The 114025-nt window shown below is 64.8% G+C and carries 105 protein-coding genes and 3 pseudogenes (1 of these 108 only partly in view); 55 read left to right on the top strand and 53 right to left on the bottom strand.

The annotated features are described in order from the left end of the window. The 6 genes from M2299_RS01590 to M2299_RS01565 all read left to right on the top strand — a co-directional run. A protein-coding gene (locus tag M2299_RS01590; RefSeq protein WP_032974804.1) for an iron ABC transporter permease crosses the window boundary here: on the top strand, window positions 1–841 show its 3' portion. The gene continues 203 nt to the left of window position 1, outside the view; only the last 841 of its 1044 coding nucleotides appear in the window; the start codon falls outside the window, past its left edge; the stop codon is at window positions 839–841. Continuing rightward, window positions 838–1599 (top strand): heme ABC transporter ATP-binding protein, encoded by a 762-nt coding sequence (locus M2299_RS01585; protein WP_280883735.1) that lies wholly within the window; start codon window positions 838–840, stop codon window positions 1597–1599. Before M2299_RS01590 ends, M2299_RS01585 begins: the two co-directional genes overlap by 4 nt. A gap of 69 nt (window positions 1600–1668) precedes the next feature. After that, a complete protein-coding gene (locus tag M2299_RS01580) occupies window positions 1669–2418 on the top strand; it encodes a hypothetical protein (RefSeq protein WP_280883734.1) in 750 nt (249 codons plus the stop codon). A gap of 381 nt (window positions 2419–2799) precedes the next feature. Next, the gene (fusA, locus tag M2299_RS01575) at window positions 2800–4842 is read left to right on the top strand and encodes an elongation factor G (RefSeq protein ID WP_280883733.1); all 2043 of its coding nucleotides are present in this window, start codon (window positions 2800–2802) and stop codon (window positions 4840–4842) included. A gap of 272 nt (window positions 4843–5114) precedes the next feature. Further along, window positions 5115–5387 carry a hypothetical protein gene (locus M2299_RS01570; protein ID WP_025877210.1) on the top strand — a complete coding sequence of 91 codons (273 nt, stop codon included), beginning with the start codon at window positions 5115–5117 and terminating at the stop codon, window positions 5385–5387. A gap of 111 nt (window positions 5388–5498) precedes the next feature. Next, a complete protein-coding gene (locus tag M2299_RS01565; protein WP_059064189.1) occupies window positions 5499–6254 on the top strand; it encodes a SapC family protein in 756 nt (251 codons plus the stop codon). A gap of 1 nt (window position 6255) precedes the next feature. On the opposite strand, the gene M2299_RS01560 is transcribed toward M2299_RS01565, so the two are convergent. The 3 genes from M2299_RS01560 to M2299_RS01550 all read right to left on the bottom strand — a co-directional run bounded on the left by M2299_RS01560 (window position 6256) and on the right by M2299_RS01550 (window position 10210). Continuing rightward, a complete protein-coding gene (locus M2299_RS01560) occupies window positions 6256–8583 on the bottom strand; it encodes an ATP-binding protein (protein ID WP_345782450.1) in 2328 nt (775 codons plus the stop codon). Further along, window positions 8580–9206: a response regulator transcription factor gene (locus M2299_RS01555; RefSeq protein WP_280883731.1), complete on the bottom strand. Its 627-nt coding sequence runs from the start codon at window positions 9204–9206 to the stop codon at window positions 8580–8582. Before M2299_RS01555 ends, M2299_RS01560 begins: the two co-directional genes overlap by 4 nt. 614 nt (window positions 9207–9820) lie before the next feature. Next, on the bottom strand, window positions 9821–10210 hold the full coding sequence (locus M2299_RS01550) for a DUF3693 domain-containing protein (RefSeq protein ID WP_280883730.1): 390 nt from the start codon (window positions 10208–10210) through the stop codon (window positions 9821–9823). 129 nt (window positions 10211–10339) lie between these two features. Between M2299_RS01550 and M2299_RS01545 the strand changes: the two genes are divergently transcribed. The 10 genes and pseudogenes from M2299_RS01545 (at window position 10340) to M2299_RS01500 (ending at window position 16075) form a co-directional block, all read left to right on the top strand. Further along, window positions 10340–10579: a hypothetical protein gene (locus M2299_RS01545; protein ID WP_280883729.1), complete on the top strand. Its 240-nt coding sequence runs from the start codon at window positions 10340–10342 to the stop codon at window positions 10577–10579. After that, window positions 10576–10764, top strand: coding sequence for a hypothetical protein (locus M2299_RS01540; RefSeq protein ID WP_280883728.1), 189 nt, complete (start codon window positions 10576–10578; stop codon window positions 10762–10764). The genes M2299_RS01545 and M2299_RS01540 overlap by 4 nt, the downstream gene beginning before the upstream one ends. Next, window positions 10754–11347 (top strand): annotated as a pseudogene (locus tag M2299_RS01535) (hypothetical protein); the annotation flags it as partial. The gene M2299_RS01540 and the pseudogene M2299_RS01535, both read left to right, overlap by 11 nt. Before the next feature lie 227 nt (window positions 11348–11574). Then, window positions 11575–11871 (top strand): hypothetical protein, encoded by a 297-nt coding sequence (locus tag M2299_RS01530; protein WP_280883727.1) that lies wholly within the window; start codon window positions 11575–11577, stop codon window positions 11869–11871. A gap of 2 nt (window positions 11872–11873) precedes the next feature. Next, the gene (locus M2299_RS01525) at window positions 11874–12095 is read left to right on the top strand and encodes a hypothetical protein (protein ID WP_265951784.1); all 222 of its coding nucleotides are present in this window, start codon (window positions 11874–11876) and stop codon (window positions 12093–12095) included. 19 nt (window positions 12096–12114) lie between these two features. Further along, window positions 12115–12351 carry a hypothetical protein gene (locus tag M2299_RS01520; RefSeq protein ID WP_280883726.1) on the top strand — a complete coding sequence of 79 codons (237 nt, stop codon included), beginning with the start codon at window positions 12115–12117 and terminating at the stop codon, window positions 12349–12351. 544 nt (window positions 12352–12895) lie between these two features. Continuing rightward, the gene (locus tag M2299_RS01515; RefSeq protein WP_280883725.1) at window positions 12896–13894 is read left to right on the top strand and encodes a hypothetical protein; all 999 of its coding nucleotides are present in this window, start codon (window positions 12896–12898) and stop codon (window positions 13892–13894) included. A 2-nt stretch (window positions 13895–13896) separates the two neighbouring features. Further along, window positions 13897–14214: a DUF2523 family protein gene (locus M2299_RS01510; protein ID WP_280883724.1), complete on the top strand. Its 318-nt coding sequence runs from the start codon at window positions 13897–13899 to the stop codon at window positions 14212–14214. Continuing rightward, a complete protein-coding gene (locus M2299_RS01505) occupies window positions 14211–15404 on the top strand; it encodes a zonular occludens toxin domain-containing protein (RefSeq protein ID WP_280883723.1) in 1194 nt (397 codons plus the stop codon). Before M2299_RS01510 ends, M2299_RS01505 begins: the two co-directional genes overlap by 4 nt. Next, the gene (locus M2299_RS01500) at window positions 15401–16075 is read left to right on the top strand and encodes a TraX family protein (protein WP_280883722.1); all 675 of its coding nucleotides are present in this window, start codon (window positions 15401–15403) and stop codon (window positions 16073–16075) included. The genes M2299_RS01505 and M2299_RS01500 overlap by 4 nt, the downstream gene beginning before the upstream one ends. 520 nt (window positions 16076–16595) lie before the next feature. Here M2299_RS01500 and M2299_RS01495 read toward each other — a convergent pair. The 3 genes from M2299_RS01495 to M2299_RS01485 form a co-directional block, all read right to left on the bottom strand. Further along, the gene (locus M2299_RS01495) at window positions 16596–17210 is read right to left on the bottom strand and encodes a DUF3653 domain-containing protein (RefSeq protein WP_280883721.1); all 615 of its coding nucleotides are present in this window, start codon (window positions 17208–17210) and stop codon (window positions 16596–16598) included. After that, complete coding sequence (locus M2299_RS01490; RefSeq protein WP_280883720.1) at window positions 17191–17793, bottom strand: hypothetical protein; 603 nt, start codon at window positions 17791–17793, stop codon at window positions 17191–17193. Before M2299_RS01490 ends, M2299_RS01495 begins: the two co-directional genes overlap by 20 nt. Window positions 17794–18085: 292 nt before the next feature. Next, complete coding sequence (locus M2299_RS01485) at window positions 18086–19189, bottom strand: SEC-C metal-binding domain-containing protein (protein ID WP_280883719.1); 1104 nt, start codon at window positions 19187–19189, stop codon at window positions 18086–18088. Window positions 19190–19321: 132 nt separating this feature from the next. Between M2299_RS01485 and M2299_RS01480 the strand changes: the two are divergent. Then, window positions 19322–19417 (top strand): annotated as a pseudogene (locus M2299_RS01480) (transposase); the annotation flags it as partial. Between the two features lie 597 nt (window positions 19418–20014). After that, on the top strand, window positions 20015–21304 hold the full coding sequence (locus tag M2299_RS01475; protein WP_280883718.1) for a hypothetical protein: 1290 nt from the start codon (window positions 20015–20017) through the stop codon (window positions 21302–21304). Window positions 21305–21446: 142 nt separating this feature from the next. Here M2299_RS01475 and M2299_RS01470 read toward each other — a convergent pair whose 3' ends face one another. Continuing rightward, the gene (locus tag M2299_RS01470; protein WP_280883717.1) at window positions 21447–21956 is read right to left on the bottom strand and encodes a hypothetical protein; all 510 of its coding nucleotides are present in this window, start codon (window positions 21954–21956) and stop codon (window positions 21447–21449) included. Between the two features lie 615 nt (window positions 21957–22571). Between M2299_RS01470 and M2299_RS01465 the strand changes: the two genes are divergently transcribed. Beyond that, window positions 22572–22928 carry a hypothetical protein gene (locus M2299_RS01465; protein WP_080148792.1) on the top strand — a complete coding sequence of 119 codons (357 nt, stop codon included), beginning with the start codon at window positions 22572–22574 and terminating at the stop codon, window positions 22926–22928. 24 nt (window positions 22929–22952) lie between these two features. Continuing rightward, window positions 22953–23429 carry a hypothetical protein gene (locus M2299_RS01460; protein WP_280883716.1) on the top strand — a complete coding sequence of 159 codons (477 nt, stop codon included), beginning with the start codon at window positions 22953–22955 and terminating at the stop codon, window positions 23427–23429. A gap of 27 nt (window positions 23430–23456) precedes the next feature. On the opposite strand, the gene M2299_RS01455 is transcribed toward M2299_RS01460, so the two are convergent. Next, on the bottom strand, window positions 23457–26108 hold the full coding sequence (locus tag M2299_RS01455) for an excinuclease ABC subunit UvrA (protein ID WP_280883715.1): 2652 nt from the start codon (window positions 26106–26108) through the stop codon (window positions 23457–23459). Between the two features lie 130 nt (window positions 26109–26238). Continuing rightward, a complete protein-coding gene (locus M2299_RS01450) occupies window positions 26239–26763 on the bottom strand; it encodes a DUF6622 family protein (RefSeq protein WP_280883714.1) in 525 nt (174 codons plus the stop codon). Window positions 26764–27279: 516 nt separating this feature from the next. Here M2299_RS01450 and M2299_RS01445 point away from each other — a divergent pair. Then, window positions 27280–28527 carry an arsenic transporter gene (locus M2299_RS01445; RefSeq protein WP_223485522.1) on the top strand — a complete coding sequence of 416 codons (1248 nt, stop codon included), beginning with the start codon at window positions 27280–27282 and terminating at the stop codon, window positions 28525–28527. Window positions 28528–28550: 23 nt separating this feature from the next. On the opposite strand, the gene M2299_RS01440 is transcribed toward M2299_RS01445, so the two are convergent. The 5 genes from M2299_RS01440 to M2299_RS01420 form a co-directional block, all read right to left on the bottom strand. Continuing rightward, entirely contained in the window at window positions 28551–29984 is a 1434-nt protein-coding gene (locus M2299_RS01440) for a porin (protein ID WP_280883713.1), read from the bottom strand. Window positions 29985–30118: 134 nt separating this feature from the next. Continuing rightward, entirely contained in the window at window positions 30119–30895 is a 777-nt protein-coding gene (locus M2299_RS01435) for an ABC transporter permease (RefSeq protein WP_032974771.1), read from the bottom strand. Then, window positions 30879–31712, bottom strand: coding sequence for an ABC transporter ATP-binding protein (locus tag M2299_RS01430; protein WP_032974770.1), 834 nt, complete (start codon window positions 31710–31712; stop codon window positions 30879–30881). The genes M2299_RS01435 and M2299_RS01430 overlap by 17 nt, the downstream gene beginning before the upstream one ends. A 14-nt stretch (window positions 31713–31726) precedes the next feature. Beyond that, complete coding sequence (locus tag M2299_RS01425) at window positions 31727–32788, bottom strand: ABC transporter substrate-binding protein (RefSeq protein ID WP_032974882.1); 1062 nt, start codon at window positions 32786–32788, stop codon at window positions 31727–31729. Between the two features lie 75 nt (window positions 32789–32863). Then, on the bottom strand, window positions 32864–33985 hold the full coding sequence (locus M2299_RS01420; protein ID WP_100436285.1) for a 4-oxalomesaconate tautomerase: 1122 nt from the start codon (window positions 33983–33985) through the stop codon (window positions 32864–32866). Window positions 33986–34094: 109 nt separating this feature from the next. Here M2299_RS01420 and M2299_RS01415 point away from each other — a divergent pair, with 109 nt between their 5' ends. After that, window positions 34095–34997: a LysR family transcriptional regulator gene (locus tag M2299_RS01415; RefSeq protein WP_033831088.1), complete on the top strand. Its 903-nt coding sequence runs from the start codon at window positions 34095–34097 to the stop codon at window positions 34995–34997. Window positions 34998–35074: 77 nt separating this feature from the next. On the opposite strand, the gene M2299_RS01410 is transcribed toward M2299_RS01415, so the two are convergent. Then, window positions 35075–36127, bottom strand: a complete 1053-nt coding sequence (locus M2299_RS01410; protein WP_280883712.1) for a diguanylate cyclase — start codon at window positions 36125–36127, stop codon at window positions 35075–35077. Between the two features lie 275 nt (window positions 36128–36402). Here M2299_RS01410 and M2299_RS01405 point away from each other — a divergent pair, with 275 nt between their 5' ends. Continuing rightward, complete coding sequence (locus tag M2299_RS01405; RefSeq protein WP_025877130.1) at window positions 36403–36681, top strand: hypothetical protein; 279 nt, start codon at window positions 36403–36405, stop codon at window positions 36679–36681. Window positions 36682–36760: 79 nt separating this feature from the next. Here the strand turns inward: M2299_RS01405 and M2299_RS01400 are convergent, their stop codons facing one another. Beyond that, window positions 36761–37108, bottom strand: coding sequence for an RcnB family protein (locus M2299_RS01400; RefSeq protein ID WP_059064347.1), 348 nt, complete (start codon window positions 37106–37108; stop codon window positions 36761–36763). 502 nt (window positions 37109–37610) lie between these two features. Next, entirely contained in the window at window positions 37611–38156 is a 546-nt protein-coding gene (locus M2299_RS01395; RefSeq protein WP_059064348.1) for an NADPH-dependent FMN reductase, read from the bottom strand. Between the two features lie 123 nt (window positions 38157–38279). Between M2299_RS01395 and M2299_RS01390 the strand changes: the two genes are divergently transcribed. From M2299_RS01390 to M2299_RS01375, 4 genes are all read left to right on the top strand, one after another. Beyond that, window positions 38280–38972, top strand: coding sequence for a response regulator transcription factor (locus M2299_RS01390; RefSeq protein WP_280883711.1), 693 nt, complete (start codon window positions 38280–38282; stop codon window positions 38970–38972). Window positions 38973–38981: 9 nt separating this feature from the next. Beyond that, window positions 38982–40238, top strand: a complete 1257-nt coding sequence (locus M2299_RS01385) for a HAMP domain-containing sensor histidine kinase (RefSeq protein WP_280883710.1) — start codon at window positions 38982–38984, stop codon at window positions 40236–40238. 60 nt (window positions 40239–40298) lie between these two features. Then, entirely contained in the window at window positions 40299–40691 is a 393-nt protein-coding gene (locus tag M2299_RS01380; protein ID WP_099842495.1) for a diacylglycerol kinase, read from the top strand. A 112-nt stretch (window positions 40692–40803) separates the two neighbouring features. Continuing rightward, window positions 40804–42405 carry a phosphoethanolamine--lipid A transferase gene (locus M2299_RS01375; protein ID WP_280883709.1) on the top strand — a complete coding sequence of 534 codons (1602 nt, stop codon included), beginning with the start codon at window positions 40804–40806 and terminating at the stop codon, window positions 42403–42405. 12 nt (window positions 42406–42417) lie between these two features. On the opposite strand, the gene M2299_RS01370 is transcribed toward M2299_RS01375, so the two are convergent. From M2299_RS01370 to M2299_RS01335, 8 genes are all read right to left on the bottom strand, one after another. Further along, window positions 42418–43605: a serine hydrolase domain-containing protein gene (locus M2299_RS01370; RefSeq protein ID WP_280883708.1), complete on the bottom strand. Its 1188-nt coding sequence runs from the start codon at window positions 43603–43605 to the stop codon at window positions 42418–42420. Between the two features lie 169 nt (window positions 43606–43774). Continuing rightward, window positions 43775–44386, bottom strand: coding sequence for a helix-turn-helix domain-containing protein (locus tag M2299_RS01365; protein ID WP_280883707.1), 612 nt, complete (start codon window positions 44384–44386; stop codon window positions 43775–43777). A gap of 2 nt (window positions 44387–44388) precedes the next feature. Then, window positions 44389–45666, bottom strand: coding sequence for a beta-ketoacyl-ACP synthase II (gene fabF, locus M2299_RS01360; RefSeq protein WP_223485548.1), 1278 nt, complete (start codon window positions 45664–45666; stop codon window positions 44389–44391). A 36-nt stretch (window positions 45667–45702) separates the two neighbouring features. Next, window positions 45703–48768 (bottom strand): efflux RND transporter permease subunit, encoded by a 3066-nt coding sequence (locus M2299_RS01355; RefSeq protein ID WP_280883706.1) that lies wholly within the window; start codon window positions 48766–48768, stop codon window positions 45703–45705. After that, entirely contained in the window at window positions 48765–49877 is a 1113-nt protein-coding gene (locus M2299_RS01350; RefSeq protein ID WP_134832557.1) for an efflux RND transporter periplasmic adaptor subunit, read from the bottom strand. The genes M2299_RS01355 and M2299_RS01350 overlap by 4 nt, the downstream gene beginning before the upstream one ends. Before the next feature lie 65 nt (window positions 49878–49942). Beyond that, entirely contained in the window at window positions 49943–50569 is a 627-nt protein-coding gene (locus tag M2299_RS01345) for a TetR/AcrR family transcriptional regulator (RefSeq protein ID WP_280883705.1), read from the bottom strand. A gap of 163 nt (window positions 50570–50732) precedes the next feature. Further along, complete coding sequence (locus M2299_RS01340) at window positions 50733–51935, bottom strand: MFS transporter (RefSeq protein WP_280883704.1); 1203 nt, start codon at window positions 51933–51935, stop codon at window positions 50733–50735. Beyond that, window positions 51932–52990: an alpha/beta hydrolase gene (locus tag M2299_RS01335; protein ID WP_280883703.1), complete on the bottom strand. Its 1059-nt coding sequence runs from the start codon at window positions 52988–52990 to the stop codon at window positions 51932–51934. The genes M2299_RS01340 and M2299_RS01335 overlap by 4 nt, the downstream gene beginning before the upstream one ends. A 109-nt stretch (window positions 52991–53099) precedes the next feature. On the opposite strand from M2299_RS01335, the gene M2299_RS01330 reads away from it, so the two are divergent. Continuing rightward, window positions 53100–53993 (top strand): LysR family transcriptional regulator, encoded by an 894-nt coding sequence (locus tag M2299_RS01330; protein WP_033831116.1) that lies wholly within the window; start codon window positions 53100–53102, stop codon window positions 53991–53993. A gap of 142 nt (window positions 53994–54135) precedes the next feature. Here the strand turns inward: M2299_RS01330 and M2299_RS01325 are convergent, their stop codons facing one another. Next, the gene (locus M2299_RS01325) at window positions 54136–55380 is read right to left on the bottom strand and encodes an MFS transporter (RefSeq protein WP_280883702.1); all 1245 of its coding nucleotides are present in this window, start codon (window positions 55378–55380) and stop codon (window positions 54136–54138) included. A 103-nt stretch (window positions 55381–55483) separates the two neighbouring features. On the opposite strand from M2299_RS01325, the gene M2299_RS01320 reads away from it, so the two are divergent. From M2299_RS01320 to M2299_RS01305, 4 genes are all read left to right on the top strand, one after another. Further along, a complete protein-coding gene (locus M2299_RS01320; protein ID WP_180831148.1) occupies window positions 55484–56449 on the top strand; it encodes an AraC family transcriptional regulator in 966 nt (321 codons plus the stop codon). A 224-nt stretch (window positions 56450–56673) separates the two neighbouring features. Next, window positions 56674–65385, top strand: a complete 8712-nt coding sequence (locus M2299_RS01315; RefSeq protein WP_280883701.1) for a glycoside hydrolase family 94 protein — start codon at window positions 56674–56676, stop codon at window positions 65383–65385. Beyond that, complete coding sequence (locus tag M2299_RS01310) at window positions 65382–65642, top strand: hypothetical protein (RefSeq protein WP_099842506.1); 261 nt, start codon at window positions 65382–65384, stop codon at window positions 65640–65642. Before M2299_RS01315 ends, M2299_RS01310 begins: the two co-directional genes overlap by 4 nt. 50 nt (window positions 65643–65692) lie before the next feature. After that, complete coding sequence (locus tag M2299_RS01305; RefSeq protein WP_243379029.1) at window positions 65693–66178, top strand: hypothetical protein; 486 nt, start codon at window positions 65693–65695, stop codon at window positions 66176–66178. Between the two features lie 71 nt (window positions 66179–66249). Here M2299_RS01305 and M2299_RS01300 read toward each other — a convergent pair whose 3' ends face one another. From M2299_RS01300 to M2299_RS01290, 3 genes are all read right to left on the bottom strand, one after another. Further along, the gene (locus tag M2299_RS01300; protein ID WP_088099986.1) at window positions 66250–67119 is read right to left on the bottom strand and encodes a trypsin-like serine protease; all 870 of its coding nucleotides are present in this window, start codon (window positions 67117–67119) and stop codon (window positions 66250–66252) included. A 301-nt stretch (window positions 67120–67420) separates the two neighbouring features. Then, a complete protein-coding gene (locus M2299_RS01295; RefSeq protein WP_223485570.1) occupies window positions 67421–68002 on the bottom strand; it encodes a hypothetical protein in 582 nt (193 codons plus the stop codon). Between the two features lie 69 nt (window positions 68003–68071). Further along, the gene (locus tag M2299_RS01290; protein ID WP_280883700.1) at window positions 68072–69244 is read right to left on the bottom strand and encodes a serine hydrolase domain-containing protein; all 1173 of its coding nucleotides are present in this window, start codon (window positions 69242–69244) and stop codon (window positions 68072–68074) included. Between the two features lie 273 nt (window positions 69245–69517). Between M2299_RS01290 and M2299_RS01285 the strand changes: the two genes are divergently transcribed. Then, window positions 69518–70450 (top strand): ABC transporter six-transmembrane domain-containing protein, encoded by a 933-nt coding sequence (locus M2299_RS01285; RefSeq protein ID WP_099784120.1) that lies wholly within the window; start codon window positions 69518–69520, stop codon window positions 70448–70450. A 15-nt stretch (window positions 70451–70465) separates the two neighbouring features. Here M2299_RS01285 and M2299_RS01280 read toward each other — a convergent pair whose 3' ends face one another. From M2299_RS01280 to M2299_RS01265, 4 genes are all read right to left on the bottom strand, one after another. Then, window positions 70466–70849, bottom strand: a complete 384-nt coding sequence (locus M2299_RS01280) for a nuclear transport factor 2 family protein (protein WP_280883699.1) — start codon at window positions 70847–70849, stop codon at window positions 70466–70468. Window positions 70850–70898: 49 nt separating this feature from the next. Then, on the bottom strand, window positions 70899–71534 hold the full coding sequence (locus M2299_RS01275; RefSeq protein ID WP_238379072.1) for a hypothetical protein: 636 nt from the start codon (window positions 71532–71534) through the stop codon (window positions 70899–70901). 94 nt (window positions 71535–71628) lie between these two features. After that, complete coding sequence (locus M2299_RS01270) at window positions 71629–72495, bottom strand: MBL fold metallo-hydrolase (protein ID WP_100436313.1); 867 nt, start codon at window positions 72493–72495, stop codon at window positions 71629–71631. Continuing rightward, entirely contained in the window at window positions 72492–73313 is an 822-nt protein-coding gene (locus tag M2299_RS01265; protein WP_157804383.1) for an MBL fold metallo-hydrolase, read from the bottom strand. Before M2299_RS01265 ends, M2299_RS01270 begins: the two co-directional genes overlap by 4 nt. Before the next feature lie 132 nt (window positions 73314–73445). On the opposite strand from M2299_RS01265, the gene gcvA reads away from it, so the two are divergent. Further along, window positions 73446–74357: a transcriptional regulator GcvA gene (gene gcvA, locus M2299_RS01260; protein ID WP_157804385.1), complete on the top strand. Its 912-nt coding sequence runs from the start codon at window positions 73446–73448 to the stop codon at window positions 74355–74357. Window positions 74358–74371: 14 nt separating this feature from the next. Here the strand turns inward: gcvA and M2299_RS01255 are convergent, their stop codons facing one another. Continuing rightward, window positions 74372–75280: a methylenetetrahydrofolate reductase gene (locus M2299_RS01255; protein WP_100436315.1), complete on the bottom strand. Its 909-nt coding sequence runs from the start codon at window positions 75278–75280 to the stop codon at window positions 74372–74374. Further along, window positions 75280–76194: a LysR family transcriptional regulator gene (locus M2299_RS01250; RefSeq protein WP_025874528.1), complete on the bottom strand. Its 915-nt coding sequence runs from the start codon at window positions 76192–76194 to the stop codon at window positions 75280–75282. The genes M2299_RS01255 and M2299_RS01250 overlap by 1 nt, the downstream gene beginning before the upstream one ends. A gap of 175 nt (window positions 76195–76369) precedes the next feature. Here M2299_RS01250 and msuE point away from each other — a divergent pair, with 175 nt between their 5' ends. From msuE to M2299_RS01235, 3 genes are read left to right on the top strand one after another with little or no spacing between them, the layout of a single operon-like run. Further along, window positions 76370–76951 carry an FMN reductase gene (gene msuE, locus M2299_RS01245; protein WP_025874527.1) on the top strand — a complete coding sequence of 194 codons (582 nt, stop codon included), beginning with the start codon at window positions 76370–76372 and terminating at the stop codon, window positions 76949–76951. A 58-nt stretch (window positions 76952–77009) separates the two neighbouring features. Continuing rightward, on the top strand, window positions 77010–77987 hold the full coding sequence (locus tag M2299_RS01240; protein WP_280883698.1) for a DUF1852 domain-containing protein: 978 nt from the start codon (window positions 77010–77012) through the stop codon (window positions 77985–77987). Between the two features lie 40 nt (window positions 77988–78027). Further along, window positions 78028–79068, top strand: a complete 1041-nt coding sequence (locus tag M2299_RS01235; RefSeq protein WP_100436316.1) for a methionine synthase — start codon at window positions 78028–78030, stop codon at window positions 79066–79068. A gap of 143 nt (window positions 79069–79211) precedes the next feature. Here the strand turns inward: M2299_RS01235 and M2299_RS01230 are convergent, their stop codons facing one another. The 3 genes from M2299_RS01230 to M2299_RS01220 all read right to left on the bottom strand — a co-directional run bounded on the left by M2299_RS01230 (window position 79212) and on the right by M2299_RS01220 (window position 82203). After that, window positions 79212–79523, bottom strand: a complete 312-nt coding sequence (locus M2299_RS01230) for an excalibur calcium-binding domain-containing protein (protein WP_280883697.1) — start codon at window positions 79521–79523, stop codon at window positions 79212–79214. Between the two features lie 184 nt (window positions 79524–79707). Then, window positions 79708–80712 carry a PHB depolymerase family esterase gene (locus M2299_RS01225; RefSeq protein WP_280883696.1) on the bottom strand — a complete coding sequence of 335 codons (1005 nt, stop codon included), beginning with the start codon at window positions 80710–80712 and terminating at the stop codon, window positions 79708–79710. An 87-nt stretch (window positions 80713–80799) separates the two neighbouring features. After that, window positions 80800–82203 (bottom strand): GntP family permease, encoded by a 1404-nt coding sequence (locus tag M2299_RS01220; RefSeq protein WP_280883695.1) that lies wholly within the window; start codon window positions 82201–82203, stop codon window positions 80800–80802. A gap of 181 nt (window positions 82204–82384) precedes the next feature. On the opposite strand from M2299_RS01220, the gene M2299_RS01215 reads away from it, so the two are divergent. The 4 genes from M2299_RS01215 (at window position 82385) to M2299_RS01200 (ending at window position 89333) form a co-directional block, all read left to right on the top strand. Further along, entirely contained in the window at window positions 82385–84559 is a 2175-nt protein-coding gene (locus M2299_RS01215) for a TonB-dependent receptor (RefSeq protein ID WP_280883761.1), read from the top strand. 11 nt (window positions 84560–84570) lie between these two features. Further along, entirely contained in the window at window positions 84571–85449 is an 879-nt protein-coding gene (locus tag M2299_RS01210; RefSeq protein ID WP_280883694.1) for an alpha/beta hydrolase, read from the top strand. Continuing rightward, window positions 85446–85931 (top strand): MaoC family dehydratase, encoded by a 486-nt coding sequence (locus tag M2299_RS01205; protein WP_280883693.1) that lies wholly within the window; start codon window positions 85446–85448, stop codon window positions 85929–85931. Before M2299_RS01210 ends, M2299_RS01205 begins: the two co-directional genes overlap by 4 nt. Before the next feature lie 69 nt (window positions 85932–86000). Beyond that, window positions 86001–89333, top strand: a complete 3333-nt coding sequence (locus M2299_RS01200) for a PAS-domain containing protein (protein ID WP_280883692.1) — start codon at window positions 86001–86003, stop codon at window positions 89331–89333. Between the two features lie 7 nt (window positions 89334–89340). Here the strand turns inward: M2299_RS01200 and M2299_RS01195 are convergent, their stop codons facing one another. Continuing rightward, window positions 89341–90015 (bottom strand): response regulator transcription factor, encoded by a 675-nt coding sequence (locus tag M2299_RS01195; protein WP_099842518.1) that lies wholly within the window; start codon window positions 90013–90015, stop codon window positions 89341–89343. Between the two features lie 88 nt (window positions 90016–90103). Between M2299_RS01195 and M2299_RS01190 the strand changes: the two genes are divergently transcribed. Both M2299_RS01190 and M2299_RS01185 read left to right on the top strand, forming a co-directional pair. Continuing rightward, entirely contained in the window at window positions 90104–91948 is a 1845-nt protein-coding gene (locus M2299_RS01190) for a 3-hydroxybutyrate oligomer hydrolase family protein (RefSeq protein ID WP_280883691.1), read from the top strand. Window positions 91949–91973: 25 nt separating this feature from the next. Further along, complete coding sequence (locus M2299_RS01185) at window positions 91974–93635, top strand: fatty acid--CoA ligase (RefSeq protein ID WP_280883690.1); 1662 nt, start codon at window positions 91974–91976, stop codon at window positions 93633–93635. A 26-nt stretch (window positions 93636–93661) separates the two neighbouring features. Here the strand turns inward: M2299_RS01185 and M2299_RS01180 are convergent, their stop codons facing one another. Next, window positions 93662–94114 (bottom strand): MerR family transcriptional regulator, encoded by a 453-nt coding sequence (locus M2299_RS01180; protein ID WP_099784156.1) that lies wholly within the window; start codon window positions 94112–94114, stop codon window positions 93662–93664. Window positions 94115–94288: 174 nt separating this feature from the next. On the opposite strand from M2299_RS01180, the gene M2299_RS01175 reads away from it, so the two are divergent. After that, a complete protein-coding gene (locus tag M2299_RS01175; RefSeq protein WP_025874514.1) occupies window positions 94289–95224 on the top strand; it encodes an NAD-dependent epimerase/dehydratase family protein in 936 nt (311 codons plus the stop codon). A 16-nt stretch (window positions 95225–95240) separates the two neighbouring features. Continuing rightward, window positions 95241–95936: a type 1 glutamine amidotransferase domain-containing protein gene (locus M2299_RS01170; protein ID WP_223485588.1), complete on the top strand. Its 696-nt coding sequence runs from the start codon at window positions 95241–95243 to the stop codon at window positions 95934–95936. A 61-nt stretch (window positions 95937–95997) separates the two neighbouring features. Here the strand turns inward: M2299_RS01170 and M2299_RS01165 are convergent, their stop codons facing one another. Next, on the bottom strand, window positions 95998–96579 hold the full coding sequence (locus tag M2299_RS01165; protein ID WP_025874512.1) for a TetR family transcriptional regulator: 582 nt from the start codon (window positions 96577–96579) through the stop codon (window positions 95998–96000). Between the two features lie 144 nt (window positions 96580–96723). Between M2299_RS01165 and M2299_RS01160 the strand changes: the two genes are divergently transcribed. From M2299_RS01160 to M2299_RS01150, 3 genes are read left to right on the top strand one after another with little or no spacing between them, the layout of a single operon-like run. Then, window positions 96724–97821: an alkene reductase gene (locus M2299_RS01160; RefSeq protein WP_280883689.1), complete on the top strand. Its 1098-nt coding sequence runs from the start codon at window positions 96724–96726 to the stop codon at window positions 97819–97821. A 46-nt stretch (window positions 97822–97867) separates the two neighbouring features. Beyond that, window positions 97868–98656 carry an SDR family oxidoreductase gene (locus M2299_RS01155; RefSeq protein ID WP_025874510.1) on the top strand — a complete coding sequence of 263 codons (789 nt, stop codon included), beginning with the start codon at window positions 97868–97870 and terminating at the stop codon, window positions 98654–98656. 52 nt (window positions 98657–98708) lie between these two features. Further along, window positions 98709–99731 carry an NADP-dependent oxidoreductase gene (locus tag M2299_RS01150; RefSeq protein ID WP_080148734.1) on the top strand — a complete coding sequence of 341 codons (1023 nt, stop codon included), beginning with the start codon at window positions 98709–98711 and terminating at the stop codon, window positions 99729–99731. 66 nt (window positions 99732–99797) lie between these two features. Here the strand turns inward: M2299_RS01150 and M2299_RS01145 are convergent, their stop codons facing one another. Further along, on the bottom strand, window positions 99798–99956 hold the full coding sequence (locus tag M2299_RS01145) for a hypothetical protein (RefSeq protein ID WP_154231483.1): 159 nt from the start codon (window positions 99954–99956) through the stop codon (window positions 99798–99800). Window positions 99957–100194: 238 nt separating this feature from the next. On the opposite strand from M2299_RS01145, the gene M2299_RS01140 reads away from it, so the two are divergent. Next, complete coding sequence (locus tag M2299_RS01140; protein ID WP_280883688.1) at window positions 100195–100542, top strand: hypothetical protein; 348 nt, start codon at window positions 100195–100197, stop codon at window positions 100540–100542. Between the two features lie 157 nt (window positions 100543–100699). On the opposite strand, the gene M2299_RS01135 is transcribed toward M2299_RS01140, so the two are convergent. The 6 genes from M2299_RS01135 to M2299_RS01110 all read right to left on the bottom strand — a co-directional run bounded on the left by M2299_RS01135 (window position 100700) and on the right by M2299_RS01110 (window position 107721). Continuing rightward, window positions 100700–101059, bottom strand: a complete 360-nt coding sequence (locus M2299_RS01135) for a hypothetical protein (RefSeq protein ID WP_280883687.1) — start codon at window positions 101057–101059, stop codon at window positions 100700–100702. Between the two features lie 80 nt (window positions 101060–101139). Beyond that, window positions 101140–102714 carry a CocE/NonD family hydrolase gene (locus M2299_RS01130; protein ID WP_280883686.1) on the bottom strand — a complete coding sequence of 525 codons (1575 nt, stop codon included), beginning with the start codon at window positions 102712–102714 and terminating at the stop codon, window positions 101140–101142. A gap of 124 nt (window positions 102715–102838) precedes the next feature. After that, window positions 102839–104110: a carbohydrate porin gene (locus tag M2299_RS01125; protein WP_280883685.1), complete on the bottom strand. Its 1272-nt coding sequence runs from the start codon at window positions 104108–104110 to the stop codon at window positions 102839–102841. Further along, the gene (locus tag M2299_RS01120; RefSeq protein ID WP_280883684.1) at window positions 104107–105504 is read right to left on the bottom strand and encodes a cytochrome c; all 1398 of its coding nucleotides are present in this window, start codon (window positions 105502–105504) and stop codon (window positions 104107–104109) included. The genes M2299_RS01125 and M2299_RS01120 overlap by 4 nt, the downstream gene beginning before the upstream one ends. Then, window positions 105501–107141: a GMC family oxidoreductase gene (locus tag M2299_RS01115; protein ID WP_099842530.1), complete on the bottom strand. Its 1641-nt coding sequence runs from the start codon at window positions 107139–107141 to the stop codon at window positions 105501–105503. Before M2299_RS01115 ends, M2299_RS01120 begins: the two co-directional genes overlap by 4 nt. Window positions 107142–107187: 46 nt before the next feature. Continuing rightward, window positions 107188–107721, bottom strand: coding sequence for a sugar dehydrogenase complex small subunit (locus tag M2299_RS01110; RefSeq protein WP_099842531.1), 534 nt, complete (start codon window positions 107719–107721; stop codon window positions 107188–107190). A 247-nt stretch (window positions 107722–107968) separates the two neighbouring features. Here M2299_RS01110 and M2299_RS01105 point away from each other — a divergent pair, with 247 nt between their 5' ends. Next, window positions 107969–108205, top strand: coding sequence for a hypothetical protein (locus M2299_RS01105; protein WP_059064236.1), 237 nt, complete (start codon window positions 107969–107971; stop codon window positions 108203–108205). A 52-nt stretch (window positions 108206–108257) separates the two neighbouring features. Here M2299_RS01105 and M2299_RS01100 read toward each other — a convergent pair whose 3' ends face one another. Then, complete coding sequence (locus tag M2299_RS01100; RefSeq protein WP_280883683.1) at window positions 108258–108704, bottom strand: hypothetical protein; 447 nt, start codon at window positions 108702–108704, stop codon at window positions 108258–108260. Beyond that, window positions 108701–109171, bottom strand: coding sequence for a BLUF domain-containing protein (locus tag M2299_RS01095; RefSeq protein ID WP_025874500.1), 471 nt, complete (start codon window positions 109169–109171; stop codon window positions 108701–108703). The genes M2299_RS01100 and M2299_RS01095 overlap by 4 nt, the downstream gene beginning before the upstream one ends. A 175-nt stretch (window positions 109172–109346) precedes the next feature. Between M2299_RS01095 and M2299_RS01090 the strand changes: the two genes are divergently transcribed. From M2299_RS01090 to M2299_RS01070, 5 genes are all read left to right on the top strand, one after another. Continuing rightward, window positions 109347–109616, top strand: a complete 270-nt coding sequence (locus M2299_RS01090; protein ID WP_099842533.1) for a hypothetical protein — start codon at window positions 109347–109349, stop codon at window positions 109614–109616. Between the two features lie 147 nt (window positions 109617–109763). Next, window positions 109764–110261, top strand: a complete 498-nt coding sequence (locus tag M2299_RS01085) for a DUF892 family protein (protein WP_032974702.1) — start codon at window positions 109764–109766, stop codon at window positions 110259–110261. A gap of 76 nt (window positions 110262–110337) precedes the next feature. Further along, window positions 110338–110625, top strand: coding sequence for a hypothetical protein (locus M2299_RS01080; protein WP_180831122.1), 288 nt, complete (start codon window positions 110338–110340; stop codon window positions 110623–110625). Window positions 110626–110728: 103 nt separating this feature from the next. Further along, entirely contained in the window at window positions 110729–110983 is a 255-nt protein-coding gene (locus M2299_RS01075) for a hypothetical protein (RefSeq protein ID WP_093818383.1), read from the top strand. 120 nt (window positions 110984–111103) lie between these two features. Further along, the gene (locus M2299_RS01070) at window positions 111104–111697 is read left to right on the top strand and encodes an isochorismatase family cysteine hydrolase (RefSeq protein ID WP_280883682.1); all 594 of its coding nucleotides are present in this window, start codon (window positions 111104–111106) and stop codon (window positions 111695–111697) included. Here the strand turns inward: M2299_RS01070 and M2299_RS01065 are convergent. The 3 genes and pseudogenes from M2299_RS01065 to M2299_RS01055 all read right to left on the bottom strand — a co-directional run bounded on the left by M2299_RS01065 (window position 111667) and on the right by M2299_RS01055 (window position 113708). Next, window positions 111667–112479 (bottom strand): annotated as a pseudogene (locus M2299_RS01065) (DNA-formamidopyrimidine glycosylase family protein). The gene M2299_RS01070 and the pseudogene M2299_RS01065 sit on opposite strands and share 31 nt — an antisense overlap. Further along, window positions 112472–113236 carry a DUF72 domain-containing protein gene (locus M2299_RS01060; RefSeq protein ID WP_280883681.1) on the bottom strand — a complete coding sequence of 255 codons (765 nt, stop codon included), beginning with the start codon at window positions 113234–113236 and terminating at the stop codon, window positions 112472–112474. The pseudogene M2299_RS01065 and the gene M2299_RS01060 overlap by 8 nt, the downstream one beginning before the upstream one ends. A 124-nt stretch (window positions 113237–113360) precedes the next feature. Then, window positions 113361–113708: a hypothetical protein gene (locus tag M2299_RS01055; protein ID WP_280883680.1), complete on the bottom strand. Its 348-nt coding sequence runs from the start codon at window positions 113706–113708 to the stop codon at window positions 113361–113363. Between the last annotated feature and the right edge of the window lie 317 nt (window positions 113709–114025).

Below are 114025 nucleotides of genomic sequence, written 5' to 3'. Positions count from 1 at the left end.
GCTGCGCATTCCGCGTGCATTGCTGGGGGCGATGGTCGGCGCGGCGCTGGCGATGGCCGGTGCCAGCCTGCAGGGACTGTTCGGCAATCCGCTGGCCGATCCGGGCATCGTCGGTGTCAGCCAGGGCGCCGCGCTGGGTGCCGTGGCGGCGATCGTGCTGGGCGCTGCGGGTGCAGCCGGCTGGCTGGTGCCGGTGGCGGCCTTCGGCGGCGGTGCCGCCGCGATCGGGCTGACCTACGCGCTGGCGCGGCCGGGCAAGGGCAGTGGCAATGCCACGCTGTTGCTGGTGGGCATTGCGATGGCCGCGTTCTGTTCGGCACTGATCGGCTTCCTGACCTACATCGCCAACGAAAGCGAGCTGCAATCGCTGGTGTTCTGGCAGATGGGCTCGCTGGCGCGCGCGAACTGGGCCGACGTGGTGGCGGTGCTGCCGTTGTTCGCCGTCGGCGCGTTCGCACTGCAGCGCCTGGCCACGCCGCTGGACATGCTGGCGCTCGGCGAGCGCCAGGCACAGCATCTGGGGCTGGACGTGGCGCGCACACGGCGCCTGCTGGTGGCCTTCAGTGCGCTGCTGGTCGGCGCTGCGGTAGCGTTCGCCGGCTCGATCAGTTTCGTCGGCTTGGTGGTGCCGCACGTGGCGCGCCTGCTGGTTGGCCCTGGCCACCGCTGGCTGCTGCCGTTGTCGGGGCTGCTGGGTGCACTGCTGATCGTGGTGGCCGACACTGCGGCGCGCACCCTGGACCCGCCTGCCGAGATTCCGCTGGGCCTGTTCTCCGCCGCGCTGGGCGCGCCGTTCTTCCTCTGGCTGGTGCTGCAGCAGCGCCGCAAGGCGGCGGCATGAGCGCCTTCCTGCAACTGCGCGACGTGGTGGTGCGTCGCCAGCAGCGCGAGATCCTGCATGGCATCACCCTCGCATTCGATCCGGGCACGGTAACGGCGCTGGTGGGGCCCAACGGTGCCGGCAAGTCGACCCTGCTGGGGGTGGCGGCTGGCGATCTGCGTGCCGACGGTGGCGATGTGCAGCTGCATGGACGTCCGCTGCGCGACTACAGGGCCGGGCCGCTTGCGCGCGAACGTGCGGTGATGCCGCAGGAGCACGGCGTGCGCTTCGCCTTCAGCGTGGAGGAAGTGGTGGCGATGGGGCGCCTGCCGCACCCGCCGGATCCGCAGGTGGATGAGGCGCAGGTGGAGCGGGCGATCGATGCTGCCGAGCTGCAGGCGCTGCGCCTGCGCGAAGTGCAGCAGCTGTCCGGCGGCGAATCGGCGCGTACCACGTTCGCGCGCGTGCTGGCACAGGACACGCCGTTGCTGCTGCTGGATGAGCCTACGGCTGCCTTGGATCTGCGCCACCAAGAGCGCACCCTGCGCAGCGTACGTGCCTGCGCCGAAGCCGGTGCGTGCGTGATCGTGGTGCTGCATGACCTCAACCTGGCGGCCGGATACTCCGATCGCATCGTATTGCTGGAGCAGGGCAGGGTGGCCGCTGACGGCACGCCTTCGCACGTGCTGACCGAGGGCAACCTGCAGCGTGTCTACCAGCAGGACGTGGTGGTGCTGCAGCATCCGCGACGCGGTGTGCCGTTGGTTGTGGTGACCTGATGCAGTAAAGCTTCCTTGCGCAGCGCGACGTATCATTGTCGGTTCGTTTTTCTCAACGGAATGACCCCCATGAACTACATCCTCCCGCGCGCGACACTGCTGGCTTCGATCATTGCTGCATCGTGCACGGCGCACGCCGCTCCCGTCCGCACGGTTGTGCTGGACAAGGCGGCTGACCAGGCGACCTCGATCGAAATCCGCCATGCGAAGGGCGCCGGCGCCGCCTCCGATCTTTTCACCACGCACTACTACACCGGTGGCGCGATGCTGATGGCCTGGGGCAATCAAAGCGTGCTGCTGCTCTGCAAGAAGTCGGCGTATCTGAAGCTGCCGGGCATGAAGCCTGCGGCCAGCGAACTGCCGCTGGAGAAGCGGCAGATGATCGGCTACGAAGCAATGATGGCCGGCTACGGCAGCCTCGCTTCGATCAGTGGACTGGTGGATGGCAAGATCGAGGTGGCCGATGACGGCAGTGAAGTGCGCCGCCAGGCCGAGCGGTCGTGGGCCTACGGCGTTGAGCGTTACGACGTGATCAGCCAGCGCATGCCCAATGGTGCGCTGCGCGTGCGCGCACTGAAGACCGCCACGGTGAACAACGCAAAGCCGTCCAAGCCGGGCGACACCTTCAGCACCGATGACGACCAGGCTGCCCGCCTGAGCGAGCTGGGTGCGGTGGGCGCCTGGATTGAAGTGACCATCCACGACACGCCCCGTCGAGGCGAGATCAATGCCGCCTTCCCGCTGAAGGACTGGGTGTCGGTGACGGGGGATCACGCCGCGACGGTGGGTGAGGCGCGGCGGATCAATGGGTGCGAATGATCGTTCCTGGGTGATTGCTGCCCCGTTGCGCCTCATCGTTCCATCCATGCGCGCAATATTCACTTGCGCGCCAGATTGACAGGTCTAGAATGCGCCGCATGAACCGGATGCCGCTCCTGAAGTTTTTCACCCTGACCCGCGCAAGCGCGGAACGGGCGTGTCTGCCTGGAGCCCTACGAGGCCGCTGATCGCGGCCTTCGCTGGACCATCCACAGAGCGCCCTCCGGGGCGCTCTTTTCGTTTCCGCCCCCATCCCTCAACCCGCTCCACCGCAAGGAGAACGTGCCATGCACCAGATCGCCGAGACCGAACGCTAGCCGCACACGCCGTTGCCAACCGGCGTGTGCGGCCCCCGAAGTTGGCCCAGCAGGAACCCCTCTCATGAACACCAACACCCAGACTCTGTCGCGTCTTCGCAACCTCGGCATCATTGCCCACATCGACGCTGGCAAAACCACCCTTACCGAACGCCTTCTGTGGAAGACCGGCGAGATCCACCGCGTCGGCGAAGTGCATGACGGCAACGCGACCACCGACTTCTCGGCGATCGAGCGCGAACGTGGCATCACCATCGGTGCGGCCGCCGTGCATGCGCAATGGGCGCCACGCGATCTGCCGCGGCACCAGCTGACCCTGATCGACACGCCCGGCCACATCGACTTCGCCATCGAGGTCGAGCGCTCGCTGCGCGTGCTCGACGGTGCCGTGGCGGTGTTCTCGGCCGTGGACGGCGTGCAGCCGCAATCGGAAACCGTGTGGCGCCAGGCGCGCCGGCATGGCGTGCCGTTGATTGCGTTCGTCAACAAGATGGATCGCATCGGTGCCTCGTTCGAGCGCGTGCTGGAGCAGCTGCAGGACAAGCTGCGCGCGCGACCGTGGGCGCTGGGCGTGCCGCTGGGCAGTGAGGGCGACTTCCACGGCTGGGTCGACCTGGTCGATGGCCGCGTGCTGCAGTGGCAGGACGCAGGCGCGGCGACGGTGACGGCATGGAGCGAAGCCGAGCGCGCGCAGTGGCAACCGCAGCGCAATGCGCTGGTCGAAGCCGTGGCCGACCATGATGATGTGCTGGCAACGGCATGGCTGGAAGGTCGTGACATCGACGCGGCGACGCTGCGCGCAGCGATCCGTCGCGCGACGCTGGCGGGCGCCGGCGTACCGGTGCTGGCGGGCGCTGCCTTCAAGGACAAGGGCATCGAAACGCTGCTGGATGCGGTGGTCGATTACCTGCCGTCGCCGCTGGATCGTCCTGCGGTCACTGCCGAAGGCGAGGGCGGCGACGTCCTGCTGCCGCCGGACCCGGACGGTCCGTTGGCTGGCCTGCTGTTCAAGATCACCCACCAGCAGCACGGCGCGTTGAGCTTCGTGCGGCTGTACTCGGGCACCTTGAAGGTAGGCGACAACGTGGCCAGCTCGCAGCACCCGCAAGGGCGTCGCATCAGCCGGCTGGTGCGCGTGCAGGCCGACCAGACCCAGGACATCGGGCAGGCCGTGGCCGGCGACATCGTGGCGGTGCTGGGCTGGAAGGATGCGGTCAGCGGTGAAACGCTGAGCGGGCGAGGGCAGCCGTTGCGCCTGGAGAGCATCCAGGCACAGGCCCCGGTACTGGCCTGGCGGTTGGAGCCGGCACGTGCGGCCGACCTGATCCGGCTGGCGCAGGGCTTGGCAAGCCTGGCCCAGGAAGATCCCTCGTTCCGAGTGGAAACCGATCGCGAGACCGGTGAAACCCTGGCCTGGGGCATGGGCGAGCTGCACCTGGAGGTGATGGTCGAGCGGCTGCGCAGCGAATGGAAGCTGGACATCGGCATTGGCGCGCCGCGCGTGGCTTACCAGGAAACGCCGCAGCGTGCCGTGGAAGGCGTCGTGGGTCGCCTGGTCAAGCAGACCGGCGGCCAGGGCCAGTTCGCGCACGTGGTGCTGGATGTGGTGCCGCGCGACGACGGTGAGGTTGTGTTCAATGACCGCATCGTCGGTGGCGTGGTGCCGCGCAACTTCATCGCTGCGGTGGAGAAGGGCGTTCGTGCCGCGCTGTCGGAAGGCCCGCAGGGCCATCCGGTGGTCGGCATCGAAGTCAGCCTGGTGGATGGCCAGACCCACGCGAAGGATTCGTCGGAGATGGCGTTCCATCGGGCCGGCAGCGAGGGCATCAAGGCCGCGCTGGCGGCCAGCGGTACGCAGCTGCTGGAGCCGGTGATGGCGGTGACGGTGCATTCGCCGTCGGCCTCGGTGGGGGACGTGGTGGGTGATCTGAATCGCCGCCATGGACGCGTTGCCCGCATCGACGACCAGGACGGTCGCGCCGAAGTCAGCGGGTTCGCGCCGCTGGCGCAGCTGGTCGGGTATACGACCTCGCTGCGTTCGCTGAGCCAGGGACGGGCCAGCAGCGAATCGCACCTGCATGGCTACGAGCCGGTGCGTGCAGCGTAAGGTGGATGCAGGGAGCCCGTTCGCGGGCTCCCTTTTTTTGTGTTGGCGAGCGGGTCATCCACGCATGGCGTGGATCTACCGACCTTTGCATTGGCGGGGGTCTATCCACGCATGGCGTGGATCTACTTCCCACGCCATGCGTGGATGGGTGCCATCCGTGCGCCACGTGCCTGCATTGCATTGCAACAAAACTGCAGAAAAAGCTGGATTAAAGTGATGCCTCACGATAAATTGCGCACCCCCCGTTGCTTGCCGCCGCCCGCACCCTGCCCATGCGTGATGACAATGATCCCGGAACCCTGGAGCTGACTCTGCCGCGCAAACGCGGTCGGCCGCCCAAGTTCGGGTACGCAATGAGCGACGCACAGCGGGCTGCACGCTATCGGGCACGGCGCGCTGGCCAGGCCAACCACGCCGATGTGCGGCATTGCAGCGACATGGTCCTGCTGGACAAGATCCGCGCGGCGGTCAGTGCGCGCGACACCGAACTGGCTGGCTTTCTTGTCCACGTACTGTGGCAGCGCTACCCGTTGCAGTTGAAATAAGTCGGCGGCGGGGTGGCCGTTGTCACCTGCCTTGTTGATAATGCGGGATTCAGGTTGTTCCCGCTGGCGCGCCCGGGATGGCAGGCGCGCATGATCGACATGGTTTCCACGATGACCACCACCAGCGACACCACCACCGAAGCTGCGCCGAGCAGCGCGCCCCTGTTCTACACCCGCCCGGTGCCGCTGCAGGCAGACCTGCACGCCGATCTGCGCATCCTGCCGGGCAAGCTCGAGTTCGCTGCCGCCAGCAACTCCATCCCGCTGGTGCTGGGCGAATTCTCGCTGGCGCTGCACCACTTCCCGATCCTGTTCGCAGGCCCGAGCGCGGTGCCGATGGCCGCCGTGGGCGTGACCACCGACAACCTGTTCATCACCGATGGCCTGTGGGACGACGAGACCTACATTCCGGCCTACCTGCGCCGCCATCCCTTCATCTTCATCGACACCGGCGCGGACAATGACTTCCTGCTCGGCATCGACGAAGACAGCCCGCGCATCGTCCGTGGCGGCGAAGAAGGCCAGCCGTTGTTCGTCGATGGCAAGGCCACCGAGATGGTGCAGCAGGCGCTTGAGTTCTGCGGCCAGTTCACCCGCGAGCACGAACAGACCCAGGCCTTCTCCAAGGCACTGGTCGACAACGGCCTGCTGGTCGAGCGCAATGCAACCGTGCGCCTGCCCGATGGTCGCGAGTTCAACCTCAACGGCTTCTTCGTGGTCGACGTCGAGAAGTTCATTGCGCTGCCGGATGCGACCGTCATCGAATGGCACCGCAACGGCTGGTTGGCGCTGATCCACCAGCACCTGATGTCGCTGGGTCGCTTCAACGACCTGACCCGCCGCCAGGCAGGGCGCAACGCCGCCTGATTCAGGGCGACGGCGCGGTTCCCGCACCCCGGGAGCCGCGCCACGTCTGCAGCTCGGCCAGCAGCTGGCGCGCATCGTCCCAGCCGGGCGGCACGCGATCGCCCAGCTCCCATAGCTCGCCGGCACGGGCATCCATGCCGCCCGCGTTGAGCATCTGCAGCACGCCCTGCAGGCGATGCGCATGATGGCGCAGCTGCGCGGCATCGCAACGAACGATCGCTTCGTGCAGGCATTGCAGCTCGCGATCGATATCTTCTTCGTAGGCGGCCACCAGTTCTCGGGCAGCGCTTTCGAAGGCACGGTCGGGCACAGCCTGGTCCAGCGCCTGCAGCAGCGCATCGGCCTGCAACGGTTTGAGCAATACCGCGTCGATGCCGGCAACCTGGCAGCACAGCGTGTGATCGTCGCCAGTGAAGGCGGAAAGCGCGATCAGCCGGGCGCGCGGCGCGCCTTCTGCCTCATGCAGCCGCAATTGCCGGGCCAGCGCGTAGCCATCCATTGCCGGCAGACCGATGTCCAGCATCACCAGCGGGCAGGGCGCCTGCATCTGGGCCGCCAAGGCCTCTTCGGCATTGGCAGCCTCCTGCACCGTCGCGCCCCAGCGCCGCAGCTGGGCGGCAATGACCTGTCGGGTCAGCGCGTGATCCTCCACCAGCAGGATGCGCGTGCCGGCCAGCCGGGGCAGGGCGGACGCAGCGGCAGTGGCCGGCGCATCTTCCTGCACCTGCTGCACGGGCAGGCGAAGAATGAAGCGGCTGCCACGGCCATGCACGCTATGGACATCCAGGGTGCCGCCCATGGCCTCGGCCAACGTGCGGCAGATGGAAAGACCCAGGCCGCTGCCACCGCGCTGCCTGCCTGCATCGGCCTGCCGGAAGGGCTCGAACAGGGCGCTCATCTGCGCTGGCGCGATGCCGATGCCGCTGTCGATGACCTCTATCAACAGTGATGCGTTCTTCGAGGACGCATCCAGCTGCAGACGCAGTTCAACGCCGCCTACGTCGGTGAACTTGACGGCATTGCCGAGCAGGTTGTCGAGCAGCTGGCGCAGGCAGTCCGGATCCGTTGCCAGCATCGGGAACGGCGCCTGCGGTGCGCAGAGCTGCAGGCTGAGCGCCTTCTTCTGCGCGAGGGGCGTAATGGCCTGCAGCGCCTGCGTGCAGATCGCAGGGACGTTGCAGGGCACCCGCTTTGGCCGGAACGTGCCGCTGGCCAGGCGGGAGAAGTCCAGCGTGCGGTTGAGCAATCCGCGCAATGTCTGGCTGGCGGTGGCCGCAGCGGCTACCAGTTCGCGCTGCCCGGCTGGCAGTGGCGCCTGGCCCAGCAGGTCGATCGACGCCATGACCGCCTGGGCGGAATTACGCACCTCATGGCTGATCATGCCCGTCATCTGCGCCTGCTTCTGATCAAGACCCTGCTGCTGGCGCAGCCTGCGTGCAGCCAGCAACGGGAATGCCAGCAGCAGGGCTGCGGCTGGCAACAGCCAGAGCACGGTGCCATCAAGGCCTTCGCGCACCTTCTGGCCGAGCGCGGCCGGCAGCGTCTGCCGTGCCCAGCGCTGCAGCAACTGGGCATGCTCTTCGATGGTGATGTCATCCAGTGCCGCCTCGATACGATCGAGCAGCGCCTGGTCTTCGCGCCGGGCAAGCAGATGCAGCTGGGTCGAAAGATCGGCATCCACTGTCTGCAACCGCAGGCTGTGGGAGAAGTGACGTCGTGCTATCGCGCCTGCAGTGGATTCCAGGCCGATCGCAGCGTCGGCAATGCCGGCATCCACGGCAGCCAATGCCGCCCGCATGCTGGGGTGCGGCAGCACAGGCAGTGCAGGGTGATGCTGTGCGAGCCACACAGGGTAGGGGCCTCCTTCAACCGCAGCGATGCGCAGCGTGCCGAGATCGGCAACCCGCCGCGGCAAGCGCTCGCCAATGCGGCCGGCGAGCACGCTGGCACCGCCAGGAAAACTGCGCGAGGGCGCCAGGCTGGGGCAGGGCAGGCGTGCCCCATCGTCAGCACCCATCGCCAGCACAAGATCGGCCCGCCCCTCACAGACGGCGGCCATCGCGGCGAGGGTGCTGGGAAAAGGGACTTCGACGAAGGTCAGGCCGGAATGGCGGGCCACGAGCGCGGCATAGCCATGCGCCAGCGTCTGCAGTACCTCGGGGTCGGCAGCATCTTCGGGCACAGGGTGCAGCGTGGGGGCTGCGGCCACCCGGACCACGCGCCCCGCTGTCCATTTTCCGTGCTGGATGTCGCCCGCGGACGTACAGGGAAGCAGGGTAAACAGTGCCAGCAGCATGAACCTGCGGCCAGGCTTGAACAGCGCGGTCACAGTGCCTCCAACTGCTGCCGTATCGCGAAGATCTCCGCGTCATTGCGCAACCCCAGCTTGCGCAGCGCGGCAATCTTCTGCGTGCTGACGGTCTTGATGCTGCGGTGGCGATGCAAGGCAATCTCCGAGACGGTCAGCCCATCCAGGACCAGCCGGATGACCTCGCGCTCGTTGCGGCTCAGCGCATCGCAGGGCGTCAGCAGCTTGCACGACGGCGGAATGCGGCAGAGCCCTTGGGACACGCGTACGACCGCGTCGGACAGTTCAATCAACGGCTCGGATTTGCCGACAAAGCCGTTGATTCCGGCATCCAGCAGATGGTTGATGATCGCCACCGAGGTCTGCCCGGCAAAGCCCAGCAGCGTTACCCGCGGCAATGCCTGCCGTAGGTGCTCGACGAGCTCGGTGCCGCTGATATCGCCGGGCGCCAAGGTGATGTCGATGATGGCCACATCGGCATGACGCTGCTGCAGCGCCTCCACGAACGCCTGGCTGTCACTGTGGCTGGCGACGATCTCGAAGCGGCTGTCGTTGCCCAGGTGGAAGGCCGTGCCGCGGCGGACGACGTCATGGTCATCAAGCAGGGCCAGGCGAAGCCGGCGCGGTGCAGGGAATCCGTTCATGCGCAGGAGTGTTGTCAGCGCCCAGTGGCGTGGCACTCATTCTGGCGCCGCTGTCGCGTCGAGCATCGAAAACGTTCGATTTTTGAGACTTTTCCTAGAGTGGAAGTAGGAAAAGTTGGAGGTTTGTGTCGGGATCTGCACAGCGTGGGTGCAGCGAAGTGGCCTGTTGCGTCTGATGAATTTTGGATCGCGTCTGCAAGGAGCGCGCGGACTGCGTGCGCTGCGCATGTCGAGTGCGGGCTCCGCTGGCGAAATGCCAGCGTCCACGGTCTGGTCCAGGGCGGTTCCAATCACAAGACGTTCCAGAGCGGCGCGATTGACGGGTTGGCGGGCGCAATTAACGTGACGCGTCACAGTGGTCGCGGGTCCGCCGGCGTTGAATTCTGCAGGGCTGAGGGCTTGGGTTTCCCTCAGAATTGAACGTTGGTCCGGCGAGGTACGCCTGACTATTGGAGACTGGAGCGTGCGACTGTTTGAGCGGGCATGTGTCGCCTGGACGTGGCGGGATGCCTTTGGGTCGCCAGCGACCATGAGTGCAGAGAAGCTATGGCTGGGGTTGGGGCCCGGGTGATGTCCGGGGTGCCATTGGTCGGGCTTGGTAGCGGAGTCGATGCTCAGTCTGCCTTGAACATAATATACATACTGCCGCCGCTATCTGGGCTAAACGATTGAATATCAACGGTTTTTGCGCGTGCGACGCCTGGTGTTGCGCACACTACCAGCACCAGCACTGCCGCCGCCGCGCTCAACCTGTCCAGGACTGATCGCCACACTCGGCGCTGAGCAGGCGTTTCCGCTTGTTCTTCCATCACGCGCACCACGATTTCGCCGTCCACCTGGGCAAGAGCAGCCAGTGCTTCCAGATGGTTCGGCTTGATCGTGCCTCCCTTTCGCCAAAGCGAAACCGCCGAGCGCGTCACGCCCACCCGCGCCGCAAGGGCCATGTCGGTCTGAGGGCTGCAAGTCTCTCGGGCCTTATCGAGTAGCAATTCTTTCGCGGTCATGTCGAGTTTCGCTTGACAGGAGGTTGAGTCCTACTTTACAACGTCTCCTGTCGAGTAACACTCGACACCCGCCACCGGCACCCCAAGGCCGTTGGCGGGCCCCTTGGGGCTTGGGGAGGGGTGGGGCACATGGACGCACTCAGCACTTTCATGCTTCTGGCCATCGCGGCGGCCATATCGCTCGCCTCGGGCCTGTTCCTTGTCCGCGTCGCTACTTTGCGTGACTACACCGCGAAGCAGCCTGAGCGCGAATCGCACTTTGCAACCTCCGCCATTGCGGAACTGCGCCGTCTCGAAATCGAAGCAACCAAACGCGGCAACCTGCTGGCCGCTGCCGAGCTCGCCGATGCGCAGGAGCGTGCAGCATGACCAGTGAGTGCTTGGTTGTCGGCACTGCTGAATGGAACCAGCTGATGCGCGGCCTGGGCTGGCTGTTCCTGCTTGTTGCTGCCACGGCTTTCTTCGGTCACTTCGACCTATCCCTGTGGGAACACCGCATCCGGCGCTATCTGCGGCGGCGGCGTATTTCTAAGGCCCGTAGGGATGAGCCATGAAGACTCACTATCCCAACAGTCCGTGCTACCTGTGCGGGGGCAGCCTACAGACCCTCCGGGCGACGGATGCGACGCTGAACTGCTGCACCAGCTGCGGCACGTTGATTACCAAGCGCAGGGATACGCCGAGCTACTCCAGCGCGTTCCCTGGCAACAGTTCTGGACGCTCACGTTCAAGCTCAGCAAGACCAGCCGCACAGGTGGCATGCACGAGGAAGCGGCTGATAAAGCGTTCCGCTACTTCGTCAGTTGCCTCAATCGCAGCATCTACGGTCCCAAGTGGGCATCGCGCTGGCACGGCGGCATTCAGTGGGCGCGAGGGCAGGAATTTCACCGCGATGGCCGTCTCCATTTCCACGCCGTTGCAGCTGCACCTACCGATGACCTCAACCGCCTTGCCAGCCGCTACGAGTGGCACGAATGGTGGTACCGGGAGTTCGGTCGCAATCGCATCGAAGCGCCGCGCAGTCAGGCAGACATCACCGGCTACGTAAGCAAGTACGTCACGAAAGGTGGGGTGGTCGATTTCTCGCGGAACTTCGGGGCATGGAACCCGCCGCCAATCGACTACACCCGCCGCCCAGAGCAAGACGCCTTGATCGCAGGCGACAGCAACATGCGATCCGCCAGTCCAGGGCGACACCAGGGCACCGGGCGGACTGATGCAAGCATCGCGCAACGGGGAAACAAGCGGTCCACCACATCTCCCTGCGGGGGGGTAGGGGGGGGACTTAGCTTGACCCCACAGTACCGCCCGAATTTTGCCGACGACGAAACAACCAATCACACGAAGCCAAGAGGAACCGACCTATGAACGCACCGAAGATCACCATCAACAGCGCCGTTGAAACCCGCACTGTCACCACGAAGACCGGCATGCAGAAGCCCGTGTACAGCCAGCGCGCCACGCTCGAAACCGAGGCAATGCGTATCCAGATTGAGGTTGAAGTCGACGGCCTGGACAAGGGCTATGCAGTCGGCGCGGTGAAGGAATGGGATCTGACCACAGACCTCGTTCCCGGCCGCTACGGCGTTGAACTGGCCCGTCGCATGACGCTGGTTGATCCGGCCGGCATCAAGCCGCAGCCCGCTACCAAGGCGGCCTAACCATGTCTGATCCGGCACCCCTGTATGTGGTCGGCTGCGCTGCTGAAAACATGCAGCAGGACGGCACTTGCACGGTGCCGGTTTGGATGCCGTACCACCAGCCGATTCTTCCACCCCTGAGTCTGGTTGATGGAACCCTTGTTGCGGGCGCGATTGTGGGCGTCTGGGCAATCGGGTTGAAAGCGCGCCTCGTATTCCGCGCGGCGCGTCTAGGGGTCTACTGAAATGACGAGGAACAACTGCATGAACATGAAGACCCTGCGCCGCGTTGGCGCTTCGACCGTCGCCAAGATCGGTGCCGGTACTGCAACCCTGCTGGCCTCCGGTGCTGCCCTGGCATCGGGCGGTTCGGGCTCTCCGGGTGCTGCCATTGCCGGTGAGCTGGCTGGTGGCAAGGCAGACGTGATGCTGGTCGTGGCTGCTGCAGCGGTGATCCTGGGCGCGATCATCCTGTGGGGCTACGTCAAGAAGGCCCGCTAACGCGGGTGTCCTGGGCAAGCAGGGGGCGCGCGGAAACGTTCGCCCCCTTTTTATTGAGCGAAAGGAGGGGTTATGGGGTACTTCGTCGTTATCGCGATCTGCGGAGCCTGCTGGCTCGCGTTTGAGGGCATGTGAGATGGTGATGCGAATCGCCATGATGCTGGCGCTGGCGTTCGGCATGTGGTCGGGCGCCGGCGTTGCCATCCCTGAAGCTCGGGCCGCGCAGCAATGTGCTTTTCCCAATGGTGGTTGGGCCAATTGCGACCAGGGTAGTGCATTCGTGGAGTGTTCCGCTGGTCTGTCCCGTGCTCGCGCTGAGGTTGCGCGTTTGGGCGGTGGCGCGGCAATTGTGGAAGCTTGTACGGCTTCTGTGTACGGCCCCGTTGCTGCGTTCGATTGCAGTTACAAAGGCTACGCCGCAGGTTCGGGAGTCCCGTGTCCAGGCCACGAATCTGTAGCCTCTGGGTATCCCCAAACTAAGACCTGTGAGTCGCGGCCAAGCAAGACGACTCTGTTCTTCCCCCCGTCCGGGTCAGTACGTTGCATGGATGGTTGCGAGTCTGTGTTTCGCGACAACGGTGACGACACGACGACCTACTCGCCTAATGGCAAAACTTGCGACCGCAAGCCCGATTGCGATGCTCAGGGAAAGAACATGGTTTGGAACGCCGTCCTCGGCGTTTGCCAGCCGGTTGAGCCGGAGTGTCCCGAAGGCAAGGTCAAGGTTGGCAATGCATGCACCGATGAGAAGCCCTGTCCGGATGGCATGGCGTTGGTCGCAGGCTCTTGCAAGAAGAAAGACGAAGAGTGTCCCTCTGGCATGATCCGCAGTTCTTCCGGGCAATGTATTCCAGGAGACGGGCAGTGCGCGCAGGGTGAGGTCAGAGGGCCCGACGGCACGTGTAAGCGTGATAGCAACAATGACGGCGAACCAGATCCCACCGACAAGGATGATCCTGAGACCTTTTCTGGCGGCGACTCTTGCAGTGCTCCGCCATCTTGCAGTGGCTCGCCGATCATGTGCGGTCAGGCTCGAATTCAATGGCGCATTGAATGCAACACTCGGCGCAATAACAACATCAGCGGCGGGCATTGCTCGCAGGCTGGCATGCCGACTTGCACCGGCGAAAAGTGCAACGCGATGGAGTACTCCGGCCTTTTGATGCAGTGGCGTTCTGCGTGTGCCCTAGAGAAGCTTGCGGGCAAGACGGATGCGCCCGGCGGCAGTAATTCCGATGCCAATGGCAATGGTGTGGCAGATGCCTTGGAAGGCAGCGGCGATCCAGCACCTATCGGAGACAGCGCGACTGAAGTTCAGGGAGCTAAGAAGTGGGGTATCGGGGTCTCAACTGGCTTGCTTGATACCAGCAATATGTTTGGTGGCGGCTCTTGCCCGACCCCTCCTACCTTCAAGTTGATGGGTCAGACGATCAGCGGCGCTGATTTCCCATATTTCTGCCAAGCAGCGGCGATTCTGCGCGCAGCGATTCAGATATTCGCAGCGTTCGCAGCCCTTCAAATATTGCTGGGGAGGTTCTTCTAATCATGATGGTCTGGACTTGGATTCTTAAGGGTGTCGTGCTTCTTGTAGGCACGCTGAAAGATGCGGCGGCAGGAATTTTTGCCCGCATCCTCGCGACCTTTGGGCTCACGACGGTGACCTTCAATGCGATCCTTCCTAATCTCAAAGCGTTCGTTACGCAATGGACAGGCGGACTTAGCCCGGCAGCTAATGATCTGCTCGGTTACCTGGGCGTTGGCACCGCCATGTCTATGGTTCTTTCGGCCTTGGCTGTTCGGATGACGTGGAAGGTCTTCATCGTGCCGAAGGCTGTGGCCGATCAGCTGGGGAGCGGGTCATGATCTACTGGTATACCGGCCAGCCCGGTCACGGAAAGACTCTGCACGGAATTGAGCGTCTGCTTGAATTCAAGGATCAGGGCAGGGCTGTGTATGCCTGCAACATCCGCGAATTCGACTATGCCAAGGCAGGCGTGCTGGAGATGAAGCCCGAGGAATTCCGCGATTGGATGAACTTCCTTCCTGACGGCGCTGTTGCCCTGGTCGATGAGGCCTATGAACACGACATGCTGCCTAAGCGTCCGCCTAGCGCTAAGGTTCCTGAGCACGTCAAGGAGCTTGCAAAGCATCGGCATCGTGGTATCGATTTCATTTTTATCTGCCAGTCTCCCGACAAGCAGTGCGATCAGTTTGTCCATGACTTGATTGAGCGGCATGTTCACGTGCGACGCCGCTTTGGTACGAAGTTCGTTCACTTGCGCGAGTTCGACGGATTTCAGGCGCAGGCTGAGAAGGCAACACCGCTTCTGATCAAGCGCAAGCTTCTTCCTACGCGTCCAATGGGCCTCTATAAGTCCACTGAGTTGGACACCACCGAGCGCAAGATTCCTTGGTATTACGTCGCGCTTCCCATTGCGGTAGTTGGTGGTCTGGGGCTCATGTACTACACCTTCGGCAACATGGGGGAGCGATTGGGGGGTGGCACGGTTGCTTCGTCATCGCCGAGTGCACAGAGCGCGCTTGCCCCGCCTGACGGAGCGTCAGCGACGGCAGGCGGGGCAGGTGCAGCGAGAGGCACGAAAACGATTCGGGAATACGTGGACCAGTTCATGCCGCGCATCCCATCGGAGCCGTGGAGTGCACCTGCATACGACAGCGCCATCAATCTGCCGAGCGAAGCGCCTCGCCTTTTCTGCATGTCTTCGCTCGGGGGAGCCAACGCCCAGGGCGATCAAGACGACCCCAGTTGCACCTGCGTCACTGAGCAGGGAACGCGTTATCAGTTGTCGGATGAGCCCACCTGTCGCCTCATCGCCCGGCATGGGCAGTACGAGCCTTATCGTGATGAGCGCAATGACCGTTACGTTGATGGGCCTACTCAGATGGAACGGGCACGCGGTGAAATCGCAGATGCGGGGCAGGGCGGGGCTGTCATCAACCGTGGGCAACGCGCAATGGGTAGCTTTCCCGAGTCGCCGCCCATCAAGACCAGTAGCTATTTGACGGCACCTGTAGGGGAGAATCGGCTATGACCAGTGGCGGACGTGAGTTTTTGAAATGGATCGCCTTGGTGCTGATGACCGGCGATCATTTGGTCAAAGTTCTCGGCCTCGGTTATGTGCCCGTGCTGTCTGAGCTTGGCCGCATCGCCTTTCCCGTGTTCGCCCTGGTGTTGGCCTACAACTTGGCGCAACCAGGCGCAGACGCCGGCAAGGTGTCGCTGCGTCTTGCTCTGTGGGGTGTTGCTGCCGTTCCCGTGGCCTATCTCGCTTTCGGCACCTTCCTGCCTCTGAATGTGCTGCTTACGTTCGCCGCGGCCGCCGCCTGCATTTGGGCATACGAGCGCCGCCAGTGGGTCGTGGCCGTATTCTTCTTCTTCGTGGCACCTTTGCCGCTGGATTACGCTTGGCCGGGCGTGTGGCTCGTTGTGGAGGCTTGGTACTGGTTCTCCGGTTATGGGCGCCGTGTCCGGTCTCTGTTTGGGTTGTGGGATCCAATGGCCACTGCGTTTCCATTCTGGGTTTGGGTCTCCATGGGTTTGCTGTGCTGGTACAACGGCAACGCCTGGGCACTGCTGGCCCTCCCGGTACTGCTTCTAGGGGAGGGCAACTGGCGTATTCCCAGGGCGGGCAAATGGTTCTACCTGTACTACCTCGGACATCTGGCAGCTTTGGCAACCCTCGCCCTTGTGCTCGGTTTGTGAGGCGTCGCCAGCAGCTTGGTTAAGGCGTTAAGCTTCCCCCAGTTAAAAGGGGGAAGCTCATGCTCAAAAGGATTTCAGCGGGGTTACTGCTTTGTGCGCTTGCTTGGTCTTCGCAGGCACAGCTGCAATCTGCAACCGGCCCCAGGCCAAAGCCTTTGGCACCCGCGCCGAAGCCTGCGCACAACTCGATGGCCAAGGGCACCACGCCTTTCAACTGCCAAGAATTGGCATGGCCGAATCACCCACACCCAGGCATGAAGGCGTATTGCGAGCGCCTAGAGGCTCGCACGCTTTCAGACGAAGCCCGCCAAGCTGGTCGTCCCGGCCCTTCCGACAGCGTGATCAGCCTGCCATCCCTGGGATCGGGCGCCGCGAAGCGCTCGGGATTCGCTTGTATCGGCGGCCAAGCGTTCCGAAAGCTCCCGAATGGATGGGAGCAGGTTTCTGCGCCCGCAGGCGGCTGGCAGCGCTGCCGGGAGCAGTAGCCGGGGTGTAGGGGCGGCGCCCCTACGGAAGCGCTTCACACGCGCTGGCGACGTCTCGGCCCCGGCACTGGCAGGACTGCTGCAGGCGGCTCGGCGTCAGGGCCAGTCATCGCCACCGCAGACCGCTTTTTGCGGTCGGCCATGATAGTGCTCAGGGTGACCACCTCAGCACGACCTGCAGAAAACGAGTCTCTGGCGGCAGGACTAGTGCTGCAACGGTTTCGGGATTTCCCCGATCGAGGACCGCTGCAGAGTTCACCCATCATCCGACGCCATTCCTGAGCCTGTGCAGCAGTCAACGACAGCCAGGCCAGATCCTCGGGGTACAGTTCACGGCCCTCGGGCGTGACCAGTCGGCCACCCTTAAACGAAAAACCGGCCCAAGGGCCGGTTAGGTTGCGATCTCGCACGATCAGGCTCCATGCCGCAGCGGGACCAGGGGGCGAGGCAAGCGGCGTGCCAGCCAGCCCCGGATGCGCTTGAACATAATATACATTATGCGAAATGATGCGTGTACGGCACAGGCTGCGCCGCTGGGCGGCTTTAGTCGGTTCTGCTGGCAATGGCTGTGGCTGAGCTCTTGCCTGCCTGCTCGCTCCGCCGACAAGGACGAACTCGCAGCTTGTCGGCCTATTGCAAATGAAGCCCATCCTTTGCTAGTTGCAGTATCAGTTCGCTTCCTTGTGCGTGCACGTTCGCGTTCCTGCCGATGACTGCGGTGGAGCTTCGGAATAGCTTCCCGGGGCTCGACACGCTTTCGTACTCGATCACGTTCACTATGCGAATGGCGTGGGTTCCCCTATCAATAAGCTCCAACTGCTCCAGTGATATGGCTGGCATATCTGGGCTGTTGAAGATGTGGGACTTCTGGCCCGGGGCCAGAGCAATGAGAGATCCTTCACCGATGCGTCTTTGAATTCTGAAGCGCTCAAGCCCGCAGTGCTCAGCCGCTTCACTTGTGGTTACTAGACTCCACCAAGACTGGGTGCGCATGCGCACCGCAGGCTGGCTTCCGAGGACCTCGATTTTCTGTATGAAGCTGATCGTCTGATCCTTTTCCAAGCCTCGTTTGAGTTCGCACGGGCTGTTCATCACTATCCACGGACGGACCTGCGCGAGAGAAAGCTCCTGCTGCCTTTCGCTGGCCGCAGTGGATAGCCTCAGCGCTTTGTACGCGATGCCCAGCGAAACGATTGTTCCCACCAGGGCGACAGCATCAATAACATCTGACATACACCCTCCCCCATCTAAGTACGTCGGAAAAATCTCCTAGATCATTGCACTTCCCTGCATCGCCGTTCCGCCCATGCGCGCAGCGCCAGCTGCATTGCGTCTGCGCTGTCATGGGGGGGGGGTGATTGGAGTCGACTAGTGGCAAAGTTCTTGCTGCTATTAAATGGGCGACAGGCCGCGCATCCATATCATTCCTGGCCCGGATGACTGCCGTTCGCCCGACGCCCAAGTACGACGTCGGGCTTCCCGCCTACAAATCACCCGTGACCATCCATGGTCAGTATAGTTACGCTTAGCGCCAACTCGCGCCAATATGCCTGCACGACACTACTCCAATTCCATCGATTCCAACATTTCTGCTGGCGCTCATGGCGCTTTTTGTCGTGCGAACGGGATGCATGAGTGCGTTAACTATGTTCACCGTCTTCTTATCTAAGGATTCGAACCAGTCTGGCGAAAGATGGCAATTCTCTGATGTAAGGAGCAGCCAAGCTGCCAATGCGCCACCCTTCTCTGTGTCGGGTATCGATTCGATAGACTTTGCTAGTTTCGCGCCAACATTCTTACTGTCATCAAGCCAAGACAGCAAGAAATAGCTCTTTCCGTCCGCGGCGAATGAGGAAATTGTCGCCCCCTCAGGCACTAGCTTTGCATTGTCAAGGGACTGCAGGTGCTTGCCTTGAAGGTCTTCCGTGGGAGACCACGCTGCCGCGCATTGAATGGGGAATGTTTTGTCAAATTCAATCAGCAGTCCACTCAAGGAAGACCAGTCTTGTCTCTCAAGATGAGTGTCCATCGCAGATTTTCTTGCCGTCAAGTCCATGAGGCCCAAGTCACCGCCTTCATTGAAGTGCGTAACCGCTTCTTGCATGGCCTGCCCGATCGCGCCAGCGTAAGCGCGGCGGAATCCGTTACTTTTTGTGGCGCGCAGCTTGGCGTAGTACTCCCAAGCAATCGCTCGGTATCCAAGGAGGTAGCACTGCTCATCACTTCCCGTGAATGGCTTGTCTTCAAGCGGGGCGAATATACTTTTATCATGCGCACCGCAGAATCCTGGGAAGGTGGATGCCTCCTTCCATCCTGTTAGCGTAGGTTCGAGAGAGCCTTTTAATGCGTTCAGTGATTGGATTGAAACCTTGTAAGAGTAGACATGCCCGTCTCTTGCAATCTCGCCCAGGCTTCCAGATCGAGACACCGTATGCGATGCGATTATCTTGCCTTTGCAGCTGGAGTGAAATGACCTTGGCGACAGGCACTCAGCCTTCGGGGCCAGCTTGCGGAGCTGCGCGTCAACCTGTCCTGGGGGATGGGGAGGGGTAAGTGGGTCGCCATGGCACCGCTTGAACTTTTTCTCAGAACCACACGGGCATTTTTCATTTCGTCCTATCTTGCTCACGCTCTAACCCGTCCTTTTTGGGCTGCTCTTGATCTTCAATTGTATAAGGGTTTAATTGCCAGTGATAGGGTAAACGCCCAGAGCTCAGCAGGCACCTCGCAGCCATAAACGTTGGCGTGGGCAGAGCTGGTTATAAGCACCAAGCGGTACACCGATGAGTTCAAGATAGAGGCGATCCGGCAGATCGTTGAGTGCGGTCGTCCGGTAGCGGAGGTGGCGGAGCGACTGACGGAGCTCTAGGCGTTGGCTCAGGCCAGGCTTGCTTTGCGCCCCTGCTCAGGGAAATCGCCCAGGCGTTCGAGATGGCTGGCATACGCCTGCGCCAGTGCCGTCTGGGCTCCCAGCTCGCGCGGCGCATCAGCAGTTGACTGCCCTGCCTGTTTCCGAGCCTAGTTCAGTATGGCCTGCTCGCGCTGGTGTCGTCGCGCCTAATCGGTGACACAGTTCTGCAGGTGCTGCAAGGCTTGCGCGCCCGATCCACTTCGGCCGTTGCTCGCCCAGCAGCCGGATCTGGTCACGCAATGCCTCCGATGAGGCGGTGGCCGCGGCAGCCTGCTGCTCCTCCGTCGCCCGTGCGGCGCGCAATTGCATCTGCTCCTCGGCTCACAGGCGCTGACCCCGAGGCGCCATCAGCGCTGGTCTTCCTTCAGAAATAGCGACGCAATCTCGGCGAGCGGTGGTTCGGACTGCTGCTGCTCCAAGCGTCCCCCATGCCCTGCACTACATAGTGGCCGGAGGCTTGTGAACGCCCCTCCGCTGTGTCTTACGCCTTGAGACGCACCCGAGTAAAGTATCGGAGAGTGCAAATGCCGCTAGGGGGCTGCCATGGGTGCATATGACAGGGGATTCCTTTTCTCGGATCTTGACTTACGGGCGATGATTGAAGGCCAACGGGCGCAGATCGAAAGAGAGGTGGACGAACTGGACTCCAACCGCTTGCTCAACACGTCTGAAGAGGATTTGATTCGGTACTTCGTCGAGAAATACACCCTCGAAGCCCCCGTGCTTCTGCATGATGAAATGACCGTAGATCAACGAGAGACGCAGGTGGATGCGAGGCTTCACGGAAGCCGCTGGATTCGGGATGAGTCTCGACCGTTCTATATTCCCGGCCAGCAGATCGACATCGAAGTGCCTTTCACTGGCGACGGTGACCTTTTCAAGGCTCGAGCCAGCACCTTCACGACGTCTCCGCCGAGAGGCCGGATCGCGGGCCAAAGCGTCATCCTGTCTTTCGAGGTGCCGCATGACATGAATCAGGACATCCGCCCGGCCTTGGATCGACAACTGAACGAAATTAAGCAACACCTTGGGTGGGTCAGTAATGATGTTGCAGGATACAATCGCGGCATTTACGCCCTAGGAGAAGCGTCCATCAAAAGGCGCAAGCAGCGATTGCTTGCCAACCAGGGCCGTGTTGCCGCACTTGGCATTCCCCTTAAAGTTCGCCCAGGGGCGCCGCAGACCTATGCTGCACCCGCAATCAGGAAGAGAGTCGCCCCCGTGCTTCCGAAGGCATCAGAAGCGCCGTTCGCGCCAGAGCCAGCGATGAGCATGGAGCATTACGAACATGTGCTAACCGTTGTTCAGAATATGACCCAAGTGATGGAGCGCAGCCCTTCGACCTTTGCGACCATGGGCGAAGAGGCATTGCGAGATCACTATCTTGTACAGCTCAATGGACAATTTGAGGGGCAGGCCACTGGCGAAACGTTCAATGCTGCAGGGAAGACCGATATCTTGCTCCGCATCGATGGCAAAAATGCCTTCATCGGTGAGTGCAAGTTCTGGAGGGGCGCGAAGGTCTATCAAGAAACGATTGATCAGCTGCTTGGATATTCTTCATGGCGTGACACCAAGGCCGCCATATTGGTTTTCAATAAGAACAGAGACACCAGCAAGGTTCTTGAAGAGATCAAGGTTTCCAGCGAAGCCCATGAGAACTATAAGCGAACGCCGAACTGGAAGCATGAAACAGGCTGCCGATTCATCATGCACCATCCAGCTGATGCAAATCGCGAATTGACGATGACTGTTCTCGTCTTTGATATTCCGCAGATTGAAAAGAAAATCAAATCGCGGAAGGCGTCAATCAAGAAATCAGTTGAGAAGTGATGCAGTCTCTCCGATGCCCGACCCAGGACATGCAGCAGGCGCTAGCTGCGCGTAGAGCATCCCGTTCAGACGGATTGAGGGCCCCATCGCCGGAATTTGGCCAAGCCGGAAGGTGGTGGGGCTTGCATGAACTATTGGGGGGCTATGCCAACTGTCCGTTCTGATACATATCTTGCGCTTTCGCAAGCTGAGCCCGAACCTCGTTGTTGCAGAACAAGGCCGAATCGTGAACCACTCGATCATCTTCAATTAGTGAGCGAAATCGTGGCCCATGATGGACGAACGCGCTCCGACCTGCCTTGTCTCGCCAGCTGAAGATCTCTTCCCATAGCAAGGATGCCTGCCTTTCAGCACCGATCAGCTTTGGGAGGAACTCTGTGAAAAGACTGTCGTAGCAGTTCAGTGCCAGCCGGACCTGCTCCGGCTCTTGCGAAAGAATAAACTGAGTTTTCTCAATCTCTCGCCTTGCAGCAGAGAATAATTTGCGACTTTGCTCGACCTGCACCAGTAACTCGGATTTGTCTCGATCAAAGGCCAAGCTTGACTCCAGGTCGTGAACACTAACAGAGTGCTTGAAAGCCCTAAAACTGACGTAGGCAGATGCCAGGCTGACTATCAGCGCCAAGGCTGCAATTGCGTCTGAAGTTCCCATAGACTCCTGACTATCTGTTGACTGACCTCGTATTGCCGCTCGATCTTAGGGCGATCGGGTGCGGCAAACAAGCGATCGTACAACCTGGCCCCGTGGTGGGATCCAATGCCGTCTAGGTCTAGGTGGATCGAGCTAGGCGACGATAAAGAGCTTCTAACCGGTCCCGACTCTGCCGGCCAGCTGTCGCATCTGCCACACCCTCGGGACCGCAAGATGGGCGGCAGCAACAACGTCCCCAGTGATTGGCGATAGCCGGCAGCCCTTGCAGGCCAAGCCTCTAACGCCCTTCCCCGCCATACAACGATTCTGAAAACGTCGAAAACGGTGACGGCATTGCCCTTACTGTATTGGCATCGCGCGCAACCGGGCGTAATTCTTTCCGTGCCACCTAACACCGGTGGTCGGGGCTCGAAATCCCGGTTCTATGCTGATGTTTACGCTTGCCAGTCGGCACCACCTCGGCGTGGTGCCGGCTGGCAATCCGTCTGCCGGCTATGGCGGGCGGTGCGTGGGGGCCTCGTGCCCACCGGTTCCAGCGTAGACCGGATTTCGAGCCACGCATCGTCCGCCACCTTTATCGGTGGCGGCTTCTGCCTGCACGCAAGGAGCCCCGCCATGACCACGCCCTACTCCCCTGCCCCACAGCCCATCCACGAGGCACCCTCGGCCGGGCCTGCCGTAGATCCCAACACCCTCATCGCGCTGCTGCACAGCATCGGCTCGGGCGTGGCCGCCAACGGCCAGCCTTGGCCAGAGCGGCATCAGCTACGTGGCCGGCAGATGGCGCTGGCCGATGCCGACTGCTCGCTGACAGGCCTGCGCGTGGTGCTGGAAGTGCTGCTGGCGGCAGAACGCACGCGTCAGAACGGCGAGCCGGAGCAATATGTCGGCGACCGGGTGATGGAAGGGCTGATCATGGCCGGCCTTGGGCTGGCAGCGCACGCAAGCGAACGGCTGCAGCCGGCAGACTGAAGGATCACCTCGGAGGGGCCTGAAATGAAGGTGCGCCACGGGGTGATGTGGGTGCTCTTTCTGGCGCTGGTCGTTGCAGTACAGATGCATTTGCCAGAGCCTGTTGAGCCGGAAGTGCTCGCGTACCGTGATGTACCCGTTGAGACATTCTGGACGCTGCGCCGCCATGCATTTCGATTCGCAGAGGCACGGGCGCGGGAGGGCTTCGCGTTCCTGGAGGGGACGCCCGCTTCGGCTTCCTTCCAGATCCTGTGCAAGGGTGTGCCGGTGCTGCACGTGGAGAGGCAGCCGCCGCTTCTGCTGATCCGGGTTGCGCTGGGCACCGAGCAACGGGCGCCTGCAATCTATCCCCTGCAGGCCACGCTGCAGTGGTCACTGGTGCCGTTGACCTATCTGGAGCAGGTGCTGTCTGGCGTGCAGGAGCCTACGCTGCAAGACCGCCTGCTACTGACGCTTGCTGGCGATGTGCCTGAGGATGAGCGCTGTGGCGTGCAGAGGTAGGAGTACACCCCCCGGCGACGCCCCGCCTCACCCACCCTGCCCCAGCTCGCGCGCAAGGAACGGCGCCGTCCTGCTGCCCTTGGCGCGCGCCACCTGTTGCGGCGTTCCCTTCGCCACGATGGTGCCGCCCGCAGCGCCTGCGCCAGGTCCGACGTCAATCACCCAGTCCGCCTGCACGACCGCGCGCATGTCATGTTCAATCATCACCACCGTATTGCCCGCGTCCACCAGTCGCTGCAGCTGCACCAGCAGCCTGTCCGCGTCCGATGCATGCAGGCCGGTGGTGGGTTCGTCCAGTACGTAAAGCGTGCGTCCGCGCTGGCTGCGCTGCAGCTCAGTCGCCAGCTTGATGCGCTGGGCTTCGCCGCCTGAGAGCTCCGTGGCCGGCTGGCCCAGCCTCAGATAGCCCAGGCCGATCTCCTGCAGCAGTTGCAGCGGACGGGCAATGGCCTCTTCCTCGATGAAGAATGCGTGCGCCTGGTCCACCGTCATCTGCAGGACTTCGGCGATGTTGCGGTCATTCCACAGCACCTTCAGCGTGGCCTCGTTGTAACGCGCGCCGTGGCAGGTGGGGCACGGCGCATAGACGCTGGGCATGAACAGCAGTTCGACGCTGACGAAACCTTCGCCTTCGCAGGTCTCGCATCGGCCCTTGGCCACGTTGAACGAGAAACGGCCGGCATCGAAACGCCGACGGCGCGCGGCGGGCGTAGCGGCGAACAGCTTGCGCACGTGGTCGAACAGCCCGGTATAGGTGGCCAGGTTGGATCGTGGGGTGCGGCCGATGGGCTTCTGGTCCACCTGCACTACCCGCTGGATGGCGTCCACATCGCCAGCCAGCCGGCCCCGGGTCGCTTCGATCACGGTCGGCGCGTCAGTGGGCGCACTCTCGGCGCTGTTGTCCTCGGGCTCATGCCCCAGGTGCAGCAGCACCAGCTCGGGCAGTGCCTGCGCCATCAGGCTGGATTTGCCCGACCCCGAAATGCCGGTCACTGCGGTCAGCAACCCCAGCGGCACCTGCGCATCCACACCCTGCAGGTTGTGGCGGTGGATGCCCTTCAGCTCCAGCCAGCTGCTGGCGGTGCGCTGCCGGCTGGCGGCCGCAGGCACCTGATCGAACAGATACCGGGCGGTGCGCGATTCCTGGACCTTGCGCAGGCCCTCGGGCTCGCCACTGTAGAGAACGCGCCCGCCGTGCTCACCCGCCTCCGGGCCAACATCCACCAGCCACTGCGCGCGGCGCATCAGCTCCAGGTCGTGTTCGACAACGAACACCGAGTTTCCGCCGTCGCGCAACCGGTCCAGCGCGTCGTACAGCGCCTGGCTGTCGGCGGGGTGCAGGCCGGCCGAGGGTTCGTCGAGCACGTACAGCACGCCAAACAGCAACGAGCTGAGCTGCGTGGCCAGCCGCAGGCGCTGCAGTTCGCCGGCCGACAGGGTCGGTGTGGCGCGATCCAGCGAGAGGTACCCCAGGCCCAGGCCTCGCAGCTGGTGTACACGCGCCATGACGCCGTCTGCCAGCCGCTGCGCGGCCAGGCGCTTCTCTTCTGACAGGGCCGAGGTCAGCCGCACGTCGGGGGCCCCAGCGTGGACAGGGCGGCCGCTTGCAGCCCGCTGCGTGCGATCGCGTTTCGTGGCGCTACCGCTGGTACGCGCGCCGCGGCTGTGCGCGCTGAAATCGCCCTGCGCGATGGGCTCCAGCAGGTCCGCCAACTGGTCCAGCGGCAGCCGCATGAACTCGCCGATATCCACGCCGGCAAAGGTGACCGAAAGCGCTTCCGGCTTCAGGCGCTTTCCGTGGCAGGCCGGGCACAACCTGCCTTCCATGTAGCGCGAAACGCGCTTGCGCATCAGCGCGCTCTGGGTGTTGGCAAAGGTGTGCAGCACGTAGCGGCGCGCACCGGTATAGGTGCCCATGTAGCTGGGTTCCTGCTTGCGCTTCAGTGCGGCACGGGTCTCTGCGGGCGTGAAGCCGGCATAGACTGGCACGGTTGGCGTTTCCTCGGTGAACAGGATCCAGTCGCGGTCCTTCTTCGGCAGCTTCTTCCACGGCACATCGATGTCGTAGCCCAGCGTGACCAGGATGTCGCGCAGGTTCTGGCCATGCCATGCCGGCGGCCAGGAGGCGATGGCGCGTTCACGGATGCTCAGCGACGGGTCCGGCACCATCAGCGCTTCGGTCACCTCGTACACATGCCCCAGGCCATGGCAGGTGCTGCAGGCGCCCTGCGGCGTATTGGGCGAGAAGTCCTCGGCGTACAGCATGGGCTGATTGGCCGGGTAGGCCCCTGCGCGCGAGTACATCATGCGCACCAGGCTGGACAGCGTGGTGACGCTGCCAACCGAGGAACGCGCATTGCTGGCGCCGCGCTGCTGCTGCAGGGCAACCGCCGGCGGCAGCCCGTCGATGGCATCCACATCGGGCACGCCCGCCTGGTCGATCAGGCGCCGCGCGTACGGCGCTACGGATTCGAAGTAGCGCCGCTGCGCCTCAGCGAAGACGGTACCGAAGGCCAACGACGACTTGCCCGACCCCGACACCCCGGAGAACACCACCAGTGCATTGCGCGGAATGGAGACATCGACATTCTTGAGGTTGTGCTCGCGCGCGCCGCGCACCTCCACGCAACCGCTGGCTGCGGCCGCGCATGAGGATTCACCGAAAGGGTTGTTGGACATCGTTGCGTTCCTGCAGGCAGTGAGCGGTGCGCCCTGGAGCGCGCCCAAGGCTGCATTTTCGCTGCTGCGAGGTGAATGTGGTGAGGGCACGACCGAAGCGCGTGCACCGCCCCCTCATCCTGGGCTGGACTCAGCCCGCAGGCTGCATCCCGCTGGGCGTTGCCCCGCGCGACGCCGCCAGATACCGGCAGTACTTGCCGATGAAGATGCCGGTGAATCCGCCAGACAGCAGGAGATAGGCGGCGCTGAAACCTGCGTTGCTGCTCAGGCCGGGCGCCACGGCCAGCGCCGTTTCAAAACCGTACTTGATGACGAACGTGACCAGCAGCAGTGGCAGCAGGCTGTAGTCGGCACTGCGCCACAGCGTGCCCGTGGAGGCGTCCACGCTCAGCGTTGCCCGGCGCAGCAGCAGCCAGCCCACTGCTGCGCCCGCGCAGATGCCGGCCAGCCATTCGCCCCACGCCAGCGGCGAGCCGCCATAGCGGTGGCTGATCGACCAGATGCCCCAGGCGCTGAACAGCGCCGGCACGATGGCCAGCTTCCGCAGCGAGGTCTGCCCCGGCCGCATGGCCGCGATGCCGCGCGAGACCAGGAACGCCAGAAGCACCCAGACCCAGATGGGGGTCTGCCAGAGAAGTTGCTGCAGCAGGTTCACGGGAGGTCCTTTCGGTGAGTGCCGGCCAGGCAGGCGGCGGTGGCGCTCACTATTGGCGGTACGCATTGCACGGACAAGTGACAGGTGTCAGCGATACAGCCTGCACCCCGTCCTCTGCGCGGCGCTCGGCGATGTACGCGTGTCCTATCGTGTCACCGTGACCAGCGAACGGATGAATCGAATTCGGTTCCTGTCCGCATGTCCATTGCACCCCTCCTCCACCGGCGTTGTGCCGCTCACCGAATCGTAGTTGAGGCGGCGCCACTTGGCGTCTTGCCGGCCAGCGGCCGGCACTACCCTTGCGATGCGGATGTTCGGAATCGGCATTACCGTGATGCGTCACGGTGAATGGCATGAGCCTTCAATCGGGCGCACGCCGGGTTCTGATACAGCCCTTTGCTGGCGCGGCCGGCACTGCAGCCGGCACGGTATGATGCCGACTTTCTCGCACTTGCCATCGCTCTAGCACGCGTTGCTGTTGGCTCGCGCCGGTGCAGCTGAGACCTCACCCACTCCATGCTCGCTTCCTCTTCCCCATTCATCATCTGGGCGGCCGTGGCCGTTGCCACCGTCGGCCTGCTGTTCCGGCCGTTCCGCATTCCGGAGTACGTGTGGGCGCTTGGCGCGGCCGCGCTGCTTCCGCTGCTTGGGGCGGTGTCGCTCGGCACGACCTGGCACGCGGTTGCCGAAGGCCGGGATGTCTACCTGTTCCTGGTCGGCATGATGGTGCTGGCCGAGCTGGCGCGGCGCGAGGGCCTGTTCGACTGGCTGGCCTTGTATGCGGTACGGCATGCGGGCGGCTCGGGGCGGCGGTTGTTCGATCTGGTGTTCCTGGTCGGCACGGTGGTGACGGTGTTCCTGTCCAACGATGCCACGGCGGTGGTGCTGACGCCCGCGGTCTATGCGGCGTGCAAGGCGGCCCGCGCCAACCCCCTGCCCTATCTGTTTGTCTGTGCGTTCATCGCCAATGCGGCGAGCTTCGTGCTGCCTATCTCCAACCCGGCCAACCTGGTGGTGTACGGCAACCACATGCCACCGCTGCTGCAGTGGCTGACGCAGTTCGCGCTGCCGTCGCTGGCCGCAATCGGTGCCACGTATCTGGTGCTGCGCTGGGTGCATCGCCGCGAGATCGCACAGCCGTTGGCAGCATCGCCCGAGCATCGCCCGCTTACCGAGGGTGGCCGGTTGAGTGCGCTGGGCGTGTTGTTCACCGGCACCGTGCTGCTGGTGACCTCAGCACTGAACGGCCCATTGGGCCTGACTACGTTCTGTGCGGGCGCGCTGAGCGTGGCGGTGGTGGCGATCCGCCAGCGCCGCAGCCCGCTGCCGCTGTTGCGCCACGTCTCCTGGGGCGTGCTGCCGCTGGTGGCCGGCCTGTTCGTGCTGGTTGAAGCGGTTTCGCAGACCGGTGTCATCCAGACAGCGGCCAGCAACCTGCAGGCGCTGGCGCAGACCTCGCCGCACCAGGCTGGGTGGCTGGCCGGAGGCGCAGCCGCACTGCTCAGCAACGTGGCCAACAATCTGCCGGTGGGCCTGGCTGCGGGCTCGCTGGGCCAGATGGCCGAACTGCCGGCGCAGACGCGCGCGGCGTTGCTGATCGGCGTGGACCTGGGCCCGAACCTGTCGGTGACCGGCTCGCTGGCTACCATGCTGTGGCTGGTGGCGCTGCGCCGCGAAGGCGAGCATGTCAGCGCGCTCGACTTCCTGCGTGTCGGCGCGCTGGTGATGCCGCCCGCGCTGATCGGGGCGTTGCTGCTGCTCTGATCAGGCGCGGGCGCAGTATTTGCCTAGAACGCCACCTGCAAACGGGTGTTGAAGGTGGTGCCTTCGTCCCTGCCCGGCCCGGTGCCGCTGCGGTTGTCGGTCTGCCAGCGGATGGCCTCGAACATCACGCGACTGAAATCGTTGAGGTACCAGTTCGTGCCCAGCGTCCACGCATGGCCGGTGCCGCCGCTGGGCAGTTCGGCGTAATCCACGTTTTCATAGCGCGCCTTCAGCTCCCACGCGCCCCTGCCGCCACGTGTGACCGGGTCGGCCACCTTCACCCGGCTCCAGGTGCCGGCCTTGCCCGAATAGGCTGGCATGGCACCGGCCAGGAACCAGCCGGCCGAGACAGCCCAAGCCTGGTGGTCGAGGTCGTAGCGACCGCTGGCATCGGCACCGCGCAGGTTGCGGGTGCCCCATTCGCCCGTCGCCCATGCCGGGCCGAAGAAGCCCGCCAGCTCCGCGCCATAGGCGGTGCTGCGCTCGGCGCCGAGCAGCGTACCCGGCGTAATCTTGACCAGATCGTTGAAATGCCCGGCGATGGCCGAGCTGCGCACCACGCTGCTGGCACCGGCGGCGATCTCCTCGTGGAAGGCCCATGCGCCCAGGTGCACCGTCGCGGCGGAAATCTCGATGGGATTCCAGTGCACGCGCGTGGCCCAGGTCTGGCTGTCGTTGTCGGTACCGGCGTTGTTGAGGTCATTGCCCGCCACCGAGAGGCTGGCGTGCCAGCCCTTGCCATACACCCGTTCGGTAAGGCCGACACCGAACAGCCCGCGCTGCGGCAGCATCAAGGTGCCCACGACATTGCGGTCCTGGAAGGGCGTGTTGGAGGTACTGCTGGAACCGTCGATGCCGCGGTCATTGAGGCGGTTGCCGACGGTAAGATCGGCAGGCAGGCCGAACAGGCGGTGATCGACAGTGGCATAGACCGACTTCCAGGCCACGTCGTTGTCGGCGAAATCGCCTTCGACGGCCCAGCCCAGAATGCCGTAACGCCCTTCGGCGCCCAGGCGCACCGAACGGATTTCGGTGCCGGACAGGTTGCGGTCGCTCACCGAGGATCCGTCGGTACTGGATGCGTCGACGAACAGGCGCCCGCGCGGCCGGAAGGCTGCGTTGCCGTCGGCGCTGCTGAACTCCGGCGCCCCCTTGGACCAGGACACCTTGGGCTGCTTGGACTGGCCCGATTCCAGCGCGGCGACCCGGGTTTCCAGCGCGGCGGCGGGCGCTGCCGCCGGTACAGCCGCAGGGCCCTGCCCGCCTTCGACAGCGCGCAGGCGCGCCTCCAACTGCTGGATCTGCACGGCCTGCTGCTGCACCAGTTGCGAGAGCTCGACCTGGCTCAATGGTGCAGGCGGTGACGAAGTGGACTGAGCGCCGGCATGGCCACTGGCCAACAGCAGGCCGAGTGCGACCGACAGCGCTGCCGGCGGCAGCACGGTGGAATGGTTCATGGTCTCTCTCTCCGGCCAGCCGGCCCCCTGGCCTGGCGCTGGCCTGTTGCGGTGGTGCGGGGGAAGATCGGGGAAGGAGGCGCGCGCCGCCGGATCAGTCCGGCGGCGCGGCAAGCGGACTCAGGCGGCCGCGCTCAGCTGGTGGCCTGCGTCTGCGCGTTCGGGCGCCAGGTGATCAGCTTGTTCTCGACCACATCCAGCAGTGCGTCGATGACCAGCACGAAGGCGGCCAGGATGATGATGCCGGCGAACACGCCCACGGCATTGAAGTTGCCCTCGGCCTGGGCAATCAGGTAGCCCAGCCCTGCCGAGGCACCGAGGTACTCGCCGATGATCGCACCGACCACCGCGAAACCGACGGACGTGCGCAGCGAGGACAGGATCCAGCTGGCCGCCGCCGGGAAGTACACGTGACGCAGCAGATCGCTGCGGCCCGCCCCCAGGATGCGTGCGTTGGCCAGCACCACCGGGTTCACTTCACGCACGCCCTGCATGGCGTTGAAGAACGTGGTGAAGAACACCAGCGTGACCGCCAGCGCCACCTTCGACCACAGCCCAAGGCCCAGCCACAGCACGAAGATCGGTGCCAGCACCACGCGCGGAATCGCGTTGAAGCCCTTGATGAACGGGTCCAGGATGCGTGCCGAGCGTCGGCTCAGGCCAAGCCACACGCCACCGGCCACGCCCAGCCCGGTGCCGATGATGTAGCCCAGCGCGGTTTCGGTCAGGGTGATGTAGACGTGCTGGTAGAACGAGGTGTCGGACAGCCAGGTCCAGGCCTGCTGCACGATTGCCGTTGGCGAGGGGAAGAAGAACGGATCGATCACGCCCAACGCGATGCCGCCTTCCCAGCCGCCGAATACGGCGACCACCAGGGCCAGCTGGATGAATTTGTCAGTCTTGGCGTGCATAGCTCTTCTCCACTTCGCCGCGCAGGCAGGCCCAGATGTCGCGGTACAGGTCGGTGAATCGTTCGTCCAGCTTGATTTCGGCCACGTTGCGCGGCCGTTCCAGGTCCACGTCGAAGCTGCGCACGACGCGGCTGGCGGGGCCGGAGGACAGCACCACCACGCGATCACCCAGCGCGATGGCCTCTTCCAGGTCATGGGTGATGAGGATCACCGAGCGCCGGTCCTCCTGCCACAGCCGCAGCAGTTCGTTCTGCATCAGGTGGCGGGTGTGGATGTCCAGCGCCGAGAACGGCTCATCCATCAGGATCACCTTCGGTTCGACGATCAACGCCTGTGCCATCTGCACGCGCTTGCGCTGTCCGCCGGACAGCTGGTGCGGGTAGCGATGCTCGAAGCCGGCAAGGCCGACCTTGGCCAGCCAGGCATTGGCTTTGGCCTTGCGCTCGGCTTCGGGCACGCCACGAAAGCGCAGACCCAGTTCGACGTTCTGGTACGCGGTCTTCCATGGCAGCAGCGCATCTTGCTGGAACAGATAGCCGACAGATTCCTGCACGCCGCTGACCTTGCGGCCGTCGATGGCCACCTCGCCGGACGATGGCGTGAGCAGGCCCGCCACGGAATTGAGGATGGTGCTCTTGCCGCAGCCGGTGGGGCCGACGATGGCGAGAAACTCGCCGTCGCCCACCTGGATGTCGACATCACGCACGGCGGTGAATTCGCCGAAGGACATGGTCACCTTGTTGATGGCGACCATGGTCTGTGCAGGCTCCAGCTGCGGCGCGCCATTGAGCTGGCGCACGGTGGCATTGAGGGCCATGGGGTTACCTCCGCTTAACGTTGGGCTGCCGGCGCCGCAGCGTGGGCACGCTCGACGAAGGCATTGGTGTAGGTCCTGGACAGATCGATGTTGGCCTTGGCCACATCCGTGTTGAACTCGCGCAGCACCTTCAGCGGCGTTTCCAGGTCGGCCGCGGTGAAGTGGCCATCGGTGGTGAAGATCGCGCGGGCGTTCTCCACGGCGCGGGCATAGGTGGCGCGGTCGCCGGAGACATAGCTGTCAGGCAGGGCTGCGACGATGTCCTCGGCGCTGTTGTCGGCGATGAACTTCAGCGCCATCTGCTCGGCACGGGCGATCTTTTCGGCCGCTTCCGGGCGCTTGTCCAGGAAGCTCTGGTTGGCGTACATCACCGAGGTCGGGTACAGGCCGCCATAGACCTGTCGTGCGCCGTCATCACTGCGTGCGTCGAGAATGATCTTCCCTACCTTGCGTTCGGTGATCAGGGTGGCGGCAGGATCGTAGTTCACCAGCAGGTCGATCTTGCCCTGCTCCAGCGCGGCGACCGCAGCGGCACCGGAACCCACGCCGATCAGCGAGATGCTGTCGACCGGGATGTCATGCTGGGCCAGGAAATGGCGAACGAAGAAGTCGGACGAGGAGCCCGGTGCGGTGATGCCGACCTTCTGGCCCTTGATGGTCTGCGGGCGCGCCGGATCGAAAGTGGCGTCTTCGCGGCCGGCCATTACCAGGCCGGAATTGCGCGAGAGCAGTACGAAGGCGACCACGTCCTTGCCCTTGGCCTGCATCTGGATGGTGTGGTCGTAGAAGCCGACGGCCACGTCGGTGGAGTTGGCAACCAGCGCCTGCAGTACTTTCGAACCGCCCTGGGCGAAGTTCTCGGTCTTCACTTCCAGGCCGACGTCCTTGAAATAGCCCTTGGCGTCGGCGATGAAGAACGGCAGGTTGTTGAGGTTGTAGGAACCGACGCTGATGCGCACCGGGGCATTGTCGCCGCCGCGTGCGGAACCACCGGCCGCACCGGCGTCCGGCTTGCTGCATCCGGCCGCGGCCAGGCCGACCGCGCACAGCGCGGCCATGAAGAACTGCTTGTACATCATCCCTCCCAGGAGTGAAGCATCTACGTTGTGGTGGCGGGCAAGCACAGCCGTGCCGGCCCGACCGGTTTCAGATCATGCCGCTGACGTCCATTGGCGGGCTTGGGTAGCACTGGCCCTGGCGGGCGCGGGCGACGTGGCGAACACACGACCTTCAAACAGACGACGTGCGGTGCGAACCACGCTGGCGATCACCGGCGCGTCGTCCGCGCTGCGACTGAGGCCCACCTCCAAGGCCCCACTCGGATGTTCGAGGGTAATGCTGCCGGGCAGCGGCAGGCACCCGACCAAAGTGTGGGCCAACGTGCCCGAGGTGACGGCGGCGGTCGCGATGCCCACCGCGCCGGTAATGGCCAGCGCGGTGTGGCACTGGTGCGGCATGAAATAGCGCACCTGCAGCTGCCCGCCATGTTGCGGTGCGGACAGCAGCACCGGCTTGGGAATGACCTTGCTGCCGGCGTCGGCGATGCCCATTCGGGCGCCGGCCTCGATACGCAACGCCTCCAGCCGCGCCATGAACGCGGCATCCGCATTCAGTTCGGCAGGTGACGCATCACCGCGTACGCCCAGGTCCTCAGCGTGCACCAGCATCATCGGCATCGCGCAGTCGATCAGGCTGACCGGCACGCCGTCGATGGTTTCCTGCGCATGGCCACTGGGCAGCAACTTGCCGGTCCGTGCGCCTGCCGCATCCAGGAAGGACAACCGGACCGGAGAGGCCGAGCCCGGCGCTCCGGCAATGCGGGTGTCGCCCCGGTAGACCACGTTGCCGCCCGGCGTTTCCACCGTGGCGATGATCAGCTTGCCGGTGTTGACGTTGTGGACGCGCACTTCGGTCTGCGGGTCCTGGGCCTGCACCAGCCCGCGCTCGATTGCATACGGGCCCACCGCCGCCAGCATGTTGCCGCAGTTGGGCGAGGTATCCACCACCTGCTGTTCCACCCGCACCTGGGCGAACAGATAGTCCACGTCGGCATCGGGGTGGCTGGAGCGGTCGATGATGGCCACCTTGCTGGTCAGTGCGTTGCCGCCGCCGATGCCGTCGATCTGCAGCGGGTGGCCCGAACCCATCACCTCCAGCAGCAGGCGGTCGCGTTCGGCGGTATCAGCCGGGAGCTCGCTGGCCAGGAAGAAGGGGCCCTTGGAGGTGCCGCCACGCATGAGCACGCAGGGAATGCTGAGCAGATCGTTGGACATACGTGTGTTAGATTGATGCGTATAGGGGATGAATGACCCCTCTGTGATTCGATACTGGCATGACCCCAATTGATCTGTGAATTGCTGATTTTTGGATGATTGATACCTGATGAGCATCAATTGCGAGATTCTCGATCTGCGCGCCTTCCTGCTGGTATCGGAAACCCGCAGCTTCCATCGCGCGGCCGAAATCCTGCACGTCTCCCAGCCGGCGCTGAGCCGTCGCATCCAGAAGCTTGAGCAGGCCGTGGGCTCGCCGTTGCTCGAGCGCACCACACGCAGTGTCAGCACTACGGCCGTGGGCGAGAACCTGCTGCCGCTGGTGCGGCGCATGCTGGAGGAGTTCGATGGCTCGCTGTTCTCGCTGCGCGGTCGCGAAGACACCCGCGGCGCCACGGTGACCATCGCCTGCCTGCCCACGGCGGCGTTCTACTTCCTGCCGAGCGTGATGGCGCGCTTCCACGAGGCGCATCCGAATGTGCGTTTCCGCATCCTGGATATTCCGGCCACCGAGGGCCTGCAGGCGGTGGAGCGCGGCGAGGTCGAATTCGGCATCAACTTCATGGGCGCCAATGATCCCAACCTCGATTTCGACGTGCTGGCCGAGGATCCGTTCGTGCTGGCATGCCGGCGTGATCATCCGCTGGCCCGCAAGCGCACGGTGGAATGGGCTGATCTGGCCGAGCACCAGCTGATCACCGTGCATCGCACCAGTGGCAACCGCACACTGCTGGACGGCGCATTGGCGCGCGAGAACCTCAAGCTGAGCTGGCATTACGAAGTGACTCACCTGTCCACTTCGCTGGGCATGGTCGAGGCCGGCATCGGGGTATCGGTGCTGCCGAAAATGGCAACCCCTGATGGCGATCATCCGACGCTGGTGACGCGTTCGATCGGCAACCCGGTGGTGTCGCGCACCATTGGCATCGTGCGCCGTCGAGGTGCCCTGCTCTCGCCCACCGCAGAGCGGTTCCTGCAGATGCTGATGAGCCAATGGCGCGTGGAGAACTGAGCGCGGCCTGGTGCGTATCCGATGAAATGGCAGCCTGCTCTCCAGCCACATGAGCAGTGCAGCGGTCCCGGTGCAGATTACTCGGCGTAGCTGGCGGTGTTCTTGCCGTGCCGTTTGGCGTGATAGAGCGCCTTGTCCGCCTTCGCCAGCCAATCTTCTGCGCTGCCCGTGCCAGCTGCTGCGGCGATGCCGATACTGACACTGAACTGGATATGGGCTGTTTCAGGGGCGCCCGGCTCCTGCAGGTAGTGCCTTATCTGCTCGGCCACGTCCATGGCCTCTGCCGGTATCCGCTGGCGCAGCAGGACGGCGAACTCATCACCGCCCAGACGCGCCGGCATGTCGCCCGGCTGGGCCAGTTGGCGTAGCACCACCGCGATGCGGCGAAGCACCTCATCGCCGGCACGATGGCCATGCGAGTCATTGATCCGCTTGAAATCATCAACATCAAGCATCAGCAGGCAGGCGTCGCCACCGTGGTGCTGCCCCGTCTGCAGGACATGCTGGGCGCGCTGGATCAGGAAGCCGCGGTTGGCCAGCTCCACCAACGGATCCATCCGGCTCAGGCGCTGCAGTTGGCGGTTCTGCGATTTCACCCGGCGCGCCAGCCGCCAGCTCAGCACGCTCAACCCGATGCCGTAGACGAACAGGAAAGGCAGGCTGAGGACAACCGTGCGCTGCGAGGTGATGGGGTGATAAGGCAGGCCCAGGGCAAGCCAGGTGGCGGCGAACCCGACCACCAGGGCCAGGGTTGCCCTCGTTGCCAGGCGGATGCCGCCGGCGGCGATCTTGTCGGCCACCAGCAGCGCGGCAAACAACGCACTGGGCACCGTGCTGAGGGCCATGAAGGCGACCCATGCGCCTCCAAAGAGAGAGTCGACGATCATGCAGCGGAACTGCGCTGCTGCAGGCTCACGGGCGCGACGTGTCAGGAGCATCGCCAGCGCCGGCCATGCGATGGCGTTGAGCAACAGCAGCACCCAGGGCGCAGCATCCGCCTGACGCTCCAGAATGATCGAGGCAATCGGAAGCGCGCCCAAGCCGTTCCCCACGAAGCGCATCCAGCCGATGCGCCGGGCCGCACCGACGCCCTCGACGGCGACTTCTGTTGAGTCAGTGAAGAACGGCATTGCCAGCTCTCCTGATGATCACTCCCCTGCAATTCACCCGGACACCCCTTTGTGCGCGAGTCTGACATCTGTGCGTCAACGACAGGTCAATGGGAGATGGAGTGCTGCAATCGCGGTCGCATCGCGAGATTACGAACGTGGGCTCCATCCGGGGCGACGAGATACCTGCGCCCGACGGCATTCCTGATCGACCAGGCATAGCGCTACCGGGCACGTGCTGTTAACGCTCCCGCATTATGCTGATCGCCTCATTGGACTTCCGCGAGGTGCACCCCTTGACCAAGCTGCATACTCTGATGATCGCCGGCTGCCTGTCTGCCTTCAGCCCCTTGGCCCTGGCTGAAACCGTGAACCTGACCAACAGCGCCGACGGTGCCAGCCGCGAGGCCGGCATTGCCGCGGTCAAGAAAAAACTCCACGACGCGTGTACCGATCGCAAGGGCTCGCCCGACGCAGCGTCGTTCGAAGTGGTCTTTGAGAAGACCAGCGACAACCCGAACGTACCCAAGCCGTATTACGTGGACGGCAAGATGAAGTGCGAGTTGCCGGGGTGAGAGCGCGATGTCAGCGGCGGTCGTGCCGCCATTACCCCCGCGGCGGCTGCCTGCCGCCCGGGGGCTCGTGCCGGAATCCCTAGCGACGCAAGGCGTCGATGATCACGCCGGTGGCGATCTCCACCAGCAGGTATTCCGTATCCGACTGCCGCACCCACCGCTGACCGCGGCCGGGATCGCGCAGACGGTAATGCGCGTAGTCGTCCACCCAGTAGCGGCGGTCAACCTCGGCCCAGGGCAAGCGATCGCCGCGGCGCCATGCCTTTTTCTGCCAGCCCGGCGGGGGTGCGTCGCGGTTGTGGGGGCCGCCTGCGTGGGGCGGCGGTCCGTTGCCACGTGCATGGTGCGGCGGATCGGCCCAGGCGGGGGCGGCCATCAAGGTGATTGCAGCGCCCAGGGCAATGCCAAGTAAATGTCCGGTTTTCATGGGGATACTCCCGGTCCAGCCGCGGTATGCGGCGTTGTGACCCGGAATATAGGGCAGCGCCTGTGAATGAATCCGTGCACCCCGATCGGACCCGATGGGCGCCCGCAAACCCGCAGTCAGCAATGCGGCGCCCTCACCCTCGAATCCGGGTGGGAGTCAGGCCCAATCGGCGGCGCAGCAATCGCCTGAGTGTCGCAGAATCGCCCAAGCCCACCTGCGCGGCCACCTCTTCCACCGAAAGCCTGCCGCTTTATGTTTGCAATGTGGCCAGTCAACAACGCTACCAAGCCATCTCGTGCGCCATCATTGCCGGCGACATGTACAGCGTCTGCAGGCGCTGGGGGCCCAATGGCCAGCTGTGGACGCTGCCGCAGTTCGTGGACGCTGCAGGCTATTCCCATCTGCACCCCCTGCGACCCGCTGACGCCGCAAGCGCATGGCCGGGCCTTGCGGACGCACGGTGCGTGTCCAGAACGCCCTTGTCAGCAGGCCGCGCTATCGATCATGCGCGATCACCCTGCGGTCGGCCGCAGTAGCGGGCGAATTCCTGAAGAAAGGCCTCTGCCGGCGCGCGATTGACCGGTTGTCTTACAGCACTGGCAATGGCCTCCGGCTCCATCTTCATGAAAGGAAAGCGCAGGAACAGTTCCTCGTTGAAGCGGGAACTGATGGTCGACAGCACAAGCCGGAGAGACGCGAGCATGTCGTCGCCGCGATGGGAGGCGTGCACTAGGGCGATGGGCTTTGCAACCACAAGGTCGCCCGATACCAGCCAATCCATGGCGTTCTTCAGGCCGCCGGGAATGCCTCTTGCGTACTCGGGGCTTGAAATCAGGATGCCATCGCTGGCTTCAATGCATTGCTTGAAGCGCACGACGCTGTCATGCAAGGGCAGATCTTCAAGGTCGGGAGAGAAAACGGGAAGCCCGCCGAGATCGGCGCAGGTCGTCAGCGCGATATCCGGCGGCGCGATTTCTTCCAGCGCCCTCAGCAATGCGGTGTTGGTGGACAGCCGGCGTGCACTACCGGATATGGCAAGGATCTTCATCCTGGCACGCTATCACAGCCGCCTGTCGCCACGCCCGGCGATGGCCTGCAGCACCGCCCCGCACTTGGCAAATCCCAGGTGATCGTCCAAAGTCCGCTGCTCATGCACGGATGCACGTAGCCCATGACACGACTGCTCATCATTGAAGACAACCCCGAGCTGGTTGCCAACCTTTACGCGTTCTTCGAGCCACTGGGCTACGCACTTGACGACGCACGGGATGGTGCCAGCGGCCTGCGCAGGGCAACGCAGAATGATTACGATGCCATCCTGCTGGACCTGATGCTGCCCCGCCTTGATGGCATGGCGCTGTGCCGGACACTCCGCGAGAAGTTCCAGAACCCGGTTCCGATCCTGATGCTGACCGCCCGTGATCCGGTGGAAGACCGCGTGCAGGGGCTCGCGCTGGGTGCGGATGATTACCTGGTCAAACCCTTTTCCCTGAAGGAGCTGGACGCGCGCATCAAGGCGCTGGTCCGCCGTGCCCAGGGCCGGCAGGTGCAGAGCGTGCTGGCCTGGGCGGACCTTCGGGTCGACACCCGTTCGCCACAGGCATGGCGCCAGGGCCAGGCCCTCAACCTGACACCGACCACGCACAAGCTGCTGATGTGCCTGATGCGGGCCGCCCCGGCGGTGGTGCGCAAGCAGGAGATGGAGTACCTGATATGGGGCGACGAGCCGCCGGAGAGCGGCGCACTACGTACGCATATCCATGAGCTGCGCCTTCAGGTGGACAGGCCGTTCGACCCTGCACTCATTGCTACCGTGCACAGTGTCGGCTGGCGCCTGGGCACGCCTGCGCCACATGCGGAATAGTCGCCACCCATGAATGCCCGCTCGCTGAAGTCCCTCTATCGAAGCTTGACCCTGAGAACGCGCATCACCGTTGCGTTCGTGTTGCTGATGGCCGGTGCCATGGGCTTCATCGTACTGGTCGAACTGGTGGACTATGACGACGTAAGGGCCTCCGTGGTTTCGATGAGCCAGGATCGGGAGGTCCGCAGGCTGCAGGTGGCCTTGGCCCAAGGCGTGCAACCGGACCTGCCGGAAGGCAGCCAGCTGTTTGATCCGCATACGGTTCCGCAGGTGCTGCGCCGGTACGGGCTGGGTTACCACGGTGAAGCCGCACCGAACGAATGGCACCTTCGGGTCTTCGAAAGCAGCGGGCAGCGCTACTACCTGCTGCAGCACGGTGATCACTACGCCTACCTCGAGCACCTGATCAACGCCTTTGCTGCGCTGGTGATCCTGACCTGTGTGCTCTGTGCGTTCTGGATTGGTCGCCGGACGTCGGCCCACGTCATCGCGCCCATTACGCGCCTGGCTGATGCCGTGCAGAACAAGCACAAGCCCTTTCCCTTCCAGGACGCGCGCGACGAGATCGGCGTTCTGGCGCGCGCCTTTGCCCAGCACAGCGACGAACTTGAGCAGTTCCTGCAGCGTGAACAGTGCTTCGCTGGCGACGCCAGCCATGAACTGCGCACACCACTGGCGATCATCGGTGGCGCCGCCGAAACGCTGCTGCACCAGCTGCCGGCCGACAGCCGGCTGCTGGCCAGTGCCGAGCGCATTGTGCGGACCACGCAGGAAATGCAGCGCCAGCTGACCTGCCTGCTGCTGCTTTCCCGCGACCCCAGGACGGTGCCACGCAGCAACCTCCTGCTGCGACCGGTGATCGAGGAATGCATGGCGCGATGCGTGCCGTGGCTGGCAGGAAAGCCGGTGCGGCTGACCCTTGATGCGGCGCAGGACGAGCAGCTGCTGACCAATGACGTGCTGGCACAGAGCGTGATCTGGAACCTGCTGCGTAATGCGTGCCAGTACACGGAGGAAGGCGAGGTACGGGTGGAACTGCGTGGCACCACGCTGCGGGTTGCCGATACCGGCCCGGGGCTGCCGTCCAGCATCGACGCGCAGCAGTTCCAGCGCTTCGTGACCAGCGCCCGGCAGAGTGGCGAAGGTCTGGGCCTGTCCATCGTGCAGCGCGTGGTCGAGCATCTTGGCTGGCAGATGACGGTCGATACCTCGGTGCAAGGCTGCTGCTTCACCCTGCAGATGCGCCCAGCCGCAGCCGATACCTGACAGCTTCCTGACATTGCCCCTTCCACCCTTGCCGGATCTCTTCATGAAGGCAGGTACGAAATGCAGCCAGGGCAACCCAAGGGCAACGGCAAGTACGCGCACGGCAAGACCGGTCTGCGCCGCATCCTGCATACCGTGATCCATTCCCGCGACGGTTTCGTCGCGACATTCAAGGGTGAGGCCGCGTTCCGGCAGCTGCTGTTGCTGCATGGCGCGCTGGCAACCGTCGCGCTCCTGCTGGACGTCAGCCGCAGCGAGCGCGCCCTGATGCTGATGGTCTGCTTCGTCAGCCTGCTGGTGGAGCTGCTCAACTCGGCCATCGAAGCGGTGGTGGATCGCATCTCTCTGGAACACCATCCACTTTCCAAGAACGCCAAGGACATGGGCAGCGCCGCACAGAGCACGGCCCTGCTGATGGTGGCTACGGTGTGGGCCGTGGTCCTGTTGGGATGAGCAACGGACCTGACAACTTCCTGATGAACGCGTCCAGATACTGCGCGCACTTCTGGCTCAGCGGATTCTGCACGTGCGTTCATGCTTCAGGTCTGTCCCGCAACATCCGATCATGCTTGTCTGGTGCACGGCATTGTTCTTCACCACGCTGGGAAACATCGCTCTCTGGAAGACGCTCTGGTCTCTCATCGACATCCATGATCTGCGCAGCGCTTTGTTCTTCTGCAGCCTTCCGGTGCTGCTGCTGTGCCTGTTCAATCTGCTGTTCACGCCCATCGGCATGCTTCCCTATGTGCGCAAACCGGTGCTGGCGTTGCTGGTTTTCGTCAGCGCCGCGTGCACCTACTTCATGCTGCATTACAACGTACTGATCGACCGCGACATGGTGCAGAACGCGCTGGAGACCAACCAGGCTGAAATGACCTCCTACCTGTCGCTGCCATTGCTGTTGACGGTGCTGCTGCTGGGCGCGCTGCCCACATGCGTTCTGCTGATCATGCGCAGTGGAAACAGCGGGCGCCCTTTGCGGGCGGCGCTGGTGTGGTTGGGGAACGTGCTGGCGACGCTGATGGTGCTGGCAGCGGTAAGCCTGGCGTTCTACAAGGAGTATTCGTCGCTGCTCCGCAACAACCGCTACATCCGCGAGCAGGTGCTGCCGATGAACGTCCTTCGTCACACCTATGGCTACCTCCGGAGCAGCTACAGCGCCAAGGCACAGCCGCTGCGCACGATCGGTGAAGACGCCGCGCGCGCGCCCGGCGAGCGCCCGCGCCTGGTCATCCTGGTGGCCGGCGAGACGGCACGTGCAAAGAACTTCCAGCTCAACGGCTATCCGCGCCCAACCAACCCGCAACTGTCACGCAAGGACGGCGTCATCAGCTTCCGGGACGTTGCATCCTGCGGCACATCAACGGCGGTGTCACTGCCGTGCATGTTCTCGCAGATGCCGCGGTCGCAGTACGAGGGCGTCGCTGCGGCATCGGAAGAGAACGTGCTGGACATCCTGCAGCGCACCGGCGCCAGCGTGCTCTGGCGCGACAACAACAACGGTGGCTGCAAGGGCGTGTGCAACCGCATTCCCACCGACGACATGCCGCCGCTGAAGGTGCCAGGGTTGTGCGTGAACAAGGACGGCACCTGCCATGACGAGATCCTGCTGCACCAGCTGGACACGCGCATCGCGGCCATGCAGGGTGATGGTCTGATCGTGCTGCACCAGCTGGGCAGCCATGGCCCCACCTACTTTGAACGCTATCCCGCCGACTCCAGGGCATTCAGCCCTACCTGCGACAGCAACCAGATACAGAAGTGCAGCAACGAAGCGCTGACCAACACCTACGACAATACGCTGGTCTATACCGACCGGCTGCTGGGCAAGGCCATCGACCTGCTGCAGACCTATTCGGAGCAGCGTGACGTTGCACTGATCTATGTCTCCGATCACGGCGAGTCGCTTGGCGAGCGCGGCCTGTATCTGCACGGAACGCCCTACTTCATTGCGCCACGCGAGCAGACCCAGGTGCCGATGGTGATGTGGTTCTCCCCGGGCTTTGCAACCCATGCCCGCCTTGATCTGGCCTGCCTGCGCCATGCTGCGGGCACCGGATCCTACAGCCACGACAATCTCTTCCACTCCCTGCTGGGACTGTTCGATATCAGCAGCGGTATCTACCAGCCGGGACTGGATGTGTTCGCGGGCTGCCGCATTCCCTAGCGTGCTGGCCAGTCACAGCGTCTCCGCCAACCGCAGTACATCCATGGGAAACGCGGCGTAATCGTCGAGCGGGGCGCTGTGGCTCTCCCGCCGTTGTATCTGCCTTACCGCCACCACGCCCTTGTCGGGAACAATGACCAGGTGCTGGCCGAGATAGCCGTTGGCGGCGTATGCCGCTACCGGCCCTCGGTCGATGTCGAAGATGTCGCCGAGCTTCAGTCCACGCCCGGTGATTTCCGCAGCGTAGCGCTGTGGCCAGCTGGGTCCCAGCCGTTCGGCCAGGAAGCTGATCAGCGCTGACTTGCTGTCAAATACCTGGCCGTCGGCGGCCAGCAGCGCGTCCAGCATCATGGCATCCATGCTGCGAGCGCTCAGAAGCGTGGCTGCACCGGCCTTCAACCGGTAGTGCTCCCATGCGGGGATGCGCCACCACAACAGGCCGACGTCGGGGGAACGCGCGCTTTCGGCGGTCATCAACGCTACCGAGCGTTCGCTCAGCAACCGCTTGCCGCCCGGGGTGACGCCGCCGTCCAGCATCAATCGTCCGATCGCTGCAAGATCAACCGCCGACAGCGACAGCCCGGCCATGCCCATGGGCGTCCCGGCCTGGTCCTTCATCCATGCATGGGCGGTGATGCCAAGCGGCTTGAACAACCGTTCGTCCAGATAGACATCCAGTGGCTTGCCGGCAAGCCGCTGCACGATGTCCGGCAGAAGATTGGTCGCCTTGTTGTTGTAGGCGAAGGTGGTGCCTGGATCGCTGGACACCTCGGCCGCCAGCGCCAGCTTCACCAGATCCGGCGCGCCCTCCAGTTCCACCCCCGCGTTGGCCGCGTTCTGCAGGCCGGAGGTGTGGTCCATCAACATCCGGATCGTGATGTCACGCTTCCTGCCCTGGCGCCATTCCGGGTACACCGTGCTGACCGGTTCGTCGATGGATGCGAGCTTGCCGTCATCGAGCAGCAGCCCGATGGCCAGGGCGACGACGGACTTGGTCGCCGACATCAGGTGGATGCGGTCTTCACCGGCTGCCGGCGCGATCCGCAGCAGCACCCCGCGCCCGCTTTCAATGTAGACCGCGTCGGAATGCGCGTTGCGGGCATTCCGCTCTATCGCTGCCAAGGCATCAGGCGTGTTGGCTGCGGCCGCAAACGGGCGTAGCGCCAGGAAGAACAGGCAGGCAAGCAGAGGTGCTCTCATGGCAGGATCCTTCAATGGGCACAGAGATAATGACTACATTTGTAGTCAATCTGCAGTGCATGAAGTCATGCTTCCTGGACTGAAATCGAGCGTGCGCTGAATGCCTGGTCGGGCCATGGCGAAAGCCGGATGGCCTTGAGGGGTCGACTCAATGTTCCCGGGGAGTCTTTCAGGCCACCGGCAGCGTCATCCCATAGGCGCGCGTGAAGAGCGCCACGGTTGCTTCACTCCCGGACACGGGCATCGCCCCATGAGGCAGGCCATGTTCTGTGAGGATGAGCCTGAGGAACTTCTCACTGTCACCCGGGTGGCTCGAGCGGACCGGGGCGCTCGCCATCGCTCGTGTCGCAAGGTCCAGATACGGTTCCAGTTTCGTGCTCCAGTGTTCCATGTAGACATCACGTGCATGATCAGAACGCGACAGCGTCCGGCAGAAGGACTGGCATGCCGGGTCCGCTGCCAACCGTTCGATGCCGCCACTGATGCGCATCAGCACATCACCAAGATCCATTGCTCCGTGCGCGTCGAGCCGGGCATCCGGTATCGATGCCAGATGGCCGTCCATGACCGCCTTGTAGAGCCACGCCTTGTCACGATAGTGCGCATAGATCGTGACCTTGGTAACGCCACAAACCTCGGCAATGCGCTTCATCGTCGCGTTCTCGAACCCTTCTTCAGCAAACACAGTGCCGGCGGCATCCAGCATCCAGCGCCGGCTCAACGCCCGTACACCTTCCCAGCGCAGGGCGGTTTTGCTTGGGAAGCCGCTGGAGGCAGCCACGCTCACATGCGCCTGAACAGTGCACTGGCATTGACGCCGCCAAAACCAAATCCATTGGTCAACGCGAACTCGATGCCAGCCTTGCGCGGCACGCCGGCGACGATCGAAAGCCCTTCGGCCAACGGATCGGGGCGGCAGAGGTTGAGTGTCGCTGGTGCGACCTGATCGCGCAAAGCAAGCACGGTAAAGATGGCTTCGATGCCGCCAGCTGCCCCGAGCAGGTGCCCGGTGCTGGACTTGGTGGCAGAGATCAGAAGATCTGGGCGGGCACCGAACAGGGCTCGCATGGCCGCAAGCTCTGCCCGATCCCCCACCTGGGTCGAGGTTGCGTGCGCGTTGATGTGGTCGACCTGCCCGGCGGCAATGCCCGCCTGCGCCAGCGCGATCTCCATCGCCCTGCGCGCACCACTGCCGTCGTCGGGGCCCGAAGTCAGATGATACGCATCGGAGGTGGTGCCGTAGCCGGCCAGCTCGGCCAGCGGGGTGGCGCCACGCGCCAGCGCATGATCCAGCCGCTCGATCACCAGCAGCCCTGCCCCTTCGGACATGACGAAGCCGTCCCGCTGCTCATCAAACGGGCGGGACGCTGCCTGTGGCGTGTCGTTGAACGACGTGCTCAGTGCCTTGGCCGCCGCAAAGCCGCCCAGGCTGACCCGATGCATCGCAGCTTCCGCGCCGCCGCACAGTGCAATGTCCGCCTCGCCGGACCGGATGAGGCGCGCCGCATCACCAATGGCTTGGACGCCCGCCGCGCATGCCGTGACGGGTGCGCTCTGTGGCCCCTTGAACCCGTACCGGATCGACGCCTGCCCTGCCGCCATATTGGCCAGGAAGGTAGGCGCAGTGAAAGGCGACAACCGGCCAGGTCCACGGTTTTCGGTGGTGTGCACCGCATTGACGATGGATCCAAAGCCACCGATCCCCGTCGCAATCACGGTCGCCGTTCGCAGCAGGCCACGCTCATCAGCCTCACGCCACCCGGCCTGCGCAAGCGCTTCGTGGGCGGCTACCAGCGCAAACTCGACAAACCGGTCCATCTTCTTCAGATCTTTTGGCGCGATGATGTCGTTGGAGTCGAAGCCCGCCTCAGGATCCTGCACCCGGTCGGGCACGCGGCCGCCTACGTTGCAGCCCGTTCCGGCGGAAAGCGCATCGCCCAGCGGGCCAATTCCGGAACGTCCCGCCAGCAGGCGCGACCACACCGTTTCCACGCCGCAGCCCAGCGGGCTCACCACACCCATTCCGGTCACTACGATGCGATCTTTGTCGGCAATGTTCATGACTCACTTCCCACGTAAAAGAGATCCAGGCCACTTTCAGGCAACGCGGGTCTTGTCCGCTTGGACCTTGAACCAGATGGCATACATCGCCGGGAGGAAGACCAGCGTCATCACGGTGCCGGCGATGGTGCCGCCGATCAACGTGTAGGCAAGCGTTCCCCAGAACACCGAATGGGTCAGCGGAATGAAGGCCAGCACCGCTGCCAGGGAGGTCAGGATCACCGGGCGCGCCCGGTGAACCGTCGCCTCGATGATCGCGTGGAAGGTTTCCATCCCGGCTTCTTCGTTTTCGTGGATCTGACCGATAAGGATGAGCGTGTTGCGCATCAGGATGCCCGACAATGCAATCAGTCCAACCAAGGCGTTGATGCCAAACGGCTGCTGGAACAACAGCAGGGTCGGGACCACGCCGATCAGGCCGAGGGGGCTGGTCATGAAGACCATGATCATTGCGGAGATCGAGCGCACCTGCAGGATGATGATCAGCAAGGTGATCGCCAGCATGATCGGGAACAGCGGCAGCATGGCGCTCATCGCCTTGCCGGACTCTTCAATGGCGCCGGCCTGGGCAATGGCATATCCCTCGGGAAGCGAGGCGATGAGTGGCTGAAGCTGCCTGCTGATGGCCGCCGATACGTCCGGTGGCTGCAGGGCATCGTCGATATCACCGCGCACGGTGATGGTCGGCACGCGATCGCGCCGCCGCAGTACCGGCTCTTCCATGCGCACTTCGACAGCGCCGATCTGGGACAACGGCACGCGCTGGCCACCGGCGCCGACCAAAGTGAAATCGGCAATGCGCGCCGGGTCCAGGCGCGTATCCCCGCCAGATCGGGCAACCACTTCGACGGTGCGGATGTCCTCGCGAACGGCAGTGACCGGCACCCCGCTGAGGAAGAACTGCAACTGCTGCGAGACAGACGCAGAGGTCATGCCCATCGCCTGCAGGCGGTCCTGGTCCAACGTGAAGTGCAACGTTGGCGTGCGAACGCCCCAGTCGGTGTTCACGGTGCGCATCATCGGGCTGGCGTGCATGATCTGCTCGACCTTGGCCGCAATGCCGCGGATGACATCCGGATCCGGGCCACTGACCCGATAGGCCACCGGATAAGGCGAGTAAGGCCCGAACACCAGCTGCGTGACGCGCACGCGTGCTTCAGGCGCCAGTCCCTCCGCCACTGCCTGGCGGAGCCTTGCCTTCAGCGCATCGCGCTGTTGCTGGCTGTCGGTGCGGACAACAATCTTGGCAAACGCGGGATCGGGGAGCTCCGGCGAAATGGCGAGGTAGAAGCGCGGCGCGCCCTGGCCGATGTAGGCCGTGACGATCTTGGACTCCTCCTGCGCGGACAGCCACTTCTCCACCTTGCTGGCCGCCAGGCTGGTCTGTTCGATGGCGGTGCCGTAGGGCATCTGTACCTCGACCAGTACCTCCGGGCGATCAGAGATGGGGAAGAACTGCTTCTTCACCAACCCCATGCCTGCCACCGAAAGCACGAACAGGCCGATCACCGAACCTGCGGCCAGCCACTTGCGCGCAATCACGCGCGCCAGGATCGACCGGAAGCGGTTGTAGCGCGGCGTATCGTAGAGACTGCTGTGGCCGCGCTCCACGGCCTTCAGTTCAGGCAGAAGCTTCACGCCAAGATAGGGCGTGAAGAACACCGCGACCACCCACGACACGATCAGCGCAATGCCGACGATCCAGAACATGTTGCTGGTGTATTCGCCGGCAGTTGAGCGGGCAAAGCCATTGGGCATGAAGCCCACGGCCGTGACCAGGGTGCCGGCCAGCATCGGCGCCGCCGTATGGCTCCAGGCATAGGCCGATGCCTTGATCCGGCTGTAGCCCTCTTCCATCTTCACCACCATCATTTCGATGGCAATGATCGCGTCATCGACCAGCAAGCCCAGCGCCAGGATCAGCGAACCGAGCGTGATGCGATCAAAGTTCTTTCCGGTGGCAGCCATCACCATGAACACCGCGGCCAGCGTCAACGGTACGGCAGCTGCCACCACGATGCCGACGCGCCAGCCCATGCTGACGAAGCACACCACCATCACCACCAGCAGTGCGACGAAGAACTTCATCATGAACTCGTCGACCGAGGCGCTGATGTTCACCGCCTGATCGGTGACTTTCTCCAGGGCCATCCCCACCGGCAGGGCGTCGTTGATCTTCTTGACCTCAGCGTCGAGCGAGGCGCCCAGATCCAGGCCGTTCCAGCCGTCGCGCATGACGATCCCGAGCAGCATGGCGGGCTCGCCCCCGTTGCGGATCATGAAGGTCGACGGATCTTCATAGCCGCGCTTGACGGTGGCGATGTCCTGCAGCTTCAGCGTCCTGCCCTGCGCAACGATGGGGGTATCCCGGATCTTCTGCAGCTGATCCAGCGCGCCGTCGAGGCGGATGAAAATCTGCGGGCCCTTGGCCTCCACGGAGCCGGCGGGCGTCAACGCGTTCTGCCCGTTCAGCGCGGCGAACACTGCCTGCGGCGTGATGCCCAGGTTGGCCAGACGTTGGTGGGAAAGCTCCACATAGATCCGCTCGGACTGCTCTCCGATGATGTTGACCTTCTTTACCCCCGGGACATGCAGCAGGCGCTGGCGAAGGGTTTCGGCGTCACGTGCAAGCGCGCGGAACGGCTCGCCCTTGGCTTTCAACGCGAACAGCGCGAAGGTGACATCGGCGTATTCGTCATTGACCATTGGGCCGATGACACCTGCGGGCAGGTTTGCGGCTTCGTCGGCCATCTTCTTGCGCGCCTGGTAGAACTCTTCCTGCACCTCCGAAGGAGGCGTACCGTCCTGCAGGGTCAGCGTGGTGAAAGACAGGCCGGGACGCGTGTATGTTTCGCTGCGGTCATACCAGCGCAGCTCCTGCAGGCGTTTTTCCAGCTTCTCGGCCACCTGGTCCTGCATCTCCGTGGGCGTGGCACCCGGCCACGCCGTGATCACTGTCATCACCTTGACAGTGAACGCCGGGTCCTCTGCGCGGCCCAGTTGGAAGAACGACACGATGCCGGCAACCGAGACCAGGAAGATCAGAAAGACGGTAATCGCGCGCTCGCGCACCGCAAGCGCCGACAGGTTGAACCCACTCACGGGTGGGCTCCCTTGCCAGCGGTGGTCGTGGCGGTATCGGCCAGACGAACCACCTGCCCTTCGCGGAGCAGGTGCGCGCCCAGTGCGGCCACGCGGTCGGATGCACTCAACGCGCCCTCAACCAGGGCCTGGTCGTCACCCAATCGCTTGACCACTACCGGCGTCCAACGGGCTTTGAGTGGCTCGCCCCCGATGACCCAGACACCGGCCCCGTTGCCGGGATCGAACACCGCGCCCAATGGGACCTCAACGCCCCCCGCCCTGCCTGCAGCTGCGGTGCCTTCAACCGCTACCGCCACGGTGGACCCCAACGGCAATGCCGTGCTGCCGTCCTCCAGGGTGTAGCGGGCTTCAAAGGTGCGGGTTGCGGGGTCTGCCGATTCAGAGAGCACACGCAACCGTGCCGGAATCCTGCCACTTGCCCCGAACAGGGAAGCGGACGCCGCCGAGCCGATCTGCGGCCGAAGTGTCTCGGGCAGCTGGACGACTGCCTCGCGGCTGCCTGCACGGGCAAGCCGGGCGACGATCTGCCCCGCTGCAACGACCTGGCCGGGCTCGGCCAGAATGTTCATGACCACCCCATCGGCATCGGCAACAAGTGCCGTGTACTGACTGGCATTGCGCGCGACACGGGCTTGGGCTTCGGCTGCCTTGAGCTGCGCGGACGCCGCGTCTGCGGCAGCCTTGATCTGATCGTAGGCCGACCGGGATACAACGCCCTTGGCCGCCAGGTCGCGATAGCGCGCCTCGTCCGCGGTGGCTTGCACATTCTGCGCACGGGCTGCGATGACGGCCTGCTGCTGGGACGCTGCGGCCAGGTTCAGATCGATGGGATCAATTCGATACAGCACGTCGCCGCGCTTGACCGTCTGCCCCGTCTCGACCAGGCGCTCGGTGATCTTGCCCCCCACCCGGAAGGCCAGATCGCTCTGCACCCGTGCGGCGACGATGCCAGTGAAGGTCCGCGCGTTTCCCGTGTCCGGCTGCACCTGGGCGACCCGGACGATGGGCGGCGCGGTTCGGGGGTCGCTTTCACCCGCCCTGCTGCAGGCCACAAGGAGCAACGGAACAACACAGGAAATGGCTGGGAGTACAAAACGGCGACGCATGCGGCCTTCCGGAGTGGGGTGTCCGGACGCATTTTGTTCCTAGTGACGAATTTCGTCAATAGTCACTACTGGTGTGGCTGCAAGCTCCTGAGGACCAGCTCCTGCAAGGCTTTGGGCGCTTCTTCGTGCAAGGGCGCCAAGTGCGGCAGCGTCACCGGGTTCAGATAAGGAAGCAGGACCTGATAGACCGCGCGGCCGGTCTCTTCAAGTGATGTCCGGCTCTCGAACGCTCCGCAGGCACGTCCCTCCTTGATGATGTCTTCAACAAGCTGCCCGATCCGGTCTTGATACGCCTTCGCTGATGGCCATTGATCCGTCGCGGCGGCGACGGCGATTTCATACAGGCGCCGATCCTGCAGAAACAGGCGAAGACCGGCCTCCACAATGACGGTGAACAACACACGCAGCCTATCGTCAGGCGCTTGCACCCCCTGCAGGGCCTGACGAACCTCGCTTTCGATCTGACCGAGGCAATTGGCGCAGATCACCTCACCAATGGCCTGCTTGGAGGCAAAAAACTTGTAGATGTAAGCCTTGGAAAAACCGATGGCCTTGGCAAGGTCGGACACCGTGGTCTTGTCGTAGCCGTAATGGCTGAAATGCGCGGTGGCGGCCACGATGATCTGGGTGCGCACGTCGTGCTCGGCGGGGCCGCGCCCGCCGTCGAATGCTGCGGAGGTCGAAGTAGACATCGTGGAAGCGTAGCGCCGCGCCGTCACGCCGGCAAATGGTGACCGTTTGGGTATCGGTCCACCAACCACCCGGCGGCTGTTTGATTTTCAGCTCCGGCAGAAGAGCAGGCAAGGCAAAGCGAAAGCAGCTGACCAATGATCCTCGTCGCGCGCCTCATCAGCCTCATGCCTCTACGGCAACCGCCGAGCCGGATGCGGACGCAGCATCGGCGGCCGTGACATAGGCGAGCAATGCCGCGAACAGCAGCAAGCCCGCACTGGCCAGGAATGTGCAGGCGAAACCAACACTGTCCAACAGCACGCCGCCAAGGCTGGAACCCAGCGCGATCGAGCACTGCACCACCGCTACCATCAGCCCGCCGCCCGCTTCAGCGTTGTTGGTGAACGTGCGTGCCAGCCAGCTCCACCAACCCACCGGCGCAGCCGTGGCCAGCAGACCCCATACCGAAAACAGTACGGCCGTCGGCCAGAGTTGAGGCCCCAGCGCCACGAGCGCCGCGGCAATCACCGCCATCAGGATCGGGACGGCCACCAGTGTGCGATAAAGACCACGCCTGATGAATGCCCCGATCGCGAGCGTGCCCACAACGCCGCTTGCACCAATGGCCAGCAGCACCAGCGGAACGGCTGATTCCCCTGCACCCGTGACCTTTTCCAGGAACGGGCGCACATAGGTGAACAAGGCAAACTGCCCCATGAAGAAGACGCCGCACGCCGCCATTCCCAACATCACCACCCGCCGCCGCAACAGGGCCAGCACCCCGCCCCGGGATTGCCGTCGTTCTGCGGCCATGGAAGGAAGACACAGCCACTGCCATACAAGCGCGATGGCGGCCACAGGCAGGAGGCACAGGAATGTCCCACGCCATCCGATCACGCCGCCAAGGTAGCTGCCCAAGGGGGCAGCCACTACCGTTGCCAGCGCGTTGCCGCCATTGAAGATTGCCAGTGCTCGCGGCACCTGCGCTGCTGGCACCAGCCGCATGGCCGTGGCCGCAGACAAGGACCAGAAGCCACCGATCACCACGCCGATCAATGCCCGGCCCATCATGTAGATCGGGTAGCTGGGAGCCAATGCCACCACCACGCCGGATACCGCCATCAATGCGGTGAGCGTCAGCAGCACTGTCTTCCGGTTGATGCTCCCGGCCAAGCGGGAGATCGACAGGCTGGTCAGCACGGCGAAGGCACCAGAGATGGCAATCCCATACCCGGCCAGCCCTTCGCTCACGCCGAGGTCAGCCGCCAAGGGCGTAAGCAGACTCACCGGCATGAATTCAGAGGCGATCAGTGCGAACACGCACAGCGTCATTGCCAGCACCCCACCCCAGTTGGCCCGGTCGGCCGTCGCGTCGTTGCTGCTCATTTCCCAGCGAGACCTTGCTGGAAGAACGTCGCCAACCTTGCGAAGGGAATCAGGTCGGTGCGGTCATACAGGTCTACATGACCGGCATCCTTCACCCAGTAGAGCTCCTTCGGCTGCCCCGCCCTGCGGTACGCGTCCTCGCTGAACTCACGCGAGTGGGCGTGGTCGCCAGAGATGAACAGCATCGGTCTGGGCGAGATGGTCTCGATATCGTTGAAGGGGTAGAAATTGACGAACTTGACCAAGCTGCTGAACAGCGGCTGGGTGGTCAAGTCGCTGCGCTCGCCTTCGGCAGTGTAAGCGCCACGCGACGTGCGGTAGAAATCAAAGAACTCGCGCTGCACTTCGGACGTATCGGCCTCGAGCTTGTTCACGGTGCCAGGTACATGGACTGCCGGTCCGCCGTTGAACTCGACCAGACGCTGGTTCGTTGCAGCCTTGATCATCTGCCTGCGCTGCTCCAGCGATTGCGCGTGGTTCAGACCTTGGCGCGCGGCGGCCCCCATGTCATACATGCTGACCGTAGCGATTGCCTTGATGCGCGGGTCGATCTTGGCTGCGCTGATCACGAAACTGCCACTGCCACAGATACCCAGGCCACCAATCCGCTGCGGATCCACGAACGACTGCGTGCTCAGGAAGTCAACCGCCGCGCTGACGTCGTCCGAATAGATTTCAGGCGACACCAGGTGCCGCGGGGTACCCGCGCTCTCTCCCCAGAAGGAAAGATCGATCGCCAACGTAACGAAACCCTGCTCAGCCAGCTTCTGCGCATACAGCTGTGAGCTCTGCTCCTTCACCGCGCCCATCGGGTGTCCGACCACCACGGCGGGTGCGCGGCCGCCATGCGTCAGGGCCTGAGGCCGGTACAGCGTCCCGACCACTTCCATCTGGTACTGGTTGCGGAAGCTGACGCGCTCGCCTTTTACGCTGGCGCTTCTATAGAAATTGTCGGCGCCGGCGGTTCGTGTGGCCGCCGGCGCCTCAGCGGACAAGGCCGACTGCGGAACGAAATGGCTGGCGATCAGTGCCAGCAGCAGCGTGGTGGGTTTCATGTGCGGACGGCCTCAGTGGGGACTCAGGTCGCCACGATAGGCGCCGCCCGCTACCGCGATAAGCCAGCTGAAAGTTGATGCATTATTGAGTTGCGCTCACAATTGGCCCATGAACGGCGTGAAGACCAATGATCTGCAAGCCTTCCTGGTGGTGGCACAGGAGCAGAGCTTCACCAGGGCAGCTGTACGCCTCGGTGTTACGCCCTCAGCGCTCAGCCATTCCATGCGGCTGCTGGAAGAGCGCCTGGGGATCCGCCTGCTGGCCCGGACCACGCGCAACGTCTCCCTGACCGAGGCGGGCGAGCGCCTGATGCGCTCCATTGCACCGCATTTCGAGGCCATCGTCGCCAGCGTCGAGGCACTGGGGGATCTGCGCGACCGCCCGGCCGGAACTCTTCGTATCTCCTGTACGGACGATTCCATGGAGACCATCGTCCGCCCTCGCCTTGCCGGGTTCCTCGCCGAGTATCCGGACATCACACTTGAGTTCTACGTCGATTACGGCTTCACCAATGTGGTTGAACAGCGCTTCGACGCCGGCATCCGGCTGGGTGAGGCGCTCAGCAAGGACATGATCGCGGTCAGGGTCGGACCGGATTGGCGCCTGGTGGTGGTTGGATCCCCCGACTACTTCGAGAGGCACGCCAAGCCAAGGAAGCCTGCCGATATCACGCAACATCGCTGCGTGCACATCCGGCATCGCCCGAACGGCGCCATCTATGCATGGGAGTTCGAAGAGAAGGGCAAGGAATTCACCGTGCGCGGTGATGGGCCACTGGTGTTCAACAGCATGATCCACGTCATCAATGCCGCACTGGATGGACTGGGCCTGGCGTATGCGCCCGAGCCGATGGTGGCCGACCACATTGCCGAGGGGCGGCTGGTTGCCGTGCTGGACAAGTGGTGCTTGCCTTTCCCCGGTTATCACCTGTATTACCCGAACCGTCGGCAGCCCTCGCCGGCATTTTCGGCGCTGGTGGCCTGGCTGAGGCGAGATGCCTGAGGTCCGGGGCGACACCAGGCCGACAAGATCAGCGCGGCCAGCATTGCCCGCGCCGGCTGAACGCCTCAGGTACTTCAGCGCACGAAAACACCCGGTCGATCACCGGCTTGATACCCAGTAGGACGCTCAGGACAGATGCCGGCTAGATGTGAAACGCCGGACCGGCCGACAAGGTCGCCGAACTCACCCTGACACGGAACGCAATGAGCAGGCTCGCGATGAGCATCACCGCCGCAGCAACGGTGAGCACGGCAACAATGCCCCCGAACCCGAACACCAGGCCGCCCAAAGCGGCACCCGCAGCGATGGAAGACTGCACAGCAGCGACCACCATCCCACCGGCACTCTCGGCCTGATCGGGCATCGCACGTGCAACCCAGCTCGACCAGGCAACGGGCACGCCACCAAAGGCCAGGCCCCAGAGCGCGACCAGGACCGACAGCCCGCCAACGCCCACCGGCAACAGGAGCATGCCCAGCGCGGCTGCGCCAACCAAGGCGGGCATGATCACCAACGTGACTTTCAAGCTGCGCTCCATGAGCCAGCCGGCCAGCAGGGTGCCAACGAAATTCGCCACACCGAATCCCAGCAGAATCAGCGCCAGGCCATCCGCGCTCATCTGCCCCAGGCTCTCCAGCGTTGGGCGGATGTACGTAAAGAGCGAGTACTGGCCGGTGTGCGCCAGAACGCAGCCCAGCATGCCGACCGCAACGCCTGGCCGGCGCAGGAGCCGCACCACCGACTCTGGGACTGCCGCCTTGCGCGGGGCCATTCGGGGCAGCGTGAACCACTGGAACGCAAACGTGAGTCCACCTACCGCCGTCGCAGCCCAGAAGGCGCTGCGCCAGCCCAGCAGACCTCCCAGGTAGCTCCCCAAAGGAACGGAGACCACGGTGCCGACCGCAATGCCGCTGAAGATGATGGAAAGCGCGCGAGGCACGCGCTGCGGCGGCACCAACCGCATGGCCACGGCCGCTGCCATGCTCCAGAAACCGCCCAGCGCGATGCCCAGAAGGACGCGCATCACCAGCAGGACGCCCATGCTGGACGACAATGCCACCAGGGCGTTGGAGAGGATCATCAGACCCGTGAAACTCAACAGCACCAGGCGCCGGTCTATCGAACGGGTCAGCCGCGGCACCAGCAGGCCAGCGAACAGGGCCACTACAGCGGTGACCGTCACTGCTTGACCAGCCAGCGCCTCCGACACCCCCAGGTCCGCCGCCATCGGCGTCAGCAGGCTGGCAGGCAGATATTCGGCCGTGAGCAGCCCGAAGACACCCATGGCCAGCGAAAACACCGCTACCCATGCCGACGAAGAAGGTTCCCCGCTACTCCAGGCCACAGAATCAGGTGCGTCTGCGGCATCAGCTACGTCATTACTCATCAAAGATCCCAGTGCAATCGTGCAGCCGAGAGTCTAGGGAGCTACACCCGGATGATCTATGATTGCATGACCTGTATTTTTGATCGAAACCCCGGATCGTCTCATGAGCCACGCTCCATCCCAGCCCACCGATCTGATCAGCGAGCTGCTGACCGGCATGCGGCTGCATGGCGTTCAATACCGACGCATTCAGACCGGGCCGACCTTTGGGCTTGGATTTTCTCCGAAGCCAGGCCATGCCTACTTCCATTACCTGGCAGTGGGCACTGCCATTCTTCGTGGCGCGGACGGTAGCCAACACCGCCTGTCTGCCGGGGATGTCGTGCTTCTTCCCCGCGGAGAAGGACACGCGTTGCTGTCGGGCGACGACCACCCCGTCCAGTGCCTGGAAACGATAGACGCAGCCCCGCTGGGTGACGCGGTGAGCGGCATAGACACATGCCCGAGCACGCATGCCGTGCCGAGCGCAGTGCTCTTCCACGGCTGCATGGTGTTCGATCTGGGCGGCATGCAAGGGTTGAGCAAGGTGATGCCGGCGGTGATGTTGGCCGATGGCAACGGCACGCAGTTCCCTGGGCTGTTGCCCATGGTCGACGCGATGAAGCGCGAGGTCTGCTCCGGACGTATCGGATATGCAGGAATACTCTCCCGGCTGGCGGATGCAGTGGCCGCCATGATCGTTCGTGACTGGGTCGAGCGCGGTTGCGACGGCGCATCCGGCCTGGTCATGGCCATGCGCGACCCGCGTCTATCGCTGTCGTTGCTTGCCCTGCACAGAGACCCCGGGCGTGACTGGACCGTCGAAGCGTTGGCCGCAGAATCCAACATCTCACGCTCTGTCTTTGCAGATCGGTTCCAGACCGTTATTGGAACCGCACCCCTGCGATACGTGACTGAGCTGCGGATGCAATTGGCAAGTCAATGGCTGACCCACCAGAGCCTACCGATCGAGGTAGTGGCAGAGCGCCTCGGCTACGCGTCGCAGGCCGCTTTCAGTCGCGCCTATAAGCGCGTCATCGGGCACTCTCCTGGCACGACCCGGCGCGGGCGCGCCTTGGCCTCGACATAGAAAGAAGTGCGCCGAGCAGGCTCGGCATCCATCGTAGCCGAGGAGCGCGATGGATGGCGCGTTGCTGGCCAGCGGCCGGCACTACCCTTGCCTTGCTGAGTCCGGGTCGCCTCAGGATCAGACCGCATTGAGCGGCGACCACGCCAACCGGGCCCGGCCTTCACAGTTACCACGGCCCCTGCAATGCAACCATGCAGGACGCGCCCTGCCCCCATCGGTAACCTATGCCCCACCTTCGTCGTCTTTTTGGCCGCTGGCTGCGCCTGCGTCGTCGTGTGCGTTGGCGCTGGCGTGAGCACCAGGCATCGGCCCCGGCCATCGAGGCCACCGAGGGCCCACTGCGTGCCGCGCTGTACAACGTTGAACAGATGGAGGAGTACGGCCGCGCACTTGCGCGACAGCATCGCGTGCGGTTGCGGCCCAGCCCGGAGCGCCTGCTCGAACGGCTGCAGGCCAACGAGCGCGTGCTGGAAGACGCCAACACGCTGCTGAGCAGCGTGGTGCGCGAACAGCGGCCGGTGACCCCGGCGGGGGAATGGCTGCTCGACAACTACTACCTGGTCGAAGAACAGATCCAGACCGCGCGACGCCACCTGCCGCGCGGCTACAGCCGCCAGCTTCCTTCACTTGCCTCCGGCCCATCGGCCGGGTTGCCACGGGTGTATGAGCTGTCGATGCAGGCGATCGCGCACGGTGACGGCCGCATTGACGCCGATACGCTGGGCCGCTTCATCGCCTCGTACCAGTCGCTCGCGCCGCTGAGCCTGGGCGAACTGTGGGCCGTTCCGATCATGCTGCGCCTGGCGCTGCTGGAGAACCTGCGGCGCATGGCCGCGCGGGTGATGCGCGATGGGACCGACCGCCGCCTGGCTGCGCAGTGGGCCGACCAGCTCAATCGCGCAGCGTCCGACACCCCTACTGACGTGGTCCTGGTGGTTGCCGACATGGCGCGATCCGCGCCGCCGCTGACCGGCGCGTTCATCGCCGAGCTGACGCGCTCGCTGCAGGGGCGCGGCGGCGCGTGGGCCATGCCCATCGCGTGGCTGGAACAGTGGGCGGCAGCGGCCGGGCAGCGCATCGATGAACTAGTTGCCGCCGAGGGGCAGCAGCAGGCGGCCGACCAGGTCTCCATCGGCAACAGCATCGGCAGCCTGCGTTTCCTCTCCACCATGGATTGGCGCACTTTTGTCGAAGACATGAGTGTGGTCGAGCAGCGGCTGCGGGAAGACCCCATGGGCGTCTATGCGCAGATGGATTTCGGCACCCGCGATGCCTACCGCCACGTGGTGGAGAAGATTGCCCGCGGCAGCCGCATCGCCGAGGAGCGGGTTGCGACCATCGCGCTGGACCTGGCACGGGCGGCTACGCCGGCGGACGGCCCACGCACGCACGTGGGCTACTGGCTGGTCGGCGAAGGCCTGCAGACCACTGTTGCGGCGGTGGCCGAGGCAGCACCGCGCCACCGCAAGGCACGTCGACTGGCGCATCGCGTGCCGCTTGCGCTGTACCTGCTGCCGATCGGCCTGCTGGCGGTGCTGGCCACCAGCGGCCTGCTGGCAACCGGCAGCGGCTCGGTACCTGTCTGGCTGGCTGCGCTGCTCGGGCTGCTGGTGTTCAGCGAACTCGGCATCGTGCTGGTGAACTGGACCGCGACGGTGCTGGTCGCCCCGAGGCCGCTTCCCAAGCTTGATTTCAGCGAAGGCATTCCTGCCGCGTGCGCCACCGTGGTCGCGGTCCCCTCGATGCTGTCCAGCGTCGACGGCATCGACGTTCTGGTCGAAGCGCTTGAGGTGCGCTTCCTGGCCAACCGCGATCCCCAGCTGCGCTTCGTGTTGTTGACGGATTTTCTCGACGCGCCAGCAGCACAGGCGCCGATGGACGACGCTCTGCTTGCGCACGCCGTGGCACGGATCGAGGAATTGAACCATCGTTACGCGCCCGAGCGCGGCGACCGCTTCTACCTGCTGCACCGGCCCAGGCAATGGAACCCGGGCGAAGGTGTGTGGATGGGCCACGAGCGCAAGCGCGGCAAGCTGGCCGCGCTCAATGCCCTGCTCCGCCAAGGCGATGCGGCGGCGTTCATGCGCATCGTCGGAGACGCGGCGGCCCTGATCGGCGTCCATTACGTCATCACGCTGGACTCGGACACGCAGCTTCCGCGGGATGCGGCACGCGCGTTCGTCGCCACCTTGGCGCACCCGCTCAACCGCCCGCGCTTCGATCCGCAGCTGCAACGCGTGGTGGAGGGCTACGGCATCCTGCAGCCCAGCGTCGGCACCAGCCTGGGCAGGCGCCGCACCTCGCGTTTTGCCAGGATGTTCGGCAGCGAGCCCGGCATCGATCCGTACACGCGCATGGTTTCCGACGTCTACCAGGACCTGTTCGACGAAGGCTCGTTCGTGGGCAAGGGCATCTATGACGTCGACGCCTTCGAGCATGCGCTGGAGGGCCGCCTGCCCGAGAACCGCATCCTCAGCCACGATCTGCTGGAAGGCTGCTATGCACGCGCAGGCCTGGTCAGTGATGTGCGCCTGTACGAGGACTATCCCGAGCGCTACGCCGCCGACGCCAAGCGCCGTGCGCGCTGGATCCGTGGCGACTGGCAGCTGCTGCCGTGGTTGTTGCCGTGGACACCGCGCCCGGGCCTGGGTTGGGAACGCAACCGGCTCAGCCTGCTCTCGCGCGGCAAGTTGCTGGACAACCTGCGCCGGAGCGTGGTGCCGATCGCTGCCCTGGCGTTGTTGGTAGCCGGTTGGCTGTATGCGCGAAACCCTGCTGCGTGGACCGCGTGGGTGCTGGCGCTGTGGTTCGCGCCGCCGCTGATAGGCATGCTGCGTGATGGCCTGAGCGTTCCGGAAGACACCCCGCTGGAAGCGCATTACATCAAGGTCGGGCGCGGTACGTTGCAGTCGTTGCTGCGCGCATCCACCCAGATTGCGTGCCTGCCCTACGAAGCACTGCTGGCCAGTGACGCCGTGCTGCGCACGCTCTGGCGCATGGCCGTCACACGCCGTCACCTGCTGCAATGGAATCCCTCCAGCGAAGTCGAGCGCCGCCTTGGCAGCGACCGTGGCGCGGAATGGCGGGTGATGGCGCCGGCCTCGCTGCTGGCGCTCGCGCTGGTGGCTCTGGTGGCCGGCGTGCGTCCGCAGGCATTGCCGATCGCCCTGCCGCTGCTGTTGGCATGGACCTTTGCGCCGGCATTGATGGCGTGGCTGGGTCGCCCGCCGGCGGCAAGCGTGGCCGAGTTGTCGGTCACGCAACGGGCGTTCCTGGGCCGGCTGGCGCGGCGCACCTGGTCCTTCTTCCAGGCCTGGGTGCGCGAGCAGGATCATTGGCTGCCGCCGGACAACATCCAGGAGCATCCGGCGCTGGTGGTCGCGCGACGCACCTCGCCGACCAACATCGGCCTGTCCCTGCTGGCCAATCTGTCTGCGTGGGATTTCGGCTATCTGCAGCAGGGCGCGGTGGCTGAACGTACCGCCCGCACGTTCGATACGCTGGACCAGCTGCCGCGCCATCGCGGCCACTTCCTGAACTGGTACGACACCGAAACCCTGGCGCCGCTGCCGCCGCGCTACGTCTCCACCGTCGACAGCGGCAACCTTGCCGGCCACCTGCTTACCCTGCGCCAAGGCCTGCTCGCGCTGGTGGACGCGCCGGTGCTGGCGCCGCACACGTTCGATGGCCTGGCCGATACGCTGGGCGTGCTGGAAGAGGAGCGGCAGCGTCATCGCGCCGACGATGCGTCGCTGGTCGAGGCGCTCAATCATCTTCGCCAGCGTCTGGCGTCTACGCGTGTCGACCGCCCCGTCGGGACGGCGCAGTCGCTGGCCCGTCTGCAGGAACTGGCCGGTCTGGCCGACGCCGTGCTGCTGCAATGGCCGGCACCGGCCTCGCCCGAGGACGGTGAGCTGCATTGGCCGGCCCTGTTCGCCGCCGAATGCCATGCCGCCCACGCCTCGCTTGCCGATATCCCTGCCGATGCCAACGTGGCCGTCGATGCACCGGTGCCAAGCCTGCGTCAGTTGGCCGCCCTGCCCGGCACGGCCGGCGCGGACGCGCGCGCTCGCATCGAGCAGCTGCAGGACCTGGCGCATCGCGCCGGGCAGTTCTCGCTGATGGAATACGGGTTCCTGTTCTACCGTACCCGCAACCTGCTTTCGATCGGCTACAACGTAGACGACCACCGCCTCGACAACAGCTTCTACGACCTGCTGGCTTCCGAAGCGCGGCTGGGCGCGTTCGTTGCCATTGCGCAGGGCCAGCTGGCACAGGAAAGCTGGTTCGCGCTCGGCCGCATGCTCACCGAGGTCAACGGCACGCCGACACTGCTGTCATGGAGTGGCTCGATGTTCGAGTACCTCATGCCGCAGCTGGTGATGCCCAGCTATCCGGACACGTTGCTGGACCAGACCGCACGGCACGCGGTCGAGGCGCAGATCGTCTACGGCCGTACGTTGAACCTGCCATGGGGCGTGTCCGAGTCCGGCTACAACGCCGTCGATGCCCGCCTGAACTACCAGTACCGGGCGTTCGGCGTGCCCGGATTGGGGCTCAAACGCGGCCTTGGGCAGGATCGGGTCATCGCGCCCTATGCCAGCATGATGGCACTGATGGTGGCGCCGGAAGCGGCCTGCCAGAACCTCCAGGTGCTGGAAGGATTGGGGTTCTGCGGGCGTTTCGGCATGTACGAGGCGATCGACTACACGCCCACCCGGGTGCCGCCGGGACAGGATCACGTCCTGTTGCGTTCGTTCATGGCCCACCACCAGGGCATGGGCCTGCTGTCGCTGGATTACCTGTTGCGCGACCAGCCGATGCAGCGCCGCTTCCTTGCCGATGTCGAGTTCCAGGCCACCTTGCTGCTGCTGCAGGAACGCATCCCGCGCGTGGGCGTGTTCCATCCCCATGAGGTCGAAGCGCTTGGCGAGCACTCGGCACTGGCCGAGCACGAGACGTCCCTGCGCGTCCTGCGCGACCCGGGTGGCCCGCGCCCGGAAGTGCAGCTGCTGTCCAACGGTCGCTACCACGGCATGCTGACCCATGCCGGCGGCGGCTACAGCCGCCACGGCGACCTGTCGCTTACCCGCTGGCGCGAGGACGGCACCACCGATGCATGGGGCACGTTCTGCTATCTGCGGGACGTGGACAGCGGCGAGTTCTGGTCTGCCGCCTACCAGCCCACCTGCGTGGCAGTGGACAATTACGAGGCGATCTTCTCTGACGCCAAGGCGGAATTCCGCGGTGTGCGCCGCGGCTGCGAGAGCCACCTGCAGGTCGCCATCTCCGCCGAGGACGACATCGAGCTCAGGCGCCTGCGCCTGACCAACCGCAGCCGTCGCCCGCGCACGGTGGAGATCACCACCTATGCCGAAGTGGTGCTGGCACCCGCCGCGGCCGACGATGCGCACCCGGCCTTCAGCAACCTCTTCGTGCAGAGCGAGATCCTGGCCGCCAAGCAGGCGGTGCTGTGCACGCGCCGGCCACGTTCGAACGATGAGGTGCCGCCGTGGATGTTCCATCTGGTGGCGGTGCACGATGCGGAGGTGGTGGCGATCTCCTACGAAACCGACCGTGCGCGCTTCCTGGGCCGTGGCAACACGCCGCGGACGCCGCAGGCATTGACCACCGATGCAGACCTGTCAGGCACCGATGGCTCGGTGCTGGACCCGATCGTGGCCATCCGCGTCCGCGTGGTGCTTGAGCCCGAGCAGACCGTACAGCTGGACATGGTGTATGGCATCGGCGCCAATCGCGGCGGTTGCGAAGCACTGGTGGACAAATACCGTGATCGCCGCCTGGCCGACCGCGTCTTCGACCTGGCCTGGACACACAGCCAGGTGGTGCGCCGGCAGATCAACGCAAGCCAAGCCGAGGCATCGCTGTACGAGCGCCTGGCCAGCCACGTGCTGTATGCCGGTCCGCTGCTGCGCGCCGGTGCAGGCGTCCTGCAGCAGAACCAGCGAGGACAATCCGGGCTGTGGGGCCATGCCATCTCCGGTGACCTGCCCATCGTGCTGCTGAAGGTCACCGACGCGGACAACGTGGAACTGGTCCGGCAACTGGTGCAGGCGCATGCCTACTGGCGCCAGAAGGGCCTCAACACCGACCTGGTCATCTGGAACGACAGCAAGGCCGGCTATCGGCAGGAGCTGCAGGACCAGATTCTGGGGATGGTGGCCGCCAGTTCGGAGACCGGCCTGCTCGACCGCCCCGGCGGTATTTTCGTGCGGCCGGTGCAGAACATGACCCACGAGGACCGCATTCTGTTGCAGGCGGTGGCACGGGCGGTCATCAGCGACGAAGACGGTACGTTGGTCGCGCAGGTGGGGCGTCAGCCGTTGCCTCCGCGACGGATCCCGGCCCTGGTGCCGCAAGCGCTGCAGCAGGAGCTGGCCCTGTCGATGGAGGCGACGCCCGGGCTGCCCATCGTTGCCGACCTGGGCCCGGAGCCCGGACTGCCGCCGAGCGCCGAGCACGACGAAGAAGTGGACGACCCGTGGCCTTTCCTTCCCTACCGCGGCACCGGCCGATTCGACAACGGCACCGGCAGTTTCAGCGAGGACGGCCGCGAGTACGTCGTGGTGGTACGCGAAGGCGCGCCGACGCCGGCGCCATGGGCCAACGTGATCGCCAACGCCCGCCTGGGCACGGTCGTCAGCGAGAGTGCACCGGGCTACACATGGTTCGAGAATGCACACGAATTCCGCCTGACGCCCTGGCTCAATGACCCGGTGTCGGACACTGGCGGCGAAGCCTTCTACGTGCGCGACGAGGACACCGGTCGTGTCTGGTCGCCGATGCCGCTGCCGCGCCGTGGCACCGGCGCGTACCGTACGCGCCATGGCTTCGGCTACACGGTCTACGAGCATGTAGAAGACGGCATCGCCAGCGAATTGTGGGTCTTCGTCGACGTCGCCGCGCCGCTGAAGTTCTCGGTCCTGCGGCTGCACAACCTGTCGGGCCGGCCACGGCGGTTGTCGGCCATCGGCTACGTTGAATGGGTGATGGGTGACCTGCGCGCGAAGTCGCGCATGCACGTACTCACCGAACGCGACCCGCAGAGCGGCGCGCTGCTGGCGCGCAACACCTACAGCACCGACTTCGGCGGCCGGATGGCCTTCTTCGACACCGATGCCGATGGCTGCGGCTGGACCTGTGACCGACTGGAGTTCATCGGCCGCAACGGCAGCCTGCACGCACCGGCCGCGCTGCGGCGCGAGCGCCTGGATTCACGGCTGGGTGCGGGCCTGGATCCCTGCGCGGCGATCCAGGTGCCGTTGCTGCTGGCTGCAGGCGACCGCAGCGAAACGACGTTCCGCCTTGGCGCCGGGCGCAACCGCAAGGAAACGCTGGCGTTGGCGCGAAGCCGCCAGGGCGCCCATGAGGCCATCGACGCGCTGGACGCCGTGCGCATCCACTGGCGCAACGTGCTGGCCACGGTGCAGGTGCGCACGCCAGACCCGGCGCTGGACGCACTGGCCAACGGCTGGCTGGTCTACCAGACTCTCGGCTGCCGCTACCTGGCACGCAGTGGCTACTATCAATCAGGCGGTGCGTTCGGTTTCCGCGACCAGCTGCAGGATGCACTCGCCCTTGTACACGCTCGCCCGGACCTGACCCGCGAGCACCTGCTGCTATGCGCTGCACACCAGTTCACCGAAGGCGATGTGATGCACTGGTGGCACCCTCCGCAGGGTCGCGGCGTGCGCACCCGCTGTTCGGACGATTACCTCTGGCTGCCGCAGGGTGCATGCCGCTACCTGGAGGTTACCGGCGACGCCAGCGTGCTGGACGAAGTGGTCGGCTACATCGAGGGGCGCGCGGTGACACCCGAAGAGGAAGGGTATTACGACATGCCCACGCCTTCGACGCAGCGCGGCACGCTGTATGCGCACTGCGTGCTCGCGCTCGAGCGCGGTTGCCGCTTGCTCGGCGAGCGCGGCCTGCCACTGATGGGCAGCGGGGATTGGAACGACGGCATGAACCGCGTCGGCGACCAGCAGCGCGGTGAAAGCGTGTGGCTCGGCTTCTTCCTGCATGACACGCTCCGCCGCTTCATCGGGCTGGCCAACGCGCATGGCGATGCGCCGCGTGCAGAGTGGTGCCAACAGCAGGCCGAAAGCCTGCGCCAGAACCTGGAACAGCATGCCTGGGACGGGGCATGGTATCGCCGCGCCTGGTTCGACAACGGCGCGCCATTGGGCTCGTCACAGAACGAAGAATGCCGCATCGATTCGATTTCGCAGAGCTGGTCGGTGCTGTCAGGCGTCGCCGCGCCTGAACGTGCCTCGCAAGCGCTGGATTCGCTGTACACGCACCTGGTGCGAAAGGACGCCAAGCTGATCCAGCTGCTCGATCCACCCTTCGACCAGACCCCGGAAGACCCCGGCTACATTCGTGGCTACGTACCGGGCGTGCGCGAGAATGGCGGCCAGTACACCCACGCGGCCGTGTGGGCGGCCATGGCATTCGCACAGCAGGGCGATGCGGTGCGTGCCTGGGAGCTGGCCGGCATGATCAACCCGCTCAGTCACACGCTGGACCCGGAGGCGATCCAGACCTACCGCGTCGAGCCCTATGTGCTGGCAGCCGACGTCTACGCCGTGCCTCCGCACGTCGGGCGAGGCGGCTGGACGTGGTACACCGGCTCGGCCGGTTGGATGTATCGCCTGCTGGTCGAATCGCTGCTGGGCATACGTCGGCAGGGCGATCGTCTTTCGTTGGCACCGTGCCTGCCCGATCACTGGCCGTCATTCGAACTGAGCTACCGCTTCGGCCGCAGCTTCTACGAGTTCGTGGTGACCCGCACTGCGCAGGACCAGCCCACGCTGCACGTGGATGGCGTGCTGCAGCCGGACCTCACCGTCCTGCTGCGCGACAACGGCCATCACTACCGCGTCGCGCTTGATCTGGGTGCGGCCCCGGGATGAACGTGCGCCCTGAAATACAGGTGCAGCTTGATGCCCTGGCCGAGATGCTGGTGCACTGGTTGGCGCGGTCGCGCCATCCAGCGCAGTTCTGGCCGCAGTTTGAAACCCTGGCTGCGGAGATTCTGGACCAATGCCAGCACGCAGAAAGGGGCCAGGCGCACGCGTGCATCCAGGCCATGCTCAAAGGCCACGCGCTGGAGCTTCCATCCTGGTACGAGCGTGATGACAGCCTGCCGCCGGGGACGCCAGGAGAGTGATGGCCAGCGCGCTGCGTTACGATGCCGGGCTCAACTGACCAGAGATACGCGTGCCCGTCTCCACTCGCCTGTTGCTTGCCATCGCAGCTTCCCTGCTGCCGCTTTCCGGGACGATCGCAGCACCGTCCACCCAGCCCGCCTCCACCGCCCCGGCCAGCAGCTGCCAGGACGACGCGTCCCGCTGCCCCGCATGGATGCCCTCACAGGCCGAGATGCGCAATACCATCGCCGACCACTTCTGCGAGCTGGCTGAGCAAGGGCGCATCCAGCCTCGGGTAAAGCCGTTGGTCCGCGCCGAATCCTCGCCACTGAACTGTGGTGCGCTGGGAGAGCAGGCCGGTTCGAACTTTGTCTGCGGCGGTGAAATGCGCTTCATCGGCAAGGGCGGCGAAATGGACACCATCACGTTCAGTCCCACGCTTCGCCGCGAGGAGGATGGGCGCATCGCGTTCTACGTGGGCAATGACGAGGAAGGTGAACAGGTGTGGCGGGTGCCCGCCCCGCGGGCCACCTCAGCGACATGCGCGGGGCGCTGAGCGCTGAGCGCGGCACATCTGCGCGCGCTCCGCTTCAGACCAGTTTGTGCGGGATTTCACGATCGAACCTGTTACGGGCGTCCATTTCCAAGTGAGCCATTGGCGCGTCCGGTTTTACTGGGCGGCAGGCTATCGTCCCCCTGCCGCATGACGGCCTCGATCCAGTCGACGTAGCGTGACACGCGAACGTTGTGGACCATCTGGCCATAGAAGCCTGCTTCAAGGGCATGCTCGGGTACGGCCGTGATCCAGGACCCCAGTCCCACCAATTGCCAGGTGCCGTGGTCGTTGACCACAAGCGGACCACCGCTGTCTCCACTTCCCAGTACGCCCTCAAGCGGCAGGCCCTGCGGCGGCGGATCGAACCGGTACCAGAGATACCGCTGATTGCCGCCGGTAATCGTGTTGTGGGCCCGCCGCAGGGATGTACGGTGCGGCGCATCCGGCAACTGGCCAACCGCACCGTTGCCGGTGGCGCCCTTCCCCATCAGGACGGCGACCTGCGTGACCTCTGCTGAACCCCGATACAGCGCCACGGGCGTGGCATCGGTCACCGGCGCGGCAAGCTTGATCAGCGCGATGTCATCCGAGGCCGCCAGGAAGGCATGGATCCGGGAAGGACTTCCTGTTGCCATCGCCTCCTTGCCCAGAGCCTCGGGCATCCTCCGGTAGCCGGGATGCAGGAATACGCGTTCAACGCCATACGCGTTGCCATTGATCGCGATCGTTGCTCCCATCCCTTCCATCGGCGCTGCATGCGCTGCGGTCAGCACCCAACGCGGGGCGATGAGAACGCCGTGCCCCTCTCCTGGCATGTCCGCCAGCGCCGGGAAGTCAGATCGTTCGATGCGGTACCTGCCATCGTCGACATCATCACGGATGACGATGGCCCCGGCAGCGAACGGGAGCGCGGCAAGCAGCAGAAAGAGCCAGCGATTCATCGAAAGCATTCATCCTTGTGGTCGATCGATCCAGCCTAGCAAAACGCATCGACACTGCTGATGGACGCGCGACCAATTCCCGTGGTGACCGACGAAGGGATGGAAACCGCGTCTGAAACCGGGACGCGCCGACACGTTTAGTGTTCACCGCGCAAGGCGAGCCTGGCATTCCTGCGGATCGAACAGGCCGTACGTGCGCAGGATTTCGAGATTGGTTCGCGCCCTTGAATCCCTCTGTTCGCAGCCCCGGAGCGAAGATCGGGAACCAGGAAGGCGCCCGTCCATGAGAACGTCGCCCACTTCACCGGGTGAAGTACAGACACCCGGCCACGGCGATCGGCATCGGGTCGGCCTCGATGCGCTGGGCCACCAGTGCCATCACTTCGATGCCATCGCCCTGGGCTTCCGGTGCTGACTGGACTACTCGCATTCCACCGGGTTCGCCCTGCGTCCCCGGCCCATCGAGGGAAAGCGCTTTGGTGAGGACTGCAGCAAGGTCTGCATCGAAGACAGCCACCACGGAACTGCGCGACAGTATCAGCCGCGTGGACGGATGACCGAAGACCAGAGCCGGTGCTGGAAGCTTCATTTCCGCGACAACGCCGGGCATGTCGCCCAGTGCGTTGCTGTAACCCCCACCCTTGCCGGTGATCGGCTGCCAGCCGGCCGATGGCTTCCCGCTGGTTGCGATGTCACGCAATTGATGGGCCAACGCCCGGAATGCGGTGCGATCCGCCTTGCAGGACACAAGTGCCAGCGCCTGATCGATTTCATCCTGCTTGGGAACGGTGCTGCGGATCGATTCTGCTGCCGGGGCGTTCGGGGCAATGACAAGCCCCAAGCCTGCGAGCAGTAGAATCCTGTTCAACGTACGGGTGATCAATGCGCAATGCTCCTGCCTGGGGTGCCAACACTGTTCGGCACCACACCGGACAGCTGGGAAACACCCTCTCTATCGGGAAACATCATTACCAGCGAGAGCTTCCCGCGCGGCGATTTTTTCGACCAGCGTATCGATCGCAGCCTCCATGGCGCGCGCCGTCTGGTCGCCGCTCTGGTTGGTGATGATGAAGATGCCAAGATCGTACTTGGGCACGATGTAGATGTAGCACTGCGACCGTGGTACGCCACCATGATGCGCATGGTAGACGCCCTTCAGCCGGTCACCGGAAACGATGTTCCAGAAGTAGCCGATGCTGAACTCCGAATCGAACGTGACCAGAGGGCGATGCGACTCCTTCACCACCGGCCCGTTGGCCAGCTGGAACCTGAGGTACTTCACCATTTCCGGGACAGTTGCCTTCACGTTCCCGGAGGCGCCCCACGGCAGCTGTGGCATCGGCGTGGTCGGTATCGGGTTGTCGCTGTGATAGCCGACCGCAAGCCGGGACGCTTCGCTGTCGCTGAGTCTGATTCTGAGACCCATCATCGGCGCGGAATCGCCAAAGAATCCGCGTAACAGCGACTCGTAGTCGCTGTTGTAGACGGTTTCCAGGATATGCGCTGTCAGTTCCGTTCCGGCACTGGAGTAGGCGTAGTCCTTGCCGGGTGCCCGGTCAATCTCGACGGCGTGCAGATCCTTGAAGAAATCAGCCTTGCCGTAGTGCGCATAGAGGGTGTTGAGTTCGCTGGGCGTACGATGATCGGTGAAGTCCTCCAACACCGTGTTCGCGCGTTCCGGCAGCATGTTCGGCAGGCCGCTGGTGTGCGACAGCAGATGGCGGATGCGGATGGACTCGCCCTTGTACTGCAGGTTCGGATAGTTCCCCTGCAGGTACTGTCGGACGTCGTCGTCCAGGCTGACCTTGTGTTCCAGAACGGCATTGGCCATCAGGGTGCCGGCCAGGGTCTTGCTCAACGAACCGATCTCGTAGCGGGTCGCATCGGTTGGAGGGCCAGGCTTGCCGGTTTCCATGTCGCCGCGATGACGGACGAATTCCTCGCCCCGGTACACGACGCCGATCGAGGTCGAATGAAGCAACGGCTGCTGGATCAGCGCTGCGGCGATCTCATCGATCTCCGCCCCCAGATCCTTCGTTGCGGCCTTCTCGCTGGCGCAGCCTGCCGCCAACAACGCCGCGGATACGACCAAGCTGCCGAGCCATCGCCTGTTTCGAACAGTCATCGGATTCGCATGCATGCGTAGGCGCTTGAAGAGAGGTGGGAAAAGGGCCCTTAAGATACCCGATGGCAGGGGCTCGATTGCCGATGGATGCCGAGCCTCGCCCCGGGTCGAGCTCCCCTGGCCGGTGCACGCCCGTCGCTGAACGCTGCCAGCATCTCCACGCAATCTCCATCGCTCCTCCATGCTCCCTCCAAAGGACTGCAGATACTGGCAGCGATCAGGGGAAATGCCTCCATCGATCCCCTGCCCCATCCTCGATCTGCCCAGGTCCCCATGAAGCCCCCACACGATCCGGCCGTCGCAGCCGGCAGCATCGGCCAGCAGAATGCGGCCGCCACCCTGAAAGCCATCCTGCGCACCTACCCCTGGCAGCTCACCGGCACCTTTTCGCTGGTGGCGCTGGAGAATGCGCTGCTGCTGGCCTATCCGCTGTTCGCCGGCTTCGCGGTGGACGCGATCATCCGTGGCAACGTCGGCCATGCCATTTCCTACGCCGGCGTGGTGCTGCTGTTCTGGCTGGTAGGCGCCGCCCGCCGTGCGGTCGATACACGCACCTTCACCCGCATCTACGCCGATCTGGCGGTAAACGTGGTGCAGGCGCAGCGGCGCTTGGGCCAGGCTACCTCCACCTCGGCGGCGCGGGTGGTACTGGCCCGCGAGTTCGTCGACTTCTTCGAGAAGCACGTGCCGATCATCGCCACTGCGCTCGTTTCCATGTTCGGCGCGGCGGCGATGCTGCTGGCAATCGAACCCCTGGTTGGGGCCGCCAGCCTCATCGCCCTGCTCGGTGCGCTGGTGTTGCTGCCCTCGTTCGCTCGCCGCAACGAGCAGTTGCACGGCCGCCTGAACAACCGGCTGGAGCATGAAATCCGGCTGGTCGACCGGGTCGGCCCGTCGGTACTGCGCCGCCACTACCGCACCCTGTCGCGACTGCGCATCCTGCTGTCCGATCGCGAGGCTGGTGCCTTCGTGGTGGTCGGCGCGGCTGCTGCGGTGCTGTTTGCCTTGACCATCGGCCGCCTCGCCACGACCGATGGCGTGACCCCTGGCCACGTCTATGCGGTGATGACCTACCTGTGGACCTTTGTCGGCAGCCTGGACGATGCACCGTCGATGGTCGACCAACTGGCAAGGCTGAAGGACATCGGCCGCCGGGTCAGCCCGGGAATGGAGGATGCGGAGAACAACGCCCACCCCGGGCCATGAGCCACCGCCGGCTGTCTAGGCGATTGTCTCCATTGCTGCGGGCAGAGCGACAACCGAGCCGCCCAGCACTTGCCAGACACCGGCCGTCTTCGCCCAGAAGCGGCAGTACCTGAAGCGGCCAGAGAAGGCTGCGCCATCGAAGGTTCCGGCCAGGTCCGCAGTGATGAGTGCGACTGCGGTTTGATCATGCAGGGCAATCTCCACCGATTGCCATTCGGCCATGCTCAGCTTCTGGCGCCCTGAACGATGCAGGTCCAGATCATCCTGCTTGCCAAACACTTCGCCCGAAGGCCCCACAAAGATCAGGGCGTCTGCAATCAGGACATCCAGGGCGGCCACGTCGCTGGTGAGCATCGCGATGCGCAGCGCTTCTTCGAGCTGCCGTATTTCAGTGTCCATGCCGGCTCCAAGGTAGTTGGGCGATTGCTGCGTCAGTGACAACCTGACATCACTGCCGATGGGCTTCGGGCGCCAAGGTATGGATCACCCTGCCCTGCGCGTCCAGGAACTCGATGGCCCCGTAGCCTTCCGGCGTTACGGTCAGGCGCAGCCTGGCGCGGTCCTGTTGATCGTTCAGCGCGATGGCGGGGGTGCCATCGGCTGCCACCGCCATCTCGATGCGTGTTGGCGTCTGCACCCCCGGAATCAGGCGATTGTCCAGCCGCGGCTCGCGAATCAGCGGCGGCGCCTGGGTGATCGAGAACCGCACGTCGCCGTCGGGCGACACACGCCAGCCAATTGCATCCATGGCCGGGTGGTCAAGCGCCAGTACGGCCATGCCGCCCTCGACGTCTGCGGTTCCGAAGCCACCGCGCTCGCTGCCCTGGTGGTCGTACAGCACCATGCCCGCCACATTGAAGGCTCGCTTGTACTGGATGCCATCGATGATGGGCGGTGGCGTCTGGCCCGAGAGCGTCATCCGGATCACCCCGTTCTCGTCGACGATATCGATCCGCCGCGCCGTGATGCGTTCTTTGTCCGGAGCATCCACGCGGGTCTGCGGCGAGGTGCTGACGATCACCTTCTGCAGCTGCTCGACCGAGGGGCGTTTGGGGCTGGTGGTTTCCGCCGCCAGGGCGGCCATGGAAAAAGAAGAAAACGCGATGGCGGTTGCAATGCAGTGTGCTCGATTCATGGATTCTCCCAGGGCCAGGAATGATTCACGCGCGGATACGGGACTACGCCGGCCATGTCAGCCACGCGCCCGGCTCGACGACCTGCACGGCCACGGCACGGTCACCGGCTGCCTTGCGAAGCCGCCCGAGCGGGTCGTCCACTTCCGCATAGTTGTCCATTCCGCTGATGCCATAGTGAATGGGCACCAGCGTGCGTGCGCCGAGTATTGCCGCCGCTGCCACCGCCTGCTCCGGCGTCAGTACGCCAGGCTGGCCACTTACGGGCTCGCGCCAGCCGAACGTGGCGCCATTGATGGGGAGGAAGGCCGCATCGAACGGTCCGAACTGGCGCCCGATACGCCACCAATGGCCGTGCCATTGGGTGTCGCCGCCATGGAAGATGCGTCGGCCGCCCGCTGTTACCACCCAGGAAACCTGCGTATCGCCGTAGCCGTCCGATGCCGGTACCGGCGTTGCAGTGAAGTCGCCCAGCAATTGGGGCTCCCACAGCGCGCTCGGCCGTGCACGTGCGGCTGCGGGTAGCGGCATGGGCTGCAGGCCGGCTGGATATGCGAGTGTTCCCCCTTTGCTGAGCGCCGCCGCAACCGCATCGGCATCGAAGTGATCGGAGTGGGTGTGGGTGACCAGCACGTGGCTTTCGCCCAGCACATCGTTCACCGGCACCAGCCGGTCCGGCAATGCCTTGCCCCACGTTGCGGGATTCACCAGCGGATCAATCAGCAGCGTGCTCTCCGGTAGCTGTAGCCGCACCCCGGCCCACGCCAATCGCTGGGCCCGCAGGCTGCGCATCTCCGCCGGTGGCGCTGCGGCACCAGCAGGGACCAGCGCAGCAGCGGCCACACCGGCGCAACGGGCAAGGAAGCGTCTGCGACTGCCCAGCGCCGGTGCGTTGACGGCATCGTGTTTCATGCGGCCTGCTCCCTTGCTGCCAGCGCAGCGTCCAGGGAGAAGATCGACTGCGCGACGATCGCCGTGAGATTGTGTCCATGCCATTCTCGTTCGAATGCCGTCGGCGTTACCCCCGACGCGATGCAATCCTCCAGTCTGATGGCTGCCATCAGCGCCGTGGTCTCCGTCGGCGCAGTTCGCAGCCGGATATCCACGACGATCTCCTGCATCCGCTGCAGGTAGTGGAGTGCATTGCCCAGCACCGCCGCATCGAAGACCCCGATATGCCCGCCGACCACCCTGCTGCGCCCGAACTGCTGGATACGGCCGATGGCGGCGCGCTGCAGCGCCGGGTCCGACCGGGAGAGATAGACGATGTTGCCGACGATGTTGTCGCCCACGCAGACCAGATCGGCGCTCGGCACATCCACGCTCATGTGGTCCATCGTCTTGCCGGGGTTGTACAGGAAGCGCAGCTGGTGGCGCCCCCAGCGCATGGCGAGATTGTCGAACACGATATCGGGATCGCGGTAGCGTGATGCCACCGGTTGGTTCTGCGAAAGAAAGGCATGCCGGTGATGGCGGTGCGCCAGGGTCAGCGCCTCCGGAAACAGCGTCATGCCACAGATGTGGTCGCTCATGAAATGGGTGGCGGCAACCAATCGCACCCTCTTGCCCATCTGCCCGTACAGCACCTCACGCAACCAGGCGGCATCCTCCTCGCTGCCCAACGCGTCCACCAGCAGCACCTGGTCTCCGTTGACGAAGGCGGTAGCGACCGATTCAACCTGGTCACCGACGAACATCAGCACATCTGGGGCAAGCTCCTGAATACGCATGGTGGGCTTTCCGGGTGGGAGGATCGGTATCATCATCAGCTCATGCGGCGCCCGGCAAACGAGTAGTTCTACGCTTCGCGTTAGAAAAATTAATGCACTACGATGACAGGGCCCCTGCGTTGGATGGTGCCCGTGAAAGCCCGCCCCACTGCCCCACTGAATGCGCTGCGCACGTTCGAAGCGGCTGCCCGCCACCTCAGCTTCAATCAGGCGGCGCGCGAGCTGTTCGTCACCCCGGCTGCGGTCAGCCATCAGGTCAAACACCTCGAGGCCTATCTGGGCGTAAGCCTGTTCCAGCGCAATCACCGCGCCGTGGCGCTCACATCAGACGGCGCGGCACTGGCAACAACGGTCGGCGATCTACTTGGGCAGCTGGACCTGGCGTTGGAGCGCGCCAGGACGCGCGCACCACACGAGCTGCGGGTGACAACCATGGAGTCGTTCGCCGCGAAATGGCTGGCCCCAAGGCTGCACCGCTTTCACCATGCGCACCCCAATGTCCGGGTGCGCATCGACACCGGCAATGAGCACGCCGACTTTCTGCGCGGAGGATTCGATGTCGGCATCCGCTACGGTGCAGGCAACTACACCGGCGTGCGCGCTGAGCTGCTGTTGAAGGCGCCGGTATTCCCTGTGTCCTCGCCCGCGCTGCTGGCCGGCACTGCTGGCCGGCTGCAGCGGTCTGATGATCTGCGCCACTGCACGTTGTTGCACGATGAAAGTGCCACGGACCGCCCCGGCGTGCCGGCGTGGTCACACTGGCTGGAGGCTGCCGGCGCCATCAACGTCAACGCAAGCGCCGGGCCGGTCTTCCCCAGCATCTATCTTGCGCAGGAAGCGGCGGTGGCCGGCCATGGCGTGGCGCTCGGCGTGGCGCCGCTGGTGGAAGACGATCTCCGCCAAGGCAGGCTGGTGAAACCCTTCAGCCTGGAGCTGGAGAACCGTTACGCATTCTGGTTGATCCGTCGGGAGATGGCTCAGGACCGCCCCGATGTGCAGGCGTTCTGCCAATGGCTGGGTGAGGAGTGCAGTGATCGGCCATGACAGGCCCATGCGTGTCATGACGGTTCATCGGCAACAGGTGAGCGGGTCGTGTGCGCATCGCCTGCACGCATCCGGTAGTGCTCCACCCACTCCATGGTTGGTGCGATACCGCCGAAGGGAAACAGATGCGGGCTGACCTGCCCATGGGCTTCGGTCAAGCCCTCTGCCAGGCGGTCCACGAACACATCCGGCCCGGCCCTTCCCAGCAGGCGGCCGATGGAGATGCCGTAGCGGGACAGCATCGAGGTGCTTGCAGCGACGCCGCACATGGTCGCATAGCGTACAAGCCGCGCGATGCTGGCCGGCCCGGGAACGCCCACCAGCACTGGAGGGGTGATGCCACGGGCGCGCAGTTCATTCAACCAGGCCAGAACGATACCGGCGTCGAATGCGAACTGGGTGATGACCAGCGGTGCCATGCCTCGCTCTTCGATACGCTGGCACTTGTTTTCAAGCACGCGCCACCTCTCGGCGCTGGTCATCACCGGATGGTCTTGCGGATGCCCGCCCACCCCCACGACCTTGATGCCGGCGCGCTCGAGAATGCCGCTCTCGATGATCGATGTGCTGTCGGCGAACGGCCCGGCAGGCGTGGCAAGATCGCCTGCGATCACGAAACAGCGCTCAATGCCGGCGTCGATGACGGCATGCTCGATGAAGTGCTCAAGCGCCGCCCGCGAGCCGATGCGGCGTGCGGAAAGGTGCGGCATCGGCTCGAACCCCAGTTCGCGCACCCTGCGTGCCGCGGCCAGTCGCGCAGCATCGTCCTCGCTCGGCAGGTAGGGAATGGAGATCGTCGTCCCCCGTGCAATGCGGGCGGCTTCGGCGCGCAGCGCAGGCATGGCCTTGGCACTGACTTCCAATGAAAAGGCGTTGACGAAGGTCTGCGCCAGTGGCTCCATGCGGCCAACGCCTGCTGACATCAGCCGGCACCACGCAGGTTGCCGGCGCTTGTGGAGCTGTTCCGTGCCAGTTCGACAAACGCCTGCAGGTAATCGATACCGGTATCGGCCTCACGCGCGCCCAGGTAGATCTGCTTGGGAATGCCTTTCGCACCCAGACGCACCGGTACCACGTCCATGCGGGCTGCATATTCCTCCACCAGCCAACGCGGCATGGCGGCCACGCCGCGACCGCTGGCCACCATCTGCATCATGATGTCGGTGGTTTCGATGGCCTTGTGGCGCCGGGGCGTGACCCCGGCAGGCAGCAGGAACTGGTTGTAGATGTCCAGCCGCTCGAACGGCACCGGATAGCTGATTAGTACTTCCTGGCTGAGCTGGCGGGGTTTGACGTGCTCGACCGACGCCAGCGCATGGCCCTTGGCCACCACCAGCACCTGCTCGTAATCGAAGACGGGGACGAACTTCAGGCCCGGCTTCAGCAACGGGTCGGGCGTGACCAGCAGGTCGATCTCATAGCCGAACAGGGCGCCGATGCCGCCGAACTGGAACTTCTGTTTGACGTCCACATCGACGTCGGGCCAGCTGGCCAGATAGGGCGAGACGATCTTCAGCAGCCACTGGTAGCAGGGGTGGCATTCCATGCCGATGCGCAGCGCGCCACGCTCGCCCTGCGCGAACTGGCCCAGCCGTTCCTCGGCCAGGTCCAGTTGCGGCAGCACCCGGTTGGCCACCGCCAACAGGTACTGGCCCGCCTGGGTCAGGCGCAGGCTGCGGCCTTCGCGCAGCCAAACGTTGGTACCCAGCTGCTGCTCCAGCTTCTTCATGCTGTGGCTCAGGGCTGATTGGGTCAGGTTCAGCACACCGGCGGCGGCGGTCAGCGAGCCTTGCTGTTCGACCTGCTGCACGATGCTGAGATGGATCCGCTCCAACATGACGATGAATCTCACTCATGGATTGGTGAAGTAATACCATTTTACGTCATGGGAAGGGCTGGCTAGCATCGACTCACGCCTTCGGATCCCTGCCAGCGCGGCTACCCAGCCGGCACGCAGGACTGCGCCCCTGCAGGTCACCCCGAAGCAGCCCCTCCCCTGCTGAAGCGAAGAGATGACCCGCCCCCTCCGTATCGTCGCCGTTTCCGGCGGGCTGCAGCGCCCCTCAAGGGCCGCGACCCTGGCCGAGCACCTGCTGGACCTGATCGGCGAAGGCGTCCCCTGCGATCAGCACCTGATTGAACTGGGTGAACTGGCGCCACAACTGGCCGGTGCGCTCCGGCGCTCGCAGTTGCCCGAAACCGTGGAGCGGCAGTTGGCCGCTGTCGAGCGGGCCGATGTGCTGGTGGTGGTTACGCCGGTCTACCGCGGTTCGTACACCGGCCTGTTCAAGCACTTCTTCGATTTCATCGACCAGGACGCGCTGGTCGATACCCCGATCCTGCTGGCCGCCACTGGCGGCAGCGAACGCCACGCGCTGGTGATCGACCACCAGCTGCGACCGCTTTTCAGCTTCTTCCAGGCGCGAACCCTGCCCTTGGGTGTCTACGCAACCGACAAGGATTTCGCAGACGGCTGCGTGCAGAACGAGGCCCTGATGCAGCGGGCGCGGCTGGCGGTGCAGCGCGCGATGCCCCTGCTTGCCCTCTCCCATCGTGCAGCACCTGCCGTTACCGAGGCCGCTGCAGTCCTCTGAATGCCGAATGCCAGCAACCTGCATTCGGATGTCACCCCCGCAACCCGGAACGCCGCCCATGACGACCGAGAACTTCACCTTCAGCATCACCCGTATTCCTTTCAACGAGGACTACCAGCCCGCTGACGGCACGCGAATCACCACCAACTTCGCCAACCTGGCCCGCGGCGAATCCCGCCAGGAAAACCTGCGCAACACGCTCGGCATGATCAACAACCGCTTCAACGATCTGGCGCACTGGGACAACCCCAGCGCGGATCGCTACGCGGTCGAGCTGGACATCATCTCGGTGGAGATGCACATCGATGGCAGCGACGGCAGCGATACGTTCCCGTTGATCGAGGTGCTGCGGCCGACCATCGTCGACACGCGTACCGGCGTGCGTACAGAAGGCATCGTCGGCAACAATTTCTCGTCCTACGTCCGCGACTACGATTTCAGCGTCGTGCTGCCCGCCAGCAACGAAGGCAAGGCTACCTTCGGCATTCCCGAAGACTTCGGCGATCTTCATGGCAAGCTGTTCAAGCACTTCCTGGCGTCCGACGCCTACCGTGCGCACTTCAACAAGCCGCCGGTGATCTGCATCAGCGTGTCCAGCAGCAAGACCTATCATCGCACCGAGAACCACCATCCCATCCTGGGCGTCGAGTATCGGCAAGGCGAGTTCTCCCCCACCGACCAGTACTTTGACAAGATGGGGCTGCAGGTGCGCTACTTCATGCCGCCAGGCAGCGTCGCGCCACTGGCGTTCTACTTCCAGGGTGACCTGCTGGGCGACTACTCGAACCTGGAACTGATCGGCACCATCAGCACGATGGAGGCCTTCCAGAAGATCTACCGCCCCGAGATCTACAACGCCAATTCCGTGGCGGGCAAGGTCTACCAGCCCAGCCTGAAGCACCAGGACTATTCGTCCACCCGCATCGTCTACGACCGCGAAGAGCGCAGCCAGCTGGCGGTCAAGCAAGGCCGATTCACCGAAGAACACTTCATCAAGCCGTACCGCGCCGTGCTTGAGCAGTGGGCCGCCCGCTGATCCACCGCTTTTCCATTCGCCCCTCAGGACACAAGACGCAATGTCGACGAAGAAACTGCTCCCCACCTCCACCGCAGGCAGCCTGCCCAAGCCCTCCTGGCTGGCCGAGCCCGAAAAGCTCTGGTCGCCCTGGAAACTGCAGGATGACGGCCTGATTGAAGGCAAGCAGGATGCCCTGCGCCTGTCCCTGCAGGAACAGCAGCACGCCGGCATCGACATCGTCAGTGACGGCGAACAGACACGGCAGCATTTCGTCACCACCTTCATCGAACACCTTAGTGGCGTCGATTTCCAGAAGCGTGAAACCGTCCGCATCCGCGACCGCTACGACGCCAGTGTGCCCACCGTGGTGAGCGCTGTCAGCCGCCCGAAGCCGGTGTTTGTGGAGGACGCGAAGTTCCTGCGCAGGCAGACTACGCAGCCGATCAAATGGGCGCTACCGGGCCCGATGACCATGATCGACACCCTGTATGACGCGCACTACAAGAGCCGCGAAAAGCTGGCCTGGGAGTTCGCCGGGATCCTCAACCAGGAAGCCAGGGAACTGGAGGCGGCCGGCGTCGACATCATCCAGTTCGACGAGCCTGCCTTCAACGTGTTCTTCGACGAAGTGAACGATTGGGGTGTCGCTGCACTGGAGCGCGCGGTCGAAGGGCTCAAGTGCGAAACCGCGGTGCATATTTGCTACGGCTACGGCATCAAGGCCAACACCGACTGGAAGCAGACGCTGGGTTCGGAATGGCGCCAGTATGAAGAATCGTTCCCGAAGCTGCAGACGTCCAGCATCGACATCATCTCGCTGGAATGCCACAACTCGCACGTGCCGATTGACCTGATCGAGCTGGTGCGCGGCAAGAAGGTGATGGTCGGTGCCATCGATGTGGCTTCCAGCACGGTCGAGACGCCGGAAGAAGTGGCCAACACGCTGCGCAAGGCCCTGCAGTTCGTGGATGCTGACAAGCTCTACCCCAGCACCAACTGCGGCATGGCGCCGCTGTCGCGTGACGTAGCACGAGGCAAGCTGCGCGCGCTCAGCGCAGGTGCACAGATCATTCGCGACGAGCTTCTGGCCCGCGGTTGAGCAGGACGGCGCGCCTGCGGGCGCCCTGCCCAGCGCGTGATCTCTAGTCAATGCAGGGGGGGGGGCCCCCTCCTTAATTGCAATTCATCTTCAACTCGGCTGCCGGCGAGCGTGCACCACTGACGTGCAACCGTACCCCCGCCTCACCTGCGCCCACGATAGGGCTCACACCCCACCCCATCATTGTCACGATCAAGGTGGGGCCCATATCCAGGCTCTCCACGGCGCACAGGTGCCGCACCGGCTGCGCGGGCTTCGGCGCAGTTTGCGAATGCACCTGATCTGCGCGCGCGCCCTGGAGTGAAATTGTTGCGGGGTGCGTCGAAGTTGCGAGGTGCAACCGGGCCACCTCGATGGCAATGGTAGTCGCCCGTTGTGCGATTGGTATGGCAGCCGCTCTTGTCGAGACCGCCGCTGTGCGCTAACGCCTCGACAGGTAACGCCAATGCGATCACGACCGCAAAAGTGAGATTCGCGTGGATGACAATGCCCCCCTGTCAGGCGTGTTTCCCGCTGACAAGGCTAGCACGCGGCCTAGCCGTCCCGTCGACTCGACGCTACAAGGCAAAAGCCGCGCGCCAGTGCGGGAGCCCACCGCTCCCACACTGGCGCCGCCTCCCCTGCTCCTGCGCCCGAAACTCAGCGCTGCTGATCCTTCAGGAACAGCCAGGTAATCAACGTGGCATCCGGGCCCTTGGGGTCGGTGAACGGCAACCCGGACTGGCTGCCGCTCCAGGCATGCCCCATCCCCTGCACCACGTAATGCTGGACGAGCGTCCTGCCGCCATAGGTGTAAGAGTCAACCGTGTAGGCACGCCCACCCGGTACCTGGCCGTGGAAGGTGCTGGTCGGCACGTACTTCACCGAGTCGTTGTCCACGCCATCGTCAGCCAGGTCGTTGGTCTGCAGGAACTGGCGCACGGCCTGCTGCCCGTTGATCGGGTTCACCGTGGCGTCGGCGGTGCCATGGAAGACCAGCACCGGGATCGGTCGCGGCGACGGCGAGCCCGAGCACTGCCAGGCCAGCCGCCCGTTGCTGTCCGGTGAGTAGATGCTGCCGGCCAACAGCGCATAGGCGCTGCCGGAGATCGTGGTCGCGCCCTTGTACATGCCGCCGGAATGGATCGCGCCCGCCGCGAACACATCCGAATAGCAGGCCAGCATGATCGAAGTCATCGCCCCGCCGGCGGAAATGCCGGTGACGTACACCCGGTGCGGATCGATGCTGTAGCCCACTTTCACCTTGTCCACGATGCCGGCCAGGATGGAGGCTTCGCCACTGTCGCGCGCCTGGTTGATCGGCAGCTGCCAGTTCCAGCAGCGTGCGGGGTTGGAGGTTACGTTCTGCCGCGGGTAGACCACGATGAAGCCTTCGGTGTCGGCCACCTCGTTGAAGCCGGAGGCCTCGCCCATCAGGTTCGGCCCGGTCACGCAGCCGTGCAGCACCAGCAACAGGGGCAGTGGCCGCGTTTCATCGTAGCCGGCCGGCACCCACACCTGGTACTCGCGGGCGCCGAACAGATTGCCGTACAGGCCAACATCCCAATGTCCGGATGGGTCTGCCGCGGAGGCGGTACCCGTGGTGGCCAGCCAGGTGCACAGCAGCAGCATCAGCGCCTTGATTGAATCGATTCCAGATTTCATGACCAGATCCTCATGCGTGAGTCGTGGATGAAGTGGTACCGGAAATCCTCGTGGACCGACCTTCCAGAGGGTGCTGCGACGCCGCTGTCAAACCCAGCCGGTGGCGTAGTAGATGCCGATCACCACGAACACCGCGAGGGTCTTGATGATGGTCACTGCGAAAATGTCCTTGTAGGCCTGGCGATGGGTCAGCCCGGTGACCATCAGCAGGGTGATGACCGCACCGTTGTGCGGCAGGCTGTCCATGCCGCCCGATGCCATCGCGGCAACGCGATGCAGCACCTCCATCGGGATGCCGGCAGCCTGCGCGTTGGCGATGAAGGTCTCCGACATTGCCGCCAGGGCGATGCTCATGCCGCCCGATGCAGAGCCGGTGACACCGGCCAGACCGGTTACGGTGACCGCTTCATGCAGCAGGGGGTCCTTGATCGCCCCCAGCGCGTTGGCCACCACCATGAAGCCGGGCAACGCGGCGATGACCGCGCCGAAGCCATATTCCGAGGCGGTGTTCATGGCGGCCAGCACTGCACCCCCGATCGCCGCCTTGGTGCCCTCGGCAAACTGGGTGACTACCGGGCGCCAGGCCAGCGCCAGCACCGACAGGATGCCAACCAGCAGCGCCCCCAGCACGGCCCAGATTGCGGTGATCTTCGCCACGCCCTGCACCACCGGCGCGGCGCTGCCCATGATCGACGGCACGAAGCTGTGCTCCGCGCCGTACCAGTGCGGTATGCCCAGGGTGAACAGCTTGTTGGACACAAACACCAGCACCAGCGGCAGCACGGCAATACCCGCGTGCGCCAGATGGGTGCCTGCGAACGGTGCCGGCTCGTTCACCAGGGTGGCCGGGTCTCCGTAGCCCTCGCCACTGCGTACCGCCGCGCGACGGCGCCACTCCAGGTAGGCCATGCCCACCGCAAGCACGAACACACTGCCCAGCGTACCCAGCACCGGAGCCGCCCAGGTATCGGTGCCGAAGAACGTGGTCGGGATGATGTTCTGGATCTGCGGCGTGCCCGGCAATGCGTCCATGGTGAAGCTGAAGCCGCCCACCCCCAGCGTGGCCGGAATCAGGCGCTTGGGGATGTTGCTCTGGCGGAACATCTCGGCCGCGAACGGATAGACCGCGAACACCACCACGAACAATGACACGCCGCCATAGGTGAGCAGGCCCGACACCAGCACGATCGACAGCATCGCCCGCTGCGGTCCGAACAAGCGAATCGCCGCACCCACGATCGAGCGGGAGAAGCCGGACAGTTCGATCAGCTTGCCGAACACCGCGCCCAGCAGGAACACCGGAAAATAGAGCTTGAGGAAGCCGACCATCTTGTCCATGAACAAGCCGGTGAACATCGGTGCCACCAGCGAGGGATCGGTGAGCAGCACTGCGCCAAGCGCGGCGATGGGCGCGAACAGGATCACGCTGTAACCGCGGTAGGCCACCAGGATGAGGAAGGCCAGCGCTGCAAGTACGATCAGTAACGACATACGGCGCTTCCGGATGGGGACGCGCCCAGTATCCGGATCTGGTGAGCGCTGCCGACTGGACCTAGGTCCACTCGCCGGTGCGCAACCGCGCCGCTAGCCTAGCGTCCATGGGTGGCAATGGGCCATTCGCCGCGTACATGCCTTGGGGGAGGACCGAATGAAACGGAATTGCTTGAGCCTGATGATCGGCACGCTGTTGGCCACCGGGCCGGTCCTGGCGCAGGACGCACCGCAGGGCGCGCCGGCAGCCGGCCGCAGCGCTTCGGCCACCAACCTGGACAGCATCACGGTGACCGCACGCAAGCGCGAGGAAACCCTGCAGGAGGTGCCGGTTGCCGTCACCGCCTTTACGTCCGAAGCCCTGGACAAGATGAACGTCCAGGACATCAGCGACCTTGATGGACAGGTCCCCAACCTGACCATCTACGCGGCGCGCGGCGCCAGCAGCACGGTCACCGCCTACATCCGCGGCATCGGCCAGTCCGACCCTACCTGGGGTGCTGACCCGGGCGTGGGCATCTACCTGGACGACGTCTACATCGCCCGTCCGCAGGGCGCGTTGCTGGACGTGTTCGATGTCTCGCGCATCGAGGTGCTGCGCGGTCCGCAGGGCACGCTGTACGGCAAGAACACCATTGGCGGTGCCATCAAGTACATCTCGCGCGGCCTGCCCACCCAGACCGAAGGCTTCGCCCAGATCACCGTGGGCAACTACAGCCAGCTGGACGCCAAGGCGGCGATCGGCGGCCCGATCGGCGGGGCCGACAGCGGCCTGCGCGCGCGCGTGGCGGTGGCCAGCATGAATCGTGACGGCTTCGGCGAGAACACCTTCACCAACCAGCCGGTCAGTGACAAGCAGATCAATGCTGCACGCTTCAACCTGGGTGCGTACGCGGGCGATGATTTCGACGTGCAGTTCGCCCTGGACTGGATCGACGACCAGTCGGGCATGCGTGGCTCGAAGATGCTGGCACCCAACCCGTTCGTGCGCGCCTACCCGCCGATGGATGACCGCTACGACATCCGCTCGGGCATGCGCAACCTCAACAGCGTGGAGACCAAGGGCGCCTCGGCCACGGTGAACTGGCGGCCCAGCGAAGACGTTGCGCTGAAATACGTGGTGGCCAAGCGCGAGTCGGACAGCGACGCGAACATCGACTTCGACAGCACGCCGGTCAAGCTGGCCGATGTGGGTGGCACTTATCATGACGACCAGGTCAGCAACGAGGTGCAGCTGAACTACGATGCCGGCGGCCGCGTGCGCGGCGTGGTGGGCCTGTACCAGTTCAGTGGCGAGGCCGGTGGACAGATCCGCAACAACTTCTTCAACCTGCAGTTCGGCGACACCCGTGGCAAGGTGCTCACCGACAGCATCGCGCTGTACGCCGACTGGACGTTCGACCTGACCAGCAAGCTGAAGCTGGACGTCGGCGCCCGCTACACCGACGAGGACAAGCGCGCGATCGTGCTCAACCGCTTCTACTCGGATGCGACGTTCACCCGTCCGATCGCGGTCGCCGCCGATTTCGACAAGAAGACCAATTTCAAGAACATCTCGCCCAAGGTATCGCTGGATTACCAGATCACCCCGGACATCATGGTCTACGGCCTGGCCACGCGTGGCTTCAAGTCCGGCGGCTACAACATCCGCGCCAATGCCGTTGCGGTGCCACGCTCGGCCGAGCCGTTCGATGACGAGACGGTCGACAGCTTCGAGATCGGCAGCAAGATGGCCTTCCTCGACCAGCGCCTGTTCCTGAACCTGTCGGCGTTCCACAACAAGTACAAGGACATCCAGCTGTCGGTGTTCACCGGCATCGATACCAACGGCGACGGTGTCGACGATGCCTTCTTCGGCGATTTCACCAATGCCGGCGCCGGCACCATCAACGGCCTGGAAATCGAGTACCAGTACCTGCCCAGCCAGCACTGGCTGATCTCCGGCAACCTGGCCTGGCTGGATGCCAAGTATGACGAGTACTTGGACCGCGGCGTCAACGTGGCCAAGCAGATGAAGTTCACCAACGCACCGGACTTCTCGGGCGCGTTGAACGTGGAGTACCGCACCGACCTGGCCAATGGCAGCAACCTGTCCGCACGGGTGAGCTACAGCTACCAGAGTGAAGTGTGGCCGACCACCGATCTGAGCCCGGTGATCCGCCAGGACGGCTACGGGCTGGTCAATGCCGGCGTGATCTGGAAGCTTGACGACGCCTGGACCTTCTCGCTGCAGGGCACCAACCTGGCCGACAAGGAGTACCGCACCACCGGTTACAACATTCCGGCGGTCGGCACGCTGATTGGTTTCTATGGGCCGCCGCGCCAATATAGCCTCAGCGTCCGTTACGATTTCTAGGAAGCTTCTGCATGACACCGTCTTACGATGATCTGTACTGGAAAAGTGACGATGGCCTGCGTCTGCATGCGCGTGACCATGCACCTGCAGGTGCGCAGCCGGCGCGCGGCACCGTGGTCTGCATCCCCGGCCTGACCCGCAATGGCGCCGACTTCGATGCCCTTGCGCAATCGTTGACCGCCGTCGGCTGGCGGGTGATCGCAGTTGACCTGCGTGGACGCGCAGGTTCGGAACGCGCATCGGACCCGTCCAGCTACAACCCGCGCACCTATGCCGACGACATGGTGGCGCTGCTGCGGTCGCAGAACATCGACAAGGCGGTATTCGTCGGCACCTCGCTGGGGGTGCTGGTCACCATCACCCTGGCCTCGCGTGCGCCCGGGCTGGTCGCCGCGGCAGTTCTGAACGATGCCGGCCCCAAGGTGCCGCGCGAAGCGCTGGCGCGGATCGGCAAGTACGCCGGCAAGCCCGTGCCACCGATGGACCTGGCACAGGCCACGACCTATGTGGAATCCATCGGCAAGGCCGCGTTCCCGCGCTTCACCGCCGACGACTGGCGGGCGATGGCCGTACGCACGTTCCGCCAGCGCAGCGATGGCCTGCTGGAACTGGACTACGACCCGGCGGTGATCCGCACCACGCGGCCGTGGCTGCTGTGGCTGCTGCGCCCGGTACTATGGCGCGCGGTGCGTGGGCTGACCGCACGCGTACCGGTGCTGGTGGTTCGTGGGGCGCTGTCGGACATCCTGCCTGCCGATGTCGCGCAGCAGATGACCGCCACGTCGCCCAATGCCCGCCTCGTTGAAGTACCGGAGGTGGGTCATGCGCCGATGCTGTCCGAGCCCGAGGCGCGTGACGCGATCCTGGCATTGCTGGAGCGCGTGCGATGAGTTCCGGCGTGTCGAGGGATGCGCTGCCTGCCGCCCTGCAGGCCCTGCACCAATGGGCGGCAAGCGAGCGGCTGAGCGGCAGCACGCGCATCGCGCAGTCGCGCATCGATGCTTTCGCCGAGGCCACCGGTGACCACAATTGGATCCACACCGATCCTGCCCGCGCACGGACCGGCCTGCCGGGCGGGCAGACCATCGCCCATGGGTTCCTTCTGCTCTCGCTTACCGTAGAGGACGACGTGGGGGCCCTGGCCGGTTTTCCCGGCATCGCCCACGTACTGAACTACGGCTTGAACAAGGTCCGCTTCCTGGCGCCGGTGCCGAGCGGTTCCGAGGTACGGGTGCGCTCGCAGCTGATGTCCTTGGAAGCGCGCAGGTCCGGGCAGTGGCTGCTGACCCAGCACAAGACCGTGGAAGTGGTTCCCGCCGGCGAGACAGCCGTGGTCGCCGAACAGTTGTCGCTGATCGTGCTCGCCGACTAGCGCCGCACCGTCCTCCCGCGCGGGGCGGGCCGGCTGCCCGCCGGCCGCGGTTCTCTCTACACTGGAGCGATGTTGACGCCTTCCATCGTCCTGTTCGCCTGCATCGCGTGGACCGTGCTGCTGTTCGGCGTCGCCCTGTGGGGGGAACGCCAGGGGCATCGGCTGTCAAAGGTATGGCCAGCCATCTACGCGCTGTCACTGGGCGTGCACTGCACGGCGTGGACCTACTACGGGGCTGCCTCGCAGGGCGTGCAATGGGGCTTCCCGATTCCGCCGACACTGATCGGCATGGCCCTCATTTTTGCCTTCGGCCTGCCGTTCCTGGTGCGGCTGGGCCGATTGGCCAAACAGCACAACAGTGCCACCATCGCCGACCTGGTGGTCGCGCGCCTGCGCGCCGACCAAGGGCTGGGCATCACCATCACCCTGGTCGCGCTGTTCGGCATCATTCCCTACATCGCGCTGCAGCTCAAAGCGGTCAGCCAGGGTCTTGCCGCCCTGCTCGGTGATCAGTTCGCACCCGTTGGCTGGCAGCTGGACGTGTCGTTCTGGTTCGCGCTGACGATGGCGGCGTTTACCACCCTGTTCGGTGCACGCAAGGCGTCGGCGACCGAGCACAACCGCGGCATCGTGGTCGCGCTGGGCCTGGAATCGCTGTTGAAGCTGACGGCACTGCTGGCCATTGGCCTGTATGCCGCGCTATCGGTGCACAAGGCCGGCACGCCGCTGCTTGAGAAGATGGCGCACCTGCCGCCGCCGGCGGTGGTGCCGGATTACCTGACCATGGTGGCGCTCGGTGCGATGGCCGCGTTCACCCTGCCCCATCAGTTCCATGTGGGCGTGGTCGAGCTGCGCCAGTCGTCGGACCTGAAGACGGCGCGCTGGCTGTTCCCGGTCTACCTGCTGTTGATCGGCCTGCCGTCGGTGCCGATGGCACTGGCCGGTGCCGCGCAGCTGCCGCCCTCGATGACGCCGGATCTGTACGTGCTGGCCCTGCCGCAGGAGCGCGGCCATCACCTGCTGGCACTGCTGGCATACCTGGGCAGCCTGAGTGCCGCCACCGGCATGATGATCCTGTCCGGGCTGACCCTGTCGATCATGCTCGGCAACCACGGTGTGGGCTCGCGCCTGCTGAGCGGCGTCAATGGCTTCAACACCGGCGCGGATCTACGACCGCGGGTGCTGGCCTTCCGGCGCGCCGGCATCCTCGCCGTGTTCCTGATGTCGTGGCTGTACAGCCGCGCGATGAGTGGCACCGAGGCACTCAGCGATTTCGGCCTGATGTCATTCACCGCACTCTCGCAACTGGCACCGGCGGTGCTGCTGGCGGTGTACCGTCCGCGCACGCCCTCCCCGGCCATCATCGCCGGCATCGTACTGGGCTCGCTGGTCTGGTTGTGGCTGGTGCTGCTGCCCATGGTGCTCCCTGCCCCGCTGGCGTCGGCCGGTCCCGACGGACTGCACTGGCTGGCGATGTTCTCGCTGCGCATGCAGCCGGGCCATATCGCCATCAGCATGGGCGCCAGCCTGGCCGTCAACCTGGTAACCGTGGTGCTGGTGTCGCGCGCGGTGCGTCCTTCTGTGCCTCGGCAGCGCGACGCGGTGGCTGCTGCATCGTTGCGCAAGACGGCTGGTCGCTTCCTCGGCCAGGAACGGGCACGCCAGCTGATGGACGGGCACGCCGGGCAGATGCTGGACGACGACCGGGTGACTGCCATCGAGCGCGAACTGACCGCCGTGGTCGGTGCAGGCATGGCGCGGCTGCTGGTGGAGGCGGCACGCGATGGTGGCGCTGCGCCGCTGGACGCTGTTACCCGCGCGGTCGGTGAAGCCACCCAGGTACTGCGCTTCAACCAGCGCCTGCTGGAGGCCGCCCTGGAAAACATGAGCCAGGGCATCAGCGTGGTCGATGCGCAGCTGCAGCTGGTGGCCTGGAACAGCCGCTACGCCGCGCTGTTCAAGTTCCCGCCGGAGCTGCTGCAGGTGGGGCAGCCGGTGTCGAACCTGACGGCGTGGGCACTGGGACAGCTGAAGATCGGCGACACCCCTGGTGACTCGCGCGACAAGGCGTTGCAGCGGCGGGTGGTGCACATGCGGCGCGGCACGCCGCACCTTTCCGAGCGGATTTTCCCGGACAACACCATCGTTGAGATCCGAGGCAACCCAATGCCCGGTGGCGGCTACGTGGCCACCTTCACCGATGTCACCGCCTTCCGGCAGGCAGAGGACGCGCTCAAGCGCAGTAACGAAACCCTGGAGCGTCGCGTACAGGACCGCACCGCCCGGCTTGAACAGGCCGTGCATGAAGCCGAGCGGGCCAACGTGGCCAAGACCCGCTTCCTGACCGCGGTCGGCCATGACCTGATCCAGCCCCTGCATGCGGCGCAGCTGTTGACCGACGCCATGTCGCAGCACATCGAATCGGAATTCCTGGACAGTTTCCTGCGCCAGATTCGCGGCGCGCTGGATTCCACCGACGATCTGCTGTCGGGCCTGCTGGATATTTCGCGACTGGAAGCCGGTGGCCTGGTGGCCGATCCGCGCCCGTTCGCATTGTCGACCGTGCTGGAGCCGCTTGCGCAGGAGTTCGCCGTGCTGGCCGCCGCACGCGGCCTGCAGTTCCGCCATGTGCGCACCCGCGCGTGGGTGCACAGCGACCCGTTGCTGCTGCGCCGCGTACTGCAGAACTTCCTGGCCAACGCCATCCGCTACACCCGCCGTGGCGGCGTGCTGCTGGGCGTTCGCCGGCACGGCCAGGCACTGTCGATCGGCGTGCATGACAGCGGCCCCGGCATCGCGCCGGAGCAACAAGCCGTGGTGTTCGAGGAATTCCACCGTGGCGACCGCAGCAATGGCCAGGGCCTCGGTCTTGGCCTGACCATCGCGCACCGCATTGCCGACCTGCTGCATGCACCGTTGGAACTGCAAAGCGAACTGGATCGCGGCTCGGCCTTTTCCATCACCGTGGCGCGGGCAGCGCCACCGGCGGCCCCACGCACTGAGCCCGCCGCTGGCAACAGCAGCATCAAGGGCATCCGCGTGCTGGTGGTCGACAACGATGCGGAGGCGCTGGAGGCAATGCGGCTGATGCTGCTTGCCTGGGGCTGCGATGTCATCGCCGCGCGTGATGTCGTTGCGCTGGGCGCGTCCGCACATGAGGCGGCACTGTGGCTGTTCGACTACCACCTTGATGAGGGCGATACCGGCGTCGCACTGTGGAAGCGCCTCGTCGCCGTGCATGGCGCGCGGCCGACGGTGATCCTCAGTGCCGATACCGGCAATGACACGCGCGAGGCGGTGCGCAGTGTGGGCCTGTCACTGCTGAACAAACCGTTCAAGCCGCTGGCGCTGCGCTGGGCGATCAACCATCTGCTGGCAACGGCCAGCACGGAAAGGACCTGACGAAGGATCAGGCGTCCTGCGCGTCTTCGATCTGCCGGGATGGGTCGGTCAACCCCATCTCGTGCAGCACGCGGATGGCCTGCGCGCGATTGCGTACGCCCAGTCGTCCCATGATGCGGGTCATGTGTGCCTTGACCGTGCGCAACTGCACGCCCAGCCGGTCGGCGATCTGCTTGTTGAGCAGCCCTTCGGCCACCAGGCTCAGCACCTTGTACTGATGCGCGGACAGGCTGGACAAGCGCGCGGCAAGATCGGCGTCCTTGCTGAAGGGCGCCACCCGCGCCACCGGCTCGCGCAGCAGCGCCGGTATCCAGCGCTCACCTTCCAGCACGGTCTGCAGTGCGGACTGCAGGTCGGTCAGGCCCGAGCTCTTGGGCAGGTACCCGGCTGCGCCCAGGTCGATGGCGCGGCGGATCACGTGCGGCTCTTCATTGGCCGAAACGATGATGATCGCCAGCCCCGGTTGCAGCGCACGTATGGTCGCCAGTCCGGCCAGGCCGTGGTTGCCCGGCATGTGCAGGTCCAGCAGCATCAGATCGATCTGCTGGTTCTCGATCGCTTCGAGCACGCCGTGCAGCGAATCGGCCTCGCTGATCTGCAGGTCAGCCACCGCTTCTTCAGCGGCGCGATGCAGCGCCGCGCGGAACAAGGGGTGGTCATCGGCGATAAGCAGGGTCGGCATGTCCAGCCGAGGTTAGCAAATCGCCTGCGCCTGGGCACGGGTACCAAGGTACGCTGGCGTGCGCCGCCCGGATGGTTAGGGTGGAGCAATGAACATCCACCGCCCCGTCATGCTGCTGTGCGCCGCGCTGCCATTGCTTCTGGGCAGCATCTCCAGCACCCACGCCGCCCCGCCCCGCCCCACTACCGCTGTTCCGGTGTTCGAGCAGTGGCGGGAAACCGTGCATCGCGGCAGCGACGAACTGCTGACCGCAGGCCTGGGCATCGACGCCCTGCGCTCGGCCACCGCGCCGGCGTTTGCCAACCCGGCCCAGCCCACGGCCGAGGAAGCACGGCGTCGTGCGATCTGGAGCAGCTGGCGCGGCATCGCCGACCTGACACCCGGCGGCGGCTTTGGCGATGTCTACGGCAGCCTGCAGGCGGTACCCGGCCGCGAATTCTCCGCCTATGCGCGCGTTCCCGGCGCCCGCCATCCCCATCGGGTACTGGTGCAGGTGCCCGACAGCTTCGACGCCGCGCGGCGCTGCCTGGTCGTCGCGGCATCTTCCGGCTCGCGTGGCATCCATGGCGCGATCGCGGTTGCCGGCAGCTGGGGCCTGGCACATGGCTGCGCGGTCGCCTATACCGACAAGGGTGCCGGCAGTGATTACTACGATCTGGACGCCAAGGCCGGCTTCCAGGCAGACGGCACGCCAGCCAGCCAAGGCGCGTTGGCCTTCATTCCTGCGGGTGCGACAGCCGCGCAGGGAATCGCCTTCAAACATGCTCATTCGGGTGACAACCCGGAAGCAGACTGGGGACGCCATCTGCTGCAGGCGCTGCAGTTCGGCCTGCAGGCGCTGGACCGGGCCTATCCGCAATCGGCCCCGTTCACTGCGGCCAATACACGCACGCTGGGCGTGGGCGTATCCAATGGCGGTGGCGCCGTGCTGCGCGCGGCGGAGATCGAAGGCGACTGGTTCGATGCAATGGTGGCCGGCGAACCCAATGTCTCGGTGGCCGGCGCACCAGCGTTGTATGACTTCGTCACCCAGGCCGCGTTGCTGATGCCCTGTGCCCTGCTGACGGAGGACGATCTGCCACAACCGCCGATGCGGGCGCAGGCCGTGCCGGGGTGGACCCAGCGATGTGCCACGCTGAAATCCGCTGGGTTGGTGCAAGGCGATGACACTGCAGCACAGGCACGGTCGGCACGGCAGCAGCTGCTCGACGCGGGTTTGAGCGCCGATGCACTTCGCGCCGGTGCATTCTCCACCGGTTTCGATCTGTGGCGCGCCATCGCAGCGACCTACTCGTCAGCCTATGGACGCTACGCCACGGGCGAACATCCCTGCGCGTACAGCTTCTCGGCCGCCGGCACCGACGGCAGACCCCACGCGGCCACGGCCGAGGTTCGTGCAACCTGGTGGAGCGAGGGCAGTGGCATCCCGCCGGGCAGCGGCGTGGTTCTGGTGGACGGCAATGCCACCGGGGCGGCAGCTGATCCGCTGCGTGGCCTGCGCTGCTTGCGCGCACTTGGCGAGAGTGACAGCGCCGATGCCCGACGGGTACGCGCCGGCATCGCCGCAGCGACTGCCAAGGCGCCGCGTCGCGGCCTGCCGATCGTGGTCATCCATGGCCTGGACGACGGGCTGGTACCGATCAGCATGACCAGTGATCGCTACGTGCCACTTGCCCGCAAAGCCGGGGCGCAGATCGCCTATTGGCGGGTGAACAAGGCACAGCACTTCGACTCGCTGCTGGCCTTCCCGGACTACCGGAAGCGCTACGTCCCGCTGCTGCCCTACCTGTTCGCGGCGATGGACCAGGTGTGGGAACACCTTGAAGATCCAGGGCGAGCGCTGCCGCAGGATGCACTCATCCAGCCGAGCCCACGCGCGGAAGCGCCGCTGCTACGCGAGCAGCTGTCCATTCCCGCGCCCCCCGGCCGCTGACGCGCCGCCCCATCAGGAAGATCACATGTCATTCGCCACCGCCGCAGACGCGCCCGCCGCCGAGCCTCATGCCTACCCCCTGCTGATCAAGCAGCTGCTGCTGACACCTCTGGCAGTGCGTCCACAGCAGGAAATCATCTACGGCGACAAGGTCCGCTTCGATTACCGCACCCTGCAGGCGCGCATCGGCCAGTTGGCCGGGCTGCTGACCTCGCTCGGGGTAAAGCGCGGCGATACGGTGGCAGTGATGGATTGGGACAGCAACCGCTACCTGGAGAGCTATTTCGCCGTGCCGATGATCGGAGCGGTGCTGATGATGGTGAACATCCGCCTGGCGCCCGAGCAGATTGCCTATACGCTCAATCACAGCGGTGCGCGGGTGATCCTTGCCAACCGCGAGTTCCTGCCAGTGCTGGACGCCATCGAAGAACAGCTGCCGGACGTGCGCACGCGCATCCTGCTGGATGATGATGAGGGCCCGCTGCCAGCGGGTTTCGTGACCGAGTATGAGGCCGGGCTGCGCGAGGCCACGCCCATCACCCGCTTCCCGGACTTCGACGAGAACACCCGCGCCACCACGTTCTATACGACCGGCACCACGGGCCTGCCCAAAGGCGTGTACTTCAGCCATCGGCAACTGGTACTGCACTCGCTTGCGGCGATGGCAGCCCTCGGCAGCGCGTCCAGCCAGGGCCGCCTGCACCGCGACGATGTCTACATGCCGATCACGCCGATGTTCCATGTCCATGCCTGGGGCATGCCGTACGTGGCCACGCTGCTGGGCATCAAGCAGGTCTACCCCGGTCGCTACCTGCCGGGCGCGTTGCTGGCGCTGATCGCCCGCGAGAAGGTGACGTTCTCGCACTGCGTGCCGACCATCCTGCATATGCTGCTGGGCCATCCCGCCGCTGCCGATACCGACCTGCGCCGCTGGAAGGTGATCATCGGCGGCGCGGCACTACCGCGGGCACTGGCGCAGCAGGCACTGGCCCGTGGCATCGACATCTTCGGCGGCTACGGCATGTCCGAAACCTGCCCGCTGCTCACCCTCGCGCAGATCGATGTCGACGCCGTGGACGGCCCGGACGAGGAGCTATCCCTGCGCACCAAGGCCGGCATTCCGGTGCCGCTGGTTGACCTGCGCATCGTCGACGAACACATGAACGATGTTGCCCACGATGGCATCGCCACCGGGGAAGTGGTGGTGCGCACGCCCTGGCTCACCCAGGGCTATCTGCACAATCCGGACGCTTCGACGGCGTTATGGGCCGGCGGTTACCTGCACACCGGGGACATCGGCAACATCGATGGCAGCGGCTACCTGCGCGTGACCGACCGCATCAAGGATGTGATCAAGACCGGTGGCGAGTGGATCTCCTCGCTCGCCCTGGAGGACATCATCGCCCTGCATCCGGCGGTCAACGAGGTCGCGGTCATCGGCATCAGCGATACGAAATGGGGCGAGCGACCGCTGCCGTTGGTGGTCCGGCAGCACGGCAGCGATGTGACCGAGGCAGAGATCATCGAACTGGTCGCAGGACGCAGCCGGTCCGGTGATATCTCCCGCTACGCGATCCCCGACCGCGTCAGCTTCGTCGATTCGCTGGAACGCACCAGCGTGGGCAAGATCAACAAGAAGAAGCTGCGCAGCCTGCATGATGTGGGCGCAGCCACCGACGCAGGTTGACGCTGCGGCCTGCGGCCAACGAAGGGTCACTTCATTCCTCTACTTGGTCGCCCTGCGCGCCCGCGCCGCTGGCGCCGTGGAGGGTCCAGCAGATCCATCAGCCTGACCTGGTTGTCGGTGCAGGAAATGCCCTCAGGACGTTGGGTGACACCCTCGATGATGCCCAGCAGGCGCGCTTCGTTCTCCTGCAGTTGCAGGATCAAGCGTCGGATCTCGGCCAGGCGCCTGCCCAGCGACTCGACCAGGCCTTGGTGATCGCACGCCTGCGTGCCCCCAGGCAGGAAATGCCGGATCTCATCAAGTGAGAAGCCGACGCGTTGCGCGTTGTCGATGATCTGCAGCACGCCCAATACGTCCGGGGAATAGATCCGGTAGCCATTGCTCCCCCTGGGCGGCGCGCTGATCAGGCCTTCGGCCTCATAGAACCGGATACGCGATGGGGCCAGGCCCGTGGCCTTGGCCAGATCCCCGATTTTCATCCTGCCACTGCCCCTTGACCTTCAAGTTGACTTTAAACATACACTGCCGCGACCGTCAGCGTGAGAGGTTGCCGACGGCGGTCTGGCGAGCACCCGCGCGGCACTGTGGCGCCGGCGCCCTGGGCTGAACTTCCACCCCGGGCGATCAGAGGCCCGGACGCCCAAGGAAAAGAGATGCAGACCATTCTGGGAGCAAACGGCCAGATCGCCCAGGAACTGGCGCGCGCGTTGAGGCGCACCTACACCGACGACCTTCGCCTGGTGAGCCGCACGCCGCGGCCGGTCAACACGGGCGACCAGCTTGTGCCGGCGGACCTGCTGGACGCAGAGCAGACGCTGAAAGCCGTTGAAGGCAGCGACATCGTCTATTTCACCGCAGGGCTGCCGCCGGATTCAGGGCTCTGGGAGCGGCAGTTTCCTTCCATGCTGAAGAACGCACTGGATGCCGCCGTCGCCACCGGCGCTGCATTTGCGTACTTCGACAATACCTACATGTATCCGCAGACGGCGGCTGCGCAGACCGAGGACACCGCGTTCGCACCGGCCGGCAGGAAGGCACGCGTGCGCGCAGAGATGGCGCGCATGGTCCTGGATGAGATGGCAGCCGGGCGCATCGCCGTCACCATCGCCCGAGCACCGGAATTCTATGGTCCGGGCAGCACGCAGAGCTTCACCAATGCCCTCGTCATCGACAGGCTGAAGGCTGGCAAGTCGCCGCGCGTGCCACTGCGCGACGATACCCTCAGAACGCTGATCTGGACGCCCGACGCCAGTCGCGCGCTCGCACTGCTGGGCAATACGCCCGACGCGCAGAACCAGACGTGGCATCTGCCCTGCAGTGAGCCGAGATTGACCTATGCCCAGTTCGCCACCCTGGCCTGCACTGTGTTCGGCAGGCCGGACACCCATGCCACCCTCGGCAGGACTGCGCTGTACATCGCCGGCCTGTTCTCGAAAGGTGCGCGCGAGATTCGGGAGCTGCTGCCGCGCTATGAGCATGACAATCGCTTCGAATCCGGAAAGTTCAAGCAGCGCTTTCCCGACTTTCCCGTGACCAGCTACGACGCAGGACTGCGGCAGATCAAGCACGAATGGGAAACCGGAAAATGAGCCAGAGGCGTATCTGATGAACCGTCGCATCCTTCATGTTGTCACCAACGTCGCGCATTACGATGACCCCAGCCACAGGACCGGGCTCTGGTTGTCGGAACTGACGCATGCCTACGACCTGTTCGCCGGGCAAGGCCATGAACAGCACCTGGTCAGCCCACGCGGCGGGCACTCACCACTTGAGCCGCGCTCGCTGAAATGGCCGGCGCTGGACCATTCGGCGAAGGCATGGCTGCGGGATCCGGCGCGCATGGCACTGCTGGACAACACGCTCGCCCCCGACAACGTCGACGCTGCCGCGTACGACGCGATCTACTTCACCGGTGGGCATGCGGTGATGTGGGATTTCCCGGACAGCGAGGGCATCCAGAAAATCACGCGGGACATCCATGAGCAGGGCGGGATCGTCTCGGCGGTCTGCCACGGCTATTGCGGCCTGCTCAATACCCGGCTGAGCGATGGGCAACTGCTGGTGCAGGGCCGGCGGGTAACAGGATTCTCCTGGGCCGAGGAAATCCTGGCGGGTGTTTCCAGGCAGATGCCGTACAACGCGCAGGCGGAAATGTCCCGGCGAGGAGCGCTGTACGAGAAGGGACTACTGCCGTTCGTGCCGAAGGTGGTTGTCGATGGCAGGCTGGTCACCGGCCAGAATCCGCAGTCGGCCAAGGCGACGGCAAAAGCGGTTGCGGCGCTGCTGCGCACGTCCGGCTAGCACCGGCCATTGCCTTTCAGCGCAGCGTCTTCCAGCACGTCCTGGCGCTGGAAGGCGCAGCTCAGCGGCTGGACGCAGCTGGCAACCGGGCCAGCAGATCCGCCCGGCATGCATCCAGGATTTCGTCCGCCAGCGGCGATTCGTCCGGGCAGGACCTCGACAGCACCAGCGCGCCGACCGCTTGAGCCATCAGCGCAATCCTGCGCGCACGCGCCGCATCGTCCGGATCGCGCTGCGCCTGCCCCTCCTGCGTGGCACGTGTTGCCAGCCTGGCCTCGATGCCGGCCGCAAAGGCAGCCTTGACCGCGTCCGTCTGCCGCGCCGCGTCCGTGCACAGCGCCGCCAGCGTGCAACCCTGGCCGGGCCCGTCGCGGTGCGCGCGGGACAGGTACTCGCTCACGAATGCCTGCACATCCAGATCAGCCACCGCTGCAGCCGAGCTGGTCAGGCCGCAGGCGGCTGCTTCGGCCATCAGGTCGGCCTTCGAGCCGAAATGCTTGTAGAAGCCGCCATGGGTGAAGCCAGCGGCGGCCATCAGGTCGGCCACGCCAACGCCGTCGTAGCCGCGCTCGCGGAACAGCGTGGAGGCGGTTTCGACGATGTGTGCCCGGTTGGCCTGAGCCTGTGCCTTGGTGACCTTCATGAGCCTTCGCCCTTGGGAGTCCTGTCGCGTGTGGAGGGCACTTTAACACACATAGATTATATTCATCATCAAACCATTGACATCAATGATGATGGTCATCATCATTGATCTAGACCCCTCCTCCGTAGACGAGCCCACCCTCCCATGTCCGACGCCACGCTTTTCCAGCCCTATCCCCTCGGCCCGCTGACGCTGGCCAACCGCATCGTGATGGCACCGCTGACGCGCAACCGCGCCGGCCAGGGCCTGGTGCCCAGTCCGCTGGCGAGCACCTACTACGCCCAGCGCGCATCAGCCGGCCTGATCATCACCGAAGCCACCCAGGTCTCGGCGCAGGCGCAGGGCTACCAGGACACCCCGGGGCTGTACACGCAGGACCAGATCGACGGCTGGCGCACCGTCACCGATGCGGTGCACGCACGCGGCGGGCACATCTTCGTGCAGCTGTGGCACGTCGGCCGCATCTCGCACGTCGACCTGCAGCCCGGCAACGCCGCGCCGGTTTCCGCCTCGGCCCTCCGCGCGCAGACCAAGACCTTCGTCAACAATGGTTTTGTCGATGTGTCCGAGCCGCGCGCCCTGGACATCGACGAGCTGCCCGCCATCGTCGACGATTTCCGCCAAGCCGCTGCCAACGCCATCGCAGCGGGTTTTGACGGCGTGGAGATCCACGGCGCCAACGGCTACCTGCTCGAACAGTTCATCAAGGACGGGGCCAACCAGCGCACCGACGCGTATGGCGGCTCGGTCGAGAACCGTGCCCGCCTCCTGCTTGAGGTGACCGCTGCGGTGGCGCGCGAAATCGGCGCTGACCGCACCGGCGTGCGCATTTCGCCGGTGTCGCCGGCCAATGCCATTTCCACCGTCAGCGATCCGCAGCCCCAGTACGACTACATCGTCGATCAACTCAGCGCGCTGGGCATTGTCTACCTGCATGTGGTCGAGGGCGCCACGGGTGGCCCGCGCGATGTGGCACCGTTCGACTTCGGTGGGCTGCGCCGTCGCTTCAACGGCACCTACCTGGCCAACAACGGCTACGACCTGCAGCTGGCCAGCGCCCGTGTATCCGAAGGCAAGGCCGATCTGGTCGCCTTCGGTCGCCCGTTCATCAGCAACCCCGATCTGGTCGAGCGCCTCAAGCGCGGCGCAGCGCTGGCGGCACTGAACCCGGCCACGCTGTATGGCGGTGGCGCCGAAGGCTACACCGACTACCCCACCCTGGCTGAAGCGCACGCGCAGTAACGCGGCCGCCCGCATCCGACACGTCCCCCGTCCAGAGAAGCCCATCATGTCCGTCCTCCCTTCCGTCCTCATCACCGGCGCTTCCAGCGGCATCGGTGCCACCTATGCCGACCGCTTCGCGCGGCGCGGGCATGACCTCGTCCTGGTCGCGCGTGACAGCGCCCGACTGGAAGCACTCGCCGCGCGACTGCGCCAAGAGACCGGCGTGGCGGTGGACATACTGCCGGCCGATCTCACCCAGGCTGACGCGCTGGCCACGGTCGAGGCACGGCTGCGCGACGATGCGCGCATCGGAATCCTCATCAACAATGCCGGTATCGCCCAGTCCGGCGACTTCCTCGCACAGTCGGCCGACGCCATCGAACGCCTGGTCACCCTGAACACCACCGCGCTCACGCGCCTGGCCGCCGCTATTGCGCCGCGGCTGGTCGGTGCCGGCAACGGCGCGATCGTCAACATCGGATCGGTGGTTGGCCTTGCACCGGAGTTCGGCATGTCCGTGTACGGCGCGAGCAAGGCGTACGTACTGTTCCTGTCGCAGGGCCTGAGCCAGGAACTGGCCCCGAAGGGCGTCCATGTGCAGGCGGTGCTGCCCGCTGCCACGCGCACCGAGATCTGGGAACGCGCCGGTATCGACATCACCACGCTTGCTGAAGTGATGGACGTGGGCGAACTGGTCGATGCAGCGCTGGTCGGCTTCGATCGTCGCGAAACGGTGACCATTCCGCCGCTGCACGTGGCCGAACGCTGGGACACGCTGGATGGCGCACGTCAGGCCCTGCTCGGCGACATCCGCCAGGCGCACGCCGCAGAGCGCTACCGCACCGGCGCCTGAGGCCGGCCTCCGTTGCATCCACCCGGCCCCATCACTGCAGGAACCGTCCGCCATGAAAGCCTTCATCATTGACCGCTACAGCAGCAAGGACGTCGGCCGCATCGCCGACGTGCCCGAGCCGCATGTGGGCGACGACGATGTCCTGATCCGGGTTCATGCCGCAGGCGTGAATGCACTGGACAGCAAGATCAGGCACGGCGAGTTCAAACAGATCCTGCCCTATCGCTTTCCGTTGATCCTGGGCAACGATGTGGCCGGGACGGTGGTGCGGGTCGGCGATCGCGCAGGCCGGTTCAAGCCGGGCGACCCGGTGTATGCCCGCCCGGACGATGATCGCATCGGCGGATTTGCCGAGTACATCGCGGTCAAGGCCTCTTCGGTAGCACCAATACCGAAGAACCTTGGCATGGTCGAGGCGGCCGCCCTGCCACTTGTGGCACTGACCGCCTGGCAGGTGCTGGTCGAAACCGCAGCACTGAAGAAGGGACAGCGGGTCTTCATCCAGGCCGGCTCCGGTGGCGTCGGCACGATTGCGATCCAGCTTGCCAAACACCTGGGTGCCTTCGTCGCCACCACCACCAGCACGGCCAACGTTGCCTGGGTGAAGGCACTGGGTGCGGACGTCGTCATCGATTACCGGCAGCAGGACTTCGCTGCCGTGCTGCGTGACTACGACGTGGTCCTCAACAGCCTCGGCAGCGACGAACTCGATCGATCCCTCGGCATCCTCAAGCCCGGCGGTCACCTGATTTCCATTTCCGGGCCACCCACGCCGGCATTCGGTGCGGCAAGAGGATTGGCCTGGCCGCTTCGGCAGGTGCTGCGCCTGTTGAGCCTTCGCATCCGCCGCAAGGCCGCGCGCAGGAACATCCGGTACAGCTTCGTGTTCATGCGTGCTGATGGGCAACAGCTGGAACAGGTCACGGCACTGGTCGAATCAGGCGCCCTGCGCCCGGTGGTGGACACGGTCTTTCCCTTCGAGGAAACCGGCAGAGCATTGGCCTACATGGACGGCGGCCGCGCCAAGGGCAAGGTGGTGGTGCAGATGGTGCACACACAGCACGTGCAGCCCTGAGGAGGCAGCATCGGGCCCGCTGCTTTCAACAGCACCGAAGCCCTCGCCCATTGCTGCTCCGCGCCTTCACCGCGGTGGCGCTGCAGGAATCGACGGAGCCGGCGTTTTGGGCGCGGTCGTGCCGGCGGCCGCATATTCACGCGCCTTGACGCGGAACGGGGCGATGCATCCGGCAAGGCTGATGCAGATGGAAAGAGAAAGTGCGATCAAAGCCAGAGTCTTCATCGAGGTGCCAGGTTGCGGGGGGTGTGTTTGCAGCGCCATGGTCAGGTGCTCGAGGCTGCAAGTCCATCTCCATCTGCCAACACTGGCCCGTACCATCAGGACCCATATCCTCCTCTGCCCGACGCCTGTATCCGGGCAGCACCGATCGCGCCCTTACCCGCCTCTGGGCGCGTGCTAGGCTGGCCCGGCAGAACCTGCGCACGATATCCCCGCTGCACTCCCCTCCGGGCCGACTTCGATGAAGAACCCTCGCCTGCCTGCCTCCCAGCCGAACAGTGCATTGGGCAGTCCGTCGCCCGACCTGTTCGTCGCCCTGCGGGATCTGCTGCTCACCTACAAGGCCGATCTTCTGGTGGTACACGATGATGCTGGTCACTTCTACGCCAATTGCAGGAACGCAGACGCCAAGGGCAAGGCGCAGTTCTTCGGCGCGGTGAAGGCATCGGGCCGCAGGCATTCATTCCACTTCATGCCCGTCTACACCTTTCCCGAGCTTCTGGTGGGCATCAGCCCGGCCCCTGAAGAAGCATATGCAAGGAAAGTCCTGCTTCAACTTCGATGCCTGGGACCCGGCTCTTCTGCGTGAGCTGCAGATGCTGATCGAACAGGGCGCGTCCCGCTACAGGACGGCCGGCAAGCTTTGAGTGCAACACGCGGTCCGCAGGTGTCTTCTGGTGTCCTCAGCTGGATCTGACAGGATGGCAGGAGGCCCCGCACGCTGCAGCACGGCACAACACGTAGTGTCAGATACAGGCCCAGGCCAGCCATCCGCCCAGTGGCAACACGGCCAGCAGGGCGAGCACGCCAAGGCAGCCGCCGTTGCTGTTGCTGGTGGTGGATGTGAAATCGCTCCGAGCGTCGCCGCTTCTCCGCTCGGACGGCGGCTGTGACTGCAGCCACTGGCGATGGCAGGCCTGACAGAAGAACCGGGTCTTGCCATTGCGGCAGGCGTTGCTGGTGCGATCGTTGTGGTGAGCGGCGCTGCCGCAGCGACCGCACTTGAAGATCCGCGAAGGTGGCTGTCGCTTCTTGTTGAACAGGGCCAGCACTACCACCAGCGCGATGGCGGCTGCCGCTGTGCCGATCAGCGTTTCCGGCCCCATCGAATACTCCATGCGTCATGAATGCGAACAGCGTAACCAACGCAAGCAGGCACCCGCAACGACGGGCGCCCGCTTGCAACTCAATGCAACGGCACCTTCAGCACCGATGGTGCGGACGCGGGCGAACTGAAGGTCACCGCCCCGCCCAACTGGCTGATGCCTGCATAGCGCAGGTCCACCGTATCGACCACCAGCGTCAGCCGGCTGCCCGCCGGAATGTTCCAGCTGCTCGCTTCCAGGCGCAGATCGAGGGTGGTCGCCTGGCCGGGCGCAACGCCTCGCAGGGTGTAGGGCTTGTGGCTGATCAGCTGGCCATTGCCCAGCACATCTTCCGCGTACAGATAGGCATACAGCGTGGTGTTGGCGCGGCTGGGGGTAACGGTCACCCGTACTTCCGGCGCGCCGTCCAGGCGGCGTGCGTTCCAGTACACCGGCCCCTGCCAGACGCCGGCGGCGTTGCGCCCGATGAAGGGCACGTACGCACCCGGCGGCAGGTTGATCATCTGCAGCGAGCCGGACACCATCGCCACGCCGGAATTGGCGGCGGTAGCCAGGCCACTGCCGATGCGGTAGTTCCAGCCATTGCTGCGCCCGTTCTCAGCCAGGCCGCCAGTGGGCAGAAGCATGCCGCCGGGTGCGGTCAACGCGTAGCTGACCGCACCACTGTTGGTCGCCTGCCAGTTCGGGTAGCTGCTCCAGCTGCCCTTCTGCGACTTCAGCTGCACCGCCGGCTCGCGGTCGATGCCGTTGGTCACGCCCTTGAGGTAATGGTCGAACCAGTCACCCGCCGAGTCGTAGACCTCGTTGGGAATGCCCAGTGCGCCCAAGGCCTCGTTGAGGGCATGGTCGCCGTGGCGCAGTTGCAGCTGCTTGGGGCCTTTCAGCTGGTTGAAGAAGTCCACCAGCTGACCCGGCGGGAACAGGCTGTCGTTGAAGGCGTTGGCCAGGAACACGGCCGGCTGGTTGGCGTTGATCTCGCTGATGCTCGCAGCGGGGCTGCGGATGGCGGCCACGGGCAGCAGCGATTCCACTGCACCCTGGTAGTTGCCGACCACCACGTTGCGGTTGATCGTGGCCAGCTCTGCCCCGGGTCGGCCGGTGACCAGGCCGGCGGCCACCAGCAGCGCGATTCCCTGTGCGCTGGGGGTGTCGTTGGCGTACAGCGACGCCTGCAGGTCGGCCCATCCGCTGAGGGCGGCCACCGCCTTGATGCGGGGATCGCGTGCCGCCGCCAGCAGGCTGGTGCCGGCGCCGTAGGAGATGCCCGAGACGCCGATCCGCGCCGGGTCGGCCTGGGTGTTGTCCAGCGCCCAGTCGATCAATGCGCTGACATCCTCGACCGTGGCCGGCCCGGCGATATCGATGGCCCCGCCGGACTCCCAGAAGCCGCGCGAGCTGTAGCTGAGGACCACATAGCCGCGCTTGGCCAGGGACTGTGCCACCCCTACGTATTCCACGCTGGGAACGGCCCAGCTGCTGGGCATCACCAGCAGCGGGTACTTGCCGCCACCTGCGTCCTGGGGTTCGATGACAAAGACCCCGAGGGGCGTGCCATCCCAACTGGGAAGGGTGCGGTGGGTGGTCTTGACCGTGGCAGCCCAGGCGGTGGGCGCCAGTCCGGTCAGCAGGATCAACAGCAGCAATACCTTGCGCATCGTCGTCTCTCCCCGTCGTTGGTGGTGCAACGGGCAGGACCGTACCAGTGCGAATGGTGGCTTACACCTTGCGTTGCAGCATGGGGCGCACGTTCGGCACCCCATGCTGCGGGCCCTGAACCGCCTACAGCGTCGCCTGCGCCTGCAGGGTGAACACCCAGCTGTCAGGCCGGCTGGCATAGGCGCCGGGCCGTGCCACGTACTGCACCGCCGGCCGCAGCACCAGCCACGGGGCGACCTGCACGCCGTAGTTCAGCTCGACGAACTGCTCGTTGCTCTGCACATCCTTTCCGGTCAGCTGCTGATGGCGGGCGAGCCGGTCGGAGATGTCCAGCCGGTTCCAGGCCAGGCTGAGCACATCATCCTCGCGCGACGCGATCACGCCGCGCCAGCTCACGCCCGCTTCCCACGAGTAGCGCATCAGCCCTGTTTTTGCGTCGGCACGGGTAGCCACGCCGAACACCGAAATGCCGCGCACCGTGTCACCCTCGGGCTTCCACACCCGCTGTGCGGCCTGCACGTACGAACCGCTGCGATGCGAAGCGCGAGGTGCCGTCGGGTCACCGATATCATCGGCGTTGGAGGTATCCAGGTAGTAACCGATCTTGTAAGTGCCGCCGTAGTCCTCTCCGGACTTGCCATGGCTGTAGCCCAGCTCGACTGGCAGGAACAGGCCGGTCTTTCCCCTCGTCGATACACGGAAGCCGCTGTTGGCCTGCTTGCGCGTTGGATTGACGTCGTAGATGCCGGTCTGCGCGTACCAGCCTGAAGGATCGTTCCACTTTGCCCGCAGGCCCCATTGGCCTGTCGGATTGTCCAGCCAGCCAGAACTGTAGATCGGGCCCAGCGGATGCCCGCACTGGCCGTTGTTGTTGAAGTTGCAGGTGTAAGGCAAGCCACCGAAGTCGTTGCCCATCGAGTAGAAGCCACCCTTCAGGCTCAACCGCTTGTCCAGCAGCAAACGCTCGTAGGAGAGCTCGTTGAAACGCAGGTTCTGGCCCTGGCCATAGAAGGCCTGGTTCTGGATGTAGGAACCGGTGGATCGTTCGTTGATGGCGTTGCCAAAGCGATCGGAGAACACCACGCGCAAGGTGCCGTCGAAGCCGAATGCCTTGCCGGTGTCGATCGTCGCGCCCAGGTCGATGTGCTCGGCGGTGGACCAGCCACTGCCCTTGTAACCATCGCTGTTGACGCCGCTGCCGATCACGATGCGTGCGCTGGGGGTAACGCCGTGGTCCTGCAGCCAGAGGCGCGCTGCCCAATCCGCGCTCAGCGGCGTCTGCGCGACGCTGTCGACCGATTTGGGCTTGGCGGTGGCACTTGATTCGGCAGCCGACACCGACCCGTTGACGATGAAGGCAAGCAGCCCGATGCCGGTCAAGGATACGAAATTCATGCGGCCGCCCTCCGCGCCTTTCGGGTCTTCCAGGCGCGTCGCACCAGCAGCACGATGCCTACCAACGCCAGCACGGCAAGGATGAGCATCGGCAGCCACAAGCGTGCAATCTTCGCCAGAAGTGGCTTCTCGCCGCCGGCACGGGTCAGCGCAACCTGCGCCTCGGTGACCTGGTCACCCGGCCCGAACTGCGTGCGCACGTAGGTCGCAACCGCTGCGATATCGGCGTCACTCAGGTCCTGTACGAACGAGCCTTTCGAGAAGTGCGGCATCAACGCGTGTTCGCCGTGCACATCGCGGTCAATGCCGCCGATGATGGTGGCGATCAGGTTCTGCGGGCGGGTCATGCCGACGGTGGTGTTGTGCACCAGGGAGGGGTAGTACCCGTCCCTGCTGCCCTCGCCGCGCGAACCGTGGCAGCTTGCACACAGGCCCGAATACAGCACACCGCCCGAGGCCAATGCAGCACTCGTTCCGCGTACCGGCTGCTCACCCGGCGCCGTGGCGGCGTCTCCCCACGCGAAGGCGGCCCGCGTGGCATCAGGGTCGGCCACGGCCGGCACCGTGCGCAGGTACGCAACGATGGCGGCGATGTCCTCGTCCTGCAGCTTGGACAGGCTGTTGCTCACCGCTTCGGCCATGCCGCCGCCGGCCTGCGCCTTACCGGCGACGCGGCCGGTCTTCAGGTACTGGGCCAGCTCGGCATCGCTCCAACCCCCGATACCGCTGGTGGGGTGGGAGGTGATGTTGGGGGCGTACCAGTCACCCAGCGATCCGCCGGCGAAGGCCTTGCCGTCCACCTCCTGCATCATCAGCCCGCGCGGACTGTGGCAGCTGGAGCAGTGCGCCAGACCCTCCACCAGATAGGCGCCGCGATTCCACTGCGCGCTCCTGCCCGCATCGGGGGTGAACGTTTCCTTGTCCAGGAACATCAGGTTCCACACCGCCATGGACTGGCGGATGCTGAAGGGGAACGGCAGCTCGGTCGCGTGAGCTTCCTCATCGACCGGCGCCACCTCCTTCATGAAGTAGGTATACAGCGCGTGGATGTCCTCGTCGGTCAGCTTGGCATAGGAGGTATAGGGCATCGCCGGATACAGATGGGCGCCGTCCTTGCGCACGCCTTCGCGTACCGCCTTGGCAAAATCATCTTCGCTGTAGAGGCCGATGCCATGGCTTCTGGAGGGCGTGATGTTGCTTGCCCATATCTCACCCAGCGGCGAGGCAATCGCGTAGCCGCCTGCGTAGGGTTTGCCCTGCTTGGGGCTGGTGTGGCATGCCACGCAGTCCGCAGCGACCGAGAGGTAGCGCCCACGTTCGGCAACCTCGTCTGCGCGCGCGGATTGGCTGGCTGCAGCCAGCATCATCAGCAGAAGCGAGCAGAAGGTCTTCATGCGGCACGCTCGATGGCATCTGCTGCCTTCAGCGCAAGCGCGGCCATGGTCAAGGTGCTGTTGACCACGCTGGCCGACACCATCGGGCCGCCGCCCGGGAGCCACAGGTTGGGATGATCGTGTGCGCGGCAATCGCCATCGACCACCGAATCTCGCGGATCCGCGCCCATGATGGTCGAGCCCATGATGTGGTTGTTGGCGTTGAGCGCCGTGGTGATGACGAATTCCTCGGCGTTGAACAGCGAGCCGATGTGACGCAACTGCTTGCAGGACTCGTCATAGCCCTTGCGGGCGTAGTCGCCCAGCGAGTAATGGATATCCGGGCAGGCCAGGCCGTGGCCATCCACTCGCGACTTGGACAGCGTCAGGCGATTGCTGGGATCCGGCAAGGGTTCCAGGCTGATCGAAAGATCCACGCCGAAGACCGCACGGCGGCGGATCTCCGCATCCAGCGCGTCGCCGACCAGGCCTTTCTTCAGCGCTTGGTCGGTGGCGATCGCCACCCGGCTGATGTTGTTGAGGATGATCTTGGTGGCCGAGTACTGCGAGCGGAAGGCGCCGTCGCGCGGGCCGACCATGCAGCTGGACTGCGCCGGTCCACGGCCCAGCCAGATCGGCCTGTCGGCAATGAACGAGCAGTGGAAACCGGAATGGTCGAGCATGTTGCGCCCGACCTGGTCGGAACTGTTGGCGATGCCGTTCGGGTTCTGCTCATTGGCGGCAAGCAGCAGCAGACGCGGCGTCTCCAGTGCGTTGCACGCAATCACGAAACTGCGGCCGGTGGCCTTGTGGCTGACCTTGTTGTTGTCATACCAGTGGATGGCCGTGACCCGGTTCTGCGCGTCGGTATCGATCTTGTAGGCCACTGCTTCGGCCAGCACCTGCGCACCCAGTTTCTCGGCCGCTTCGATGGTATGGATGCCGTTGTACATCGCGCCGATCGGGCAGATCGGCTGGCAGTTGTTGTTGCCGCAGCAGGCGGGCCGGTCGTTCCAGGGCGTGACCATGCGACCCTGCGGAATGGGCACCAGGTTGTAGCCGTGTGGATTGACCACCTCGGCGAACACCTTGTCACCGTTGCCCCAGGGAATCATGTCGGCGAGGTAGGGCCTGGATCGCTCGGAGGGGCTCTGCTTGGCCGGATCATTCGGCCCGGAGACGCCCATCGCCTCCTCGGCGCGGCAGTAATAAGGCTCGATGTCGTCGTAGCTGATCGGCCAGTCGCGCCCCACCCCGTAGGTGCTCTGCATCCTGAAGTCCACCGGCAGGTGGCGCCAGCAGGAGGCGGCCCAGTGCCAGGTGGTGCCACCCACGGCCTTGATGAAGCCCTGATGGAAGCTGCTGGCGTCGGGGCCGGTCAGGCCCACGTAGTCATTGGCCGGAAAGTACAGCGGCGCGGTGGCAAGCGGTGACTGCGGATACGGCCCTTGGAAATCACTGCCGATGCGCCGTTCGAAGCTGACGTTGCGCCAGTTTTCGACCACGTCGGAACGATGCAGGCGGGGGCCCGCCTCCAGCACAAGAACCGATTTTCCGGCACGAACCAACTGGTGGGCGATCAATGCGCCGACGACGCCCGAACCGACGATCACAACATCGGCATCGGCGTCGCCATCACGGAAAACCGGAGCTTTCATGAGGGGAATCCATAACAATTACGGGAAAAGAGCTGGGAGCGCAGGCTCAGCCGTGCGCGCGTACCGCCGCCGGCGGTTCGGCCGTCCACCATGCGGGACCGCCTTGTGCGTAGGTGGGCGGGAACAGGCCATCGTCCACCGGGCGCTGCATCAGCGCATCGCGATAGGAAACGGTGATGGCCTGCGGCCCCTTGCCTACGCTACCGGTGTACCAGGCAGTGATGATGGCCAGCGCTGTCGGCCGTGCATCGCCAACAGCCGCCAGCAGTGCTTCAGCGCCGTGCACCTGTTGCGCCTTGGCCGCGAGTGCGGGGAACTGGGCGTGCATGTCGGGATGCAGCTTGGCGAAGGCGGCTTCGATGCGCCCGGCGGTTGCCGGATCAAGGTCGGACTTCCCGGTCAGTGCCTGGGAGAGCTGCAGAAAGCGCCCGTCCGTCCGTTTCGCCGGCGTGGCACCGGCATGGGTTGCTGGCGCCTTGCCGTTGCAGGCAAGCAGCAGCGAAGCGGAGCCAACGGCCAGCAGGAAGGTTCTGCGCGTCAGGCCTTGCCCACTCCCTTCCAATCCCTCGGGAACACTCATGATGTGGACTCCTGATGCGTCACTTCTTCGGCTGCCCCTGACCGCGACGCGGGGGGCACCTACGCCGGCAACTTTAACGCACCTGAACGTCGTCGCGGAGTGAGCAGGAAGAGCCGCAGCGCGGCGAAGCGCCCTTCTTCCCGGCACCAGCAGAGGCAGATTTCAGCCGGTGCGCTGCCGCCCCCGTCACGCCCGCACAACGCGCTCAACGCTAGAAACAAGGGGTTTCCTACTCTGGAGAGTGGCCATGCGGGTACTGCTGCTGTGTGCCGTGGCGACGATGGCATTGTCGGCCTGCAACCAAGGCGAACCGACCGATAAGGCACAACATGCCGATGCGGTTCGGCAAACCCCGCCAGCGGCCAGCGCGCCGGCGCGCAACGTGCCCGGCGGCGGCAGCGGCACCGCCGCCTCCGAAGACCAGGCCTCGGGGCCAGAGGCCGAACGCGGGAAAGAAGCCGCGCCGCCGCCGCCCAAGCGCTAGGCGCGGCCAACAGCGAAGCCCCCGATGCGGGGGCGCCCGCGGAACAAGCGATCTACTCGGCCCGTTCAAGCACGATGCGGACGAACGGTATCCAGTCATCGCCGACCCGATGCTCCCATTCCCCGGTCAGCAACTGCCGGTCGCTGCTGATCACGCCGTCGAACCGCTGGGACTGGCCCTGGATGGTGTACCTGCCGCCATCAAGTCGTGAAGTGAAATCGCTGGTGCCACCATCAGCGTCGTAGCTGCGGCTGAAGAAACCACCGGCTTCAACATCGACGCCGATGATTTCCGTGGAGCGCACACGCTGCCCGTCCATCATCGCGTCGACCTCATGCGCCAGGAAGTGACCATTGGGCATCCACGTGTAAACGTCCGATGCGAACGACACCCCGCCCGTGCTGCCGTCGGGTTGCAGCGCGATGAGGGTGGTCTCCCACGCTCCGGCAACAACGTCCAGCCGGCGGTGGTGTCCGCTGTGGAAAGTTGCTTGTGTCATGGCGACTCCGTACTGGGTGAGGCGGTATAGGGTTCAACCAGGGCGCGCAGCAGCTCCATGCCCGTGGCAGTAGTGGTGGGCGCAGCGGTGCCTTCGCGCTGGACGAAACCGGTCCAGTCCGCGCCGGCCACCCGTCTCAGCTCCGTCGGTTCCACCGGCAGCCAATGCATGGGCCAGAAAGGCAGGCGTCTCTGCCCCACCCTGCCGCGCTGCAGTTCGATCAGGCCGCTGTGGCTGCTGGCACCCAGCACCCGGGAATATGCCACCTGCAGGCCATCGTCCGGGCCTTCCATGTATTGCACAAAGCGCGCGCCATCGAACAGCAATACGCCAGTGACGCCGGCATCACGGTTGAAACGTGCTGCGTCATCCACGATTCCGCACAGCCTGCCCCCGGTCTGGCCCAGCCGGCTGGCAGCAATATCCGCTGCCGCCTCGCTGGTATATACAACGGCTCTGATGGGCACGTTCGACCTCCCTGCAGTGGGCTCCCAACCGTAGCAGAAGGCCGGTTGAGGCAGCACAGCAGGCGCAGCCTGAAACAGAACAATTCAGTGAAATGTGAAAACGAACCCGAAAAGGATTCACGCCATGCACTGCTGCCCCATGGCATGAAACAGGTCCGCCTGCGAGATCGACTTCATGCCTGACACCGGACTCTTCTACGTCTTTTCAGTGGACTTCGCGACCGATGCGCGAGGCTGCATCGATCAGGTCACCGCTATCGCCTTCCGCTGCAACCAGTGCCACCACGTGTCCCGCGCCGACGCGGAGCTCAAGCGGATGACGGGGGGCACGCTGCTGACCTGCGGAAGGTGCGGGTCGCACCAGGCCGTCAGCAACGCGCGCCTGGTGGACGGCGAACATCTGGCGGCAACCGGCCAATCTGCAGCAGCGACCGACCAACGCTGAGCGTGGTTCCGACGCGCGCCCAGTGCCCGGCGTGAGGGGAATGCATGCATCTGCGCGCTCGATGCGCATCCGCCGTTCACTGCATCTACCCCGCACCCCAACACTGGCCGGGATAGCCTCGTCGCTCCTTCCCTGCTGGAGCGCACCATGGCCATCAAGACCGCTGAAGACCTTTTCATCCACGAACTGTCCGACATCTACAGTGCCGAGAAGCAGCTGACCAAGGCCCTGCCGCGCCTCGCCCGGGCCGCAGAGAACCCCGCACTTGCCGCCGCGTTCGAGACACACCTTGAGGAGACCCAGGGCCAGATCGAGCGCATCGACCAGGTGGTGGAGGTGCTGGGCATCCGCCTGAAGCGGATCAAGTGCGCGGCGATGGAAGGCCTGGTGGAAGAAGGCAAGGAAGTCATCGAGAGCATTGAAAAGGGCCCGGTGCGCGATGCAGCACTGATTGGCGGCGCGCAGAAAGTCGAGCATTACGAAATCGCTTCCTACGGCACCATCGCCGCGCTGGCCAAGCAGCTCGGATACAAGGACGCTGTGCCGTTGCTGCTGGAAACGCTGGAAGAGGAAAAGGCCACGGACGAGAAGCTGACCCTGCTGGCCAAGAGCGGCGGCAACGCCAAGGCCGCCCAGGCCGCGTGATCGCAGGTGCACCGCAGATCAGCCTACGCGTCGCTCCCTCAAGGGGGGGCGGCGCGCTTCTGCGCGAGGATAACGTATGCATCCTGATCTACTTGGATGGACCGCCACAGCCGTACTGATGGCCACGCTGGTCCGGCAGATGGTCAAGCAATGGCACTCGCCTCACCCGGAAACCGTCTCGAAGTGGCTTTTCATCGGGCAGATGACCGCGTCTACGCTGTTCACGATCTACAGCGCGCTGCTGGGTGCCACCGTGTTCGTGGTCACCAACCTGCTGTTGCTGGCAACCGCGCTGATCGGACAGCTGCTGGCGTGGCGCCGCAGGCGTGCGACGGCTTCGAGCTCATATGGAAGGACGCCTTGATTGTTGACGTTGCGTCTACACCGGCTTGATGCGGGTACTCACGCGTTCACGTTTACCGTTGTCGTGCCCCCGCACGAAGCGGTGCAATCAATGAGGAAATGTCATGCAGCGCGATCAGAAAGACCTGCCCCATCCGGATGACGACACGGCTGCGGTGCCTGCTGCCAGCGCTGGACAGGCCAAGGCCCACAACAGTGCCAATCATGATCAGGCGTTGACGGAGACGTTCCCGGCCAGCGATCCGATCTCTCCCTTCGTCGCCGCCGCCACGCCGGATGAGCAGGCGCAACGGCTTGGCAAGCGCGTGACGCCCGCTCGGCAGGACAAGGGTGAGGGGGACGACGGAGCTGGCCAGTGATCGGGCCTGCGCTCCCGCCGAGGGGGCCGGGCAGCCCGCGCCCGTCAGGCGGCTCCGGCGCGTTGGTCCGTGGTGCCGAAGACGAACAGGCAGTGGAGGCCTGACACCTCGGAGCCCGCCATGGAACAGCCCACCGCCCTGCTCATCATCGATCTTTTCAGCCTGTTCGACTTTCCACAGGGGCGGCAACTGGCTCCGTACGCCGTACGTGCAGCCCAGCGCACCGCCCGCCTGCGTGCTGCATTCGACGCGCACCGCTGGCCGGTGATCTACGCCAATGACAATTTCGGCAACTGGCAGCGCGACTTCCCGCAGCTGGTCGAGGCCTGCCGGCAGAAGGGCGGAGCCTCGGCGCAGATCGTCGAGTACCTTGCCCCCAGCGAGGAACACTACTTCATCCTCAAGCCGAAGCACTCCGCCTTCCTCGCCACGCCACTGCCGGTGCTGCTGTCCGAGCTCGGCACCCGGCGATTGGTGCTGGCCGGCATGGCACTGGACGCGTGCGTGCTGGCCACTGCCATCGATGCCAACTCGCGCGAGTACGCGACGGTGGTCGCCCGGGAAGCGGTCGCCGCCCTGCCGGACCGCCGCCAGCCGGCCCTGCAGACACTGCAGCGATCGGGCGCCGTCGAAGTACTCAGCAACCGCCAGATCATCGCTTCGCTGTCATCCACGTCCTCATATCAACGCACGGGCCTGGCACCACCGCGCTGAACCGGGCCTCTCGCCAGCGTGCGCTTCTTCGCCGGCGGCCGCGGCATCCCAGCGCGATAATCGACCTGGCATACCGGGCAGAAGAAGGTGCGCCGATGCGTGGTGCCCATGTAGACCTTGCTGACCGGACCACCACAACGGGGGCATGTCCGCCGGGTGTGCACCTGCCAGTGCTTTTTCAGCTCGAACCCGCGCTTCCAGCGCAGGAAGTCGAAACTGTATTCGCGGGCCTGCTTGACCAGGTCGGCAAGCTTGCGCGGCGGAAGATCACCAACAGGGTTGGCCGGGTGGACCCGGATGCGGAACAGCACCTCGTTCTTGATGATGTTGCCCACGCCGGAGAACAGCGTCTGGTCCAGCAGGGCATCGCAGACCAGGACATCGGGCATCGACTTCAGGCGACGGCGGGCAAGCCGGGGGTCCCACAGGTCGCTCATCACGTCGGCGCGCCAGTCGTAGACCTCGTCCAACGGCTGATCGATCAGCTTCACCGAGCAGGTGTAGAAGTTCAGTTCGCCGTTGTCAAAGCGCAGCGATATCCGCGCTGGCGTCTCCTTGCGTTCGTCGATGCGTCAGCTGCCGAACATCATCAGGTGGATGCGCAGACTGACGTGGCTGAACTCCAGCAGGAAATGCTTCCCCCAGCTGCGCACGGCCCGCACCCGGCGTCCCTCCAGGCAGGCCAGGTCGAGCGTGCTGTTGCCACTGACGCCACGGACGGTCTTTCCCTTGAACCTGGCGGCGGCCTCGCGCAGCAGCACGATGGAAGGACCTTCAGGCATTGGCGTGCTCCAGCATCGACTGCAGTTGCAGTGCATTGGGCACGGCGTGGCCGTGCGCCATGTTGTCAAGGATGATCCACGCCTCCCCCGCCTGGGCGGCCTCTACTGCGGCGGCCACCAGACTGCAGAGCTGCGGTTGCTGGTAGGCGCTGTAGTACATGCGCGGCTGCCCGTGCCACCGCCAGTAGCTCCAGTGCCTGGCTCCGCCCGGCTGATCAGCCCCTGCAACCCGGGCGGGATCGGCCGCGACCCGGGCAATGCCGTGGTCATCCAGCAGCGCGTCGGCCTTGTCGTCGAACCAACTCGGGTGGCGTGGTTCGCAGGCGACCCGCACGGCGCTGCGCCGGCGCAGCGCCCGGAAGAAGGCCGAGGCCGTGCGGCCATCGTAGGCCAGGCTCGGCGGCAGCTGCAGCAACAGGGCGCCCAACCGATCACCCAGATGCGCCGCCGCGTGCAGGAACGTGTCGAGCAACGGCGCAGCACCGCGCAGGCGCGCGTCATGGGAAATGGCCTGCGGCATCTTCACCGAGAAACGGAAACCGTGCGGCACGCTGGCCGCCCAGCGCGCATACGTGGCGGGCTGATGTGGTCTGTAGAACGACGAATTGATCTCCACGATCGGAAAGCGCGATGCATAGCGCTGCAGCGCACTGTCTCCCGCAGCAAACGCATGGGCGATGTCCGTGGGCAGCGACCACCCTGCGCAGCCCACGGCGACCGGGTGGCCCGGTCGCGGATGACGGAGTTCACGTGCCATGGCGCTACGGTGGCGACAGGCTCGTAGCAACATGGTGAACACACGTTGGCTGCGGCGTGAAGCCTGTGCCGCCGGGCGTGGCGGGCCTGCAGCCGTCAGGTTGCCGTGTATCGGCCATCGCTGCTCAGAGGCTGGCGTTGACCATGGCGCCTGCCGGTTGCTGTGGCATCGGCATGGAATGCCCGTTGCGCGGTGCAACGCGTTCGTGGGTGGCGGCCAGGACCTGGTTGACCCGATGGAGCGTGCCACGTCCACCGGGCTCGATACCGATGATGTAGACGAAGCGGCCGTCGCAGCGCGACTGCGCCGATTCAAGCCCCTCGGTTTCAGAAATCACGCGCTTCAGTGCCTTCTCCCAGGCCCTGCCGGGGGGCGATGACAGTTCCACCACCACTGCGGTTTCCCCGCAGTCCAGCGGCATCACGTCCACGCGCAGAATGCGCGGCGCCCGGTTGGTCTCGGTGCTACCCATTTCCAGTCCTCCTCGGCCAATGACGGCGGAAGTATCCACGTCCGGCGCCAAGGCGTCGTCAAGAATGGATGGCCGTTGCGTGCAGGCCTCGACCGCCTTCGCGACGTGCTGCTGGAGGCGAGCTCCTTCGCCCTGCTCTGCCCAGCGACAAAGCGGTCTGTGGAGAGCGGCCACGCCACTAACAGGTCTTCTTTTCATGCATGGGCACCCTGATCTGACAGGAGCCCAGTGCTTGCGCGCAGTCACACCTTCGCACTTTGGTCGTTGACCTGTTGACGCCAAAAAATGACGCTAACGACACCGCGATAGCTTTCCTG

The organism is Stenotrophomonas sp. 1278 (genome assembly GCF_029892765.1).
GTDB classification, from domain to species: Bacteria; Pseudomonadota; Gammaproteobacteria; order Xanthomonadales; family Xanthomonadaceae; genus Stenotrophomonas; species Stenotrophomonas indicatrix.
This window is presented reverse-complemented; position numbering and strand designations above follow the sequence as displayed.

Excerpts from the sequence above, each read along its gene's own strand:
- M2299_RS01585 (WP_280883735.1), top strand. The coding sequence starts at position 838 with ATGAGCGCCTTCCTGCAACTGCGCGACGTGGTGGTGCGTCGCCAGCAG.
- M2299_RS01580 (WP_280883734.1), top strand. The coding sequence starts at position 1,669 with ATGAACTACATCCTCCCGCGCGCGACACTGCTGGCTTCGATCATTGCT.
- fusA (WP_280883733.1), top strand. The coding sequence starts at position 2,800 with ATGAACACCAACACCCAGACTCTGTCGCGTCTTCGCAACCTCGGCATC.
- M2299_RS01570 (WP_025877210.1), top strand. The coding sequence starts at position 5,115 with ATGCGTGATGACAATGATCCCGGAACCCTGGAGCTGACTCTGCCGCGC.
- M2299_RS01565 (WP_059064189.1), top strand. The coding sequence starts at position 5,499 with ATGACCACCACCAGCGACACCACCACCGAAGCTGCGCCGAGCAGCGCG.
- M2299_RS01555 (WP_280883731.1), bottom strand. The coding sequence starts at position 9,206 with ATGAACGGATTCCCTGCACCGCGCCGGCTTCGCCTGGCCCTGCTTGAT.
- M2299_RS01550 (WP_280883730.1), bottom strand. The coding sequence starts at position 10,210 with ATGACCGCGAAAGAATTGCTACTCGATAAGGCCCGAGAGACTTGCAGC.
- M2299_RS01545 (WP_280883729.1), top strand. The coding sequence starts at position 10,340 with ATGGACGCACTCAGCACTTTCATGCTTCTGGCCATCGCGGCGGCCATA.
- M2299_RS01540 (WP_280883728.1), top strand. The coding sequence starts at position 10,576 with ATGACCAGTGAGTGCTTGGTTGTCGGCACTGCTGAATGGAACCAGCTG.
- M2299_RS01530 (WP_280883727.1), top strand. The coding sequence starts at position 11,575 with ATGAACGCACCGAAGATCACCATCAACAGCGCCGTTGAAACCCGCACT.
- M2299_RS01525 (WP_265951784.1), top strand. The coding sequence starts at position 11,874 with ATGTCTGATCCGGCACCCCTGTATGTGGTCGGCTGCGCTGCTGAAAAC.
- M2299_RS01520 (WP_280883726.1), top strand. The coding sequence starts at position 12,115 with ATGAACATGAAGACCCTGCGCCGCGTTGGCGCTTCGACCGTCGCCAAG.
- M2299_RS01515 (WP_280883725.1), top strand. The coding sequence starts at position 12,896 with ATGGATGGTTGCGAGTCTGTGTTTCGCGACAACGGTGACGACACGACG.
- M2299_RS01510 (WP_280883724.1), top strand. The coding sequence starts at position 13,897 with ATGATGGTCTGGACTTGGATTCTTAAGGGTGTCGTGCTTCTTGTAGGC.
- M2299_RS01505 (WP_280883723.1), top strand. The coding sequence starts at position 14,211 with ATGATCTACTGGTATACCGGCCAGCCCGGTCACGGAAAGACTCTGCAC.
- M2299_RS01500 (WP_280883722.1), top strand. The coding sequence starts at position 15,401 with ATGACCAGTGGCGGACGTGAGTTTTTGAAATGGATCGCCTTGGTGCTG.
- M2299_RS01495 (WP_280883721.1), bottom strand. The coding sequence starts at position 17,210 with ATGGGCTTCATTTGCAATAGGCCGACAAGCTGCGAGTTCGTCCTTGTC.
- M2299_RS01490 (WP_280883720.1), bottom strand. The coding sequence starts at position 17,793 with ATGTCAGATGTTATTGATGCTGTCGCCCTGGTGGGAACAATCGTTTCG.
- M2299_RS01475 (WP_280883718.1), top strand. The coding sequence starts at position 20,015 with ATGGGTGCATATGACAGGGGATTCCTTTTCTCGGATCTTGACTTACGG.
- M2299_RS01470 (WP_280883717.1), bottom strand. The coding sequence starts at position 21,956 with ATGGGAACTTCAGACGCAATTGCAGCCTTGGCGCTGATAGTCAGCCTG.
- M2299_RS01465 (WP_080148792.1), top strand. The coding sequence starts at position 22,572 with ATGACCACGCCCTACTCCCCTGCCCCACAGCCCATCCACGAGGCACCC.
- M2299_RS01460 (WP_280883716.1), top strand. The coding sequence starts at position 22,953 with ATGAAGGTGCGCCACGGGGTGATGTGGGTGCTCTTTCTGGCGCTGGTC.
- M2299_RS01455 (WP_280883715.1), bottom strand. The coding sequence starts at position 26,108 with ATGTCCAACAACCCTTTCGGTGAATCCTCATGCGCGGCCGCAGCCAGC.
- M2299_RS01445 (WP_223485522.1), top strand. The coding sequence starts at position 27,280 with ATGCTCGCTTCCTCTTCCCCATTCATCATCTGGGCGGCCGTGGCCGTT.
- M2299_RS01440 (WP_280883713.1), bottom strand. The coding sequence starts at position 29,984 with ATGAACCATTCCACCGTGCTGCCGCCGGCAGCGCTGTCGGTCGCACTC.
- M2299_RS01435 (WP_032974771.1), bottom strand. The coding sequence starts at position 30,895 with ATGCACGCCAAGACTGACAAATTCATCCAGCTGGCCCTGGTGGTCGCC.
- M2299_RS01430 (WP_032974770.1), bottom strand. The coding sequence starts at position 31,712 with ATGGCCCTCAATGCCACCGTGCGCCAGCTCAATGGCGCGCCGCAGCTG.
- M2299_RS01425 (WP_032974882.1), bottom strand. The coding sequence starts at position 32,788 with ATGTACAAGCAGTTCTTCATGGCCGCGCTGTGCGCGGTCGGCCTGGCC.
- M2299_RS01420 (WP_100436285.1), bottom strand. The coding sequence starts at position 33,985 with ATGTCCAACGATCTGCTCAGCATTCCCTGCGTGCTCATGCGTGGCGGC.
- M2299_RS01415 (WP_033831088.1), top strand. The coding sequence starts at position 34,095 with ATGAGCATCAATTGCGAGATTCTCGATCTGCGCGCCTTCCTGCTGGTA.
- M2299_RS01410 (WP_280883712.1), bottom strand. The coding sequence starts at position 36,127 with ATGCCGTTCTTCACTGACTCAACAGAAGTCGCCGTCGAGGGCGTCGGT.
- M2299_RS01400 (WP_059064347.1), bottom strand. The coding sequence starts at position 37,108 with ATGAAAACCGGACATTTACTTGGCATTGCCCTGGGCGCTGCAATCACC.
- M2299_RS01395 (WP_059064348.1), bottom strand. The coding sequence starts at position 38,156 with ATGAAGATCCTTGCCATATCCGGTAGTGCACGCCGGCTGTCCACCAAC.
- M2299_RS01390 (WP_280883711.1), top strand. The coding sequence starts at position 38,280 with ATGACACGACTGCTCATCATTGAAGACAACCCCGAGCTGGTTGCCAAC.
- M2299_RS01385 (WP_280883710.1), top strand. The coding sequence starts at position 38,982 with ATGAATGCCCGCTCGCTGAAGTCCCTCTATCGAAGCTTGACCCTGAGA.
- M2299_RS01380 (WP_099842495.1), top strand. The coding sequence starts at position 40,299 with ATGCAGCCAGGGCAACCCAAGGGCAACGGCAAGTACGCGCACGGCAAG.
- M2299_RS01375 (WP_280883709.1), top strand. The coding sequence starts at position 40,804 with ATGCTTGTCTGGTGCACGGCATTGTTCTTCACCACGCTGGGAAACATC.
- M2299_RS01370 (WP_280883708.1), bottom strand. The coding sequence starts at position 43,605 with ATGAGAGCACCTCTGCTTGCCTGCCTGTTCTTCCTGGCGCTACGCCCG.
- fabF (WP_223485548.1), bottom strand. The coding sequence starts at position 45,666 with ATGAACATTGCCGACAAAGATCGCATCGTAGTGACCGGAATGGGTGTG.
- M2299_RS01350 (WP_134832557.1), bottom strand. The coding sequence starts at position 49,877 with ATGCGTCGCCGTTTTGTACTCCCAGCCATTTCCTGTGTTGTTCCGTTG.
- M2299_RS01345 (WP_280883705.1), bottom strand. The coding sequence starts at position 50,569 with ATGTCTACTTCGACCTCCGCAGCATTCGACGGCGGGCGCGGCCCCGCC.
- M2299_RS01340 (WP_280883704.1), bottom strand. The coding sequence starts at position 51,935 with ATGAGCAGCAACGACGCGACGGCCGACCGGGCCAACTGGGGTGGGGTG.
- M2299_RS01335 (WP_280883703.1), bottom strand. The coding sequence starts at position 52,990 with ATGAAACCCACCACGCTGCTGCTGGCACTGATCGCCAGCCATTTCGTT.
- M2299_RS01330 (WP_033831116.1), top strand. The coding sequence starts at position 53,100 with ATGAACGGCGTGAAGACCAATGATCTGCAAGCCTTCCTGGTGGTGGCA.
- M2299_RS01325 (WP_280883702.1), bottom strand. The coding sequence starts at position 55,380 with ATGAGTAATGACGTAGCTGATGCCGCAGACGCACCTGATTCTGTGGCC.
- M2299_RS01320 (WP_180831148.1), top strand. The coding sequence starts at position 55,484 with ATGAGCCACGCTCCATCCCAGCCCACCGATCTGATCAGCGAGCTGCTG.
- M2299_RS01315 (WP_280883701.1), top strand. The coding sequence starts at position 56,674 with ATGCCCCACCTTCGTCGTCTTTTTGGCCGCTGGCTGCGCCTGCGTCGT.
- M2299_RS01310 (WP_099842506.1), top strand. The coding sequence starts at position 65,382 with ATGAACGTGCGCCCTGAAATACAGGTGCAGCTTGATGCCCTGGCCGAG.
- M2299_RS01300 (WP_088099986.1), bottom strand. The coding sequence starts at position 67,119 with ATGAATCGCTGGCTCTTTCTGCTGCTTGCCGCGCTCCCGTTCGCTGCC.
- M2299_RS01290 (WP_280883700.1), bottom strand. The coding sequence starts at position 69,244 with ATGACTGTTCGAAACAGGCGATGGCTCGGCAGCTTGGTCGTATCCGCG.
- M2299_RS01285 (WP_099784120.1), top strand. The coding sequence starts at position 69,518 with ATGAAGCCCCCACACGATCCGGCCGTCGCAGCCGGCAGCATCGGCCAG.
- M2299_RS01280 (WP_280883699.1), bottom strand. The coding sequence starts at position 70,849 with ATGGACACTGAAATACGGCAGCTCGAAGAAGCGCTGCGCATCGCGATG.
- M2299_RS01275 (WP_238379072.1), bottom strand. The coding sequence starts at position 71,534 with ATGGCCGCCCTGGCGGCGGAAACCACCAGCCCCAAACGCCCCTCGGTC.
- M2299_RS01270 (WP_100436313.1), bottom strand. The coding sequence starts at position 72,495 with ATGAAACACGATGCCGTCAACGCACCGGCGCTGGGCAGTCGCAGACGC.
- M2299_RS01265 (WP_157804383.1), bottom strand. The coding sequence starts at position 73,313 with ATGCGTATTCAGGAGCTTGCCCCAGATGTGCTGATGTTCGTCGGTGAC.
- M2299_RS01255 (WP_100436315.1), bottom strand. The coding sequence starts at position 75,280 with ATGTCAGCAGGCGTTGGCCGCATGGAGCCACTGGCGCAGACCTTCGTC.
- M2299_RS01250 (WP_025874528.1), bottom strand. The coding sequence starts at position 76,194 with ATGTTGGAGCGGATCCATCTCAGCATCGTGCAGCAGGTCGAACAGCAA.
- msuE (WP_025874527.1), top strand. The coding sequence starts at position 76,370 with ATGACCCGCCCCCTCCGTATCGTCGCCGTTTCCGGCGGGCTGCAGCGC.
- M2299_RS01240 (WP_280883698.1), top strand. The coding sequence starts at position 77,010 with ATGACGACCGAGAACTTCACCTTCAGCATCACCCGTATTCCTTTCAAC.
- M2299_RS01235 (WP_100436316.1), top strand. The coding sequence starts at position 78,028 with ATGTCGACGAAGAAACTGCTCCCCACCTCCACCGCAGGCAGCCTGCCC.
- M2299_RS01225 (WP_280883696.1), bottom strand. The coding sequence starts at position 80,712 with ATGAAATCTGGAATCGATTCAATCAAGGCGCTGATGCTGCTGCTGTGC.
- M2299_RS01220 (WP_280883695.1), bottom strand. The coding sequence starts at position 82,203 with ATGTCGTTACTGATCGTACTTGCAGCGCTGGCCTTCCTCATCCTGGTG.
- M2299_RS01215 (WP_280883761.1), top strand. The coding sequence starts at position 82,385 with ATGATCGGCACGCTGTTGGCCACCGGGCCGGTCCTGGCGCAGGACGCA.
- M2299_RS01210 (WP_280883694.1), top strand. The coding sequence starts at position 84,571 with ATGACACCGTCTTACGATGATCTGTACTGGAAAAGTGACGATGGCCTG.
- M2299_RS01205 (WP_280883693.1), top strand. The coding sequence starts at position 85,446 with ATGAGTTCCGGCGTGTCGAGGGATGCGCTGCCTGCCGCCCTGCAGGCC.
- M2299_RS01200 (WP_280883692.1), top strand. The coding sequence starts at position 86,001 with ATGTTGACGCCTTCCATCGTCCTGTTCGCCTGCATCGCGTGGACCGTG.
- M2299_RS01195 (WP_099842518.1), bottom strand. The coding sequence starts at position 90,015 with ATGCCGACCCTGCTTATCGCCGATGACCACCCCTTGTTCCGCGCGGCG.
- M2299_RS01190 (WP_280883691.1), top strand. The coding sequence starts at position 90,104 with ATGAACATCCACCGCCCCGTCATGCTGCTGTGCGCCGCGCTGCCATTG.
- M2299_RS01185 (WP_280883690.1), top strand. The coding sequence starts at position 91,974 with ATGTCATTCGCCACCGCCGCAGACGCGCCCGCCGCCGAGCCTCATGCC.
- M2299_RS01180 (WP_099784156.1), bottom strand. The coding sequence starts at position 94,114 with ATGAAAATCGGGGATCTGGCCAAGGCCACGGGCCTGGCCCCATCGCGT.
- M2299_RS01175 (WP_025874514.1), top strand. The coding sequence starts at position 94,289 with ATGCAGACCATTCTGGGAGCAAACGGCCAGATCGCCCAGGAACTGGCG.
- M2299_RS01170 (WP_223485588.1), top strand. The coding sequence starts at position 95,241 with ATGAACCGTCGCATCCTTCATGTTGTCACCAACGTCGCGCATTACGAT.
- M2299_RS01165 (WP_025874512.1), bottom strand. The coding sequence starts at position 96,579 with ATGAAGGTCACCAAGGCACAGGCTCAGGCCAACCGGGCACACATCGTC.
- M2299_RS01160 (WP_280883689.1), top strand. The coding sequence starts at position 96,724 with ATGTCCGACGCCACGCTTTTCCAGCCCTATCCCCTCGGCCCGCTGACG.
- M2299_RS01155 (WP_025874510.1), top strand. The coding sequence starts at position 97,868 with ATGTCCGTCCTCCCTTCCGTCCTCATCACCGGCGCTTCCAGCGGCATC.
- M2299_RS01150 (WP_080148734.1), top strand. The coding sequence starts at position 98,709 with ATGAAAGCCTTCATCATTGACCGCTACAGCAGCAAGGACGTCGGCCGC.
- M2299_RS01145 (WP_154231483.1), bottom strand. The coding sequence starts at position 99,956 with ATGAAGACTCTGGCTTTGATCGCACTTTCTCTTTCCATCTGCATCAGC.
- M2299_RS01140 (WP_280883688.1), top strand. The coding sequence starts at position 100,195 with ATGAAGAACCCTCGCCTGCCTGCCTCCCAGCCGAACAGTGCATTGGGC.
- M2299_RS01135 (WP_280883687.1), bottom strand. The coding sequence starts at position 101,059 with ATGGGGCCGGAAACGCTGATCGGCACAGCGGCAGCCGCCATCGCGCTG.
- M2299_RS01130 (WP_280883686.1), bottom strand. The coding sequence starts at position 102,714 with ATGCGCAAGGTATTGCTGCTGTTGATCCTGCTGACCGGACTGGCGCCC.
- M2299_RS01125 (WP_280883685.1), bottom strand. The coding sequence starts at position 104,110 with ATGAATTTCGTATCCTTGACCGGCATCGGGCTGCTTGCCTTCATCGTC.
- M2299_RS01120 (WP_280883684.1), bottom strand. The coding sequence starts at position 105,504 with ATGAAGACCTTCTGCTCGCTTCTGCTGATGATGCTGGCTGCAGCCAGC.
- M2299_RS01115 (WP_099842530.1), bottom strand. The coding sequence starts at position 107,141 with ATGAAAGCTCCGGTTTTCCGTGATGGCGACGCCGATGCCGATGTTGTG.
- M2299_RS01110 (WP_099842531.1), bottom strand. The coding sequence starts at position 107,721 with ATGAGTGTTCCCGAGGGATTGGAAGGGAGTGGGCAAGGCCTGACGCGC.
- M2299_RS01105 (WP_059064236.1), top strand. The coding sequence starts at position 107,969 with ATGCGGGTACTGCTGCTGTGTGCCGTGGCGACGATGGCATTGTCGGCC.
- M2299_RS01100 (WP_280883683.1), bottom strand. The coding sequence starts at position 108,704 with ATGACACAAGCAACTTTCCACAGCGGACACCACCGCCGGCTGGACGTT.
- M2299_RS01090 (WP_099842533.1), top strand. The coding sequence starts at position 109,347 with ATGCCTGACACCGGACTCTTCTACGTCTTTTCAGTGGACTTCGCGACC.
- M2299_RS01085 (WP_032974702.1), top strand. The coding sequence starts at position 109,764 with ATGGCCATCAAGACCGCTGAAGACCTTTTCATCCACGAACTGTCCGAC.
- M2299_RS01080 (WP_180831122.1), top strand. The coding sequence starts at position 110,338 with ATGCATCCTGATCTACTTGGATGGACCGCCACAGCCGTACTGATGGCC.
- M2299_RS01075 (WP_093818383.1), top strand. The coding sequence starts at position 110,729 with ATGCAGCGCGATCAGAAAGACCTGCCCCATCCGGATGACGACACGGCT.
- M2299_RS01070 (WP_280883682.1), top strand. The coding sequence starts at position 111,104 with ATGGAACAGCCCACCGCCCTGCTCATCATCGATCTTTTCAGCCTGTTC.
- M2299_RS01060 (WP_280883681.1), bottom strand. The coding sequence starts at position 113,236 with ATGGCACGTGAACTCCGTCATCCGCGACCGGGCCACCCGGTCGCCGTG.
- M2299_RS01055 (WP_280883680.1), bottom strand. The coding sequence starts at position 113,708 with ATGGGTAGCACCGAGACCAACCGGGCGCCGCGCATTCTGCGCGTGGAC.